The following is a 115,343-nucleotide window of genomic DNA, read 5'->3' on the forward strand; positions in this document are numbered from 1 at the left end:
GAGGGAACCGTGCAGCGCAGCGTTGTGGCGCCGTTCAACGGGTATCTTGCCGCCCAGAAAGTGCGCGCCGGCGATCTGGTGGAAGAGGAAGAGATCGTCGCGGTGCTCGACGAGAAGGACCTGTCGCTGGAACGGCTCCGTCTGGTCACCGAACGGCAGCAACGGACGAGCGAGCTTGACCGGGCGATCGCGGATCGCGATCGGGCGCAGGCGAATATCATCCGCGCGCAGCTCGACCAGAATGACGCGCAGCTATCGTTGGTGGACGAGCAGCTCGCGCGTACCCTGATCCGGGCGCCGTTTGCCGGCTATGTCGTGGAGGGCGACCTCAGCCAGCGGGTCGGGGCGTCGATCGAACGCGGCGAGACGCTGTTCATGGTTGCGCCGCTGGCGAGTTTCCGTGTCGTCCTGGAGATCGGCGAGCGCGATATCCCGGACGTGACACCGGGGCAGGAGGGGACGTTGCGCGTCTCGGCCTTCCCGGAGGCGCCGCTTGGCTATCGGGTCGTGCGGGTCACGCCGCTGGCGCAGCAGGCGGATGGGCGGAATTTCTTTCGCGTCGAGGCGGAGCTTCTGGGCGGCAGCGACAAGTTGCGGCCCGGCATGGAAGGAGTTGCGCGCACCGAGATTGGCGAACGCCTGCTGATCGCCAGCCTGACCGACGATCTGGTGGACTGGATGCGTCTCGCTCTCTGGAAATGGGCGCCGTGATGGGGAGCGCGCGCGCATGACGACCCGATCCTGGTCCAGCGGCTCATGGTATCGTGTCTCGGCCTTCCGGCCGCGGCTGCGGGGACATGCGAGCATCTATCGGCACCGCTACCGGGGCGAGATCTGGTACGTGTTGCAGGACCGTGCCTCGGGCCGGTTCCACAGGTTCACACCGGATGCGCATCGCCTGATCGCGATGATGGATGGCAAACGGACGCTGGAGGAGATCTGGGAGGATGCCTGTACGCATCTGCGGATCGATGCGGTGACACAGGAGGAGCTGGTCCGGCTCGTCGGGCAGCTCTACACCGCCGATGTGCTGCAAGGCGACGTTCCCTCCGACATTGCCGAGCTTTCCGAACGCGGCCGCCGGTTCCGGCGTCAGAAGGTCGTGCGCTCGGTCCTCAACCCGCTGGCCCTGCGGGTTCCCCTGATGGACCCGGACGATTTCCTGTCCGCGACCATGCCGTTGGTGCGTCCCCTCTTTTCCTGGTTCGGGGTGCTGCTGTTCTTCGGCGTTGTTATCTATGGCGCGGTGTTGGTGGCCCTCAACTGGGACCCGCTGACCGAGAACGTGGTGGACCGGGTGCTGGCCACCGAGAACCTGATCCTGATCCTGCTGGCCTATCCGGCGGTCAAGGCGCTGCACGAGCTTGGCCATGCCTGGACGATCAAGCGATGGGGCGGGTCCGTACACGAGATCGGGGTCATGTTCCTCGTCTTCATGCCGGTGCCCTATGTGGATGCTTCCGATTCCATCGCCTTTCGGGAGAAATGGCGCAGGGCGCTGGTCGGGGCGGCCGGCATCCTCGTGGAGATTTTCTTGGCCGCGCTGGCGATGATTGTCTGGGCCGGCGCGGAAGACGGGATCGTGCGGGCCTTTGCCTTCAATGTCATGCTGATCGGCGGTGTCTCGACATTGCTTTTCAACGGCAATCCACTGTTGCGCTTCGACGGCTATTACGTGCTCTGCGATGTCCTCGAAATCCCCAATCTCGGGCAACGGGCCAACAAGTATATCGGTTACCTGGTCCAGAGGTACGGCTTTGGCATGAAATGGGTCGAGAGCCCCGCGAACGCGCCGGGCGAACGGGGCTGGTTCGTCTTCTACGGCCTCGCCGCGTTCATCTATCGGCTGTTCATCACCTTCTCCATCGTCACGCTTGTGGCCTCTCGGTTCTTTGTCATCGGTGTGATCCTGGCGACCTGGGCTGTGTTCCTGATGCTGGTGCTGCCGGTGCTGAAGATGATCTGGTTCCTCTTCACAAGCCCGGCGCTCCGGCGCCAGCGCGGCCGCGCGCTTGCGGTGACGGGCGGGGGGCTGGCGCTGGTCCTCGGCCTGCTCATGGCGGTGCCGTTGCCGCATTCGACATTGGTCGAGGGCATCGTGCAGCCGGAAGCCGACGCGATCGTCAACGCCACCTCCGAAGGGATCGTTGCCGAGCTGATCGTGGAACCGGGTGACAGGGTCGAGGCCAACGCGCCGATTGTCCGGCTGGAGGATCCGCTGATCGAGGCGCGCCGCGCGGTGCTGGAAGCGCGGATTGTCGAGATCGAGCGGCGGCTGGCTGCGGAATCGGTCTTTGACCGGACGGCAGCGCGCATCCTCGAGGAAGAACTCGCCGCCGCGCGGGCCGACCTCGCCTTGACCGAGACCCGGATCGCCGAGCTGACGCTCACCGCGCGCAGGGACGGGATCGTGATCCTGCCGAATGCCAGCGACCTGCCGGGCAGCTTCGTCCGGCGCGGGCAGGGCATCGCCGTGGTGGCGGGGTTCACCGATCCGCTGGTCCGCGTCGTGGTGCCGGAGACGCGGGCGGATCTGGTCCGGGCGGATACCCAGGCCTTGGAACTGCGCTTTGCCAGCCGACCCGAGCGGGTCTGGACAGCGCGGATCGACCGGGTCTTTCCGACCCTCACCCGCCAGTTGCCGACCCTGGCGCTGTCGACCGAAGGCGGCGGGCGGATCGCACTTGATCCGGCAAGCCCGCAAGGGCGGCCCCAGGCCTTCGAAGGGTTCTACCAGCTCGACCTGCGACTGGAGGACCCGGTGGCTGTCGGCACCTATGGCGACCGCGTGCTGGTGCGGTTCGCGCATAGCGACAGCCCACTTGTCCTACGTCTCTACCGGGGTGCCACACAGGTATTCCTGAAATATTTCGCCAATGGCAAAGCCTGAGGCGTGACGGATCCAAACGCGCAACTCAACAGGAGGAAACGACACATGGCAACACAGCTTCTCTTTTACGAAAAGGCCGCGCCGGTCACATTCAAGGACCACGGGGATCTGTCGGTCAAGACAGGAGGCACGTATGGCTTTGCCCGCAACGTGAACTCCGTGCCGCTCACGGCGGTCGAGTTTTCGGCCGCGGCGGCGGCCTATCCAATCGTCTTTGCCGGGGAGGGGGACGCCGTGATGCCGGCGGTGATCCTGGGCGCGCGCGCCGAGGAGAACCTCTTCGTCGACGAGGATGGGCGCTGGTCCGGGAGCTACATCCCCGCCTTTGTCCGCCGCTACCCGTTCGTCTTTTCCTCGAGCGATGAGGGCAAGCAACTGATCCTGCATGTCGACGAGAGCTTCGAAGGCTGCAATCGCGCAGGCCTGGGCGAACGTCTCTTCGATTCCAGCGGTGAGCGGACGCAATATCTGCAGAATTTGCTGCGTTTCCTGCAAGAATACCAAGGGCAATTCGCGCGCACGCAGGCCTATTGCAAGCGGCTCAAGGACCTCGACCTGCTGCAACCGATGCAGGCCCAGTTCCGCATCGCTGGCGGCGAAGAACGGTCGGTTTCGGGGTTCCATGTGATCGACCGGGAAAAGCTCAAGGCCGTCGAGACCGATGTGCTGCGGCAGATGTTCGATACCGACGAGCTGGAATGCACCTATCTGCATCTGCATTCCCTGCGCCATTTCAACGATATGGTGCAGCGCCTTGCCGGGAGCTCTCCCGAGGCCGAAACCGGGACCGATGACGGGGACGCCGCCGCGACCGATGCCGCTGAACCCGCAGACGAAACGGTCTGAGGAGACACCGCGATGGAGCAGTTCGACGACGCGACCGCCCGGCCGCTCCGCCTGGAATTCTATCCGGAGCGGAGCGATCGGGAGGACGGGTGGCTGGAGAGCGTGGAAACCGCGCTGTCCGGCGCCCTTGGCGCGGCGCTGCGGCTGTTCCATCCGGTGGCGGAGCGGATCACGCTCCGGCGGATCGCGCGCGCCGGTCGAAAGATCGAGCGATTGCACGATGCCGCGCTCGAAGGCGAGATCCGGGAAACCCGTGCGGCGCTCCGGCGGCACGGGCTGACCGGGGCCAATATCCGGCGGGGATTTGCGTTGGTGCGAGAGGTCAGTCGTCGCGAGTTGGGTCTGCGGCATCACGATGTCCAGATCCGCGGCGGGCTGGCGATGATCCGCGGCGAACTGGCGGAAATGGACACCGGCGAGGGCAAGACAATCACTGCGGCGCTGGCGGCGGCGACCGCCGCGATGGCCGGGATGCCGGTGCATGTGATCACCGTGAACGGCTACCTCGCGCGGCGCGATTGCGAAACGCTCCTGCCGGTCTATCGCGCCCTTGGGCTCACATCGGCAGTCATAGAGGAGGACATGGCGCCCGAGGATCGGCGCGCGGCCTATGGCGCCGATATCTGCCATGCCTCCAACACCGAGATCGCCTTCGACTACCTGCGTGACCGGCTCGTGTTTGGCGGGCGGCAGGGGGATTTGCAGCGGCGGCTCCGGCGGTTGACGGGTGATCGGGATCTGGAAAACCGGCTGACCATGCGCGGATTGCATTTCGCCATCGTCGACGAGGCGGATTCGGTGCTCGTGGACGAGGCCCGCACGCCGCTGATCATCTCGCGGCAAAGCAATCCGGAGGACGAGGCGGCCTGGACCGGGCAGGCGCTCGCGCTGGCACGTGAGCTGCGTCAGGGCGTGGATTACAAGGTGGTCGGCGACGAGAGGCGCGTTCGGTTGACAGAGCCCGGGCGCGAGACGCTGGCCCGACGCGCGGCCCGGCTCGACGGTCTCTGGGCCAGCCCGATCCGCCGCGAGGAGGTGATGCATCAGGCGCTGTCGGCCTTACACCTGTTCAACCTTGGCGATCACTACCTGATCCATGACGGCAAGGTGCAGATCGTCGATGAATACACCGGCCGGTTGCAACCGGACCGATCCTGGTCCGACGGGCTGCACCAGCTCATCGAGGCCAAGGAAGGCGTCGAGGTGACGGGCCAGAACCTGTCGATGGCGCGGATGACCTATCAGCGGTTCTTTCGTCGCTACCGCATGCTGGCGGGCATGACCGGTACGGCGCGGGAGGTGCGCGGCGAGCTTCGGTCGGTTTACGGGCTGCAGGTGAGCCGGATCCCGCCCAACCGGCCGTCGCGGCTGCGGTTCTGGCGACCGAAAGTGCGTGCAAGGATGGCCGACAAGTGGGATCGGGTGGCGGCGAGCGCGGCGCGCGAACTGGCGCGCGGCCGGCCGGTGCTGATCGGTACGCGCTCGGTGGCCGCGTCCGTGCAGGCCAGCGCGGTGCTGACGGCCGCCGGGATCGATCATCAGGTCCTGAACGCGGAGAACGACACCGAGGAGGCCGCCGTGATCGCGGGGGCAGGGGCGCCGGGGCGGGTGACCGTGGCCACGAACATGGCCGGGCGCGGGGTCGATATCGCATTGGAGGACGGCGTGTCGGCGGTCGGTGGGCTGCATGTCATCCTGACCGAACGCCATGACGCCGGACGGATCGACCGGCAGCTTGCCGGGCGCGCCGGGCGCCGGGGCGAGCCGGGCTCGGCCGAGGAGATCCTGTCGCTGGACGATCAACTGCTCGACTTGCTGCAGATGCCGCTCCGCCGTCGGCTGGCGCGGATCGGCTGGGGGACCTACGGGCTCCGGCTGCGGCTCTTCAACCGCGCTCAAAGGCGAACCGAGCGCGCGCATGCACGGGTTCGTAAGGAACTGGTCCGGCAGGATCGCCGTCTCAACACTCTACTATCCTTCACGGGGGGGCTGGAATGATGTCGACCTTTGTCCAAAGCGGTCTGTTGGGGGCTTTGCTGCTCATGGCCTCGGCGGAAAACACGCCAGCCCAGTCCGATATCGACTGCCTGATGGATCCGTCCGAGATCGTCGAGCTGGGGTCGCCTGTCTCCGGGCTTCTGGAAACGGTCCTCGTGGCGCGGGGCGACGCGGTGGAGGCCGGGCAGATTGTTGCGCGGCTGAACTCGACGGTCGAACGCAGCACCGTGGAGCTACTGGAACTGCGGGCGAACTCGACCTCGGTGATCGAGGCGCAGCAGGAACAGGTGGCAATGATCGAACGCCGCCACAACCGGATCGGGGAGCTGCGCAAGAAAGGCGTCGCGTCGGAGGAGGCACTCGACCGGATCGAGGCCGAGCGCATCGCGGCGCAAAGCCTGTTGGTCCAGGCAGAGCTCAATCGCGACATCGCGGTCAAGGAGCTGGTGCGCGCCCGCGCGGCGCTCGGGCTGCGCGAGATCCGCTCGCCGATATCCGGGATCGTTGCCGAGCGGGTCCTGACCGGCGGGGAATTCGTCGGTCAGGACGACCATGTCCTACGGATCGTGCGGCTCGACCCGCTGAGCGTCGAGGCGTTCGTCCCGGTCGAGATGTTCGCAAAGGTGCATCCGGGGGACCGGGCGACGATCTTCCCGGCGCCCCCGCTCGACGGTGAGTTCGACGCCGAAGTGCAGGTCGTGGACCGGGTTTTTGATGCCGCCAGCGGTACATTCGTGGTGCGCCTGGAGCTGCCAAATCCCGACGGCGCGCTGCCGGCCGGCCATCGCTGCACGGCGCGATTTGCAAATGGCAGTTGATCCCGGTCCGATCTCGTTCGCTACCTCCGGTTGAGCGAAAGAGGGTCGGCACCATTAGGGGTTTTGCAAAAACTGCCGTAAGGTAAGTGAAGGACACCGGTCGGACGCCGGGACAGTATGCGCGAACGAGTATTCCAGGCATTGCCATTGCTGCCACATTTTGGCGGTCTGGGTTGTTTTATTTCAAATTATTCGCGGGGGACGAGAAATGGCTTATCCATTTGGTACGACGTCTTTTTTCAAGGGTGCTACGAAAGTTGATGCCACGCCGAAGCGAAAAAGCTGGTTCACAGGCAAGACGCGCCACAGGTTCCTCCGATCGCTTCAGGCCGCGCGCGAAGGCCGGGTGCCCGTCAAGGTTTCCGCGGTCCGAATCGAATCGCTTGAACCCCGATTCCTGCTCTCCGCAGACATCATGCCGCTCTCGGTCGAGATGGCCGGCACCGATGCGTCCTACACCCTGGAGTACGATTCCACGGCCCAGACATTCCGGATTTTTGACGACGAGACGGGCGACCTGGTCGACCAGAAAGCGCTCGCCGAGACATCGGAAATCCAGATCACCGGAACCGGCGGCGATGACCGCCTGACACTCGACGTCGATGGCGCCTTCCCCTCGGGCGTGACCATCAGCTTCTCTGGCGGTGCAGGCAGCGACACCGTGGCCGGACCCTCGGGCGATACCGAGTGGCGTATTGATGGCACAGACACCGGCACCGTGTCGGGCCTTAGGTTTGCCGAAGTCGAGAACCTTGCCGGCGCCGCGGATAACGAGGATGTCTTTGTCGTCGAAGGCGCCGGCACCATTACCGGACTGCTGGATGGCGGCGATGGCGGCTACGACACGATGTCCTTTGAGGGCGGAGATGTCGGCTCGTTCGAATACATCGCCAGCGGCCCGACTTCCGGCACGACCATACGCGATGGCGTTTCGCTGGAATTTACCGGGCTTGAGCCGGTGTGGATGGAGAGCGGCGCCGCCGATGTCGTGGTCGACCTCTCCGCGGTGTCGGACGACGCGATCATGTCCCAGACGGCCGGAATCATCACCATCGCGGCCGCTCCGCCGCTTGGGCCGACCTTCGAGTCCGTCTCTTTCGCGACCCCGACCGGCAGCCTCACCATCAACATGGGCAACGATGCCGGTCTCTTCCCCAATATCGACGACTTTGCCGCCGACCTGTCCGACAATCCGAGCGCATTGGCCGAACTGATCGCCAATGCCGCGGCCGGCGACGTGCTGGAAATCCAGACCGTCGATCTCGGCTCGGCCAGCCTCACGGTGAATGGCGAGGACGGGCTCGACCGGGTGAGCGTCGTCGGGGCGCTGACGGCGGGCGATGTCTCGATCAATGCCGAAGAGATCGACGTGGCCACGGCGGGGTCGGTGACGGGCAGTTCCGTGACCTTCACGGCCGATGCCACCGATGCCGGTCTCTTGCCGACCTTCCTGGAGGACAATGTCGACGGGTTCTACCTTGCCCTGCCAACGGCGGAGATCGACATTCTGGGCTCGGTCTCCGCGACTGCCGGCGATGTCGTTCTGTCTGCAACCGCCACCGCGGATTTCGAGGTCGATCCGATTTCCTTCAGCGCCGGCGTCGCCTTCAGCGGCGCGCTGGTCATCGCCTTGCCCACCGCAGCCGTTCATATCGGCGACGACAGCGGCGCGGTCGATGGCGGGATCGTTTCGGCCAGCGGCAATGTCGATATCGACAGCGCGGTGAACCTGACGGTGACGGCGACGGAAGATGCGGATGGCGGTGAAGCGCCCGATACCGACGCGGCGATCGCCGTTGCCATCGTGCTGACGGAATCCGTGACCGGCGTGCATGACGACAGTTCGATCGATGCGGGCGGCACGGTCACCCTCCACGCCGCGACCACGCTGGACGTGACATCGAAGGTCGATGGTTCGGGCGGCACTGCGGGTGCGACCGTGGCGGTGACGGAAGTGCAGGCCGAGACCAGCGCCTTCGTGACCGATTCCGCCTCCATCGGCGCAACCAACGCGCCGACCAGCGTCGATCTCGGCGCGACATTGACCAGCTCGATCACCACCAGCGCGACCTCCACCGCCGGCGGTTCGCAGGATTCCGCCGGCGCAAGCGAGTCCGAGCAACAGCTTGCGGCCAACGATGCCAGCACCAGCGGCGGCAGCGTGACCTTTGCCGGTGCGGTTGTCGTCTCCGATTACCGCCCCGTGACCGAGACCTATATCGACAGCTCGGGCAGTGTCTTTGCGACCGGCCCGGCCGGCGTGTCCCTCGCCGCACTGGCGACGGAATCCGTCACCGCCAATGCCAGCGGCCTCAACACGGCCGGCGAAGGCACCGGCGTGGGCATTGCCGTTGCCATCGGCGTGATCGACAGTACCGTGCTGTCCTGGTTTGGTGGCACGACCCAATACGTGACGCCGTCGCTGTCGGCCTCTGCCACGCTCGATGCCGATTCCAGCTATATCCTGACCGCAGTGTCGGGCGCCGGGGATTCCTCGGAGATGAACATTGCCGGCGGGCTGGCGATCCATGTCGTGACCACCAATGTCCAGGCCTTCGTCGCCACCGGTTCCGCGCTCGAACTGGGCGGGGCTAACCTGACGCTCACGGCCAATTCCGCCACCGCAACGACCACCTCCGCGACCCCGAACAACAGCACCGAGGGCGGCGCGGCGACGGGAATCGGCGTGTCTGTGGCGCTCTATGTGGGCAGCCACACCGCGCGTACGGCGCTGGATGGCAACGCTCTGGATGCAGCGCTTTATGGTGATCCGGCCGATCTTGCGTTGGGGGATCTCACCCTGTCGGCCACCGGCGCTCATAGCGATGAAACCACCGCCGAGGGCGGCGCGTCGGGCACCGACACCTCGGTCGGCGGCGCCATTGCCATCGCCGTGGTCGAGAACCTGACCGAAGCCGATCTCGGCGACACAGGCAGCCTCTCCGTGGGCGGATCGGTCGATGCCGATGCCGTGCATAGCGGATCGACGCTGGTGACGGCTGGCGGCGACACCAGCGGTGGCGCCACGGCAATCGGCGCGGCCATTGCGCTCGGCTTCGTCGACAATTCCGCGTTGACCCGGGTGCGCCGGGACGTGACGGCCGATGGCAGCGTCTCGATGACGGCGCGGGCGGACGGAGCCTCCGTGGTGACCGGCACGGCGTCGGCCGCCGGTGCCAAGGAAGAAGCCGATCCCTCCAGCGGCGGTGCAGACAGCCAGGCCGCCGAACAGACCAGCTATGCCAATACCCGTGGCGGCACCTCTGCCGGCACGCCCATGGAAGCTTCAGCCAATACCGACAGCGGTGGGGCAGCGTCCGGCAATGTGAGCGTCGCCGCAGCGCTCGCGCTGAATGTCTCGACGGCGACCGCCGAGGCCAGTGTCGGGGCCGTGACGGTCAATGCAACCGGTCTCGCGCTCGAGGCCGAGAACAACATGCGCGCGGAGGCCTCGGCCGACGGGTCCGCCTCTTCCGGGGCCGATGCGACCACGGTTGGCGTGGCTGTGGCGATCAACGTCGCCGACATGACAAACACCGCCTTTATCGGTGACGGCGCGGATGTGAACACCACGACCGGTGGTGTCGCCCTGTCCGTCGGGATGAAGGATGTCGACGGCGATACCGATCACGGCTTCAAGGCCGCGGCGACCTCCGGCGCGTCCGGGGGTGCCACCGGTGTCGCAGGATCCTTCGCTTTGCTGATCGTCGGTGCGCGGTCCACAGCCAGGATTGCCGGCACGGCGGATGTGGAAGCCGGGAATGATGCGGATGGGCGTGGGGCGCTGAGCCTGACGGCCAGCTCTACCACTGACAGCGATGTCGAGGCGAAATCCGAACAGGATGGCGCCGACACGACGGGCGTCGGGGTCTCGGTTGCCATCGGTGTGACGGATATGATCACAACCGCCGAAATCGAGGATGCGGCCGTTGTGAGCGGCGGCACCGACGTGGCGCTGACCGCGACCGGCGCGCATCAGGCCGATGTGACGGCCGAGGCTGGCGCGGCTGATGGAGACACCTCCATTGGCGGCGCGATTGCCATTTCGGTCGATGACCGCAGCACGCTGGCCCGGATCGGGACGGGTGGGGCGCTGGATGTCACCGGGAATATCTCCGCTGCGGCGACCCATTCAGGGGCCTCCACGACCAATGCGGATGGCACCGTCGAAGGTGCGGCCACAACCGGCGTCGGCGCGGCGCTTGCGCTCGGCTTTGTCGACGATTCCGGTGAGGGCGACCTCGACCGCGACGCAACGGCAGACGGCACGGTATCCTTGTCGGCGTTTGTCGATGGTGCCTCGACGGTAACGGCCACTGCCTCGGCTGCTGGCGCCGACGAGGGCGAAGCCGCCGATGGCGAAGCTCAGAAACAGAGCGGGATTGGACTTGCCAACCAGAAATCCGCCGATGGCGACATGACCACCTCGGATGCCACGGCCGGAACAGACAGCGGCAATACCAGCGTTGGCGCAGCGCTTGCGCTCAACGTGTCCAGCGCCTCCGCGACGGCAACGCTTGGCACCAGCGTGACGGCATCCGGACTGACCCTGTCGAGTAGCAACGACATGGGCGGGTCGGCGGATGCCGATGGCTCCGCCGCCACCGGCGGAGACGGCACGGGGACTGCCGTCGGCGTGGCCATCGCCATCAACGTGGCCGATATGGACAATACCGCCGCGCTCCTGAGCAGCGGCGACGTGACGATCACCGGTGGTGGAGATGTCGGCATTTCCGCCGTGATGACGGATACCGGCGATGGTGAGCATGGCTTCGGTGCCAGCGCGGAATCCGGGGCGTCCGAAGGCGATACCGGCGTGGCCGGCTCCTTTGCCCTCAACATCGTGTCGATGGAGACGCGCGCGGCGATGGAAGGGTCCGCGCAGCTGGATCTCGGCACCGGCGATCTCGAAATCGACGCCGCCTCGGCCAGCGCGACCGCCGTCGAAGCAATTGCAAGCCAGGACGGCGGTTCGACCGGCGTGGGTGTCTCGATTGCAATCAGCGTGACCGATGCGATGACCACGGCCGAGCTGTCCGACCTTTCTATTCTAAGCGATGGCGCGGCGGTGAGTGTCACTGCTGACGGCGCGCATTCCTCGACCACGAGCGCTGAGTCCGGCGCAGGTGCACAGGATGGCACAGGCGTCGGCGGCGCGATTTCCATCGACGTGCATGACCGCGCAACTCTGGCGCGCATCGGCACCGGTACGGCGCTTGACGTGAGCGGTGGAATTACCCTTGCCGCGACCCATTCGGGCAGCAGCGAAACCACCGCAGGCAGCGATGTGAGCGGCTCCAGCGCCGCGATCGGCGCCTCGATCGCAGTTGCCTTTGTCGATGATGCCAGCGAAGCGGACCTTGATCGAAACGTCACTGCCGGCGGCACGGTCGCTCTGACAGCGCGGGCGGACGGAGCTTCGAGTGTCGAAGCCATTGCCTCGGCGGCGGGCGCCGACGAGAGCGAAGCCACCGATGGCGAGGATCAGAAACAGGGTGCCATTGGCACCGCCAACGACAAGTCGGGTGATGGCGACAGCACCTCCGACGCGGCGAAGGCCGGAACTGAAAACGATGGTTCCAGCAACACCAGTGTTGGCGCAGCACTTGGCCTGAATGTCTCCAACCTCAGCGCCATTGCATCGATTGAAGGCATCACGATCGACGGCGACGTCTCGCTGACGACTGAAGCGGACATGGACGCCTCCGCGTCGGGCGACGGATCGGCATCGGCCGGCAGCGCCGACCCGACCACCGGCACCGCTGTTGGCGTTGGTATCGCGATCAACGTGGCCGATATGGACAATCAGGCCGAACTGATCTCGGGCAGCGTGACCGGCGGGTTCGACGCCTCTGCCACGATGAAGGACGATGGCGGGGCGGACGGAACACATGCCTTTGGCGCGACCGCGGAATCCGGCGCGTCTGACGGCGCAACCGGCGTCGCCGGCTCCTTTGCGCTGAGCATCGTCGATGCGGATACGCGCGCCGCCATCGCGCCCGCAGCGAGCGTCGTTGCCGGTGATGGGGATATCGCGCTGACCGCCGCCTCTCAGAGCACGGCGGATGTCGCGGCCACGGCCTCCGCAGAGGCCTCCAGTACGGGTGTTGGCGTCTCGATCGCCATCAACGTGGTCAACTCGCTGGTTGAGGCTGAAATCGATGCCGGCGCCAGCGTGACCGGCGGCGGCGACGTGACGATCTCGGCGACGAATTCCGGCGAGAACACGACCAGTGCCAGTGGCGGCGCCGTGTCCGGCAAAGGGACGGGCGTCGGCGGTGCCTTCGCGATCTCCGTGATCGATCAGGTTGCGCGCGCGAAGATCGGCCTGCTGAGCAGCGGCGCGCTGTCGATCGGCGGTAGCCTGAGCCTGTTGGCCGACAATCACGGCACAACAACCACCACGGCTGACGGTACGGCGACGGCCAGCACCGCGATTGGCGCGGCAATCGCGCTCGGTTTCGTCGACGACACGGCCGAAGCCCTGCTCGAGAACGATGTCGTGGCCGGCGGGTCGGTGAGCCTGACGGCGCATGGGGACGGGTCTTCGATCACCGAGGCCAAGGCCTCCTCCGAAGGCACGAGCAAGACCCAGGAATCCGCGAACGGAAACACCACGGCCGATAACCAGCAAACCAAGGCCACGACCCTCGCCAACAGCAAGTCCGGCGGCTCGAAATCCTCCGGCCAGTCGGCCAGCGGCAGTGGCGGCAGCGTGTCTGTCGCAGCGGCGCTTTCGGTCAATGTCTCGACCTCGGCCGCGCGGGCGACCATCGCCGATACGATCAACGTGACCGCAAATGGCGGCGCGCTTTCGCTTGTGACCACGAACAACATGGATGCAACGGCCAATGCGGACGGCTCCGCCGCCGCCAAGGGGTCCGGCAGCACGGCTGTCGGCGTGGGCGTTGCGATCAACGTCGCCACCATGACCAACGCGGCGACGGTCGGCACCGGCTCGACCATCGTTGCCGGCGGTCTGGTCCTCTCGGCCACGATGCGAAATGTCGACGGCAACACGAAGCACAAATACACCGCGAAAGGCGCTTCTGGCGCCTCTGGCGCCAGCAACGATATCGGAGTCTCGGGCTCCTTTGCGCTGAGCGTCGTGAACGCGACCACGGACGCGGTCTTTGGCGGCTCCAGCCTGACACTGACCGATGGTGCAGGGGCCGTTGCGATCACCGCAACCAACATCGCCGAGCATGAAGTTCTGGCCGACGCCACCGGGCAGGCCGGCAGCAAAGGCACCGGCGTGGGCGCCAGCATTGCGCTGCTGATCGCCTTTGACGACACGACAGCCAAGGTCAATGACGGCACGACGATCAACGGCACGGCGGCCTCCTTCGAGGTCGAGGCCCGATCGAGCCTTGCTCCGAGCGCAGACGACCAGCCGATGACCAAGGCCGAGGCCGGCGCGGCCGGCGGCACGGCAATCGGTGGTGCGATTGCCGTGACCTATATCGAGGCCACGACCGAAGCTCATATCGGTTCCGGCAGCGGTGCGCTTGCCCTGACCGGCGGCACGCTGAGCGCGATTGCCGATCATGACGCGACGATCCTGACGCAAGCCGATGGCGAAGCCGCCGGCGGCAATGTCGGTGTTGGGGCCTCGATTGCACTCAATATCGGCAGCAGCGATACCGACGCGAAAATCGCGCGGTCCATCACCGGGGCGGGCGACATCACCGTGACCGGCGATGCGATTCTCAGCTCGATCACGGATTCCCGCGCCAGCGCCAAGGGCGGCAAATCCGCGGGCGATGGCGGCAAGGAATCCGATGCGATGGTCGCCGACGAGACCGGCCAGGCAACAGGCAAGGGCGGCGGGTCCAACGATTCAACTGGCGGTGGGGCGACCACCGGCACCGGTCTGTTCAACACCGGCGACAGCAACGCCTCGGGCCAGTCGGGCACCGGCCTGAAGAGCAAGGGCGGCGGCAGCGGCAGCTCCAGCGGCGGCACCTCCGTCGCGGCCACGGTTTCGGTCAATTACCTCAACGCCGAGGTCAATGCGGAGATCGCCGATGGCGTGACCGTGACCGGCAGCGGTGCGGTGACAGTGGAAACCACCTCGCTCGTGACCGCCAAGGCGCTGGCCATCGCCACGGCGACCAAGCTCACCTCCAACACCGGGGTGGCGGCTGCGGTTGGTCTCAATATCACCGAGTTCGACGCCAAGGCACGGATCGGCGACACCGCCACCGTGAGCGGTTCCAGCGTGACCGTGCGTGCGGTCCAGCCGTTTGAAGCCGGCGCGTTCAAGATCAACACCTTCCAGGTGCGCGCGCTTTCGGGCGCTGTGGGCAAGAACACCGCCGTGGGTGGTTCCATCGCGATCAACTATATCGACATCGCGCATGAGGCCGAGATCGGCAATTCCGCCAGCGTGACTGCGGTAAGCGGCGACATCTCGATGGCCGCGACCAGCTACAACCAGCTCCAGAACCTTTCGGGCGGCGGAGCGCTGAGCACGTCGGGCACTGGCGTCGGCCTCGCCGTGTCGGTCAATATCGTCAACGATCTCGACACCAAGGCCAGCATTGGCACTGGCGGCACCATTTCCGCCAGCAACGGCGCGGTCTCGGTCACCGCCGACGCCTCGCTTGTGCCGTTGAAGGAGACGCTCGGTCTCAATACGGGGATCGACACGCTCGACGATTTCGAACTTGCCGCAACGAACTTCGCGGCCGGCATTGCCGGGTCTGGCGGTGGAAATGCTGCGGGCGGTTCTGCCAGTGTGAATGTCATGGACATCAATACCGAGGCCCATATCGACGATGGCACCACGGTGAATGCGGCGGGCGACATCACCGTTTCGGCCAGTGATGTGCTGACGCTCTTTACCGCAGCCGGCGGCGTCGGCGTTTCGCTTGGCGGCGTCGGGGTTGGCGTGTCTGTCGACGTCAACGTGATCGAGCGCAGCACCCTTGCCTGGGTCGGCAACCGTGCGGACCTCGTGACGACCGGTGGCGACATTGCGGTCACCGCGTCCTCGGATGACGATTTCACCTCGGTTGCGGCCACCTTCGGTCTGTCGAGCGACTCCCTTGCCTTCGCCCTGTCCGTGGGCGTTCTGGTCATCGACAGCGAGACCAAGGCCTATGTCGAATCCGGAACGGCACTCGACGCGTCCACGCTCAGCGCCGCGCAGGGCGATGTGACGGTTTCGGCCAATGGCGATTTCGACCTTCTCTTCCTTGCGGGTGGTGTGGCCGTCAGCCTCGGCAGCGCCGCGGCAGGCATTGCCTCCACCGTGCTGGTGCATGAGGATGACGTGATTGCGGAGATCGGCAACCACGCCTCCGTCACCACCGGCGGATCGACCGGTCTTTCGGTCACCGCCAGCTCTTACGAGAAGATCCTCGATATCGCCGCAGCAGGGGCCGCCTCGGCCAGTTCTGCCGGTATTGGCGGCACGGTGCTCGTCACGGTGATGACCGAGAACACCAAGGCCAGGATCGGCGACTACGTGGGCATCACGGCACAGCGGGATGGCGATGCCATCGACCCGGGCGTGTTCGTCCAGGCCAGCGCCACCACCGAGATCCTGTCGGTGGCCGGCGCGCTCGGCATCGGGTCGAGCGCCGGGATCGGCGCGGGCGTGAACGTGCATACGATCGTCAAGAACACCGATGCCTTCATCGGCAATAACGGTCTTTATGTGCATGCCAGCGATACCAACGGCTTCATCGTCGCCGATGGCAATGTCGTGGTCGCGGCGACCAGTATCGAAGACCTCAAGACCTTCTCCGTCGCCGCGGCCGGCGGCGGCACCCTGGCCGTGAGCATCGCGGCCGATGTCTATGTGCTGACCCCGACGACGCGGGCGATTGTCGGCCCCTATGCCGATATACATGCCAGCGGCAGCGTGCTGGTCCAGGCAATTGCCGAGACCGAGGCCGACCTGCTTGTAGGGGGCGCCTCGGCGGCCGGATCCGCCGGCGTCGGCGGTGGCGTCGGTGTGGCCGTGCTTACCAAGGTCACCGAAGCGAGCATCGGTGCGAATGCGCGGGTGACGGGCGAGGGCAATGACACGGTGTCCGCTCGAACGGGTCGGTTCATCGTCAACCCGATGGGCGACGCCAAGGAGGGTGTGACCGAGAGCGACCTGCAGGTGCAGGAGGGAGACCGTCCCGATGCCGATGCGCTGGAGATCGGCGTGCCGACAATCGATGCGGAGACCAATCTCTACGACACCAAGGAAGAAGAAGACGCTGCAACGACCTCGGATGACATCGACGATCCGGGCATCAGCAACCAGCGCGAAGCCAGTGCCGAGGCGCTGGACTTCCGCGGCGTGGCCGTCTCGGCCTCCGCCAAGGACGACATTGAATCGCTGGCCTTCGGCTTCTCGGCGGCCGGGTCCGTCGGTGTGTCCGTCGGCGCGGCGGTGAACATCGCCAGTTCGACTACCTCCGCGACGATCGGCAATTCTGCCCGCATCAACCAGGACGGCATGGCAGATGCCCATGCTGGTCAATCCGTGCTCGTCGCGGCTGCCGCCGATTTCAGCCATGTCGGCATCGGCGCGGGCATCGCGATCGCGGGCTCGGTCGCCGCGGCGCCGGGCGTGGACGTCTCTGTTGTCACGCTGAACACAACCGCGAGCATTGGCACCTCTGCCATTGTCGATGCGAAGAACGACGTGTCCGTCATTGCCCGGGCCGAGGAGAGCTTCCTCGTCGTGGCCGCCGGTATCGCAGGCAGCGGCGCGGTGGCCGTCGGCGGCGGCGTGGCCGTCGTCTCGGTGAACAACACGACCAGCGCGCTGATCGGTGGCTCGGCCAATGTCGAGGCTGGCGGCGACGTGCTCGTGTTTGCCGAGGATCACACCTCGGCCGATATCATCACCGGCGGGTTGGGCCTCGGCATCGGGGCCGCCGGGATCGGCGCCTCTGTCGGCGTCGTTCTGTTCGACAAGTCGACCGACGCATCGATTGGTGCCGGTGCCAGTGTCGACGCCCTTGGTGGCGACGGCGAAGCCGGGATCCTGAACGGGACGGTCCTGGCGGACGGCACTTTCGATACCGAAACAGCGCATGGCGTGATCGTGCAGGCCGAGTCGAGCGAAGACTTCCTCAACCTGGCCTTTGCCGGGGCAGGCGGGTTCTATGCCGGCGTCGCCGGTGCCGTCGCCGTGACGGTGATCGACAGCGACACCACTGCCTCCATCGGGGCGGGTGCGCAGATAAACCGCGGCAGCGCGAATTTCGCCAGCAATGATGTGCACGCCCTGCAGGGCGTCTGGGTTGGCGCGGCCAACCGCACCTCCCTGACTTCGGCGACGGTCTCGCTGGGCGGCGGGATCGTCGGGATCGCTGGCTCGGTAAGCTTCGGCTCGATCCGCAACGACACCAGCGCCTTCATCGGTTCTGGCGCGCTTGTCAGCGCCGAGGATCGCGTCGAGGTCAACGCCTTGTCCCAGAAGGAACTTGTCGGCTTCACGATGAGCGGTTCGGGGGGCGTTGTCGCCGTTGGCGGTTCGATTGCCGTCTTTACCATCGGCGAGGAGTTTGACGATTTCTACGAGGATGGCGGCGACAAGCAGTCCGGCGGAACCAAGGGCGACAGCAAGGCGCTGGAGCTGAACGGGACGGATTCCAAGGCCGAGGCCGGTGGCGTCTCCAATGATGCCGGCGGCGAGGTCGATACGGCGCTCGGCGACATGGATGCCAATGGCGATGGCGTTGCCAACAGCGCCGACAGCCGGGCGACGGCCGGGCTGAGCTCGGCCATGGCGGCGGACAAGACCGTGAGTGCGGCGGATATCAATGCGCGGCTCGCAGCACCCGATCCGTTGGAACCCGGCACGACCGCGATCGTGCAGGCCGGGGTCAATATCGATACCGGCGGCGATGTCGGGGTGGCCGCCGACGAACGCATCACCACCACCGTTTACAGTGGTACGGCGAGCGCGGGTCTCGGCGCGGTTGGCGCGGCCGTCACCCTCATCAGCCTCAACAGCAATGTCCGCTCCAAGCTGGGCGGCGACACCGATGCCGAAGGCGATATCGACGTCACGGCCAATGGCAAGCGGATCACCGACCTGACCAGCATCGGCGTGCATGCCGGTGGCATCGCGCTCGGTGCCGGCGTCGGGATCCTGAACGATTCCAGCAAGCAGGTTGCCGAGATCAGCGATACGGCCAGCGTCGACGACGCTGCCTCCATCGACGTGATCGCAACCAACACCCAGGACGCGACTGCAACGGCCTATTCGATCAAGGCCGGCGGCGTGGCCGGCGGCGTCAACGTCACCCGGCTCAACATGGATGACGGCAACAGCGCAACGGACGATACCCTTGCCCGTATCGGCACGGGCGCCCAGATCGGCCAGACCACGGACGAGACCGTCGGGGCGGTCAACGTCAAAGCCAACTCGACCATCGACGCCTCCGCGACCACCACCGCCGTGTCGGTGGGCATCGGCGCGGTCACCGTCAACACAAGCGAAGTCTATATCCAGCCGCAGGTCACCGCCTCCATCGGCGACAGCGTCGCGCTCAAGAGTTCCGGAAAGGTGACGGTCCAGGCCAAGAGCAACCACGATGCCTATTCCAAGATCATCGGCGTGAGCGCTGGCGCGCTTGGCATCGGCCTGAGCTATGCTGAAGCCGGGGTGGAGTCCGTCGTGGCGGCATCGATCGGCACCGGGTTCACCGCAACCACGCTGGGGCTCGACGTCAAGGCGATCCACAATCAGGACGATTCCAGCCGCGGGGCGCGGGTGGAGGCCATCGCTGGCGGCGGCGGCGTGATCTCGCTTCAGGGCGCGGTCGGCATTGCCAATGCGAATGTGAATGTTGCAGCAACCGTCGGGTCCGGCGGTGATATCGATGCAGGTCCCGGGGACATCAACGTCACCTCTTACCTGCGAAATTACGCCAAGGCCGACACGATTGCGGTTTCTGTCGGATTGCTTGGTGTCGGCGGCATGTATGCCACGGCCAATGCCGATGGCGGCGCGACGGCTGAAATGGCCGGCAACGTGACCGGCGGCGGCAACCTGACCGTCCGCACAACCGCCCGCAACGCGGCGGACGCCGACGCGGAAGGCGGCGGCGGCGGTCTGGCGACGGCCGTGGGGGCCGTTGTTGTGGCAAATGCCTCTCCGACGCTCGTGGCGCGGCTGACCAATGGTGCGACTGTGACCGGTGCGGTGATTGTCGACGTGGATTCCCAGGGCGAGACTGACGCCCGCACCGATACCGTGTCGGTGGGTCTTGGCAGCGTTGGCTATGGCTCGGCCACGGCCACCATGACGCCGGATATCAATGCCGAGATCCTCGGCGGCGTCATCAGCGCGGCCTCCGTGGCCGTGACCTCCTCGCATAATTTCGGCACGACCAAGCGGGCCTATGCCAAGGCCGAGGCCGCCGGGGTTTCGGGCTTCGGCGCGCAGGTCAATATATCGACCGCGACCAGCAGCGCTGATCTCGATTCCTATATCGATGGCGATGTGGACATAACCGCTCCGTCCGGCGTGACCATCACCGCCACGGGCGTCAACAAGGCCGAAGCGAGAACCGAGGGGCTGAATGTCGGCATCCTCGCCGCGGTCGGCATCACCGACAGCTTTGCCACCGCAAGCGGCAAGGCGAAGGCCCGGATCCTCGACCAGGGCACCATCGGCGCCCAGGATTACAGCATTGGCGGGCTGACAATCACCGCCACCTCGCAGGACACGGCCAATGCGCGCAGCAATGCCGCTGGTGGCGGTGTCATCGCCGTACAGGAAAACGATTCCAACGCCACGGTGAACCCGGAAGTCGAAGCCGCGATCGGCCGGAACGTCTCGATCCTTGCCTCCGGCAATATCACCGTGACGGCCTATGCCGACCCGGAGGCGGACGGCTACACCAAGGGCGTTGGCGGCGGCGGTGTGTCCGTTGCCCTGTCCAAGTCCAATGTCGATATCACCCCGAAAGCCACCGCGATTATCCGCGCCGGCACGGTGATCGATGCTGGCGGCAACGTGACCGTGGACGCGGATATCGTGCCGCAGGCGGGCACTGTCCCGACTTACGAAATCGCGGCCACCGACACCATCAATGACACGGTGACCGTGGTGACCCACGGCCTCGAGACCGGGGATGTGGTGGAATATGCCGCCAATGGCAGCCCGATCTCGGGCCTGTCCGGACAGGTCGAGGTTCCCGATCTTGGCTTCGAGGACCGCAGCTACAACACGATCCGCGTTACCGACGACATCGTGGCGTTCGGCAATGAATTCAACGGCACGACCATCGACTGGCTGCGCGACGAGATCACTTTCGATGTCGCGCATAACTTCCTCGACGGCGACAAGGTTGTCCTGCGCCAGGTGAGCGGGACCGCCACCGATATAGAGGACGCGTCCGGCAGCACGTTCTGGGTGCGGGTGATCGACGGCACGACAATCCGGCTCGTCGACAGCTTCGCCAAGACGCAAGGTGAACTCGAAGACTATGTCACTGCCAATTTCGACGGCTTCAAGCCGAGCGATGTCTCCGGCAGCTGGATCGACGTTTCGACCAGCGATTACGAACTCGACGATGTCATGACCTATTACGCGCCGGGCGGGCAGGAGTTCCGAACCTCGCAGGTGGATGTTTCTGCGGCAAATCTCGTCCTGGTTGCCGGCGGTGCCAATATCGACCTCAGCCAACAGTCGAACTCGACGGACAATGACCGGATCTATTTTGTCGATGATGACGGCAACCTGAAATCGCACGGTTTCTCGAACGGCGACCTCGTGGTCTACACGGCGGAGGAAACCACCTCCTTCGCTGTCGTCAATACGCCGCCGGCCTCGACCGTCACCGAGACGGCCGACACCACGCCCATCGGCGGGCTGGAGCACAACCGCACCTATCGCGTGTTCAACTCCGACAGCAATTCGGTGCAGCTGAAATATTCCGACACGTTTGACACCGATGTCTATTACGTCCGCACCGCGGGCGGCGAAGACCAGCTCCTGCGCGAGGATGGCGGGGACTGGGCCGATGCCGGCTTCAAGGTCGGCGACAAGATCATCGTCACCAATGCGGGCAGCAATGACAGCCCGGCGGGCGGCTACACGATCAAGTCGATTTCCGGTTCGACTCTGGCGATTTCCGATTCCCAGAATTTCAGCGCCATCACGCGGGTCGATCGCGGCATGACCATCGGGTTCGAGGATATCGACCCCGGTGCAGGCACCGACAACCGCCTGACCCTGACCCTGACATCGGGAACATGGTCGCAGGCCGGTATTACCAGCGGCACCCTGGAGCTGCTCAACCTGGGCGGCTATAGCGGCCTGACCGGCACGATTGCCTCGGTGAGCGGCGCAACCATCCGTCTGACGACCGCCTATACCGGCGACAGCGGCACGACCTATTCCGACGCGATCGCGCAGCGGACCGTTGCGGCAACGGACAGTTTCGACTCCGCAGTGATCGCCCTGTCACCGGACAAGGACACCGACGGGAACGGACCGGACGAGGCCGATGGTCGGATCCACACGCTGACCAAGGTCGAAAACGCGCCGATCGGCGGGCTGGTCGATGGTCAGACCTATTACGTGGTCGGGGAAAGCGGGACCGAGATCCAGCTCTCGACCGAAAAGAGCGGCACCGCGATCAGCTTCACCGCACCGTCCAGCGACGGCAGCAACCATCGGATCGGCATTTACGGCATCGATCTGCTGGAAGGCGCCGACGAGAACCAGGTCTACGAGCTGCGCATCGACGTGCAGGGCGGGCTGAACGGCATCGACAAACTCAACGGACCGGGCGGCATTTCGCTGGCCGTGATCGCCCCGCAGGCCGGAGACGGCACCTCCTCGGTGACGGTGAAGGGCTCCAGCGGCGGGATCATCAGCGTCGGCACCAACACCGGCACGATCACCGTTTCGCCCGATGTCGAGGCCAATATCTCGGCCGCACTGGTCATTGCCGGTGACAGCGTGACCATCGATAGCAATGCCGATATCGAGATGTCGGGATATGCGACCAATGGCAATGGCGGGCTTGTGGCCGTCGGCAAGGCAAAGATCCTCGCCGATACCGGAACCAACGGCATTCGCTCCGACGCGATTGTCGGCAATGGGACGCAGATCGTTGCATCGAACAATTTCACCCTGAAATCCAATGTCGATGGCGACATTACCGGGAGTTCCAAGACCACGACCGGCGGCTTTGTCGGCGTGGCCGATGCCGACACGCTCGTGGATGGCGATTTCAGCTCTGACGCCACCGTCAACAGCAACGCCGTGATCATCGTTGGCGGTCTGGCCAAGGTTCAGGCCATTGGCGACGTTGACGGCAAGTCGAAGTCCAAGGCCAGGGGCCTGGGCTTTGGCGGCGACGGCGAAGCACGGTCCGAATTCTATGTCGACAACACCAATGCGACGGTCACCATCGGCAGCAGCGCGCAGATCGAAGGCAATGAAGTCAGCCTCAAGGCCGATCTCAACGGCACGAGGATCCAGGCAGACAGCGATGGTCGCGGCGGCGGATTCTATTCCGAGGGCGAAGCCAGTTCACTCGCCGACCTGACAGCAGTCACCAAGGTCGATCTGCAATCCAACGCGAAGATTACCGGTTGGGAAGGCGTCGACTTCGTGTCGGTTGCCCGCAACAACAAGGTCGAGACAGACGCCTATTCGCGCTCCTCCGGTCTGTTCGGCTACGTCAATGCAGACGCCTATTCTTCCTACAATCTCGATACCAGCGTCGATGGCGCCGGTGGCGCGCTTGTTACAGCAGGCCCGCGCGACACGTCTGGCGGCAGCCTGGTCGATTTCGACTATCTCGAGGAGCCGACGGGCAGCGCCCAGCGGCTGGCCTTCTATGTCGATGCGCAAAACTACAGCAATTCGCGCCCGCAAAGCGCGACGGCCTCCAAGCGCTCGCTTGCCAGCGGCGGCTCCAGCACCCGGGATGGCAGCTACAACCAGCAGGACGAAGATATCGCCTTCTCCTCGGATGTGCTGATCCTGTCGGGTCGCTCGCCGGAACTGATCGTCAAGAAGCTGACGATCGACCCCGATGCCGGGATCGAAACGGCCGTCAACGTCACCATCGACGACAGCGCGGCGCCGGGTTATGGCGGCACCGGTGGGTCCGCGATCACCAGCGGAGACATCACCGCGTCCAAGATCTTCGTCAACGACATCGTCAATCCGGGGCCGGGCGACGTTGCCTTCATGTCCGACACCATTTCCGGTTCGGGCGGCACGTGGACCTTCCGGGAATCCCTGCAACGCATTGAAATCCTGAACAAGTCCGACAAAGACATCATCATCAACGGCATCGATGTGATGGCAGACCGCCAGCCGGTGGTCGAGCTGAACCCGTTTGGAAATCCCGCAGATGCTACCCAGCAGGCGGCCCTCACGCTCACGTTCGACATCGAGGCCGACGTGGCCGCGACCCTGATCGAGATCACCAATACCGGCGACAGCGATGTCGAGTTGAACGGTGTGATCAACAACCCGATTGGTGTGACCAGTATCATCAACAGCGGTGGATTTGCGGGCGCTGCCAATGGCGGCTCGGTGGAGAGCACCCAACCGCGCGCGACCCAGCTTGTGCGCACCCATACCCTGAATATCGACGCCAACAACAACGTCGGTGATCCCATCATCTATGGTCAGCCCGTGACCGGACGCGTGAACGTGGACATCGTGGACAGCGACGATGTGCCCGAAAGCTTCGGCTTCAAGACCTCGCAGGTCAGTGGCCTGACCGATCGCATCCTGCTTGGTCTCGGCAACAAGTTCTACACCGGCCAGATGGTCGTCTATGAAGCCAGTTCGGTCGGCCTGAGCGGGTTGAGCAATGGCGGGTATTACTTCGTCAAACTGTCGGATGACGGCCAGTCGGTCGAACTGTTCGACAATGCCGATCTTGCCGGCGATGCCATCGATATCGGTCAGGCCGGTGCGCTGGCGAATGGCCACACGCTGACCGGCGCGGAGATCTTTACCGTGGATGCCGGCAATGATGTCGGTCTGGACCTGCGCACTCTTGTGCGCCGGCCTCTGAGTGCCGACGAGATCGCCGATGGCTATGTGATCAATATCGACCGCATCGCCTCGGGCGATGATCAGGACACGCTGTTGCAAGTGACCGAACAACAGACCGATAGCGGTCAGGCTGGCGGCGTGATCGTGAAGCATGAGAACAAGATCACGCCTCCGGCCCCGGTAATTCCGCCGGATCTGCCAGTGGTGGACACGGACAATTCGGACATCGTCTATTTCAACAAGTTCCGCCCTGATACCGGAAACCTGGAGGGCGTGAGCCGCGGTGCTTACGCAGACGCATGGGTTCAGGATCTCGCCACGACCTATGACTTCCGTGGGCTCGACTCGTCGGGCGACCGCACGGTTGCCGGGTTGCAGGCCGGCGAGGTCACGGGCGATGGCAATGTCGTCGTGGCTGCGGCCGAACCGACGCCGTCCGACACCCGCATCAACGTGCTGGCGCTGATCGAGGTCGACACGACCGGCACCGCCGCACCGGCGCTTGGGCATACATCGATCAAGACCAATGGCTGGATCGCGGCGACCGAGATGACCGGCGATTTCCGCATCGGCACGATCACATCCACCGATGACGACGTGGTGCTCTACTCGCCGCAGCGGTTCATCGACGCCGAACGGGACGAGAACAACACCGCCGGTGGCGACCTGGCCGATGTTTCGGGTGTGAACCTGACATTCGTGGCCGCCGCTGGCTTCGTCAATCCGGACCCGATCGACATCGCGGACCGCGTTGTTGATCCGAACCCGGCCAACCTGTCGAGCGGCCTGACCGGCGGTATCGGCCTTGCCGACAACTTCCTCGAAGTGGATGCCGACATTGCCGGCACCAACGCAGGGTCCGGTATTGGCGTGCTGCGGGCCTTCGACATTACGGCCAGCTCGACGCTGGGCATCTTCATGGATGAAATGCTGGGCGACATGCGGATCCATTCCGTCGAAACGCTGGGCGATGTGTCCCTGCGCACGACGGGCGGTTCGATCATCGATGCCCGCGACGACGACTTTGCCAATATCATCGGCCTGATGGTCGATCTGGATGCCAATGGCGCCGGGTCCGATATCGGCGAATTTGGCGACGACCTCGAGATCAACAGCCGCAACGGACTGGTCCAGGTCGATGACCTCAATGCCAATGAAAAGGACGTGGCGCTTGAGGCGACCGACTCGATCTGGCTGACCGAGACCGAGGGTGAATTGCGCCTGGTCTTTGCCCATACCTATCAGGGCAATATCCGCCTGACCGTGCGCGAAGGCACCGACGCCACCTCGACCGGTGAGGATTTCCAGCTGGTCGACAGCGGCTCCGGCCGGTTGGCCGAAGACGATACCACGCTGCCGGGCAACAATCCGGATGCAGACCGGGCTGTGGCTCATGGCTCCGTTTATGCCGAAACCGGCTCCGTCGAGATCCGTGTTGGCGACGACATTACGCTGGACGAGAACTCCGAGATCGTCGCTGGCAAGGGCATCATCCTGCGCGGCGATCACGCCGATGCAGATGCCGATTACGGATCGACCATTGTCATCCGGGGCAAGATCATTGCCGGCGCCATCCTCGTGGCGGCCGGGACCACCGGGGCCAACCCGGTCGGCACCTCGCGTCCGCGCGGATTGGATGATGGCGGCGCCCCGGTTGCGGGCGAAGAGACGCTGGCATCGGGCGATGTCGGCTACGAAGACGGCATCACGCAGATCTTCGGCAATTCAGATGTGGATATTCTCCAGTTCGGCGATACCGACGGCGATGCCGGCGGCACGACCTGGGGCGATGCCGGCTTTGTTTTCCTCGGGTCGCGGACGCGCGCCTATGGCGGCGCGACCGATGATGTGGCCGATGATGCCAACAATGGCGAGGACCTGTTCCGCGTCTACTTCCTGCAAGACGCGGCGACACAGACCTCACCGGCCCTGTCGACGACGGCTTACAGCGTGACCAACTCGCAGACCGACGCGACGCTGGGCGATCCGGTCGACCTGTCTGTGCTGGCCGAACACACGCTGACGCTTGACGGCCAGTCGGACACTGACACCTACGAGGTGTACACGCTCGGCTCGCAGGGCGACACGCGCAACTACATCGTCAATATCCTCGACACCGGCGATTACACCGACGGCGTGGACGAAGCGACGATCTTTGGCCTCGACCAGCAGGCGCCGAACACCAATGGCGGCGAATTCACCGAGAACGGGTACGAGCGCTATGCGACGGACGACATCTTCCTGCTCCGTGCGGCCAGCTTCCTGCCCAACGAGACGGCGGATCGTCCGGGCTATGTCTCGCTGCTGCATGGCGAGGTGGAAACCTATCAGGACGTGCTGCAATACAACGAAAGCTCCTTCGAGGTGCAGCGAATAACCTATGACACCGGCCTGAACGGGCGGCTGACCATTGAAGGGCAGGGCGGCAATGATGCCTTCTTCTCCGACGATGCGACGGTCATCACTACGCTCGACGGTGGCGAGGGCGATGACAGCTTCCAGATCGGCCAGATCTTTGGCGAGAAGCGCAATATCGAGGATGGCAACCTGCTGGCGCAGGATGTCTTCCCGGATCTCGTCTCGACCACGCGCGGCTGGCTGAGCCAGGGCATCTCGGCACCGATGGTGGTGCAGGGCGGCACCGGCAATGACGAGTTCCGCGTCTATTCCAACCAGGCCGAGCTGCGGCTCGAGGGCGACGATGACAACGATCTGTTCATCGTGCGGGCCTTCGCGCTTGCCGCGACGACCGATTTCGACTGGAACGGCGACGGGGCGACCGACGCGGCAGATCTCGACGCCGGCGTGGCGATCCTCGAAAGCCTTCAGGCGCTCGTGGATGGCGGTGAAACCACCGATGACGCGATTGCGACCTATGTAGCCGCGACTGCCGGCACGGACCACCTGTTGGACCTGCTGGGCGTGTTTGCCTCCGATTTCGACACCAATGCCGACGGCAATATCAACTATCTCGACCTCTTCGTGACCCCGGACGTCATCACCGATGACGAGATCGTGCTCGACGAGGACGGCGTGGCTGTTGCCCAGATCGGCTTCGGCTTCTCGATCGCGCAGGCGCCGGATATCCGTGCCGGCGGCGGCATCGACGAGGTGCGCTACAACGTCAACGCGCCGGTCTCGGTCGAGGGCGGCACCGGCTTCGACAAGCTGGTGATCCTCGGCACCGAATTTGCCGATGACATCGCCATCACCAAGGACGCCATCTATGGGGCCGGCTTGAACGTGCGCTATTCGACCATCGAGGTCGTCGAGGTGGACGGGCTTGAGGGCGATGACGAGTTCTTCGTCCAGTCAACAGCTTATGGCGTGGCCTATCGCGTCATCGGCGGGCTTGGCTCCGATACGATCAATGTCGGCGGCGATGTCGTCGAAGATATCGTGACCCGGGAGCTGGAAGGCGTTTCCGGAGCGGTCGACCATCTCGTTGCCTCTGATGATGCGCTCTATGACGGGCTGGTCATCGACGGGCTGGACTACAATGTCGCCAAGGACGGCGAGGGCCTCGTGGTCATCGACGAAGGCGCCGACGGCTTCACCGCCGTGCGCGAAGGCGGCCAACGCCAGGTGGACAGCTACAGCGTCTCGCTGGCCCGCGAATTGCTGATGGGCGAGGTGGTCTATGTGACAGTTTCGGCCGCGCGTTCGCCCGAAGAAGAGCGCAATGACAAGCTGGTGAACCCGCCGCCGCTTCCCGATGGCGAAGGCGACACGATGTGGCTGACCAGTGATTACGGCCTCGGTGGCGGCCCGTCGCTGAGCGCGACGGATGCCAACACGGCGAACTTGCGCCGCGATTTCCAGCGCGAGGTCGAGATCAAGGGCGACACGCCTTATAGCGACAGCCTCGCGATCGAGATCGACGGGTCGACGCATTACTTTGCCAACCGCGCAGTGGTCCTGCGCTTCGATCACAGCAACTGGGACGACCTGCAGACCGTGTTCCTCTATGCGCCCGATGACACGCGCGCCGAGGGCGACCGCGTGCATGTGGTCCAGCATTCGGTGATCTCCACGACCTCCGCCGATTACGACGCCATCGACGTGCGCAATGTCGAGGTCGAGATTCGCGACAACGACACCCCGGGTGTCAATGTCGTGGAGATCGAGGCCGGCTCCTATACCGCGCCCGACACATGGATCGAAGACGGCCGGACGCTCGTGGCCGAGGGTATCCTCTATGACGATGATGGCCTGCCGGGCACAGACCCGATCGACACGAGCCTGCGGGACGAGATCCTCGTATCGCTGGCCAAGGATCCGGGGGCGCTGTCCGACGAGATCGTCGTGAACCTGAATTTCGGTGAAACCACGATCGATTTCGACTGGAACGCCGATGGCGAGCTGTCCTACGACGACGTCCGCGATGGAGAACGCATCCTGACGGCGCTTCAGGCACAGGTGGATGCCGGCGACAGCGTTGCGGTGGCCATTGCGGCGCTTGCAACCCCGGAAAACCTGAACCTGGGCGATGTTTTTGGCGTTGGACAGCCGGACTCCGCCTATATTTTCGCGCTCAACAGCCTGATCACCGATAGCCTGATCACCAATTTCGACGTGAATGGCGATGACGTGATCGACCGGTTCGACCTCGTGATCGGCACCGGAAGCGACACCGTGGTGTTCAATAATATCGCCGCGATCTCGGATGCGGCGATCACCTATGACAGCACTGATACGCGGTTCAACGCGGCGGACGGAACGATCACCTTCACCGGTGATGACTGGGATATCCCGGTCCTGCTTACCGTGATCGCCAAGGATGACGGCATGCGAGAGGATCCGCAGACCGCCGTCCTGTCCTTCTCGCGCGATCCTTCGACAGTCGGACAGCCGAACTATGTCTTCCCGAACCTGCGCTCCGGCCCGGGCTCTCTCGATATCGAGGTGATCGATGACGAGACGGCCGGCTCCATCGTGCTGGAATCGGGTGGCGATACCGTTCTGATCCCCGATGGCGTCGATACGGACGGCTATGACCTGCGCCTGACCAAGCGGCCCGACGGCACCGTCGAGGTGGCGATCCTGACCGATGGCCTGGCGGATGTCGCGTCGATTGACGGAACCGCGGTTACCGCTGGCGATTACGAGAAGATCGGCGGCCTGCGCCCGTCGCAGAAATTCTTCGGCTCGATCATCTTCGAGAATGACGGTTCCAACGCGACCCTTTCACGGGGCACCGGGGCCGAGCTCGGCAGCTTTGTCAGCGATGGCTGGGAAGCCGGCGACCTGATCCGGATCGGCAATAGCGGCTTCGATCTCGACGGTGACAGCACTGTTGCGGGCGAGGATTTCGTGATCCTCTCCGTGACCGACCAGACCATCACACTCACGGCCTCTGCCTTCTCGGACCTGACGTCCAACCCGGTCGAGGTCGAGAATGATGTCATCCTGTCGCTGGTGACCGAGGAAGATATCTGGACCGGCGACGTGGTCTATGTGAACGCGCTGGATGACCAGATGGGGGTCAATGTCGACCGTCTGATCCGGGTCGATTCCAGTGGAGATCCGATCTCCGGCGATGCCGAGGGCTGGCTCAAGCAGGGCTTCCTCGAAGGGCAGCGGGTGCGCATCACCGAAGACGGGACGAGCAACTTCGTCGATCTCAAGATCGCGCTCATCCGCGGCAGCGCCGATGGCGGCGAGAGCACCAACGAGACCAAGGACAGCGTGCTGCAATTCACGCTGGAACCGGTGGCCGGCGGATTGCCGGCCTGGCTGACCGGGGCCACCGTGACCCCGGTGACAGTTGAAGTCAGCCGCATTGCCGTTCACGCGATCTTTGATGACACCAACTGGTTCGAACAGCAGAGCATCGAGCTGGTCGCCGACACCTTCTACGAGGTTCCGCCGACCCGCGAGGGCGTCAAGATCTTCCCGGTCAAGGCTCATCGCCTGTCCGATTTGCGCGGTCCGCTCTCCGTCGAAGGCGGCACCACCGGTGCCGACCGCTCGCTCACCAATGGCCTGAAACTCCCCGGCGAGGCGGATGGTTTCCTCATCGCCATCGCGACCCAGGCGCCCGAGAGCCAGCAGATCGACGTGCTGAACATCTTCAATGACGGCTCCAAGGCCGACACCGAGGGTGTGATGACCGAAACCACGCTGCGCGGCTTCGGCATGGCCGAAGATCTCGTCTTCCCCGATGTAACCGGTCCGCTTTATGGCGAGGGCGCAGACAGCGCCACGCCGCAGGACCTCGTCTATCCGGGCGGCATCAGCTTCGGAAAGATCAATTTCGGCGCCGGCGGTGCCGCGACCGATGGCGCGACCAGCACCATCGAGGTGATCAACCTGATGCTGGGCGAAGGCAATGATTACCTGTTGATCGAAGGCACGCTGAACCCGGCCGAGTTCGTGTCGGCCGAACAGGTGTTCGACTTCCACGCCCCGGGCGAGGACCCCGATGCAAACCTGCCGCCAGCCTCGGATGCGTTCGAGCGGTTCACGGCCGCGGACGGGCAGCAGACGATCCGGCGCGACGGGTTCGACTGGAAGGCCGAGGGCTTCCTCGTCGGCCAGACGATCCTGATCGACGGGCTCGATCCGGAGACATGGAACTGGAGCATCGTCGCCATCGAGGATGCCAATGCCTATTCCGATGACGACGGCAACCCGCTGATCGACACCGATACCGGGCTGCCCTTCCGCGACCCGAACGACAACTCGATCCTGGTGCTGTCCGGTCCGGACTTCCCGCTCGGCCTCGACGAAAGCGTGGCGCAGCGGATCATCGGCCGCGATGAGCTGGTGATCGAAGAAGTGAGCGTGGATGTCGTCTCGACAGCTGGTGGCGGCACCGTGACCCGGTCCTCCGGCAACTGGTCCGAGAGCGGCTTCCTCGCAGGTCATCTGATCAATATCGGCGTCAACGGCATCATTTCCGTCGATACCGACGAGACGGCCGTGCAGTACCGCGTGGTCGAGATCTCCGATGACGGCCTGACGATGGAACTCAAGGGCGCAGCCCTCGAAGACAGCTTCGATTTGAGCAGCAGCAGCATGGTGACCGAGCTCTTCTGGGTGCAGGGACCGCATGGCGCGCTGACGGTCGTGCATGGCGGCGGAAACCTTCAGGTCTCCTCCACCGGGCTCTTCGACATCGTGTCTGGCGACGTGGACGCAAATGACGGCACCGAGACGATCCTCACCCGCCTTGATGGCCGCAGCTTCGCGCTGGACACCGGCTACAGCCTGAATGACGACCGCTTCGAGGTTGGACAGGTCGTGCAGCTTGCCGGCGAGGCGCATACGCGCGTCGTCCTGTCGATCAACGATGTCGATCCGGCAGCCTTCAACGCTGCCAACCTGCCAGCCGACGCTGACATGACGGAGTTCCTGACCGCGGGCACCAACTCGCAGATCGTGCTCTCCGCACAGCTTGCCGGTGCCGGGCTGGACTACGCCCAGACGCAAGGCGAATTCTCGCTTTACGTGGCCGAACCCGAAGTCACGACCGTCACGGTCGAAACCGTCGATATTCGTGTCGACCGGCTGATCCGCAGCGATGGTGGCGACTGGACCGGTGACGGCTTTGCCCCGGGCCAGGTCATCTTCATCGACGGCATTGCCGGTGGGTTCACCATCGCCAGCGTCACAGCGGACACCATCACCCTCGTGGATGCAGCACTCGATCCTTGCGATGAACCTGGCGTGACCGTGACGATCACCCGGACCGACATCACGACGTCGGACGGTGAACGCATTGGCGGCGATCATTTCGTGGTGACCGGCGGTGCCGGCCCGGACAGCCCGCTCGTCCTCTATGGCGACACCAGCCAGGATGGCGTGTGGTATTCCGGCCATTCCGACGATCCCTACGGGCTCGAATTCGGCGACAAGCCGTTTGATCCGTTCCCGCAACTGACCGATGAGGAAAACGAGGATGACGAGTGGATCTTCCCGCTGGCCAACCCGTTCACCTATCACGGCCATGACATCATCGACGCAAGCGCGCTCTATGCCGATGAGGCCGATGCGGGCATCTTCCGCTCGGTGGGCATCACCGCCTATGGCGGCGTGGGCGACGACCTGATCATCGGGTCGCAGACCGGCGACCACCTTGCCGGCGGGTCCGGCAATGACACGATCATTGGCCAGCGCGGTGTCGACCATATCTATGGCGACAGCGGCGTGAACGTCGATATCCTCACCCGCACGCTGTTGATCGCGACCAATGACAACAGCCCGCTGCCGACCGGCGACGATTCCCTGCCGGTTGCCGCCAACACCTTCAAGGCCGTGGCCTCGCCCGTGGCCGACCCGCTCGGCGACGAGACCGAGGCGGTGGGTGCCGGCAATGACATGATCACCGGCAATGGCAGCGGCATCGCCGATGGCCGTCCGGACATCATCTTCGGCGACCATGGTGCGGTGATCCAGAACGTGGTGAACCCGAACCTGCCCGACCCGGTCCTGCCGGTCGACGGCAGCAATGGGCTGAAGCAGAAGATCCAGACGACGTTGCTGGACTCGGTTCTTGTCATCACCTCGATCAATCCGCAGACCGGCGGCGACGATGCGCTGTTCGGGTCCGAGATCGACGATGTGCTGATCGGCGGCGCGGGCCATGACATGATCGATGGCGGCGACGGCGATGACCTGATCTTTGGCGACAATGTCGAGTTGACCCGCCGTGACGGCGCCGATGGCAACCTGCTGGACGATATCGAGAGCCTGCGTTTCCAGACGCTGATGGGCGCGTTGATGTATTCGCGCACGGACCGCGCGGCCGAAGAGGGCTACGGCGTCGAGACATCGCCGGGTGTCTGGGAGATTACCCCGGACACGAGCGGCGTGCTCATGGTGTCGCTCGACGCCGATGGCAACCCGATCGCCCGCGATTACCGCGACCCGAACGGGCCGGGCTGGTGGGCCGAATACGATATCGACTATGCCGACCTGCACACATTCGCCTATAACGCGGGCGAAGCGGGCGTCGGCTCCTTCGGCAATGACTACATCGCCGGTGGTGCGGGGCATGACCAGATCTTCGGTCAGCTCGGAAATGACGTCATCCAGGGTGACGGCACCATTCAGGGCGCCGTTGACGGTCTGCGCCATGTCGGCGCCGCCCGCGATCCGCTGGGTCCGGAAGACCCGGTCGGCGCGCTCACCGTGGTTGCGGCCAACGAGACCTCCTCGGAGGGCGACGGCAATGACTACATCGAAGGTGGCGGCGGCTGCGACGTGATCTTCGGCGGGTTGGGTCAGGACGACCTGGTTGGCGGATCGTCGGAGTTCTTCAGCCTGACCGAGGCGGAAAACCGTCCCGACAGCAAGGACACCATCTTTGGTGGCACTGGCGAGCAGATCGACCGCAACAACGGTCACGTGGTTGGCAGCTCCATCCCGGTGGATGCCAATGGAAACCTGCTGCAACAGCCCGATGAGCTGGCCGATGGCCATGCCCGCGACGCCGACACGATCGCTGGCGACAATGCGAATATCATCCGCATCGTCGGCACCAACAATGTCGACCTGATCGCCGATGACGCGATCAACCCGAGCGCGTCGGATGCTTCCGGGCTCTATGACGACGATGGCGTGCCGGTCTACCAGGCGGTTTACGAGGCGCTATACAATTCGCGCAACGGTCTCTACCAGTCCTTCGACTACGACATCTTCGAGGGGAGCGAGCGCATCGTTGTACGTGGCGTGAGCCTGCTCGACTACACGCCGGGCGGACCCGACTACCAGTCCGGCCTGTTCTCCGAAACGGCGGGTGGTGAGTTCCGCGAAATGTTCGGCTTCGGCGCCAGCGTCGATATTGGCGGACATGACGAGATCCACGGCGAGACCGATGACGACACGATCTATCTCGGCGGCGGCAATGACATCGCCTTTGGTGATGCCCAGAACGACGACATCATCGGCGGTTGGGGCAATGACTGGATCTCCGGCGGCACCGGTATCGACGGTATTCTCGGCGATGACGGCCGGATCTTTACCAGCCGCAACACCGCGCTGAGTGACGATGGCAGTGTCAGCCTGAAGGGCAACACACGCGATTGGGGCAATTACGGCACCGAATATGCCGAGTCGCTTTACGGCGTCTATTCCCTGCTCAACGACGATCCAGACACCCGCACAAGCCAGGGTATCGTGATCAACGAGGTGATCGCCACGCCGGGCAACGTGCAGCAGACCACCGCCAATATCGAAGGCGAACTGCTCAAGTCGGTCGACCTGTCGCCGTTCAACGTTGTTGAGGGGCAATCCCTGCTTCCGGGCGCCTCCGCCGATCCGACCACGCATAACCCGCTCTTTGCCGATGACGTGATCTTCGGCGGTCTCGGGGATGACTTCATCCACGGTGGCTCGGGCGACGATGCGATCGGTGGCGGCGAGGCGCTGCCCGAGAGCTATATCCAGCTCTTCGAAGGCGTCACGCCGGACGAGTCGCAAGACAGCGACGCGAACCTTGTCGCGCCGACGGGCCTCGTGCGGACGGATTACAGCCGGCCGTGGAACCCGGGCAACATCCTGCTGTTCAACACCGGCGAGCCGCATTGGAACGAGCCGACTCCGGTTCAGTCGCGCACCGGCGAGTTCTATCTCTACGACGAGTACGACCCGCGGCGCGCGCTCCTGTTCAACGATGATGGATCGGTCTGGAAAGATGACAGCGTCGATCCGACGACGCTCAAGCATTTCTTCCTCAACCAGCTCGACAATGAAGGGCCGACCGCGCTCAGCTATGTCGAATTCGCGCCCAACGGCACGCCGATCGGCGTCGAAGTGGCGCGCGAATCCGACGGCGACGATCGGATCTTCGGCGATATGGGCAATGACTGGATCGTCTCGGGGACGGGACGCGACCATGTCTATGGCGGCTTCGGCAACGACCTGATGAATGCCGATGACGTGACCGGCGGGCCGGGCAACAGCTACGACCTGACGGGCGCGCTCAACGATGCGCCGGAGACCCACCTTATCTGGGAGGACCGCGTCTTTGGCGGCGCCGGGCTCGACATCCTGATCGGCAATACCGGCGGCGACCGGCTGATCGATCACCTGGGCGAGTTCAACTCCTATATCGTGCCGTTTGCACCGTTCGGAATCTCGACGGTCAGCCGGCAGGTGCCGCCGCAGCTGTGGGACTTCCTCACCGCACAGGCAGCCAGCGATGGCGTGGACCTGACCCGCACGACCGATACCGGAAACAACAATTCCCGGTCGCGCTATTCCAACGTGCACTACCAGATGGGCGAGCCTTACGGCGAGCTGGGCCTCGTGGTTCAGGGGGATCACGGCTTCTGGCAGGACCAGAGCGGTCCGCCCACCGATCCGCAGGCCGGAAACATTCCGGGCGGACGGCGGGACATCCTGCGCACGGCGGATTTCGACAATCGTTCGCTCGATGCCTTTGCGCCGGATCGTGGCAAATTCACCGCCACGGGCGGCTCGATGGCGGTCGCCTCGGCGACGTCGGACGACACGGCCTCGGCGGTCTTCATGCTCGATGACTTCCTGCCGAGCTATTACGAGGTCCAGGCGACGTTCAACCTCGACAAGCCGACAGGCGGCTGGAAGTCCAACGGCTACGTGATCTTCGACTATTACAGCGACATCGACTTCAAGTTCGCCGGCATCAACGTGTCGACCAACAAGATCGAGATGGGCTATGTCGACGAGGCCGGCTGGCACTATGTCCAGCAGTCGAAAAAGCCGGTTCGGATCAAGCCGGGGCAGGACTACACAGTCACCGTTGCTGTGAATGGCAATAACGTGACCGTTGCCGTGGCAGGGGTGAACTGGTTCACCTATGACTACACCCCGCGCGTGGACGCCCTTGGCGATCCGATCCCGCTCAATGGCGGCCTGGTCGGCGTGGGCATGGACGGCTCCTCGGGCAAGGTGGACAACTTCCTCGTCCAGATCCTGCCGCCGGACTGGACGCTCGACGAGACCGACGATTTCGCGCCCATCGCGGAATTGCCGCGGGTGGACGAAACCGCGGGCTGGGTCGAGGCGTCTGGCACGCTCGCCGGAACCGCCGGATCTGATGGACCGGCAGTCCAATCCGTGGATCTCGGCTCACAGCTGAGCTCGAACTCGGTGCTCGAGATTGATGTGGATATCACCACCGCTGGCATGGCCGGGCTGGTCTTCGACCGCTACGATGCCGAGAACTACAAGTTCGCGGCGCTGGACGTGGCCAATGATCAGCTGGTGGTCGGGCATGCGACCGGCAAGGACGGCATCGTGATCGACGCGACCTATGCGGCGGATCTCGATCCGGCCACAGCGTATCGCCTGCAGGTAACGATGCAGGGGGCAGGGATCGGCATCAAGCTCGATGGCGTTCTGCTCTCCAGCTTCGGCTTCAACGCCGCGCTGGTGGATGGCGGGTTCGGCATTGCCGTTTTCGACGGCGCGGCCAGCTTCGACGATCTGCGCGTTGCCACCAATGACGCGGCCTTTGCCGAAGCCATGCGGCTGTCATCCGACAGCCAGGCCTATGTCACGGCCGATGCACCTGCGCTTGACGCGGATGCTGTTCAGGCCGTGTATCAGGCGGCGCTGACGGATTGGGCGGAAAGCGGCCTGGCATCCGCAGAAGAGATCGCGGCGCTTGAGGCCGTCGAGCTGGTTGTGATCGACCTTGAGGGGACGACCCTTGCGCGGACGACCGAGGAGGGGGCGATCCTTCTGGATGTCACCGCGGCGGGCATCGGCTGGTTCATCGATGACACGCTGGACACCGATGAGGATCTCGGCACCGGGATCGACCTGTTGACTGTGCTCCGGCACGAGATCGGGCACCTGCTTGGCTTCGGTCACGCGGCGGATGGCGTGATGCGTGCCGACGTGAATGCCGGCACACGGGTTGCGATCGATGGCAGCACCAGCGTGTCGCCGGATATCGACACGCTGTCGGTGATGACGCAACAGGTCGATGACTTGCTGGAGCAGGACTATGACGACCTTGTGGACATTGCCTCCGACGGCGGCGATGGCGGCGGCGACGTGGTGCTGGTCGAAGATGAGTCCCCGGTATCGGCGCCGGAAACCGACAGCAATCCGGGCAATGGCAAGGGCAAGGGACACAAGTCCGCAGCGGTTGAAGGGCTCGTCTTCGATCCGAAGACCGGCGAACTTGTCGATCCCGCCGAGGCCGAACTCCTCTTCGGATTGCGTGACCGCCAGCCAGCGGTTGCAGCGGTTGCCGTCGCATCGGTTGCCGCACTCGGTCGCGGCAGTCTGTCAGCCGGGTCCAGAGGTTCCGGCCAGGCGCCCAAGGTGCTTCGGAACGCTGCGAATGATGGCCTTGCGGCGCGTCTGTCCAGATGGGTGCGCAGGGCCTGAGAAAATGCGTGATCCCTCGGATTGAGGGGTCACGCGTTTCTTTGGCTGGAAGCAAGCCCGGTTGGACGGGTTCGCCATGATGAGGCGACGCCCCGTTGCCCTCCCGGGGATTGCACGGCGCTGCCGACAGAGGAAGGCATACGCGAAAGCCGGTGAGCGGGTTTTGCGAAGCCAATGACACGCGTCATCCAAACGCGCGAACCTGACCTCCATTCCGCCGAACGGCTTTGTTGCGATTTTTCCTTGGCGGGGAACACGCTGTAACGCCAACCAATACAGCTTGGACGCAGATTTGCGCCCGGGGTGGGAACGCAATAACTACATAGAAACAGTTTTTTAGCGGGGGAATGATGGTAGGCCCGGCAGGACTTGAACCCGCAACCAAAGCGTTATGAGCGCTCTGCTCTAACCAATTGAGCTACAGGCCCGCGCATCGGAATGGGTATGCAGTGTCGGCGGCGGGGTCAAGGGGACATAGGAGGGCGGTGGCAATGGACTCACTCAAACCTGTCTCGAGCTCGAGCAATCCGGACATGCGCTGCAACCCGAAGACGCGGGCAGGGCGAGTGCAGGGCGCCGATCCGATGAGGGCAGATTTCGGCCGTGATTCCGTTCAATGCGCTGCCATTGCTTCATTGTTTTTCAAGGGGGTGACGCGGGCCACGCCAGCTCTATTCCCGAGAGATGCCTTTCGCCACGGGAGCACATAGCTTCCCTTTCGGAGCGCCCTGAGGTAAAGCGCGAGAAATTTCTTTGCCGGGGGCGCTTGCAGATGAGCGAGAAAAGGAACGGGCTGACCTATGCCCAGGCGGGCGTGGATATCGACGCGGGCAATGCGCTGGTCGAGCGAATCAAGCCAGCGGCGAAATCCACCAATCGGGCCGGCGTCATGGCGGGTCTGGGCGGCTTCGGCGGGCTCTTCGATCTGAAGGCCGCCGGATATGACGACCCGGTGCTCGTGGCCGCGACCGACGGGGTCGGCACCAAGCTCAAGATCGCCATCGATACCGGCTTCGTCTCCGGCGTCGGCATCGACCTCGTGGCGATGTGTGTCAACGATCTGGTCTGTCAGGGCGCGGAGCCGCTCTTTTTCCTCGATTACTTCGCCTGCGGCGCGCTCGACGTGGAGCGGGCGGCACAGGTTGTCGAAGGGATCGCCGAGGGCTGCCGGCAGTCCGGCTCGGCGCTGATCGGCGGCGAGACGGCGGAGATGCCGGGCATGTATGCATCGGAGGATTTCGACCTCGCAGGATTCTCCGTCGGCGCGATGGAGCGCGGGACGGCGCTGCCCGCTGGTGTGTCCGAGGGCGATCTGCTGCTGGGGCTGGCCTCGGCGGGGGTCCATTCCAATGGTTACTCGCTGGTGCGCAAGATCGTCGAGGTTCAGGGCTTGAGCTGGGACGCACCGTCGCCCTTCTGCGACGGCCCACTGGGCGAGGCGCTGCTGGCGCCGACCCGGATCTATGTCAAACAGGCGCTGGCCGCGATCCGCGCCGGCGGCGTGCACGGGATCGCCCATATCACCGGTGGGGGGCTGACCGAGAACCTGCCGCGCGTGCTGCCCGAGGGGCTGGGCGTCGCGGTCGATCTCTCCACCTGGGAACTGCCGCCGGTCTTCAAATGGCTGGCGAAAGCGGGCGGGTTGGAGATTTCCGAGCTGCTCAAGACCTTCAATTCCGGCATCGGCATGGTGCTCGTGGTCGCGCCCGAGCGTGCCGAGGCGCTGGCGACGCTGTTGGAAGAGCAGGGGGAGCAGGTCTTCCGCATCGGCGAAGTCGTGGCGGGCGAGGGTGTTGCCTACCGCGGAGAGCTTGCGTGAAACGGGTCGCGATCCTGATCTCGGGGGGCGGGTCCAACATGGTCTCGCTGCTCGACAGCATGGAAGAGGCCGGCCACCCGGCCAGGCCGTGTCTCGTCGCCTCCAACGACCCGAACGCGGGCGGTCTGGCCAAAGCGGCTGCGCGCGGCGTGCCCACGGCGGCGCTGGATCACAAGCCTTTCGGCAAGGATCGGCCCGCCTTCGAAGCGGGACTGTCGAAGATCATCGCTGATCATGGTGCCGACATGATCTGTCTTGCCGGTTTCATGCGCGTTCTGACCGCGGGGTTTGTCACCCCATGGTCCGGGCGGATGCTCAATATCCATCCCTCCCTGCTGCCGAAATATCGCGGGCTGCACACCCATGCGCGCGCGCTGGAGGCTGGAGACGCGGAGCATGGCTGCACGGTGCATGAGGTCACGCCGGAGCTCGATGATGGCCCGATCCTTGGCCAGGCACGCGTTCCCGTCGTCTCCGGCGATACGCCCGAGAGCCTCGCGGCCCGCGTGTTGGTGATGGAACACCGGCTCTATCCGGCCGTTCTGCGGCGATATGCAGCCGGGGACCGGACCCCTGTGACACTTCCGTGACGCTTCCCAACCGCGCGCATTGAGTCTAAGACAACCGGAACGGGCAGAAAGCCGTTTTGGTATAACAAAATAGAGTTGCGGGCATGCGTACATTGAAAACCACCGAAGAGCTTGCCGCCTTTTGCGCGCAGGCAGCGGAGGGACCCTATGTCACGCTCGATACGGAGTTTCTCCGCGAGCGGACCTATTACTCCCGGCTCTGCCTCATTCAGATGGCACTGCCCGGCGACGGCGAAGCGGTTCTGATCGACCCGATCGAGGGCGGCGACGCGCTCTCTCTTGAGCCGCTCTACGAGCTTTATCGGAACACCGACGTGGTCAAGGTCTTCCATGCCGCGCGGCAGGATCTGGAGATCTTCTTCCACGAGGGGAATGTCTTCCCGGAGCCGCTCTTCGACACCCAGGTCGCTGCCATGGTCTGTGGGTTTGGCGAGCAGGTGGGCTATGAGACGCTGGTGCGCAAGATCGCGCATGGCGCGGTGGACAAGAGCTCGCGCTTTACCGACTGGTCGCGCCGTCCGCTGTCGGACGCTCAACAGACATATGCGCTGGCCGATGTGACCCATCTGCGCGTGGTCTATGAGTTCCTCGCCGCAGAACTTGAAAAAAGCGGCAGAACCCATTGGGTTACCGAGGAACTTTCGGTTCTGACCGATCCGGCGACCTATCAGGTCGACCCCGAGAATGCCTGGAGACGGGTCAAGACGCGGACCAATTCGGGCAGGTTTCTTGCTGTTGTGCGCGAGCTGGCGCGGTTCCGTGAGACCCATGCGAAGACACGCAATATCCCGCGCAACCGGGTCTACAAGGATGACGCACTGCTCGAGCTGGCCTCGACCAAGCCGACCAACCTGCAGGATCTGGGCAAGTCGCGGATGCTGCTGCGCGATGCCCGCAAGGGAGCGATTGCCGACGGAATCCTTGCCGCAGTCGAAGCCGGGCTTGCGGTTCCCTCCGAGGATTATCCGAAACCCGATACCAGCCGCGACAAGCTTCAGGTCAATCCGGCGCTGGCGGATCTTCTTCGGGTGCTGCTCAAGGCCAAGTCAGAGACCGCCTCGGTTGCGCAAAAGCTGATCGCGACCTCGGCGGAGCTGGACATGATCGCGTCCGGGCGCCGCGACGTTCCGGCGCTGAAAGGCTGGCGCGCAGAAGTGTTTGGTGACGATGCGTTGCGCCTCTGTGCCGGTGAAATCGGCCTGACAGCGCGCGGTACGAGCGTCAAAGTCATCGAACTCTAGACGCGCCTATACGATCTCCTGTCGCTCCGTGCTGTGACGGATCCGGATAATGCGTTGCTGGCGGGCTGGACCCGCTGGCGTGACAGAGTGCGCAATCCGGTGTCGCAGGATCTGCCCGCCGCTCCCGACAGGCAGATCCGGATCGATCTCTACCCGCAGCAGCCCCCGCCTGCTGCTTTCAGTGTTCCAGAGGGGGCTTCGTTGAGATTGGCGCCCCGTCCGAGCCAGGTTCGATCCGATAGATATAAATCGGCAAATCGCGCATCGAAATCCTGTGGCACCGAGCGTTCCGCCAACCCCGTGGCCATGAGAGCCGCCTGCCAGGCCTTGACGCGGGGATAGGCGGTCAACATGTCATGGCCGGAATGCTGTTCGACAAGGGCTGCGCGATGCAGGAGCGGCAACCACGCGATGTCGACATTGCCCAGCTCCGTCCCCGAGAAATACGGCCCGTCGCCCAGTCGCGCCTCGGCCCGTTCGAACGCCTTGCCCAGCTTGCTCATGCGGTCCTGAAATGCGCATTGATCGGCGCTCTGCAGTGTCGCGCATTGAACGAGGTAGTGCTTGGAGGCCTGATAGCTCCAGGCGCGCTGGATCGCACGCTGCTCTGGTGTCAGATCGTTCTGGAGCGGTGCCGTGATCTCGTCGATATACTCGACAATGGCGTCGCTCTCGAACAGCGCGACGCCCGTCTCGGTCACAAGCAATGGCACCTGCGCGGTGGGCGACAGGTCAAGAAACCAGTCCGGCTTTGCGCTGAGCTGAATGTATTCCACGTCGTAGGGAACGTTCTTTGCTTCGAGCATCGCCGTGACCCGCTGCACAAACGGGCAGATCTTGAAGCTCACTATCTTGATCATCAGTCTTTCCTTCATCGTGATCGTTTGCCCAGTAAGACGCGACAGGATCGGAAAAGACGAAGCTTTGGTCAGAATTAATCGCAACACCCTGATTTTGATGTGTAATCAGATATGTTTCCGCGCCCATCGAGGGAGAGATCGCAGCAGGCCTCGAACAGGGTGCGCAAATCCGCGCGGGCTGCCCCGACCCGCGATTTCAGTGTCGAATAGGTAAAGCCGTGCCGCTCGGCATAGTCCGTTTGAGACATCCCCTCGATGTCGATATCTCGAAGCAATTCCGCCTTTTCGGCCGGGAGCGCATTGATAAACGGTTCAACGCAACGCTCGAGTTCGTGTAGCGCCTCGGGATCGTCCTTGACGTGCCAGAGTTCCGCAGCACTGACGTCGCGCGCCGTCGCCGATCGCCGGTAGAAATCGATGATCGTCCGATGTGCGGTTTGGAACAGCCAGGGTTGGAGGGAGGCGGGATCGTCGAGCGCGGGAAGGCCCTTGAACACGTTGATCGAGATATCCTGCAGAAGCTCGTCCACATCGGCGGGATTGGCAACCTTTCTGTTGAGAAACGCCCGGATGCGCCGCTGATAGGCCTCCCAAACATCTTCGATCTTCATCCTGATGCCTCGAGGGCGGTCTGGTCAGCCCGTTACGTCACCATTTGAGACTGGTCGCTCCCTGCATCGCCCCGGAGTAGATCCACCGGCGGAAGGCCGCAGAAGCGACCGATCTCAGCGGCTGGACGTCCGCTGGTTGTTCTGCCCGATCACCCGGATCTGGCGCACCCCACGCAAAGATTGGTCGGAGATAAAGGCGCCGGCGCTCAACTCCCGCGACGCCTGGTTGACCGCATTGGTCTGCCGTTTCGGCGGAACGACCCGGAACTCGAGCTGGATCACGCCATCCTTGGGAGCGATCCTGCCGGCCTCGGATTTGTAAGTGGAGATAAGATCGGCGCCCCAATAGCCCTGTCGTGGCGGCAGGCCCACGGCGGTCACAACGGCGCCGCCCGGAACCTGGTCAACTTGCATCGACACAACCTGCGAGACCAGCGGTCGCGGATCCGCGTCGATCGGGTAGCCCTTGTTCGGAGCGAGGGAGGGTTCTCCCGTGCTGTTGGAGAACCAGCCCCAATTGCCCGGGTTGTAGCGGGATTGGCACCCAGCCAGGACAAGCACGGCCAGGAGGCCCGCAACAATCTGCACTTTCATCTCTCGCCCTCGTCGCCGTGTCGCTCGCTGTTCCGGCCTTTGGCTTAACGAAAAGCGCGGGGCTTGAAAAGCCTGTGCGGACGGGTAGATGGGATGGACGAGGCAGAGTGCGCGTCCTAGAGAGGGCGCATCAGTCAAGGAGGGCCGCATGGCGCAGGAATCTTTCGAAGATATCGTCGACACGTTCGAGTTCCTGGATGATTGGGAAGAACGCTACCGCCATGTGATCGATCTCGGCAAGGCGATGGAGCCGCTGGCCGAGAGTCTGCGGGTTCCGGCGACCAAGGTCGAGGGCTGCGCGAGCCAGGTCTGGCTGGCGCCGGAGATCGAAGGGCAGGGTGCGGAGGCCATCTTCCGCTTCCGTGGCGACAGCGATGCAATGATCGTGCGCGGGCTGATCGCCATCCTTCTGGCGTTGTATTCGGGGCTGAGCGCGCGCGCGGCCCTGGAGGTGGATGCGCCGGCGGAGCTTGCCCGGCTGGGGCTCAACGACCATCTTTCTTCCCAGAGATCCAACGGGTTGCGAGCCATGGTTGAACGAATCCGGGAGCTGTGCGACCGCAGCGTCGCGGCGTGAGAACCGGGCCCGCGCGCCTGCGGGAGGCCCGCGCGCAGGAGGCCGAGGCCGAGACGATCAGCCGCCTCATTTCTACGACGCTGTTTCGCTCCAACGCCGCGGATTACCCGATGACTGTGCTCGAACGCGTCGCCGAGGCCCATGCGCCGAGCCATGTGTTGGACTACCTGGCCCGTCGAGATGTTCTTGTTGCCGAGACCGAGGCAGGCGAGATTGTCGGCACGGTGGCCGCCGAGGCGGAGTGGCTGAAATCCTTCTTCGTCCATCCCGACTGGCAGGGGCGCGGCATCGGCCGGGCCCTTCTTGAGGCCGCGCTGGCGCGCATGACAGCGCGCGACATCGCGACCGCGTGGCTGGAAGCATCCCTCACCGGCGTGGATTTCTACCAGACCGCAGGATTCACGCCGATGCGCGAGATCATAGAACGCGCTGACCGCCGCATTGTTATGAAGAAAGACCTGTAAGGTTTTGGCAAATTTCAAGAAACTGCCTGCGCCGCGAAGCGGCGCCACCGCCGTACGGACTCTGTCCGACGGCAAGCCCCGGCCCTGAGAGGCGCGCGGTTCGCGCTATGTCCCGATTGCCTCGGACAGCGCGACCGCGAGATCGCCATAGCCGGTCTTGCGCCGCTCATAGGTCAGCCCCAACCGTTTCGCACATTCCTCCGCCTTGGCATCGAGCGCCGGATCGTCCGTCTGCGCCTGGTAGACCAGCCGGCTATAATGGGCGAAATAGCTGTGGATCAGGTCCGGATAGCGGTCCAGCCCCAGCGGCTTCCAGACAAAGGCGTCGAACTGGCGCACGAGGAAGTCGGTGAGATAAAAACTGTCGATCTCGCCCTCCGCGCGCGCGGCAAAGGCTCCATTGCCCTCGTAAAAGGAATAACAATGCGGACCGGCGATCATCTCGACCCCGTGCCGCGCACAAACCGCCTGCAGCAGACCGCCCGTGCCGCAATCGGCATAGGCGACGAAGATCGTCTCGTACTGCGTTGATTTCTCTTCGATCATCGCCTCGACAGCCGGGGCGATCCGGTCCGGATGATTGTGCAGGATCGCGGGCAGGCAAGCGAGATCCATGTGATCCCAGCCATTGGCCGCCTTCACCGCCAGGATCTCCCGCGCGATCGCGCCGCACCCGATCACCAACAGCCGCGCCGTGCCATCCCCGTCCAGCGAAAGCCCTTCATCTGTCAGGTCCTGATCGGTCAGGCTCATTGCTCTTCCTTCTCTGAGTCGATCCAGCGCCGCGCCCGGTACAGCCGCAGCGCGACCAGCACCATGAAGGCGATTCCGATCCAGGGCGCGACACTGGTCCAGGCCATGGATGCGACACCGATCGTGACACCGGCGATCAGGATCACGGCGACAAGAAGAATTAGGTAAGTTCTCGGGGGCATGGTTCTCTCCTCACCCCCGAAACATAAGTTTGCGCTACAGCAATGTCAGCCCGCGGCCATCTGATTATGTTTGCGTGCGACGAAATCTTTCGCCGTTTCGACCGCAACAGCCGCATCCCGGCAATAGGCATCCGCGCCGATGGCCTTGCCAAACTCCTCGTTCAGCGGCGCACCGCCCACCAGCACGATGTAGTCGTCCCGCATGCCCTTCTCGGAGAGCGTGTCGATGACGACCTTCATATAGGGCATGGTCGTGGTCAGCAGGGCAGACATACCGAGAATATCCGCCGACTCTGCCTCCAGGGCCTCAAGGTAGGAGTCGACCGCGTTGTTGATCCCGAGATCGACCACTTCGAAGCCCGCGCCTTCCATCATCATGGCAACGAGGTTCTTGCCGATATCGTGGATATCGCCCTTCACGGTGCCGATCACCATCTTGCCCATGCGCGGCGCGCCAGTCTCGACCAGAAGCGGCTTGAGAATAAACATCCCGCCCTTCATCGCATTGGCCGCCAACAGCACCTCGGGCACAAAGAGGATCCCGTCGCGGAAATCATTGCCGACAATGGTCATGCCGGAAACAAGCGCTTCTGTCAGCACCTCGTAAGGCTGCCAGCCGCGTTCCAGCAGGATATTGACACCTTCCTCGATCTCCTCCTTGAGACCGTCATAGAGGTCGTCATGCATCTGTTGAACGAGCTCGTCGGTTTCCAGTTCGGAAAGGATGATGTCGTCTTCTTCGTCGGACATGTCAGGACTCCTGGCAGGGCGGCGATCAGGCGCCGGATCTTGGGTTCAGGTTTTCACGCAAGGATGGGGGGCGACGCGACGGATTGCGACATTCTGGCGTCGCAACCGACCCGAAAGGCAGATTCGCCGGTGCTTCCCTTGCAGGATGTTCTCATTTTGTTCTAGTTTGGTGTCATGCGACAGCCGGACCCGACCCATCTGCCGCAAGACCGCCGCCGCGGCCGTGCTGCACTTTCCAACCGGCCGGGCCGGTTCGAGCCGCATGGGCGAGAGGCCGATTGCGATGGCTGGCCGGGAGACGAGACACCGCTGCCGCCGCTGCGCACCGAGCTGACGGAAGAAATCCCGCGCAAGATCCTGACGCGCAACAAATCTCCCGATATCGGCTTCGACCGATCGGTGAATCCCTATCGCGGCTGCGAACATGGTTGCATCTATTGCTTCGCGCGTCCGACCCACAGCTACCTCGGCCTCTCCGCCGGGCTCGATTTCGAGACCCGCCTGACGCTGAAACCCTCCGCGCCGGAGCTCCTGCGCCGCGAGATCAGTCGCAAGGGCTACACACCGGGGCCCATCGCCTTCGGCACCAATACCGATGTCTACCAGCCGATCGAGCGCGACCACCGCATCGCTCGGGGCTGTTTCGAAGTGCTGAGCGATTTCCGTCACCCGTTGATGATCACCACCAAGGGCAGCCTGATCGAGCGCGACACCGATATCCTTGGCGAGATGGGGCAGGCCGGGCTTGCCCGCGCCTCCATTTCCATCACAACGCTGGATCGCGACCTCGCGCGCTCGATGGAGCCTCGTGTGCCGTCCCCCGCGCGCCGGTTGCGCGTGATCGAAACCCTTGCCGGGGCCGGTCTCCCGACCATGGTCTTCATCGCGCCGGTCATTCCCGGCCTGACCGATCACGAGATAGAGCCGATCCTGCAGGCGGCCCGGGATGCCGGTGCCAGCTCCGCGATGATGATCCTGCTGCGCCTTCCGCTGGAGGTTGCGGATCTCTTCAAGGAATGGATCCGCGAGGCCCGGCCGCTGCGTGCCGAGCGGGTGCTGGCCCGCATCCGCGAGACCCATGGCGGATCGGACTACGACTCCGCCTGGAAAACCCGCATGACGGGGCAGGGACATTATGCTGCGCTTCTCAACCAACGGTTTCGCCTCTCCGTCAAACGGTTGCACTTGTCGACGGACCCGGCGCCGCTGCGCACGGATCTCTTCCGTAAGCCGCCTGAATCAGGCGACCAGCTCAGTCTGTTCTAGAATCCCAACCGGCGTCTTCCGCCCATCGCTTGCGCCGCCGGAACGACAATCCGAGGGGGCGTTCAGACGCGTCGCCGCCGCCGGGTTGTCCGAACCTCGGGGCCGCCGCCATCGGTGCCGTCACTGGCCGAGGAGAAGCCCCCAAGCGTCTCGGTGATCGCCTCGAGGCTCGGGCGCGGCCCTGCCGGTTCGCTTTCCAGCGCCGCGCGCATCGCCTTGAGATGTTCGGTCGTCGTGCCGCAGCAGCCCCCGATGATCTTCGCGCCCGAATCCCGCGCCATGACAGCATATTTCGCCATCAGCTCCGGCGTGCCGTCATAATGGATATGCCCGTCCTCGTATTTCGGAATGCCGGCATTGCCCTTGGCCACGACCGGGATCTCCGGGGCTTGCGCCGTGAAGCCCAGCACCGTGCGCAGCAGGTCCGAGGACCCGACGCCACAATTGGCGCCGAAGGCAAGCGGTCTGTGGGAGAGGCCTGAGACCAGCGAGACCATGTCCGCCGAGGTCAGGCCCATCATCGTCCGTCCCGCCGTGTCGAAGGACATCGTGCCGACCCAGGGCATGCCCGCAAGACCGGCGGCCTCGGCAGCGGCCTTGTATTCCTCCGGCGCCGAGATCGTCTCGACCCAGAGAACATCCGCGCCCCCTTCTTTCAGGCCCTCGGCCTGTTCGTGGAACATCTCCACCGCCAGCTCATGGGTCAGCGACCCCATTGGTGCCATGATCTCGCCTGTCGGCCCCATCGAACCGGCGACGATGACGGGTCGCCCGGCCGCATCGGCAATTTCGCGGCCAAGCGCGGCGCCGAGCCGGTTCAGCTCGCGCACGCGGTCCTGAGAGTCATGCAGCTTCAGACGCGAGGCGTTGCCGCCGAATGTGTTGGTCAGGAAGATATCCGAACCGGCATCGACCGGCCCCTGGTACAGAGCCCGGATCCGGTCTGCGTGATCGGCATTCCACAGCTCCGGCGCGTCGCCCGATTGCAGCCCCATATTGAACAGCGTCGTCCCGGTCGCGCCATCGGCCATGAGCCAGTCGCGTGTCGAAAGGAGGTGGGAAAGGGCATCTGTCATCGGAGATCTCCATCGAGGACGGGCAGGGAATGGCCGGCCACTCGGGGTCGGATGGTGGCTCATCTCACGATCCGCGGTTTTAGGCAAATCGAATGATGTCATGATCTTCATGAGGCCAAACGCAAGACGCGCCCCAAAGGGCGCGCCGCAATCGTCCAGTCCGGATGCCCGGTTCAGAGCATCGACTTGATCTCGCCTTTCGCCGCACGCTCGCGGGCATCGGCCAAAAATTCCGCCATCCGCTCGCGCACACGCTCCTCGGGGCGCGTGTCGCCAAGATCGGCCATCAGCTTGGCAACGACAGATTCCTCGCCGGCCTCCTGCAGGTCGATCCGGATGATGTCCTTGGCATAGCGCACCGCCTGTTCGGCCGTCTTGCCCATAAGCGCAGCGGCCCAGAAGGCGATATGCTTGTTGCGTGAGGCCTGGGCGAGAAACTCCATCTCGGCATCATGAACGAATTTCGCCTCATAGGCGGCTTCGCGATCGTCAAAGGTGGTCATTTGAACGGTTTCCCTCCCGCAATTCCGTTACACATATATATCTATGTCGTCGTCGCTTGATTGCCTAGTGCGCGGCGGTGCGACCCAAGGGCCTAGCCGCGCCCGAACAACTGCGCAAGCCGCGCAAGATCGGCCTTTTTTTCGGCGTCCGGTCGCTCGCCGGCAAAGATCATCGTCCGTGCTTCTTCCAGCGCGCCGTCGATATCGCCCCCAAGGAGCTGCTGGGTCAGCTGATCGAGCCAGCCTACCTGCTGATCCCCCGGCAGCGCCGTTTCCACGGCTTTGACCAGCAACCCGGTCACTTCTTCCTCCCAGCTCGTCGTTGCAGCCCCGGCCGCTTCTGCGGATTCGGCGAGGAGAGCAGGGTCTGCCAGCGCTTCCGGGACCGGCGTCGCGACCGATGCCGCGACAGGTGTTGTTGCCATGTCCGCCGGCACCGGCCCGGTGGCGTGGATGTCCGGTGAAAGCTGTGTTCGTATCGCGTTCGCGGCTTCCGACACCGGGTGCCCCGCAACGGCGGTGGAAAGTTCGAGCACGACCATCTCGGGGTCTTCGCTCTGTCCGAAAAGCAGATCCGGGTCGATCCCGAGCGCTTCGAGGATGATCGCCTGGCGCACAGGGGTCATGATCTCCGAATGCGGTGTTCCGGGGGGCGGGAGGCTGTCCGCCTCGACCGGATGCGGCATTCCGGCATCCGTGCCGCGCCAGTCGGCCTCGGCAATGTCACCCTCGGCGCTGATCGAGTCCGCGCGGCGCGTGGCGCGGCCATCCTGGTAGACATGGAAGGAGAAATGCGCCCCCGGATGACGGCTGCCGGAATAGCGGAAATAGAAGAGCTCGTCGCCGGTCAGCTCGGTGCTGAGCCGTTCGGAGAAAAGCGAGGTCTCGCCATCGCCTTCGAGGAACTCGATCAGTGTCAGCCTCGCCACGCCGATCGGACCGGAAATCCGCACCGGGCCCGGTGAGCCCCCGCTTTCGGTCAGCACGACACGGGTCAGGGGCGTCGGGCCCACGGTTCCGGCGGGTTGGATGTGTAGCGTGTTCTCCGGCATCTGCGCGTGTGCATTCTTTCGCAGCTTGCCACCGCCCAGCAGCCGTCGGATCAGGCCTGGCTTTTTCGGCGGTGTCGTCTCGGCTGCGTCGGTCGGTGCCCCTGCGCCAGAGGCGGCCCGTCCGACCGCCTCGGCGACCTCGGTCGGCGAACGGGCCGACAAGGCGAAATCGATCAGGGCGAAATCCTCGGTCATCTGGGCTGTCTCCTCTCGGCGGGCGGACCCCGCGCTTGACGCAAGGGTCTGACAGGGAGGCGGAAGTGTCAACCGAGACCACCCGCGCGCAGCCCTGTTTCGTCCGCCGCTTGCGACATTCCCGGCCATGGCTTATAGCGCAGGACAAAACAGGCCCGGGACGCTCCCGAAATCGGCCGCAGAAAGGACCTCATGGCACGTCGCAAAAAGATTTACGAAGGTAAGGCCAAGATTCTCTACGAAGGCCCGGAACCGGGCACGATCGTGCAGTATTTCAAGGACGACGCCACCGCTTTCAACGCCGAGAAGAAGGACGTGATCGAAGGCAAGGGGGTGCTCAACAATCGCCTGTCCGAGTATTTCATGAACGGGCTGAACAATATCGGCGTTCCGACGCACTTCATCAAGCGTCTCAATATGCGCGAGCAACTCGTTCGTGCCGTTGAAATAATTCCGCTCGAGGTTGTCGTGCGCAACGTTGCCGCCGGGTCCATTTCAAAGCGTCTCGGGATCGAGGAAGGCACGCCGCTGCCGCGTCCGATCGTCGAGTTCTACTACAAGGACGATGCGCTCGGCGACCCGCTGGTCACCGAGGAGCATATCATCGCCTTTGGCTGGGCGGCGCAGCAAGACATGGACGACATGGTTGCCCTTGCGCTGCGGGTGAATGATTTCATCTCCGGCATCATGATGGGTGTCGGCATCAAGCTGGTGGATTTCAAGATCGAGATCGGGCGAATCTATGATGGCGATTTCATGCGCCTCATCGTGGCCGACGAGATCTCTCCTGATTCCTGCCGGCTCTGGGACAGCAAGACCGGCGAGAAGCTGGACAAGGACGTGTTCCGCCGCGACCTGGGCAACCTGGCCGATGCTTACACGGAAGTGGCCAAGCGTCTGGGCGTTCTGCCGAGCAACAACGCGCCGTTGGGCAAGCCCACGCTGATCAATTGAAAGCCCGTGCTCCTCGAGGGAGGGGCGCGCCGATCCAAGAGACTGAAGGACGAGCAGAGATGAAGGCCAAGGTGACCGTGATGCTGAAGACCGGCGTTCTGGACCCGCAGGGCGAGGCGGTGAAATCCGCGCTCGGCTCGCTCGGGTTCGAGGGTGTCGATGCGGTTCGGCAGGGCAAGGTGATCGAGCTGGACCTGGCCGAGAGCGACCGGGCCGCAGCCGAGACGGCGGTGACGGAGATGTGCGAGAAGCTGCTCGCCAACACGGTCATCGAGAGCTACTCCTTCGAGCTGGCCTGATGCAGGCTGCCCTGCTGACAGGCTATCGCGCGCCGCTGGAGATCGGCGCGCGGCCCGATCCCACGCCGCCTCCGGGGGGCGTGGTGCTGAAGGTGCTGGCCTGTGGTATCTGTCGCTCGGACTGGCATGTCTGGACCGGGGCAGACCCGGTCGCGCTGCCGCAGATTCCGGGCCATGAGTATTGCGGCGAAGTTGTCGCCGTGGGGCAGGGCGTCACGCAATGGAATCTCGGGGATCGGGTGATCGCGCCCTTCATCCTCGCCTGTGGCCATTGCGACGCCTGTTCAAGGGGGCGCCAGACGATCTGTCCCGATCAGGCGCTGCCGGGCTTCACGCAGGACGGCGCCTATGCCGAACTGATTGCCGTGCCGCATGCGGACACCAACCTGACCGCGCTGCCGCCCTGGATGGAGCCGTCGCTCGCCGCTGCGATGGGCTGCCGGGTGACAACCGCCTGGCACGCGCTGACCGGCCGGGCGCGGCTTGCCCCGGGCGAGTGGCTGGCGATCTTCGGCACTGGCGGGATCGGGCTGTCGGCGCTGCTGTTGGGAAAGGCGCTCGGCGCGCGCGTGATCGCGGTCGACGTGGTGCCTGAGAAGCTGAACTACGCGCTGTCGCTGGGCGCCGAAGCGGTTGTGAATGCCGCGACGATGGACGCCGCCGCGGCCGTGCGGGATCTCACGGGCGGTGGCGCGGATGTCGCCATCGAAGCGCTCGGAGTTGAAGAAACCACTGTAAGTGCTCTGAAATCGCTCGGAAAGATGGGGCGAATGGTCCAGGTCGGGATGCCGGCCGGTGATCATGTGACCATGTCGCTGCCGATGGATGCCGTCTATTCCGGCCAGCTGGCCGTCTTTGGCACCCGTGGTATGCCCGCCTGGCGTTACCCGAGCCTTCTGAGCCTGCTGGAGGCGACGGAGCTCGACCTCTCGCCGCTGATTTCCCGCCGCGTCCGGCTCTCGGACGCATCCGCCGAACTGGCCGCCTATGACGGGCCGACCCCGCCGGGCGTCGCCGTCATCACCGATTTCCTGAGCTGAGGAGCCCAATGATGCGCGCAGCTGTAGTCACCTTCCCCGGATCCAATTGTGACCGTGACCTTGCCGTGGCCTTCGAGGCAGCAGGTTTCGAGGTCCACCGCGTCTGGCATCGCGACAGTGCCTTGCCCGAAGGGCTGGACGTGATTGGCCTGCCGGGCGGATTCTCCTTCGGCGATTACCTGCGCTGCGGCGCGATCGCCGCCAATGCGCCGATCTGCCGGGAGGTGAAGGCTTTCGCCGAACGGGGCGGGCACGTGCTGGGGATCTGCAACGGGTTCCAGATCCTGCTGGAGACCGGCCTGCTGCCGGGCGCCCTGATGCGCAATGCGAATTTGCATTTTGTCTGCAAACCCGTTGGTTTGCGGGTCGAAAGTGAAGCGTCCCCCTATACCGCGCGCTATGGTGAGGGGGCGGAGATCACTATTCCGGTCGCCCACCATGACGGGAATTACCAGGCCGATGCAGAGACGATTGCGCGGCTCGACGGAGAAGGGCGTGTCGCCTTCCGCTATACCGACAACCCGAACGGGTCCGCCGGGGATATTGCTGGCGTGCTGTCTGCGAACCACCGCGTTCTCGGCATGATGCCGCATCCGGAACGCGCCATTGACGAGCTGCATGGCGGCACGGACGGGGTGCCGCTGTTCGCCGGTCTGACGGAGATGCTGGTCGGGGCCTGAGGCCCGGCGGCTTCGAGCCGGTTGGCGGGGCAGGTGTTGCCCGGCCCGATCCACAAGCTCCGTGAGGTCTGTCAGACAGGCCTTTGGCGGGATCAGACCCGCCGGAGCGCCAGCACCGCGTTCAATCCACCAAAGGCAAAGGCATTGGACAGCACGACGTCAACCTCGGCGTCCCGCGCCGTGTTCGGCACGACATCCAGCGCGCATTCCGGGTCCGGCTCCTCGTAGCCAATGGTCGGCGCGATGACGCGGTCCTTCAGCGCCATGGTGCAGGCCAGCAGCTCGACCGCGCCGGTGCCGCCGATCAGATGGCCATGCATCGACTTGGTGGAGGAGATCATCAGGTCATTGGCGTGATGGCCGAGCGCGTCAGCCACGGCGGCGCATTCCGTCTTATCATTCGCCGCCGTCCCGGTCCCGTGGGCATTGATATACCCCACCTCTTCCGGGTTGACCCCGGCATCCCGCATCGCCAGTTCCATCGTCCGCGCCGCATTCTGCTTCGAGGGCATGACGATATCGGCCGCATCCGAGGTCATGGCGAAACCGATCACCTCGGCGATGATCTCGGCCCCACGGGCTTTGGCATGTTCATATTCCTCAAAGACGAAGATCGCCGCGCCCTCACCCTGCACCATGCCGTTGCGATTGGCGGAGAAGGGGCGGCAGGCATCCTTCGACATCACCCGCAGCCCTTCCCAGGCCTTCACGCCGCCGAAACACAGCATCGATTCCGAGCCGCCGGTGATCATCACCTCGGCCATGCCGGAGCGGATGAACTGGAAGGCCTGTCCCATCGCGTGGTTCGACGATGCGCAGGCGGTGGCCACCGTGAAGGTCGGCCCCTTGAGGTTGAACTCCATCGAGACATGGCTGGCCGCGGCGTTGTTCATCAGCTTCGGCACGACGAAGGGATGCACACGGTTCTTCCCGGCCTCGTAGACGGTGCGGTAATTTTCGTCGAGCGTGTTCATCCCGCCGCCGGAATTGCCCAGCACGACGCCGGACCGCGCCGCAAGATCGCCGATGAAATTCAGCCCGGATTGCGCGATGGCTTCGCGGGCGGAGAGCAGCGTGAATTGCGTGAACCGGTCATAGAGCACGATCTGTTGGCGGTTGAACTCCGCTCCCGGATCATAGCCCTTGACCTGTCCGCCGATCTGGATCGCCAGCCGGTCGACATCGCGGATCTCCAGCGGACCGATCCCGCATTGGCCTTCTCGCATTGCCTCCAGGGTGTCGGGAACGTTCATGCCGAGGGCGTTGACCGTGCCCTGGCCGGTAATCACCACGCGTTTCACGAGCCGGATTGCTCCGCGATGAGCTTTTCCACGGCGGAGACAATGGCGGAGATCGACGAGACGTCGAACTCGCTCTTCTCGGGCTCGTTGGCATTGAAGGGCACGGAGATATCGAAGGTTTCCTCGATGGCGAAGATCGCTTCCACGAGGCCGAGACTGTCGATCCCGAGATCCTCCAGGGACGCATCGTCCTTCACGTCCGACGGCTCCAGAACCGCCTGTTCCGCAATGATCGCGATCACCTTGTCCTTGACGCTCTCAGCCATCTCCCGGCTCCCCTGCTCAATCCGTGACAGCCATTTAGTCCTTGCCAGCAGGCTTGGAAAGCGTCTTTCGCAACGCCGCGACGTCGCGAACCAGTTTCGGCAGGCGCCGCAGCGCCTTGTAGCTTTCGACCTGGGTGGAGATCTTCGTCGCCGGGTAGCCCATCATAACGCGACCCGAGGGCACGTTGGACAGCACCTTGGTTCCGCCGGTGACAACCACGTCCGAACCAACGGTGATATTGTCTGCAAGACCGGACTGACCAGCCAGGACAACGCGGTCGCCGACCCTAGTCGAGCCCGCGGCCCCGGAATGGCCGCAGAAGAGGCAGTCCTCGCCGATCACGACGTTGTGGCCGACCATCACCATATTGTCGATCTTGGTGCCATTGCCGATCTGGGTCGCCCGGATCGTGCCGGCATCGACGGTGGTGTTGGCGCCGATCTCGACATCGTCGCCGATCTCCACGCCGCCCAGCGAGTGGATCTTGACCCATTCGTGCCCGGTATTCTTGACCTCGTCGCGCAGCTCGGCGCGCGCTTCCTCCATCCCGGAGGCCTGCGGCGAGACGAAGGAGAACCCGTCGCCACCGATCACCGCGCCGGACTGGCAGGTGAAACGCGCACCGATCCGGACATTGCGGCCGATCCGGGCGCCGGCATGGATCAGCGCCTCGGGTCCGATCTCGCACTCCGTGCCGATGGACACATGCGAGCCGATCCGCGCATCCCGGTCGATGCGGGTGTCCCGCCCGATGGTGACAAAGGGGCCGATCGCCGCGCCTTCGGCAATCCGGGCACTCTCGTCGACAATCGCGGTCGGGTGGATGCCCGGCGCGATCTCCGGCCCGGCATCGAGAAGCCGGGTCAGGCCGGAGAGCGCATAACGCGGCCGGTCGACCAGCACAGCTGCTTCCAGCCCGAACGCCTCCCAGTCAGCATCGGCCCAAAGGATCGCCGCCCGCGCCGCGCCCTGGCCGAGCGCCTCGGCATAGGCTGGCGCCATGGCGATGGCGAGCGTGTCGCGGTCGGCGGAGGCGGGCTCGGCGGCCTCGCTCACCGTCAGTCCGACATCTCCGACGGCCCGGGCCCCGAGCGCCTCGGCAATGGTCTGGATGGAATATGGCATGGAACTGTCCCGGCTGTTGGGTCTGGCCTGCAGATGTAGTCCATGCGTGGGCATGGCTGCAACCGGACAAAACTTGGCCCGGTCCGGTAGCGGTTGGTTGGGGGCGTTCGAAGGAGGCGCCGGGTTTGCCGGGACGCCGTTGCGAGGGCGGACATGTTGGTGTGGGCCGGCCGCGCGCGTTGCAGCGGACCTCAAGGGCAGCGCTGGCTTGGCTCGTGCTGGCGCAAGTAGCAGACACAGCGATTGGCCGCATCATCCGCAGTCCAGAACGGGCCGCGCGCCTGACGCGCAAGAAAAAACCGCGCCGAAACCCGGCGCGGTGCGTTCGCTCGACCTTTGATACAGGCGCCAACGCGCCCGTGGATCAATCCGCTCCGCGGGTCAGGGCCGCAACGCCGGTCCGGGCGATCTCCACCAGTCCCAGCGGACGCATCAGGTCGGCGAATGCGTCGATCTTCTCCGGCGCGCCGGCGATGGAGAACACGAAGCTCTCCAGCGTGGAATCCACCGCATTGGCACGGAAGATATCGGCGAGGCGCAGCGCTTCGACCCGCTTGTCGCCAGTTCCGGCAACCTTGAGCAAAGCCAGTTCGCGCTCGACTGAGGGCCCTTCGATGGTCAGGTCATGGACCTCGTGCACCGGGACCATCCGACCAAGCTGTGCCTTGATCTGTTCGATCACCTGCGGGGTGCCGGTGGTGACCACGGTGATGCGCGAGCGATGTCCGGTATGGTCAACCTCGGCAACGGTGAGGCTCTCGATATTGTAGCCGCGGCCGGAAAACAGTCCGATCACGCGAGCAAGGACGCCAGCCTCGTTGTCCACCACCACGGCCAGCGTGTGGGTCTCGATGACCTCGGCATTGGGGTTACGCAGATCATAGGCCGAATGCTTCGACGAACCTTTCTTGATCTTCAATGCGGACATGGTCTTTCCCTCGGTTCTTGCGCGTGATTTCACGAATGCGTCGCCTTGCATACAACGCGGTCGTGGACTGGGAAAGGACAATTCCGCCGCAGTTTGTCTATTCCTGTCGCCGGTTCTGGGAGGGCGACAGGCGGCCCGCGCTCCGACACGCCCGAAGGGCGCCCGGCCCAACCGTTTCCCGAATATCTTCGATATGAGGGAAACCGGCGGGAGCGCCCTCGGTCATCGGCAAAGCCATTTGTTATTCGAGCAATTGAATGTAAGAATGCGTTTCAGGGAAATCGAGGGAGGACGGGCGATGGATCTGACACGGCGCAGGATGATGCAAACCGCGCTGGCGGGGGCAGGGGGGCTGGCCATGGGCGTCGCACCGCGATGGGCCCACGCCGCACTGGACCTGGGAGCCATGCGGATCGACACGCTGAGCGACGGCCATCTCGTCTTGCCGCCCGAATTCATCTTCGGACCGATGCCGCAGGCGGAACTCGGCCCGGTGCTGGAGGCACGCGGAATCGTGCCCGGCGCGCCGCTGACCCCGGAATGCAATGTCACGCTCCTGCGCAGCGGCGAGAACACCATTCTCTTCGACACCGGCGCCGGCCCGGCCTTTCAGGAGAGCGCGGGCAAGATCGGCGCGGCGCTGGACGCGCTGGACGTCGCGCCGGAAGACGTGACCCATGTCATCTTCACCCATGCCCATCCGGATCATTTGTGGGGCGTTCTCGACGATTTCGACGAGCCCTTCTTCTACGAAGCCGAGCACATGATCGGCAAAACGGAGTGGGAGTACTGGACCGACCCGAAGACCGTCGACACCATCCAACCCGAGCGCACGACCATGGCGGTGGGGGCGCAGCGGCGGCTCATGGCGATGGAGGATGCGATGCGCTTCTTCGAGGACGGAGAGGAAATTCTGCCTGGCGTGGCCGCCGTGTCGACGCCGGGACACACGCCCGGCCACATGTCCTTCGAAATCCGCGATGGCAGCGAGAGCGTGATGGTCATCGGCGATGCAATCGGCAATCACCATGTCGCCTTCGCCCGGCCGGACTGGCATTCCGGCTCGGATCAGGACCGCGACCTGGGCGCCGCGACGCGCGTCGCACTGATGGACCGGATGGCCACCGAACAGATGCGGCTGATCGGGTTCCACCTGCCCGGCGGCGGGATGGGACGTGCGGAAAAGGGCGGAGACGGGTATAGATTCGTTCAGGAGAGCTGAACGAGGAGGCCCGCAATGGCTGCCACACCCCCTGTCTGCGATTTCGGCTGGAAAGCCGTGGACTTCACCTTGCCGGCCACCGAAGGCAAGACTTACGCATTGACCGACATCGCCGGCCCGAACGGGCTGTTGCTGATGTTCATCTGCAATCATTGCCCGTACGTGCTGCGCGCGATTGACCGGATCGTGCGCGACGGGCGCGAGCTTCAGGCGCTCGGGATCGGCGTGGCGGCGATCTGCTCCAATGATGCTGTCGCCTATCCGGCCGATTCCTTTGAGAATATGGCGGTGAAAGCTGAGGAATGGGCGTTGCCATTCCCTTATCTGCATGATGCCGATCAATCGGTCGCGCGCGCCTATGACGCCGCCTGCACGCCGGATTTCTACGGCTTCAACGCGGCCGGAGAGCTGCAATATCGCGGGCGTCTTGACGCAGCGCGCGCAGGTGCCGCGGCGCCGGACTTGCGGCGCGATCTCTTCGAGGCCATGAAACGCGTGTCCGAAACGGGCCGCGGCCCTGAAGAGCAGGTCCCGTCCATGGGCTGCTCCATCAAGTGGAAATAACGCATGAATATCGTCTTCGACCTCGACGGCACGCTGATCGACAGCGCGCCGGATATCCAGGCTGTTGCCGAGGTGATCCTGGCGCAGCTCGGAAAGCCGCCACTGACGCTGGAGGAGACGCGGAGTTTCGTCGGAGAGGGTGCGAAGGTCCTGGTCAGCCGGATCATGGCGTCGCGCGGGATCGAGGAGACGGTCGAAAGCCACGCGAAGATCTATGCGGATTTCGTCGCCGAGTATGAATTCGCCGTGGATCGGGCCGTGTTCTATCCTGGCGTGATCGATGCGCTGGCGGTGCTCAAGGGCGCTGGCCATCGGATTGGCCTGTGTACCAACAAGCCGATCGTGCCGACACGGGCGGTGTTGAGACATATGAAACTGGAGCCTGTCTTCGATGCGGTCGTTTCCGCCGGCACTGTGGCGAGCCGCAAGCCGGACCCGGAAATGGCGTTCCGCTGTATCGCGGATCTCGGTGGCGGGCCGTCGCTCTTCGTTGGCGATAGCGGCACGGATTCCGAGACAGCCGCGAATGCAAAGCTGCCCTTCGCGCTCTATACCGAGGGCTATCGCAAATCCCCGGTCTCCGAGATACCGCATCGCTGGGCCTTCGACCATTTCGACCAGTTGGCGGGCATTGTCGCCGAGGCGCAGGCCGAGCAGACGGCGGCGCAATGAGCCTCCGGGCATTGATCTTTGATGTCGACGGGACGCTGGCGGAGACGGAAGATCTCCACCGCCGTTCCTTCAACGCCGCCTTCGCCGAGTTGGACCTGCCCTGGCAGTGGGACAGGGAGGTAAATCGCGGGCTGCTCGCGGTGTCGGGCGGGCTGGAGCGTATGCGCTTTTTCCAGGAGCGGTTGCCGGAGACGGAGCGGGTGTCCGAGGCGCGACTGCGCGCGGTGCAGCCGGTCAAGCGCCGGATCTATGGCGAGATGCTGGCCGGTGGCGCGCTGGAGCTGCGGCCTGGCGTGCGCGCGCTGCTGGAGGCGGCACCCATTGCAGGGCTGCGCTGTGCGGTGGTGACCGCCGCAAGCTCGGCCAGTTTCGAGGCACTGGCCCAAGGGTGCCTCTGGGCGCCGGCGGAAGAGATTTTCGAGGTCGTGATCACCGGCGATGACGTGACGTGCAAGAAGCCGGACCCCCAGGGCTACCTCCTGGCGCTGGAGCGGCTGGGGCTCACCACCGAAGAGGTGTTGGTTTTCGAAGACAGCCCGGTGGGCCATGCGGCAGCGTGTGCGGCGGAGATGCGTGTGGTCGTGACCCCGTCGGAAGAAGGGCCGGGCGACGCGGATTTCGGAGACTCGCTGGTGCTTCCCTCGCTTGAACGGGCCCATTGGCCGGCCTTCGGGTTCACGCCCTAGAGACCCGTTTGCGGTGTCCGAAACGAATAGGCGCCCCTGACCACGCTTCCGAAAGCGTATCCTTTGCTCCGCAGCGACGAGAGGGACCTCGCGCCACTCAACCGATCGGCTGTGCGGCGCGTGTGCCCGTCACTCGCCCGGGCGCGGCATGGTGAAGACATCCGAGATCCGCGCGAAGTCGCGATAGCCCATGCGGGCCAGCGGCTGGAACTGGGTCGTGTCGAAGATTCCGTCGCGGATGCAGTCATCCCGCATGTGGATCCCGACCACTTCTCCGAAGGCCACCAGATTCGCCCGTCCGGCCAGTTCGACAATCTGCGTCAGTCGGCATTCGAGCGTTGCCGGCGCGTTGGCAATACGGGCGCAATCGATGATCTGGCAATCGGCGCGCTCGATCCCGGCCAGTTCGGCCTCATCGACATCCTTGTCCCAGGGGCCGGAGGTCAGGTTCATCGCCTCGCGCATGGCATATTCGACCACATTCACCGCGAACACGCCGGTGTCACGGATATTGGCCAGCGTGTCCTTGGTGCCGTCCCGGTCGTGCTTCTTGCCGGTGGTGGCGAACATCACCTGTGGCGGCGTGTAGGCAACGGCGTTGAAGAAGGAATAGGGCGCGAGATTCTCCGATCCGTCCGTGCCGCGTGTCGAGATCCAGCCGATCGGGCGGGGGGTGACAATCGCGTTGAACGGGTTCTGGGGCAGTCCGTGGTCGTCCTCGGGGCGATAGAACATGTCGGGCGTCTCCTTTCGCACCGATTTAGAGGCTTTCATGTCCGGTTTGAAGCGGGAAGACGGATAAAATCCGGGTGAGCCGCAATTTGCGTTTATTTGGCAGATCGGAGGCGGCCGAAGCCAGCACAATGTGTTTGACCCAGTTGGAGGGGGCCGGAGACGCAGGGAGCCGGAAGCGGCTCGTGGGATAAGGCGCTGGAAGGCACGGAATCAAGGCGAAGCCGCCCTGCCAACGCCATCCCACGGGGAGGCGCTTGAGCGGCTGCCGTTGCACATGAAGCGAACGGTCGCACAGTCCGAAAACCGTTCGATATTAACCCTTCTTCTTCACCCGTGCCTGTTCGGCAAGGTCGCGCGCAATGGAAAAGGCGCCCTTGATCTTGTCGGCATTGTTCTTCCAGTCCCGCCGCACGACGATCTTGTTGTCGCGCACCTTTGCCAGCCCGTTCTGAGCCTGCACGAAGCTAACCAGCCCCGCCGGATTGGGGAATTTGTCATTGTGGAACTGAATCGTGGCGCCTTTTGGTCCGCCATCGAGCTTGGCGATAAAGGCGCGTTTGCACATCGCCTTGATCCGCACGATCAGCAGCAGCGTGTTGACCTCCTTGGGCAGCTTGCCGAAGCGGTCGATCAACTCGGCCGCGAAGCCTTCCAGCTCGACCTTGGTGGTCAGGCCGGACAGGCGCCGGTAGAGACCGAGCCGCACGTCGAGATCGGGCACATAGGCCTCCGGGATCAGCACCGGCACGCCGAGATTGATCTGCGGCGCCCATTGGCCGTCATCATCCGTCAGCCCTTCGAACTCGCCCGCCTTGATCTTGCCGATCGCCTCTTCGAGCATGGTCTGGTACAGCTCGTAGCCCACCTCGCGCATCTGCCCGGACTGCTCCTCGCCGACGAGATTGCCCGCGCCGCGAATGTCGAGATCCTGGCTCGCGAGCGTGAACCCGGCGCCGAGGCTGTCCAGCGAGCCAAGAACGCGCAGCCGCTTTTCGGCGGTATCCGTCAGGCGCGCGCGGGGCTTCGTCGTCAGATAGGCATAGGCGCGCGTCTTGGCGCGGCCGACCCGACCCCGGATCTGGTAGAGCTGGGCCAGACCGAACATGTCCGCGCGATGGACGACCATCGTGTTGGCCGTCGGAATATCGAGACCGCTTTCGACGATGGTCGTGGCCAGCAAAACGTCGAACTTGCCGTCATAGAAAGCGTTCATCCGGTCATCGAGTTCACCCGCCGCCATCTGGCCATGGGCGACGACATAGGAGATCTCAGGGACCTGGTCGCGCAGGAAGGTCTCGATCTCCGGCAGGTCGGAAATGCGCGGGACGACATAGAAGCTTTGCCCGCCGCGGTAATGTTCGCGCAGCAGCGCCTCGCGGATGGTGACCGCGTCGAACTCGCTGACATAGGTGCGGATGGCGAGCCGATCGACCGGAGGGGTTCCGATGATCGACAGATCCCGCACGCCGGAGAGCGACATCTGCAAGGTGCGCGGAATCGGTGTCGCGGTGAGTGTGAGTACATGGATATCGGAACGCATATCCTTCAGCCGTTCCTTGTGCTGGACGCCGAAATGCTGCTCCTCGTCGATGATCAACAGCCCGAGATTGTTGAATTTTACCGTCTTGGCCAGAAGCGCGTGGGTGCCGATTGCGATATCGATCGAGCCGTCGGAGATGCCCTTGCGGGTCTCGTTCGCCTCTTTCGTGCCGACGAAGCGCGAGAGCTGCCGGACCTTGAGCGGAAAGCCCCGGAAGCGCTCCTTGAAGCTCTTGGCATGTTGGCGGGCAAGCAGCGTGGTCGGCGCGATCACCGCGACCTGCCGGCCCGACATGGCAGCGATAAAGGCCGCCCGCATTGCCACTTCCGTCTTGCCGAAGCCGACATCACCGCAGACCAGCCGATCCATCGGAAGTCCGCGTTCCAGGTCTTCCAGCACATCCTCGATGGCCTTCAGCTGGTCATCCGTCTCCTGATAGGGGAATCGGGCCGAGAACTCCTCCCAGATATGATGCTCGGCCTGCAGAACCGGCGCCTTGCGCAGCGCCCGTTCCGCCGCGATCCGCATCAGCTTGTCGGCGATCTGGCGGATGCGCTCCTTGAGCTTGGCCTTCTTGGCCTGCCAGGCGCCGCCGCCGAGCCGGTCGAGCAGGCCTTCATCATGACCGAAGCGGCTCAGTAGCTCGATGTTTTCGACTGGCAGGTACAGCCGTGCGGCTTCGGCATATTCGAGATGGATCATCTCGTGATCGGCACCGAGCGCGTTGACGATCTCCAATCCCATGTAGCGTCCGACGCCGTGATCGACATGCACCACGAGATCGCCCGGGCTGAGCGACTGCGCCTCGGTGAGGAAATTCTCCGCCCGCCGTTTGCGGCGTGGCCTGCGGATGAGCCGGTCGCCAAGCACGTCCTGCTCGGAAATGACCGTGAGGCCTTTCCCCTCGAAGCCATGCTCCAGTGCCCAGACCACCAGGTAGAGCCCGCCGACGCCCTCCGGAATGTCCCGGAAATCGCCGATCTCGGTCGCGCCCTGCACGCCTTCGTCGGCCATCAACCCGGCAAGCCGCTCCCGCGCGCCCTCGGAATAGGAGGCAATGACGACCTGCCCGTCCTGGCGTTTTGCTTTAACATGGTCCGCCAAGGCACCGAAAAGGCTTATGCTTTCTTGCTGTTGTTCAGGAGAGAAATTGCGTCCGATCCGGCCGCCCGCATCGATCACCCCCGGGCCGGTGCCTTGCGGCAAGGCGTTGAAACCAACGCTGCGATGGCCGGCAATCGCCACGTCAAAGGCGTCCTCATCGAGATAGAGCGTCGACGGCGCGGCAGGCTTGTAGACCGAATCCAGCCGCGCCTTGGACTTCATCGCTTCGACACGATTGTCATAACTGTCGGCGATCCCCTCCCAGCGGGCGATGCGCGCCGGCGTCGTCTGGTCGTCCAGCATTACGGTTGCGTCGGGGAGATAGTCGAAAAGCGTCTCGAGCCTTTCGTGGAAGAAGGGCAGCCAATGCTCCATGCCGGCATGTTTGCGCCCCGCCGAAACAGCCTCGTAGAGCGGATCATCGGTGCCGGTGGCGCCGAACTCGATGCGGTAATTCTGCCGGAAGCGGGTGATTGCGGCTTCGTCGAGGATGACCTCCGAGACGGGCGCCAGTTCGACCGCCTGCAGCTTCTCCACGGTGCGCTGGTTGGCCGGATCGAAGCGGCGCGCGCCGTCGAGCACATCGCCGAAGAGATCGAGCCGCACCGGGCCGCTCTGGCCGGGCGGGAAGATGTCGATAATACCGCCGCGAATGGCGTAATCCCCCGGCTCCAGCACCGTTGGGGCCTGGCTGAACCCCATGCGGACGAGGAAGTTTTTCAGCGCCGTCTCGTTGATCCGCTCGCCCACGCGGGCGGCGAAGGCGGCCTCGCGCAGGATTTCGCGCGCGGGCACCTTTTGCGTGGCCGCATTCAGCGTGGTCAGCAGGATAAAGGGGCCGGGCATGCCCGCCGTAAGCGCGGCCAGCGTGGCCATGCGGGCGGCCGAGATGTCCGGATTGGGCGAAACGCGGTCATAGGGCAGGCAATCCCAGCCGGGAAAATCCAGCACTACCGCGCCCGGCGCGAAGAAAGCCAGCGCGGCGCGCATCGCCGCCAGCCGCTTGTCGTCGCGCGCGACATGGACGACCGGCGCCCCCTTGTCCAACTCGCGCGCAAGTAGCAACGCGTCGAACCCCTCCGGCGCGCCGCCGGCCGTGATATGTGCGGATTTGCTCATGGTCCTTCCCCTATGCCAGTTGCGCGCGGTGTCAACCGTCAGGCGGGGCGGTGATAAAACTGATTTTTTTAATCAGGTAATTCTTGACCGCCTTCGAATTTCCGATCAGAACACTCGGAAACAGGACAAATGGAGACATGCATGACCTTTCCGACCCCGGCCCGCGCCGCCCTTATCCTGGCCGGCCTGCTTGGCGCGACCGCGTTGCCGGCGCTAGCCGATGGCGAGTTGAACCTCTATTCCTCGCGCCATTATGACACCGATGACCGGCTCTATTCCGATTTTGAAGACGCCACGGGCGTCCGCATCAACCGCATTGAAGGCAATGCCGATGAGCTGATCGCGCGAATGAAGGCCGAAGGGCGGAATTCGCCAGCCGATGTGCTGCTGACTGTGGACACGTCACGGCTGACCCGCGCCAAGGACGCCGGTGTGCTGCAACCGGTCGAGAGTGCGCTGCTGGAAGAACGCATCCCGGGCAACCTGCAGGATGACGAGAACCAGTGGTTCGGTTTCTCGCAGCGCGGGCGGATCATCTTTTACGACAAGGCCGACGTGGCCGAGCCGCCGATGACCTATGCCGATCTGGCGGACCCGAAATACAAGGGTCAGATCTGCATCCGCTCCTCCTCCAACGATTACAACCAGACGCTTCTGGCCGCGATCGTGACCCATGCGGGCGAGGACGCCGCGCGGGACTGGGCGCAGGGCGTGGTCGACAATATGGCGCGGCCGCCGCAAGGCGGCGATACCGACCAGATCCGCGCGCTGGTGTCCGGCGAATGCGAGATCTCGGTGTCGAACACCTATTATTTTGCCCGCGCGCTGCGCAAGCCGGTGAAGGGCGTTTCCGACCATGTCGACCAGATTGGCTGGGTTTTCCCGGACCAGGAGGGCAATGGCGCGCATATGAACCTCTCGGGGGCCGGGGTCGCGGCCCATGCGCCGAACCGGGACACGGCGGTCCAGTTCCTGGAATATCTCGCCAGCGACGCCGCACAGGTCTACTTCTCTGGCGGCAATGACGAGTTCCCGGCTGTTGAAGGCGTAGAGCTGGCGGAGTCTGTTGCCAGGCTCGGTGCGTTCAAGGCGGATGATGTCGATCTCTCGGCGGTGGCCGAAAACATCGGTGCGGCGCAGAAGATCTTCAACGAGGTTGGTTGGAAGTAAGTGCACGCGGCGGTGTTGGACCGTGTTTGACACGTGTTTTCGCGGTCCCCATGGGGGCCGCGATTGCTGTTTTGCGGACAGAGCGGACGTTCGCTTCGCTCGCAAGTGGCGCCAACGCAATCCGTGCCAGCGCCCATCAGCGCTCAATCCCGAAATCCTCTATCGGCGCTTCGCGTCGCTTTCGCAGATCCGTGCTTATCGCCGATCCGTCGCCCGCAGCACGAGCATCGCGGCAAAGCCCAACACGATAAGGACCCAGCTGCCCACCATCAGCGGCAGGGGTGTCCCGTCGAAGGCGAGGCCCAGCGGGATGGCCAGCGCCACCGCGCCGATGGTTCCGACGGCCCCCGTGACCGAGGCTGTCAGCCCCGCGAGATGTCCCATCGGCTCCATCGCCAGCGCGTTGAGATTGCCGCCGGTGAGGCCGGTCTGCATGAACATGCCGATATTCCAGGCAAGATAGACCCAGAACATCACGGCCTGCGGCAGCACGGCGCTCCAGAAGAGCAGGGCGGCGATCCCGGTCAGGCCGATCTGGATCAGCAGCACAACCGTGATCATGTTCCGCATCCCGACCCTCTCGACGAGTTTCGCATTGATCAGGCTCGCCGGCGAGGCAGCCACCGCCACCAGGCCGAACCAGAGATGGAAATTGGCGCCCTGGCCAAATGTCTGGTCGAAGATCTGCTGGGTCGAGGAGAGCGTGGCAAAGAAGGCGCCGAAGACCAGCGCCTGCGTCAGCAGCGTGAGCAGGACGACCCGGTGGGTCAGGATCTCGCGCAAGCCCTGCCGGAGTGGTTCCCACCGCAGTGGTCGGCGATTCTCGGGCGGCAGGGTTTCGGGCTGGCGCAGCTTGAACCAGAGCGCGGAGATCACCGAAAACAGGATGAAGGAGAAAAAGACCGCGTGCCAGCCGGCAAGCCAGATGATGCCTGCGCCCATCGTCGGGGCAATGGCCGGGACGATTGTAAAGACCAGCATGATGAAGGACATCAGCCGCGCCATCTGCCGTCCTGAATACTGGTCCCGGATGATCGCCACGGCGACGACCCGTGGCCCGGCGGCGCCGAGTCCCTGAAGCATACGCGCCGCGAACATCGTCTCGACCGTGTTGGCCATCAGCGCCAGCGCTGCACCGATGCAATAGAGGACTGCCCCCCAGAGCACGATCGGCTTGCGTCCGAACGCGTCGGAGAGCGGGCCGGTGAGCAGGGTCCCGAGCCCCATTCCAAGCACGAAGCTGGTGATGATGAGTTGCGCGCGGTTCGGCGCATCGGGCGAGATGTCGGCGGCGATCCGGGGCAGCGCCGGCAGCATGGCGTCGATGGAAAAGGCCACGCTGGCGAAAAGCATCGCCGTCAGGGCGATAAACTCGACCTGCCGCATCGGGGTCGTCGGTTCGGGAAGCAGGGGACGCCGTTTCATGTGGCTGTCATGTCCTTCCGGAGGATCAGGCCGGCGTGGCGGGGGTCACTGCGCTGTCCCGATCTGTCCGTTGATCTCGTCGACCAGTTTCAGCCAGAGATCCGGCTGTTGGGCGCCGGGGACGACATGCTGGTTGGCGATGACAAAGGTTGGCACACCGGTCACGCCGCGTTCCCGCGCATTGGCGTCGCGGCTGCGGATATCCTCGGCATCGGCCTCGCCGGCAAGCAGACGGCGGATCGCGGCGGCGTCGAGCCCGGCACTGTCGGCGATATCGGCCAGAACGTCATGAGAGCCGATATCGCGGCCGTCGCTGAAATAGGCCTCGAACAGCGCATGCACGATTTCGGTTTGCCGTTCCTCGAGCCCGGCCCAGTGGATCAGGCGGTGGGCGTCGAGCGTGTTGGGCGTGCGTTGGATCGCGGCGAAGTCGATCTGCAATCCAGCGGCCTCGGCGGCCTCGGCGATCTGGGAATAGACCGCGATGGCCTTTTCCTTGCCGCCGAACTTGGTTTCCAGGTAGGTGCGCCGATCCATGCCACCCTGCGGCATGTCAGGGTTGAGCTGGAACGGGTGCCATTCGATCTTGAACGGGTGGTCTGGCCGCTCGCCGAGAGCGGTGAACAGCAGTGTCTTGCCGATATAGCACCAGGGGCAGATGGGATCGGAGATAATGTCGAGCTTGATCATGGTTTCCCTCTATCAGGCTGGCCGGCCACGCCAAGGGGAAATGCAGGGGGCGGTATGCGAGACGGAGCGTTTGATCGGCGTAGGGCGTCCGCAGAGCCACTCTCTCGGACATTGCCAACGAAAAAAGCGCCGCGATGAAAGCGCGGCGCCGTTTCTTCAGCTCTGTCAGGTGCGCCTCAGCGGCCAGTCGGCGGGCTTTCGCGAAGGAGGCGGAGAAGCGTTTCCTTCATGTGGCCGTGATCGCCGACGCCCCATTCGTCGCGGCAGACCCGCTCGCCAATAATATGCGCTTCCTTGAAGCCGTATCCGTACTTGATCAGGTCTTCCACGAAGACGGCGTTGGGTCGATCCCAGGCAACTGTCCGCGCAATGCCGCGATAGCAAGAGATGTTGATCGTGCCCTTGGGCGAGGAATCGGGCTTCGACGGGGTGTCGCCCCGTGCGAAAGCTGCCGTTCCGGCAGGGATGGCGAGGCCCGCTAGAAGCGCAACCATTAAGGTCGTTTTCATCTTCGTGTCCTTCCAGTTCACGTGAGGCCGGGGGCCGCTGCTGCGAATGCGGTCACACGTCCGGCGCTACCAGTCATATTCATCCATTTCCGACCATACCCCTCTGACAGGATAAGAAAAATCGTGCTTATGGAAACGAACTATTTCATGTTCCTTTTCAAGACCTTTTCGAGACAATTGGTTAAAATTCGCCGGAACCGGCCGGGTATTCGTCGCGCCGGACAGTTGGTCATTCATGGTCGTCCGGCACCATATATCCGCGACATTTCGCCGGGATAGGGCGCATTTTGTGTCATTGTCGTGAATTCTTTGAAGTCCTGCTTGCCAGAATCCGCGCGCCCGGCCAGCATAGGGGCAACGAAAACACGAGCAGCGGAGCCGCATTTTTGGGAATCAGTGCCCTGACAGACCCGACCGGAGCGGAAGACATAGCCGAAACCCCCGTGGAATTCGCCGACAACCGGCTCCTTGTGGAGCTGTGCGGCGAGTTTGACCGCAACCTCTCCCAGATCGAGCACCAGCTCGGGCTGCAGATCATCCGGCGGGGCAACCAGCTGGCGCTGATTGGGGATGGGGATGCGCGCGGCCGCGGGGCGGTGATCCTCCAGGAGCTGTATCAAAGGCTGGAAGCGGGGCGCGCGCTGGAACCGGGCGACATTGACGGCGCGATCCGGCTCGGCACGCTGGAAGACGAGGCCGCGCCGCGGGCGGGCGACCAGATGGAAATGTTCCAGTCCGGGCATGTCGAGATCAAGACCCGCAAGAAGATCGTCGAGCCGCGCACGGCCGCGCAGAAAGCCTATGTGCGCAGCCTGATGAGCAACGAGCTCTGCTTCGGCATCGGTCCGGCCGGCACCGGCAAGACCTATCTCGCTGTCGCGGTGGCGGTGAACCTCTTCATCGGCGGCCATGTCGACCGGATCATCCTGTGCCGTCCGGCGGTGGAGGCGGGCGAGCGGCTCGGCTTCCTGCCCGGCACGCAGGAGGAGAAGGTCGATCCCTATATGCAGCCGCTCTATGACGCGCTGAACGATTTCCTGCCCGGCAAGCAGGTGAACAAGCTCAAGGAAGAGAAGAAGATCGAGATCGCGCCGCTGGCCTTTATGCGCGGCCGCACGCTGGCCAATGCGGCTGTGGTGTTGGACGAAGCGCAGAACGCCACGACCATGCAGATGAAGATGTTCCTGACGCGGCTTGGCGAGGGCTCGCGGATGGTTGTCACCGGCGACCGAACGCAGGTCGACCTGCCGCGCGGGGTTACCTCGGGGCTGACCGAGGCGGAGAAACTGCTCAAGGGCGTGAACGGGATCGGCTTCAATTACTTCACCTCCAAGGATGTCGTCCGGCACCCGCTGGTGGCCAGAATCATTGAGGCCTATGACACGGAATACGCGCAGGGCTGAAGGATGGGCGGACCATGACCTCCTCTGTGCCGGACATCCGTCGCTACCGGGCGGAGGACAATGCGGCACTGACGGAGATCTGGCACCGGGCCTCTGCCATATCGCATGGGTTCCTTGGCGCGCAGACACTTCTGGCACACCGACAACTCGTTTCCGAGATTTATCTGCCAAGGGCTGAGACTTGGGTTGCCTGGCTCGACGGAGACCCTGTGGGCTTTCTGGGCCTGCTGGACGATTTCATCGGCGGGCTTTTCATCGCGCCCGAGCGACAGGGGCAGGGCATCGGGCAGGCGCTTCTGTGCCATGGGCTCACGCTGAAAGGGCGGCTTTGTCTCGATGTCTATGCGGCGAATGAGGGCGCTGTCCGATTCTACCTGCGGATGGGCTTCGTCGAGACGGCACGGCGCAAGCAGGACAAGGAAGGTCTGCCTTTCGAGGAAATCTCGATGTGTCTCGCGCGTTGAGCCCGCAACCCGCGCATACAGCCGATTGAAACGCCTATCGCACAGGCAGATAGCGGATATGCGCTGAATGCAGATGATAATCGTTCTCAAGAACGTTGCTTTTTGAGAATGAGTTGCATATACCATGTCACAACAGGCTGGATGAAATCCGTCCGATGGATGGAATGCCGGCGTGGCTTGGAGTGATGCGAATGCGGATGAAGCGACGGGAGATACTTGTGCTTGGGGCGGGCGCGGCGGCAGCCATGGCGCTGCCCGGCACGGCCCACGCAGCTGCCGGGCTGAAGATCGTCGCGACGACGGGGATGATCGCGGATGCCGCGGCGCGGATTGGCGGCCCGGCCGTCGAGGTGCGCGGGCTGATGGGGCCGGGGGTCGATCCGCATTCCTATCGCCAGACCCGGACCGATATCGTTGCCATGACCAAGGCGGATCTCGTGCTGTTTCACGGGCTTTACCTTGAGGCGCAGATGGAAGCGTTCTTCCAGAAACTGGCGCGCAAGGGGACTGTCGTTGCTGTCGGCGAGGCGCTGCCGCGTGATCTGCTTCTGGGCCATGCCGATTACGACGACAAGTTTGACCCGCATGTCTGGATGGTGCCCGAGATCTGGGTGCAGGTGATCCCGGTGATCCGGGACGCGCTGAGCGACGCGATGCCCGAGGCGGTAGACGAGTTTGCCGCCAATGCGGACGCCTTCGTGCAAGAAGTGACCGGGCTCGGCGGCTATGCGCGCAAGGTGCTGGCCACGGTGCCCGAGCAGAGCCGGGTTCTGGTCACGGCGCATGACGCTTTCAACTATTTCGGCCGAGATTACGGGTTCGAGGTGCTTGGCATCCAGGGGATCTCGACCGAATCCGAAGCCGGGTTGAACCGGATCGGCGAGCTGGTCGAGCTTCTGGTGACGCGCGATATCGGCGCGGTCTTTGTCGAAAGCTCGGTCTCGGATCGCAATATCCGGGCGCTGATCGAGGGGGCTGCGGCGCGCGGCCACGAGGTCAGCATCGGCGGCGAGCTGTTTTCCGACGCCATGGGCGAGACCGGAACCTATGAAGGCACCTATCTCGGCATGATCGATCATAACATGACCACCATCACCCGCGCGCTTGGTGGCGAGGCCCCGGAACGGGGCATGGTGGGCCGGCTTGCGGCCGGCGCCTGAGGAGAAACACGGGATGACACATCTGGAACTGGCAGCGGATCACGGGCATCGCGTCGCGCAGGAGCGGCTTGAGGCGAGCCCGCTGGCCATTCGCGGCCTGACTGTCTCCTATGGAGAGAAACCGGCCGTCTTCTCGGTCGATGCGACCATCGAGGACGGCTCGATGACCGCGATCATCGGCCCGAACGGCGCTGGCAAATCGACCCTGCTCAAGGCCGCGCTCGGCGTGATCAAGCCGCTCTCGGGAACGGTCACGGTCCATGGCAAGCCGTTGGAAAGCGCGCGCGGGCGCATCGCCTATGTGCCGCAGCGCGCCTCCATCGACTGGGATTTCCCGGCCCGCGTGATCGATGTCGTGCTGATGGGGCTCTATCGCGAGCTGGGCATGATCGCCCGCGTGACCGGTGCGCATCGGCGCAAGGCGCTGGACTGCCTGGAGCGGGTCGGCATGGGCGATTTCGCCCATCGCCAGATCGGTCAGCTGTCGGGCGGCCAGCAGCAGCGTGTCTTCCTCGCCCGCGCGCTGGCGCAGGATGCGGATCTCTACTTGCTCGACGAGCCCTTCGCGGGCGTCGATGCGGCGACCGAGAAGGCGATCATCGACGTGCTCAAGGCGCTCAAGGCGCAGGGGCGGACGGTTGTCGCGGTGCATCACGACCTCGCCACCATTACCGACTATTTCGACCATGTCTTCCTGATCAATGTGCGCAAGGTGGCCGAGGGCCCCGTGGCCACGACCTTCACCGCCGAGACGCTGCAAAAGGCCTATGGCGGACGGCTGGCCACGACGCAGATCGACGATCTGGAGCTGGGCGCGGGCTGACCCATGTTGTTTGACGCGCTCACGCTCCAGCTTGGCTATAACGCCACGCTGGTGGCTCTCGGCTCGGCCCTGCTGGGGATTTCGGCCGGGGTCACCGGCACATTCCTGTTCCTGCGCAAGCGGGCGCTGGTCGCGGATGCCATCAGCCACGCCACGCTGCCCGGAGTCGGGCTGGCCTTCATCGTCATGGTCTCGCTGGGCGGGGACGGGCGCAATCTCGCCGGGTTGATGCTCGGCTCCGCTGTCTCGGCATGGGCGGGGTTGCTCGCCGTGCAGGCGATCACGCGGCGCACCCGGCTGGCAGAAGATGCTGCGATCGGCGCCGTGCTCTCGGTCTTCTTCGGTGCTGGCGTGGTGCTGCTGACGGTGATCCAGAACATGTCCTCCGGCCGGCAGGCGGGGCTGGACGGGCTGCTGCTTGGCTCGACCGCCGGCATGCTTTTCCAGGACGCGATGATCATCGCTGGCGGCGGCGCTATAACGCTCGCTCTGGTGTTGCTGCTGCGCCGGGCGATGACACTGGTGGCGTTCGACGCGGAATATGCCCGCTCCATCGGCATCAACACCGACCGGATCGACATGCTGACCATGCTGCTGGTGATGGCGGTGACGGTGGTCGGGTTGAAGATCGTCGGGCTGATCCTGATCGTCGCGCTGCTGATAATCCCGCCGGTGACAGCGCGGTTCTGGACCGAGCGCAGCGAGCTGGTCGCCGCTTATGCCGGCGCGATTGGCGGCGTCTCGGGCTATATCGGCGCCGCGATCTCGGCCTCGGCGCCGTCGCTGCCCACCGGCCCGATCATCGTGCTGACCTGTTTCGCGCTCTTCATTGTCTCGCTCTTCTTCGCGCCCGAACGGGGCGTGCTCGCCGCCTATCTGCGGCATCGGCGCTTCCAGCGGCGGGTGCATATCCGGCAAGGCCTGCTGGCGCTGGCACAGGAACAGCCGGTCTATGAGCCGCTGACGATCCGGCTGCTGGCCAGCGAAGGTCTCGCGCGTCGCGACGGCGTGCCGACGGAGGCGGGCAGGGCGCGCGCAGCCAAGGCCCTGCGCGACGAGCATCGCTGGCATGTTGTCCATTCCCTGCCGGATTACGAAGCGGTTTCAAGCCTCTATGATGGGTTGCGTGATATCGAGACGGTGCTGACCGCAGACCAGATCGCCGAGATCGACACCCATATTGGCGGGCCGAAAGGGGTGCCGGCATGAGCGGAGAAGAGTTCGTCCCGCTGAGCCTCGTGCCGATCCTGATCGGCACTTTCACGGCAATTGCCTGCGCGCTGCCCGGCAATTTCCTCGTGCTGCGAAAACAGGCGCTGATCGGCGACGCGATCAGCCATGTCGTGCTGCCGGGCATCGTCGTCGCTTTCCTCGTGACCGGCACGCTGGGGACCTGGCCGATGATGATCGGTGCCGGGCTGGCGGCGATTGTCGCGGTGATCCTGATCGAGGCGATCCGCCGGCTCGGCCGGATCGAGACCGGTGCCGCGATGGGCGTGGTCTTCACCTCGATGTTCGCCGGTGGCGTGCTGTTGCTGGAACGCTCCGACACCTCGACCGTCCATCTCGATGTCGAACATGCGCTGATGGGGAACCTGGAATCGCTGATCTGGCTCGATGCCGATGGCTGGGCCTCGCTGCTCGACCCGGTGGCGCTGGCCGAGCTGCCGCCGGAGCTGATGCGGATCTTCCTGACCCTGCTGGGCGTTTCCGCCTTCCTCTGGCTCTTCTGGCGTCCGCTCAAGATATCGACCTTCGACGAGAGCTTTGCCGAGGGGCTGGGCATCCGCACTGGCGCGCTCGGCATGGCGCTGGTCATCGTCTCGGCCATCGCGGCGGTGGCGGCTTTCGACGCGGTCGGCTCGATCATCGTCATCGCCATGTTCATCTGTCCGCCGGCCGCAGCCCGGCTGATGACCGACCGGTTGGAGACGCAGATCGCCTGGTCGGTCGGCTTTGCGACAGTGTCGGCGGTTCTGGGCTATGTGTTCGCAGGCTATGGCCCGCTCTGGTTTGGCGGCGACAACGCGGTCTCTGCCGCCGGCATGATCGCAACGCTCTCCGGTGTGATCCTGGCGCTGGCCGCGCTCTTCGGGCCAAAACGGTCGCGGATCGGCGCGCCGACCGAAGCCTAGACGCTTTCCGAGACAGGGTTTTGGGGCTGGTTGCGCGGTTGCCACCAACGCCTCGACGCTTGCCATTCGGGCCGCATCCGGGCAGGGAGAAGAAAAGGACAAGCGACATGAAGAAACCGACCTGGGTCATCGACAAGGAGCGCGCCAAACGCGCCGCCGCCGCGCAGACTGTCTGGCTCTTCGGCCTGCATGCCGTGCGCGATGCGCTGGAAAACCCGGCCCGGCAGCGGCTCCGTCTCGTGGTGACACGCAACGCCGCTGACAAGCTCGCCGATGCCATCGCCGCCAGTGGCATGGAGCCCGAGGTCACTGATCCGCGCAGGTTCGACGTTCCGCTGGATCCGAACTCCGTCCACCAGGGGGCGGCGCTGGAAGTGCGTCCGCTCAACTGGGGCAGCCTCGCCGAGATCTGCGAACCGGGTCAGGCGTCGCCCCGTGTCGTGCTGCTCGACCGGGTCAGCGATCCGCATAATGTCGGCGCCATCCTGCGGTCGGCGGAGGTGTTCGGCGCCCGCGCGGTGATCGGCACGCTGCGCCACTCCGCGCCCGAAACCGGTGCGCTGGCCAAGACCGCTTCCGGCGCGCTGGAGCGCCAGCCCTATCTGCGCGTGCGCAACCTCGCGGACAGCATGGAGGAGCTGCGCAAGATGGGATATGTGCTGCTCGGGCTCGACGGCGAGGCGGAGACGGATCTTGCCGAGGCCGCGCGGGACGCGGCCGATCTGCCGCTGGGGCTTGTTCTCGGCGCGGAAGGGCCCGGTCTGCGCGAACGCAGTCGCACGACCTGCGACCGCCTCGTGAAAATCGACGCGGCGGGAGAGTTTGGCTCGCTCAACGTCTCCAATGCGGCGGCCGTCGCCCTATATGCTTCGCGTGGGAGCAGGAGCGGAGCATAACATGCACAAGAACATGAAGGTGGCCACCTGCAGCTATTGCGGGACCCGGGCAGCCCTGGTGTTGGGGCGGGAACGGCATGAGCTTGTCTGTTCGAGTTGCGGGGCGGCGCTCGGGGCGCTGAAAAGCCTCAAGGACGAGAGATCCGCTCGCAAGCCGGGGCAGGGCGATGTCTACATGTCCCCGGCGTCGCAGAAGCCGAAAAAGGGCAAGCCGTCAAAGAAAAAGAAGTCGAAGAAGCGCGGGGTGAAGCACCTCTTTGGCAAGATCGTCGATGAGATCGAGGATCTGTTTGACTAGCCACGCAATGCGGATTTTTTGATGTCAAGTGATTTCGAAAAAAGAACGCGCCGTGTTCACATTTTTATTACACACCCTTGGAAGTGCAGCTGTCATACCTACATTTCTATCATGAGTTGCAGTTTTGGAACAACGCAACTCGCTGCACTGTCCCTCGTTCCGTACCTGGCGCCCGGCTCATACCGGGCGCCTTTTTCTTTGGGGGTGTCCGCAAACCGTGCTGGTCAGCTATGCGGAGAGAGCTGACGTTGGATGTTGCCGAAGCGACGACCGGTTCCTGCGCATTGCCGTATTTGGAAGGATCTTGGTCTAGGTCCGCTTAGCAGAACCTGTCGCCGCTCACCAAGTCATTCGTATTGAGTTTGGAGAAAGGAGGAGAATTACACTATCCTTTGTACCTAGGCATGGGGTGACCAATGGGCAAACGAATCTATCTCCGGTTCAAAAGGTTCGGGTTGTTATGCGAGTTCATTAAGAACGGTTATGTCTGCGGATCATTTGACGGACGGAACTACTACTTCGAGTCCACCGATATTGGCCTCTGTCAACTTGAAGAGTACCCCGGCATGATGGCCCTTAATCCACGTGGCGCATATTCCAAAAAGTTCTCAAGATTTCAAAAAGAAACAGGCATTCTAACGATAAATCTTGGGGCAAGGAAATTCCATCTTTTCTTGCGGGACAGAAAGAGCCTGCTGTGGTTTGGATCGAGTATTTCGCTTAGTGGAAATCGAGTTGGATGTTTCTGGATGCCGAAGGGGCTTTTTCCGATGCGACGATACCTAGAAATCGATAAGAACTCGGATATCGCAGACTGGGAGGCGGTGCTACTTGCCTTTTTCGCGAGTTACCTTCCTGACGCTGCCACGGACGCCGCTTCAGCTTCGTAATCCGGTCCGTCGCCGCAGCAGTCACTAGCGGTCGGCTGCGGCTTAATTTCAGACATCCGATGGAAACGCTCAAATGGCCGCTCGGTCGGCAATACTGCAAGTTCGTGCAGGCCGCAGTATCTGTGACTATGGGTTCGACGCCGACAACTGACCGCCACACCATGTCTACGATGCGCAGACAGTTTCTGCCGGTGGTCCCCCTGCCAGCCGGAAATCCGGCCATCGGATGTAACCATTCAGGTTCTTGGTGGCGGGGCAACAGAACGACTTGATGGATAGGTCATAGCGGGCGTGATGCGAATTGACATTCTGGATGTGATAGCAGCCAAGGGCGACCCGTGTTCCGGGCTTGTTGCCAACCACGAAGTGCTAGATGTCGTCTTTCGCTGCGAGCTTCCATTGGCCGTCGGCGCCGTCAGAGGATAGAATGGCATCGCTGGGCACCAAGGGCCTCATTGCGCACTCCAACGTGGGGCTCTTCCGGTTCACCATGCGCCGAAGGAGGTTCGTGCCGCTGCGGTCAGCGACAGTGAGAATGGGAGCTGCCACTTCGAGAGGCCTTTCATCATCTTCAGCCCCTTCGTCGTGAGGTCCTCCCAACGTGCGCGTAGGGGGACGGAAACCTCTTCGAGTTCGCGAAATGCGGAACCAATTCGCGGGACTCCCGCTGGCAAGTTTCGTCTGCCTCCACGATGCCCGTGATCGCCTCCGACCTTCGCCGAGGATCCTGAACTTTCGTCTGGGCGTCCTCAATCTGGGCCGGGTTCAGGTCGTCGAGAGCATCGAGGAGTCGACGAAAGCCGTGATAAAGCAACGCCATCCTCCGCTGGAAAAGCTCAGTCAGATCGGCCCTTTCGAGTTAAGACGAAGCATACCAGCGCGATGTGCGGACACCCCCCGTTTCTATTTCGTTTGGGGGGAACGCGGCTCGGGAGGGGGCGGATGGATCACAGAGGTCTCTTCCAACTCGAACGAAAGAGCCGAACCCATCCCTGGGCCCGGCTTCGGTTGTGTCGTCGACTGGTCGTGAAAATCAGCTTCCGGCTGCCCGAACACGCACCCCGGCCGCCTGCATGGCGGCCCAGATCTTTGCATCGCGCCCGTAGATATCGTCACGATAGTTCATCTGTCCTTTCGCCTTGGCGAAGGCGGTGCGGTACTGGATATGGACCGGGATCGGTTTCTCGAGGTTCACCCGCGACTCCACGCCGGTGTTCAGCTTCGACTGGAAAAAACCCTCCGGATCCTTTGTCTGCCGCGCCAGGATCGCATAAGCGAGATCCTTCGGGTCCCCCACGCGCACGCAGCCATGCGAGAAGGCCCGTCGGTCGCGTTGGAACAGGCTCTTGGACGGCGTGTCATGCAGGTAAATATTGTACTTGTTGGGGAACATGAATTTCACGATCCCGAGTGCGTTGCGCTGCGAGGGCGGCTGCTTGAGGGCGAAGGGGAAAGTCGCCGCGGTGTATTTGGAGAAGTTCACTGCGGAGCGGCTGATCGTCCGACCGCGGGAGTCCACCAGCTTGAGATGGCTGACCGCGTTCGGGTTGCGCTTGAGCTGCGGCAGGTATTCCTTCGTCGCGATGGAGCGCGGCACGTTCCAGGTCGGGTTGATGACGATGAATTCCATCACGTCGGAGAATTCCGGCGTCTGCTGGTTGGACACGTTCTTGCCGACGACGACGCGGGTGGAGAAGCTTTCCTTGCCACTATCGATGATGCGGGCTGTGAATTCCGGGATATTGACCAGGATATGCCGCTTGCCCTTTGGGATATTGGTCCAGCGCTCGCGTTCCATCGCAACGAGCACGGAGGTCAGCCGGGTCTTCGCAGGCACGTTGATTGCCTGGATCGTCGCTTCGCCGGCCACGCCGTCCGGGTTGAGCCCATGGGCAAGCTGGAACTGCTGGACGGCCTTCTGCATCTTGCTGTCATAGCTCTGCGACGCACTGCGCTTCATGTAGCCCATGGCGATGAGCCGGTTGCGAAGCGCCACGATCGACTGGCCGGACTGGCCCGGCTTGAGCGACGCGCCGGGCAGCTTGGCGCCCCAGCCGCCTTGCGCCAGCACCTGTTCGAGCTTCATCTTCTCGGCCAGCAGCGCGGTATATTGCGCTGTCTTCGGCGCCAGCGATTTCATGTAGCCATTCGGCGAGGATTTCGAGAAAGCCTCGAGCTGCTTGACCTGGTCGCGGCGGGGCAGGTCGCGGACAATGTTGCTGTCGATCTTGCGCGGTACCATCGCGCCCGATTGCAGGTCCTGCGAGAATTGCACGAACATTTTCGCAGCCAACACCTCGGCCCGTCCCAGATCGCGCGCCGATTTCGCACCCTTGAGCGCGGCTTTGAGTTCGGCGGGATCATAGCGATCTGCCGGCAGCCCGTGGATCTCGGCCGTCTCCAGCGCTCTGAGCAAAGCAGCCCGGTGGCGCATATCCTTCTTGCCGGTAAAAACGGGTTTGTAGCCGCGCGTCCGGTAGAAGGTGCCCACGGCCTCATTGCCATAGGCGGCTTCCGCGACCGCTTGTTTGAACGCAGTGACCTGCGCCTGCAACGGAGTCAGCGCCCCGGTCAGGGCCGTCGCTGCGAGAGCAAGCGCGAGGGCCGGAAGAAACCGTCGGGTCACCGAAATGCTCATATGCCAATCCTTTGAACAAACATGGTTCGTGCGGTCCGCACAGGATTCCATGGAGCCGTCTCGACTGTCCATCGACATCAAAGATGGCCCGATCATCGGCGCAACTCTGTGACATCGAGTCACCGTCAATACGTAATTTTACCTGTGGCGACTCAGGCGCGGTCACAAAAGAAGGCAAAAGCCCGCCTTCATTAAGCAATTTTCAGCGAATTTCTGCTCATTTTTACCTGCAGGGCCGTCTCGCGCAAAATGCGCACTTGGATGGAGAATCACTTTGTGGCATCACAATCTCACACCTGGGGATGAGGTGAACACAAATCCGCGAAACAGCGGAGCGAGAAGACAAACGGGACAGGCAAGGACCGATGACAGAACAGTCGGCCCCTCGGGGCATTACGCGGCGCGGCGTCCTTTCGGCGTTCGCAGCCACTGCGGTTATGGCAGCACCAACCTTCTCCAATGCGGCAGGTTTTCTTCGCGGCGCCGGAGATATCCGGCGGCTGAAGATGTATAATGGCCGCACCGGCGAGACCATGGACACGATCTACTGGATCGAAGGTGAATACATCAAGGACGCGATGAGCGAGGTCCATGCATTCATGCGGGACTGGCGTCGCAACGAGGTCAAGACGATTGACTTCCGGACCATCGACATCATGGCAGCTTCGCACAACCTGATGGGGACGACAGAGCCCTATACGTTGTTGTCGGGCTATCGGTCGCCCGCGACCAACGCGATGCTTCGCTCGCGCTCGCGCGGCGTTGCCAAGAACTCTCTGCATATGCAGGGCCAGGCAGCGGACCTGCAATTGCGGTCGCGTTCCATCTACCAGATGGCCAAGGCAGCAAAATCCTGCTCGGGCGGCGGGGTCGGCACCTATCGCGGCTCCAATTTCGTCCACATGGATTGCGGCGCTGTCCGGAGCTGGAACAGCTGAGGCTCCCGCCTACGTATTCGAACCACTCACGACCAGAAGACCACGACCGCGTTTTTGTTGCGGCGTGGTTTTTTGCTTTTTTGAAGCGCGTTTGGTGGCTGGACGGAAAATGGCGTGCCGGTTCCCGGATCGAGAGCACTTCAAACGTGGAATGAGCAGTTTCCCGACAATTGAGGTGCGCGCTGACTGGCACAGGGCAGGGGGCCGGTGCCTCTCCATTCGGGCGCGCGGCGCGGTGATTGTTTCCGGACCTCGTTGGGGCACGTTGCAGAAAAGCGCATAGGTCGGGCAGCCACTGGCACGGCGCCCGTTGCGGTCGCGGCAAATGTCTTCCCCATCCGCATGGCAAACACAGAGGACCGAAGCCCGGTCCGATACGGATGGCGGGTCTAGCCTTGCAGCCTCGTTCAAGCTGGATTGCACTGACATCTTGACGGTTGTCGCCCAAAGATTGGGCGCGTAGACCCGAGGTATCGCGGGCTCCCGACCTGTCTGCCGGGCCCGCCTGAGCGAGACCTGCCATGCCCGGACCCTGTCAAAAACTGCCTGCCTCCCGCGCGTCGCGTCGGCAGGCACCGCGCTCGACAGACCGGCCCCAAAACGAACGGTAGCCGCCCATGTTGAACATCCTGCCCGGACCTCTCGCGCGCCGCTTGCCGCCTCCCTCAGAGCTGCCTGTGCCGCTGCTGCCGCTGCAACCGGTTTTCTACCGCATCGTCCGCCGCGTCGCCGCCAAGCATCCCGAGCTTTTCGAGCGCCTCGGCAAGCACCAGCGCACCGATTTCATTATTGATGTCAAGGACTTCCCCTTCGCGCTGCATCTGCGCCCCTTCCCGCCGGCGCTGATCCTGCGCGCGGTGCGCCGCGAGCGCCTGCCGAAACACCAGGCTGCGATTGCCGGCGATTTCCGCACGCTGCTGCGCATGCTCGGGGCCGAGGAAGATGGCGACGCGATCTTCTTTTCCCGAGAGCTCGTGATCTCCGGCGACACGGAGGCCATCGTCACGCTTCGCAACGCGATGGACGATGTCGAAGGCTCCATTGCCGAGGACGTGGCCGAGATGTTTGGCCCGCCGGGCAAGGCGGCACTCGCGCGGCTCAACGCCATGGCCGAAGGGCCCAATTCGGAAGGAGATTCCCATGATAACGGGTGATGTCGTTGGCGAACTCGTCTGTCCCGCCGGTACGCCGGCGTCGCTGCGCACGGCTGTCGATGCCGGCGCCGATTCCATTTATTGCGGCTTTCAGAACGCCACCAATGCACGCAACTTCCCGGGGCTGAACTTCACGCCCAGAGAGCTGGCCGGGGCCGTGGACTACGCCCATCAACGCGGCTCGAACGTGTTGCTGGCGCTGAACTCCTACCCGCCTGCCGGCAAGTTCGACCTCTGGCGCGAGGCCGCCGATCTCGGCGCCGAGCTTGATGTCGATGCCTATATCGTCGCCGATATGGGCGTTGCCCGCTACATCTCCGAGAAACACCCCGACCGGCGGCTGCATCTCTCGGTTCAGGCCGCCGCCGCCAGTCCGGACGCAATCAATTACTATGTGCGCGAATTCGGTGTGAAGCGGATCGTGCTGCCGCGCATCCTGACCATCCCGGAGATCCATGAGATCAAGGCCGAGATCGATTGCGAGATCGAGACCTTCATCTTCGGCAACCACGGCCTGATGGTCGAGGGACGCTGCTCTTTGACCAATTACGCCACCGGGCTGTCGACCAATATGGACGGCGTCTGCTCGCCAGCCCACCTCGTCGAATATGTCAAAGACAGCGAGGGCAACATGTCCACCCAGCTCGGCGGCTACACGATCGACCGGTTCGGGCCGCAGGAAAGTGCGGGCTACCCGACGATCTGCAAGGGGCGCTATTGCAACGAGGTTCAGCCGGACGGCTACTACGCCTTCGAAGAGCCGATCTCGCTCAACCTTTCCAAGCTGCTGCCGGACCTTATGGAGGCCGGCGTGACCGCCTTCAAGATCGAGGGCCGCCAGCGCAGCCGCGCCTATGTCCGCAAGGTTGTCTCTGCTTTCCGCGCGGCGGTGGACGATGTCCGTGCCGGGCGCGATCCAAAACTGGCCGATCTGGTCGCCCTCACCGAGGGGCAGAAACAGACCGAAGGCGCCTTCAAGACCAAGAAATGGCGGTGATAGCGATGAAACCACGTCTGACACTCGGCCCCGTTCAGTATTTCTGGGATGCCGATACCAAGCGCGACTTCTATGCCCGCATCGCTGATGAGGCGCCGGTGGACACGGTCTATCTTGGCGAGAATGTCTGCTCCAAGCGCCAGCCCTTCTTCGACCAGCATATCGAGGAGGTCGCCGAGCGGCTGACCCGCGGCGGCAAACGCGTCGTGCATTCCGGGCTCGCCGAGGTGATGCTCAAGCGCGAACGCAAGTCCTGCGCGGACATGGCCGAGCAGGATATGCTCGAAATCGAGGTCAACAACGCCGCTGGCCTCTTCCACCTGCCCGAAGGCAAGCCGCATCGCGTCGGCCCCTACATGAACGCCTATGGCGAGGAGACCATTGCCTGGATGGTGTCGAAAGGTGCCACCCATGTGACCGTACCGACCGAATTGCCGGGCAGCTCCGTCGAGGTGCTGGCGAAATCGGCCGCGGAGTTGGGGATCGGGCTGGAGGTGCAGGTCTTTGGCCGCGCCTGCCTCGCGACCTCGGCGCGGTGCTACCATGCCCGCGCCTATGGGCGGACCAAGGACAATTGCCAGTTTGTCTGCGAAGAACATGCAGACGGCATGGAGCTGAACACTCGCGACGGGCAGAGCTTCCTGCGGGTGAACGGTATCCAGACCTTGTCGCATTCTTACGTGAACCTCTTCGCGGAAGTGCCTGCGATGGCGGCGATGGGGGTCACGGATCTCCGGTTGATGCCGCAAGAGACAGATATGGTCGAGGTGGCGCGGATCTTCGACGATATCCGCGACGGGCGAATCGAGATGGCCGCCGCCGAGGCACGTTTCGAAACGCTGAACTTCGCCGCCCCGCTCTCCAACGGCTTCTGGCATGGCGAGGCCGGGCATCGCCGGATCACCGCCAAGGCGGCCGCACTGGCCTGATCTGCCGCCCAAGGCGATGTTTTTCATGGACAGTCCCTGTCTGTCCGGCTCTTGTCGGAGTCGCGACAACAAAGGGGGCGTTCATGGCGCGCAAGGAACTATCGGCCGAGGATTGCAACGCATTGACCGAGAAGGCCATCGCGGCCTTTGACGCGGCTGACTATGCACTGGCCGCCAAACTGGCACGCCGGGCTGCAAAGGGCGCGCCGGGTCTCGAGGACGCGGCGCGGCTGGTGATCCTGCTGAACGAGTTGGGCGAGGACAATCCGGCCGGGCGACTCCGCGCTCAGATCATGGAGCGGATCGAGTCCGACGCGTTAGGGGCCGAGGTCGATGCGGCGACACTGGCGACACTCGGGGATTTCGCCCTGTCCCTCGGCGACGAGGACAAGGCCGAGGCGCTCCTGACGCGTGCTCATGAGATGGCGGATACGCATGGGAAGGCAGAGGGACTTCTCTTGATCATGCTGCTGCCGCGCGGCGAAATTCGGCGCCTGCTGGAGATCTGGACCCTCTATGTCGACCGCTGCGAGCCGGACCAGAAGGGCAAGGCGGTGCTCACTCTCGTTCTGGCGCTTGCGCATTTCGAGCAGCGCGACCAGGCGCGCGCGGTGCTGGACATGGCCCGCCCCATTTTGGACGATGGCACCTATGAGAAAGCGATCGAGGAGATCTTTGGTGACGGGCCGCAGCAGAACCAGCGCGAGATGGCCGCAGAACTCTTCGACAGTTTTGCCAGCACCTATGACCGGAACCTGAAATCGATCGGCAATAACGGCCCGCAGATGATCTGCCGGATGTTCGACATGATCGGGATCGGCCCTGGGGCCGAGCTATCGGTGCTCGATGCGGGTTGCGGCACCGGTCTTTGCGCGCCGCTGTTGCGCCCCTATGCGCGCCACATCCATGGCTGCGATGTCTCGGTCCAGATGCTTGAACTGTGCAAGCACAAGGGTGCCTATGACCTTCTGACGCGGACGGATCTCAACACCGCGCCGACCTATCCCGAAGGGCCGTTCGACCTCGTCGTCTCCGGCGATGTGCTGGTCTATTTCCAGGATGTCATGGACGTTTTCAGGAACATAGCCGACGTTCTTCGTCCGGGTGGCTGGTTCGTCTTCACCATAGAAGACGCGATGGATCTGGCGCCGGACACGGGTGTTCTGCGGCGCAGCTCCGGCCGCTACGCGCACACGCTCGACCATATTTCCGAGAAGCTGGCAGAGGCCGGGCTGTCGCGTCCGAAGGCAGAATTCGCCGCTAATTTGCGCCATGAATATCGCCAGCCGATCCAGGGCCGCGCCATCGCCGCACAGAAACTTGCGATTCTCGGCGCGTCGGGCTGATACCGTCTGGCTGCTATGAAAAAGGCCGTCCCTTGCGGAGCGGCCCGATCCGTTTCGACATGTGGCGTCGATCAGCCGACCAGTTCGAGGCCGGAGAAGAAATAGGCGATCTCGACAGCGGCGGTTTCCGGCGCGTCGGAGCCATGCACCGAGTTCTCACCCAGCGACAGGGCGAATTCCTTGCGGATGGTGCCGTCGGCGGCCTCGGCGGGGTTGGTCGCGCCCATCACTTCGCGGTTCTTCGCGATGGCATCCTCGCCCTCGAGAACCTGTACGACGACCGGCTCGGAGATCATGAACGTGGTCAGTTCGTCAAAGAAGGGACGCTCTTTGTGTACGGCATAGAAGACGCCGGCTTGGGCCTTGGTCATCTGGATGCGCTTCTGGGCGACGATGCGCAGGCCGGCGGCCTCGAACTTGGAGTTGATGATGCCGGTCAGGTTCCGCTTGGTGGCGTCGGGCTTGATGATGGAAAGCGTACGTTCGGTGGCCATTGGAGGTCTCCCTGGGCGATGTTGGAATTCGATTGCGCCCTAGCATGGGGGGGGCGGGTTGAAAAGCCCCGCAGGTCCGTGCGAGGCCGTTGACCGAGCGGCGGTTTGCGGTAGGCGCAGAGGAGGCGCAAGCGACGCCGGTGCCTCGCGTCGAATTTCGTGTTCAACCCCGCCGTGGCACAACCTCGTATCCCGGCTCTTCAGGCTCGTCATCGACCATCTCGGCGGGAAAGCCCGGCGCCCGGATGTCGAGACCGGTTACCTCTTCCAGCCGCTTGATGATATTGGGGGACAGCTCGCGTCCGCCAAACCGCGCCTGTCCATCCTGGAAAATCTGGTTGAGCAGGGGCGAGACCTCCAGCGGAACATCATTGGCCTCCGCGATGGACTGAAACAGCCCGATATCCTTGTTCACGAGATCCATGGTGAAGGAGATGTCCCGCGACCCGTTCAGGATGACCTGGCTCTCGGTCTCGTGGACAAAGGAATTGCCGGACGAGATCCGGATCGCCTCGTAGGTGGTCGCAAGATCCATCCCCGCCGCCTTCGAGACCACCAGCGCCTCGCAGAGGGTCACAAGGTTGGCTGTCGCGAGGTAGTTGGTCATCACCTTGAGCACAGAGGCCGTGCCGATCTCGCCGGTGTGCAACACCCGCCGGCCAAGCGTCGTCAGCACCGGCAGGATGCGGTCGAAGGTTTCCCGGTCGCAGCCTGCGAAAATCGCGATATTGCCGGTATCCGCCCGGTGACAGCCCCCCGAGACCGGGCATTCCACCGCCGCGGCGCCCGTCGCGCGGACCTTTTCTGCGATCCGGGCGACCTCGGAAGCATCCGTGGTCGACATCTCCGCCCAGATCTTGCCGGGCCCAAGCGCCTCCAACAGCCCCTCCGGCCCTTCGATCACCGCCGAACAGGCCGCAGGAGACGGCAGGCAGGTGATCAACAGCTCGCAGTCCTGCGCCATCCGGGCGGGGCTGTCGCCGGGTTTCGCACCAAGCTCGACGAAAGGCGCCATCGCCTCCGGGTCAAGGTCGCGTACGGTCAGGTCATGTCCGTTTCGAAGAAGGCTGCCCGCCAATTTGCCGCCGACATTGCCCAGCCCGATGAATCCGATCTTCATGACGTTTCCCTTTCCGTCGCCTCACCGCGCCAGATTGCGCAGGGGGAAACCGAGCGCAACCGCCAATCCGCGACACGCCTTTGTCGGCTTCGGTATGCCGCCGAATACAGAGAAATCCTTTTACAGCTTCGATTTCAGCCGCTTATCTGGCGTCATGACAGGTTCTTCGATCTCCACGCTTGCCGACCATCCGAGCCGCTATGACCTTGCGGGCGAGATGCATGCGCGACCCTTTCCGGCCTGCGCCGCGCCCGGACATGTCTTCTTCCTGGCGCTGAAGCCGCCGAAAAACGCCGCCGCCCGCGACCGAACCGCTGATCGTGCCCATCTGATTGCATTGCTGGACCGTTTCGGCGCGCCGCATCCGAAGCCGGGGGCGACGCATTGGTTCGGCGATCTGGGCCGGCACAAGCTGAAATGGGAATGCCATACGGAGTTCGTGACCTATACGCTCTTCATCGACGGCCTGGAGCAGCGTGCCTTCGACCCGGCGGAGTACGAGCTGCTGCCGACGGATTGGCTGGCCGAGGCGCCCGGCGCGCGAATAAGCTCGGCGCTGATCCGGATCGAGACACATGAGGGCGAGGCCACGCCGATCTCGGAGCGGCTCTCGGCCTGGTTCGTGCCGGAAAGTGTCGCGTCGGCGCGGGTGCTTGACGATGCCGCGATTCTTGCGGGCGATTTCCGCATCGATACGGCCGGGCATATGCGCTTTACCATGTTCGTCCGGCCCGGCCATGGAATGCGGCGCATCGGGCGGATCGTTCAGCGGCTGACCGAGATCGAGATCTACAAGACCATGGCGCTCCTGGGTATGCAGCGCGCCCGCGCTCTGGACCGGCAGATGGGCGAGATCGATGCCCGGCTCTCCGGCCTCATGGACGACCTGGCGGGCGAAAGCGCGCCAGCGGAGGAAACGCTCGACCGGCTGCTCGGGATTTCGGCCGAGTTGGAAGGGCTGCTGGCCGGTGCCGAGTTCCGTTTCGGCGCGACGGGCGCCTATGAGGCGATCGTGCATGACCGGATCGCGGTGCTGCGCGAGGCCCGCCTCGACGGCCGTCAGACATTCAGCGAATTCATGATGCGCCGCTTCGACCCGGCCATGCGAACTGTCCGCGCGACCGAGGCGCGGCTGCGCGCGATGGCAGAACGCGCGGCCCGCGCCGGGGATCTGCTGCGAACGCGGGTCGATGTGGCCCGACAGGCGCAGAACCAGCGACTGCTGGAAAGCATGGACCGTCGCGCGGACCTCGCGCTGCGCTTGCAGGAGACCGTCGAAGGGCTTTCCGTGGTTGCTATCAGCTATTATGCGCTGAACCTGGCAAGCTACGCAGTCTATCCGTTCCTGGCGCCGCTCGGGCTGTCGAAGGGCATTGCAACGGCCCTCTTGCTGCCGGTGGTTGTGCTGGGGGTGTTTTTCATGGTCCGAAGGATTCGCAAGGGCGTGCATTGAGCAGATACCGCAGGGTCGCCCGGATTCTTGACGTCCAAGAGATTGTAACTGTTTCGGAATGGTCCTACGAAACGGGTCATGGTGGTTGATATCTCAGAGCGTCCGAAGATGACGAAAAACGGTCCGGCGGAATTGTCGGGGCTGTATTTGCAGGTCGCCGCGCGTGTCGCGCAACGATTGAACGCTGCGGGCCTGGGCGACACTGCGGTCCAGCCGCCCTATCTCTGCGTCCTGATCCTTCTCCAGCGGTATCCGGGCATCCGTCAAGGGAGTTGCGCGGAACTGCTGGGCCATGATCCCACGACCTTCGGGCGGTATGTGGACCGGCTCGTGCGCGATGGGTACGTGCATCGCGAGGTTCCGGCCACGGACAGGCGCGCGATCAGCCTTGAGCTGACGCCCGCAGGGGCAGCGGTGATGACCGGCTGCAACCCGGCGCTGGCTGCGCTGGATGCGGATGCGCGGCGGCGGATGGGAGATGCGGATTGGGAGAAGCTGTCAGAGCTTCTCGAACGCTTCCTTGACGTCTATGATCACCCCTTGCCGCCGCTTCGCAGAGACGGGCTGGCGTCGCTCTGAACCGCGCAGGAAAGGCCAGATAATGCCCGTCAAGAACCGTTTCGCCGAGTTGCAGGCCGAGATAACCGCCTGGCGACGTGACTTCCACGCCCATCCGGAACTGCTGTACGAGACCCACCGCACGGCCGCGCGGGTCGCAGAGCTGCTTGAGGCGTTTGGCTGTGACGAAGTTGTGACCGGGCTCGGCCGAACCGGCGTTGTCGGCGTGATCCGCGGGCGCAGCGACAGCGCGGGTCGGGTGATCGGGCTGCGGGCCGATATGGATGCGCTGCCCATCGAGGAGGCGACGGGGCTGGACTACGCGTCGAAGACCCCGGGCGTGATGCATGCTTGCGGCCATGACGGGCATACCGCGATGTTGCTGGGGGCGGCGAAATACCTCTGCGAGACCCGCAATTTCGACGGCACCACGGTGGTTGTCTTCCAGCCGGCTGAAGAGGGTGGCGGCGGCGCGAAGGCGATGTGCGAGGACGGGCTGATGGACCGCTTCGGCATCCAGGAAGTCTATGGCATGCATAACTGGCCGGGCATGGAAGTGGGCTCTTTCCACATCCGCCCGGGGCCGTTCTTCGCCTCGGCCGACCATTTCCGCATCGAGCTGGAAGGCAAGGGCGGACATGCCGCCAAGCCGCATGAGACCATCGACACGACGCTGATGGCCTCCCATCTCGTGGTCGCGCTGCAGTCGATTGCTGCCCGCAATGCCAACCCGGTCGAACAGGTCGTGGTCTCGGTGACCAGCTTCGAGACCTCCTCCAATGCCTATAACGTCATCCCGCAGACGGTCGTGCTGAAAGGCACTGCGCGGACGCTGAAGCCGGAGCTGCGAGACATGGTGGAAGCACGGATTATCGAGATTTCCAACGGTGTTGCGGCCACGTTCGGAGGGGTCTCCCGACCGAAATACCATCGCAATTACCCGGTCATGGTCAATGCCGAGACCGAAACGAACTACGCGGCCGAGTTCGCCCGCGCTGTGTCGGGTGATTGCGGGGAGGCGCCGCTGATCATGGGCGGCGAGGATTTCGCCTTCATGCTGGAGGAGCGCCCGGGCGCCTATATCCTCGTCGGCAATGGTGACACGGCCGCCGTGCACCACCCGGAATACAATTTCGACGACGCGGTGATCCCGGCCGGCTGTTCCTGGTTCGCTGAAATCGCCGAGAAACGGATGCCGGTGGCGTAACCCGCGCCGTGGCTCAGGCGTCCAGCTTGTCGCGCTGGCGTTCGGCCTCGACCTCGTAGGGAATTCCGTCCGGGGTCTTGGGCAATTCCGCGCCCATGTCGGGCGGGTAGACCAGGCCGGCGGAGATCACGAGCTTGGCCGCATCCTCCACCGACATGTCCAGATAGATAATATCCGCCTCCGGAACGAAGAGCAGAAAGCCGGATGTCGGGTTCGGCGTTGTCGGCAGGAAGACCGAGATTACCCGGTTGTCCCGTGGCACCCGGCGCGCAACCTCGCCCTTGGCGTGGGTCGAGACGAAGGCAATCGCCCAAAGCCCCTCGCGCGGATACTGGATCAGGCAGGCCTTGTCGAAATTCGTCTCGGTCTGGGCGAAGACGGTCTCGGCGATCTGCTTGAGCGCGTTGTAGATGGTCCGCACGATCGGCATACGGTCGATCAGCCCCTCGGCCCAGTCAATCAGCGAGCGCCCGATCAGCCCTTTGGCGATCCAGCCGATCAACACGGTAAAGACAAGGAAGAAGACGACCCCGACGCCGCGGATATTGACCCGGGTATCCTCGCCGAGGAGTTCCTTGAAGATTGTCTCCGGCTTGTAGGGCTCGGGCACGAACGGCAGGACGAAGGAATCGACCCAGCCGACAACGGTCCAGATCAGCCAGACGGTCAGGCCGACCGGCGCGATCACGACGAGACCGGTCAGGAAGGAATTGCGCAGCGTCGACAGGATCCGCCGACGACGTGGAGGGTGCGTCGGCTGCTGCGTCTGGTGGCGGTCGCGATGTGGCATGATCTGACGTGGTTTCCTTCCCGCGAAAAGTTATGAAGCGGGGTGTTGCGGCGCAAGGGTGGGCTCTGTGTTCACACGGTCATTTCCGGCGTGCGGCCACAATTTCGCGTGAGATTTCAGCGGCCAGACGTGCATTGTTCAGAACGAGCGCGATATTTGCTTCCAGTGAGCGCCCCTCGGTCAGTTCGAAAATGCGCTGGAGCAGGAAGGGCGTGACCGCCTTGGCCGAAATGCCGGCCGCATCCGCGTCCGCCTGGGCCTGAGCGATGACCGGCGCGAGGATCTCCGCGGTGATCTCGGCCTCGGCGGGGATCGGGTTGGCGACGAGCTGTCCGCCGGGCAGGCCGAGTGCGCTGCGCATTTCCTGCGCGGCCGCGATCTCGGCTGCACTGTCCATGCGCAGGGGGGCCGGGATGGCGGAGACACGCGACCAGAAAGCCGGGAGTTCGTCCTGCCCATAGGCAATCACGGGAACGCCAAGAGTTTCAAGAACTTCGAAGGTCTTGTTCAGGTCGAGTATCGCCTTTGCGCCGGCGCAGATGACGGTGACAGCGGTCTGGGCGAGTTCCTGAAGGTCGGCCGAGATATCGAAGCTGGTCTCCGCGCCCGTGTGAACGCCGCCAATGCCGCCCGTGGCGAAGACGTCGATACCGGCGATCTGGGCGGCGATCATGGTCGCGGCGACGGTCGTTGCGCCATTGCCACCACGCGCCATGGTGACTGCAAGATCGGCGCGGCTGACCTTGGCGACATCCTTCGCCCGGGCCAGCGCTTCCAATTCAGCCGGCTCCAACCCGATATGGAGCGTGCCGTTCAGAACGGCGATGGTTGCAGGCGTTGCCCCGGATTCGCGCACCGTCGCCTCGACCCGCCGCGCGGTTTCAAGGTTTTGCGGGTAGGGCATGCCATGCGTGATGATGGTGCTCTCAAGCGCGACGATGGCTCCGTCAGATGCACGGGATTCGGCGATTTCTGATGAAAAAACAATGGGAAGCGTCAAGAACCTGTCTCCGAGATATAGGCGGCTGTGATGCCGAGCGCGGCCTCCAGCGCAAAGTTTCCGGCCTGACCTCGGGCCTCGGCGGCGATATGAGCGGCCATGAACGTGTCACCAGCGCCGGTCACGCGATTGACCGTGACTTGCGGAGGGGTGGCGGTTCGGACCCCGTCCGGCCCGGCCTCGGCCATTGGCGCGCCGCCATCCGTGACAAGCACGCGCCGCGCGCCCATCTCGCGCAGGCCTTCGGCGCCGGCCTGGGCGGTGGGGAATTTCTTGTCGCAGATCAGCCCGGCCTCGATCCGGTTGACATAGATCGTGGCATTCGGGTGCGTGAGCAGCGGCACCAACCGGTTCGCCTTGCCGGGTGAGGCGGGGGCAATGCGGAGATCTGCACGGGAAAAGAGCGGGTTATCGGCAATTCTTGAGAGCAGGCTTTCGGTCAGGTTGCCATCCAGCGCGATCACCCCCGCACAAGGCCGATCGATGGAGCCGAGCCGGCCATCGGCCAGCGGTTCGAGAATGCTGTCGCCGGCGCGTTCCAGCGAATGGGCGTCGGCAATCGCGGCGACAAGCCCGTTCTCCGCCTCGATGGCCATGTATTGATCGGTGGGCAGGCTCTCTGACCAGGTGACGAACTCCGTCGCCATCCCCATTTTTTCCGCCGCCCGCGCGAGTTCACGTCCCTCGCCATCCTCGCCCAGCACCGTCAGGAGCGCCGGCCGCAGCCCTTCGCGCACCAGCGCCATGGCAATGTTCATCGCGACGCCACCCGGCAGGCGGGATATCCGTCCCGGCACGTCATGGCCAACCGCCATGGAGCGCGGGGTACGTCCGATAACGTCCCAGAGAACCGATCCGATGCAAAGGATGTCCGCTGTCTTGTCCATGAAGGCACATGACCCGGCGGCCCCGGCGAGTGCAAGTGCAACTGGCGCATTTCTTCCGCCCGAGAGCATTTCCGGCTCTGTCTCTGACCGTGCGACCGGAGATGAGGCTCGAATCCTGCCGCTCAGACGATTGGATGGAGCGACCTGGAGAGGCTCCGAAATGCCTGGTTCGGTGAAATCCCGAAAATTCGAGGGTTTACCCTCTTTCGGGCTCTGGCGTGCTGTCCGTCTTTGCCCCGGAGGGAGAGATCGATTCGCCGTCCGGGTTGTTTCGCACCTTTTCAGCATAGACCGCGGCCCAGGGATCATAGCCGCCCATGATCGACTGCTGGTCCCGGATCATCTGGACAAATTCCGCCCGCTGCTCCCTGTTCTTGAGGCCGGCAAAGAGGCGTTTCTGTGCTTGCGTCATTGAGCAGCCGCTGCAATGCCCGCGCCGGCTATAATGACAGATGTCAATGCAGGGGGAGACGGGCAGAGCAGGCGGGCGGGACATGGCAACCTCGTGAAACGACAGGATCGCGCGACCCGATCCGTGTTTCATCGAGCGGCCTGCCCGTGATGCCATTATTTGGTGAGGATCAGCTTACCGGCCCTGGTAATCCGCAGCGTGTAAACCTTTTCGTCCAGCACAATATGGGCCAGGCCATCGGTTCCGGTCATGATCCGCGCATCGTAAGCGGGGCGGGGTTCGGTGGCGGTGTCGGGCAGTCCGATCTCACGCATCAGGCTCATCTGTTTTCCTCTGTCCAGTCAAGAAGCGGCTCTGTTTGGAGAAACCGGATCGGCTTGAATAGCGCAAAGGCATGCAGGCAGATGCCGAGACGGCGCATCGGTCCTGTGCTGGCAGTACATTCGCGACAAGGCATGATCGGGGTCTCCAGGGTGACTGGAGATAACCTAGCAAAAGAGTCGGAAACGTCAATCCTGAATTTTTTAGTCGGGTATCAGCTCTGTTGCTGCTGTTGGCTCTGCGCGACCCGGCTGACCTTGATATCCACGCCAAGTTTCTCGCCCTGGGCGCCAAAATTCAGACCCGAGATTGGCGCGGCTTCGGAATAGTCGAGCCCGGTGGCGACCCGCACATAGCGTTCGTCGGGGCAGACCTCGTTGGGCACGTCGAACCCGACCCAGCCGAGCCCCGCGATATGGACTTCTGCCCAGGCATGGCTGGCGTCCTGCTGCTCGGTTTCTTCCATGAAAAGATAGCCGGAGACATAGCGCGCAGGGAAACCGAGCTGCCGGGCGGCGGCGATGAAGACATGGGCGTGATCCTGACAGACGCCCGTGCCGGCTGTCAGCGCGGCCTCGGCGCTGGTTTCGGTCCCGGTCTGGCCCTTCTCGTATTTCACCGCTTCCAGGACCCGTTCGGACAATGCGTGGCAACGCGCGATGGGGTCTTCAATATCGGCGTTCAAACCTTTGACAAGGCTCCGAATTCCATTTCCTTGTCGGGTCAGGTCTGTGGGTCGCTGGAAGAGCCAGAGCGGCGCGAATCCACCGTGCTGGCCAGACACGCCGGATGTGTCCCGGGTCTCGACCTCGCCCGTGGCCTCGACGACGATCTCATGCCCGTCGCCATGATAGGAAATCAGAACGACCTGGTTGGCATTCTGATCCTCAAAGCTCAACTCCTTGCGCCCGCCGGTCACCTCGATCTTCCAGTCGAAAACCTTTTGGCAGGGGCGGTCCTTGGCTGTCAGGCGGAGCTGCTGCAGCGCGTAGGGCACGGGGTCCGAATAGCTATATGTGGTCCGGTGAAGGATCTTCAGGCGCATGGGTTACCCGTAAAAACGATAATCGGTTTCGATATTGGCGGTCAGTTCCGCCACATCAGCGAGCAAGTCGAGGATGAACTCGTGCAGGCCCTCTTCGAAGATCTTCTCGATCTCGGCCTCTTCAAGTTTCACCAGCATCTCCTCGACCTTAACCTGACTGTTCTTGCGCTCGCCATATTCAAGCGCGAGGTATCGCAGGTTCGACGCCACTTTTTCGATGCAGAAGGTAAGGCTGCGCGGCATTCGGTGGTCGAGTATGAGGAAGTCCGCGATTCCTTGCGCCGAGATGTCCGGCCCGTTCAGCCAGCGATAGGAAGACCGGGCGCCGACGGCGCGCAGGATGTTCTCCCATTGGACATTGTCCAGCGCCGAGCCGATATGGCTGATCGACGGCAGCAGGACGTAGTATTTCACGTCAAGGATCCGCGCGGTCGCATCGGCGCGTTCGAGGAAGGTCCCGATACGGCAGAAATTGAAGACATCGTTGCGCAGCATCGTCCCGTGCGTGGCGCCGCGCACCAGCGCGTTCTGTTGCCGGATCAGCGCCAACACCTCGGGCAGGTCCCGGTCGTTGACCTTGTGGACGAGCGCCCCTTTGAGCACCATCCAGCATTCGTTGACCGCTTCCCAGACCTCGCGCGAGAGCGCGGTGCGGACGAGCCGCGCATTCATCCGGGCGTTTTCGACACAGGAGAGCACGGAGGAGGGGTTCGACTTGTCCCGCAACAGGAAGTCGACCACGGCAGATTGTTCAAAGGCGGCGTGGCGCTCCAGATAGGCCTTGCGCGCGCCCGAGGCGTCCAGCACGGCGGCCCACTCATCGGCGGCGGTGGCGGGGCGGGTCAGCGCATTGCGAAATCCGGTTTCGATCAGGCGGGAACTGGTTTCACAGCGTTCCAGGTAGCGGAACATCCAGGTGAGGCCGCCGGCGGTCTTTCCGAGCATGTTATTCCTCCAGAACCCAGGTGTCCTTGGTGCCGCCGCCTTGCGACGAGTTCACCACCAGCGATCCGGCCTTGAGCGCCACCCGCGTCAGCCCGCCCGGCGTCAGGTCGATGCCCTTGGGCGAAACCAGCACGAAGGGGCGCAGGTCGACATGGCGCGGCGCGAGCCCGGACTTGGCCAGGATCGGCACGGTCGACAGCGCCAGCGTCGGCTGGGCGATGTAGTTGCTCGGCCGCGCGATCAGCTTCTCGCGGAAGGCGGCGATCTCCTTTTTTGACGCCGCCGGACCGACCAGCATGCCGTAGCCGCCCGAGCCATGCACTTCCTTGACCACCAGCTCGGCGAGATTGTCGAGTACGTAAGCCAGGCTGTCGGCTTCCGAGCAACGATGGGTCGGCACGTTCTGCAGGATCGCTTTCTCGCCGGTATAGAACTCGACGATATCGGGCATGTAGGAATAGATCGCCTTGTCATCGGCGATGCCGGTGCCCGGCGCGTTGGCGATGGTGATGCCGCCGGAGCGGTAGACATCCATGATGCCGGGAATGCCGAGTACAGAGTCAGGACGGAAATTCAGCGGGTCGAGGAAATCGTCATCGACGCGGCGATAGAGTACGTCGATCGCCTTGTAGCCGCGCGTCGTGCGCATGGCGATGCGCCCGTCCACGACACGCAGATCATGCCCCTCGACCAGCTCCGCGCCCATATTGTCGGCGAGAAAGGAGTGTTCGAAATAGGCGGAGTTGTGGATGCCCGGCGTCAGCACCGCCACGACCGGTTTACCTTCGCATTTCGGCGGCGCGCAGGCGGAGAGCGAGCGGGAGAGCCGGGTGGGGTAGTCCTGCACCGGGCGAACACGGATCTTGCTGAAGAGCTCGGGGAACATCTGCAGCATCGTCTCGCGGTTCTCAAGCATGTAGGAGACGCCGGAGGGCGTGCGGGCATTGTCCTCGAGCACGTAGAACTCATCCTCGCCGGTGCGCACCAGATCGGTGCCGACGATATGGGTATAGACCCCGCCCGGCGGTTGCACGCCGATCATCTGCGGCAGGAAGGCGTCGTTCTGCGCGATCAGCTCGACCGGCACCCGGCCGGCGCGGATGATCTCCTGCCGGTGATAGATATCGTGCAGGAAGGCGTTGATCGCGCGGACGCGTTGGTCGATGCCGCGTTCGAGCCGGGACCATTCGCGCGCCGAGAGGACGCGCGGGACAATGTCAAAAGGGATCAGGCGCTCGTCGGCATCCGCTTCCCCGTAGACATTGAAGGTGATGCCGGTGCGGCGGAAAAAGGTCTCGGCATCCGAGGATTTCTTGCGCAGCCGCGCCAGATCCTCGCCCTGAAACCAAGTGTGATAGTCGCCATAGGGCGGGCGGGGACTGTCCCCGTGCCCGTGCAACTCATCGAAGAAACTGGTCTTTTCGCTCATGCCTTCACCTTTGCAAGCACATCTGGCTGGCACAACAGGTTGCGAGCGGCTGAGGGACAAAAACGCACGGAAAATGCCTCTTGAGCGGGCATCGGGCGGAATCGACTGCGGGTTTCGCAGGCTCGCTGCCCAAGGATCAGGCAGTTTGAGGAGAAATCTCCAGCCAGATCGTCACCGGACCGTCATTGAGCAGCGCGACTTTCATGTCGGCGCCGAAGCGTCCGGTCTCGACCTTTGGCCCGAGGCTCGCCAGGTGGGCGGCGAAATGCTCGTAGAGGCGGTTGCCGTCCTCGGGCGCGGCGGCCTCGGAGAAACCGGGGCGATTGCCGCGCGAGGTGTCGGCGGCCAGCGTGAACTGGCTGACCACCAGCGCTTCGCCGCCAGTGTCGAGCAGCGAGCGGTTCATCTTGCCCGCTTCATCCTCGAAAATGCGCAGCTTGGAGAGCTTGGCGGCCAGCTTCTCAGCCTCCGCGTCGCTGTCTCCGCGCATCGCGCAGACCAGCGCCAGCACACCCGCGCCGATCTCGCCGATCACCGCGCCATCGACCGTGACCGACGCTTGGGTGACCCGCTGGATCAGTGCTCTCACAGGCCGAGTTCCGCCGCGGTCGGCGGGTTGGCACCCGCGCGGGAAACGGTGACCGAGGCGGCGCGGTTGCCCAGTGTCAGGGCGTCGGTGATCTCGGCGTCGCTCAGCGTGGCCACGGCGGCTTTGGACAGCTTGCCCGCCCGGTCCAGCCCGGCGAGGAAGCCCGCGTTGAACGTGTCGCCCGCGCCGACCGTGTCCACCACCTCGACCATCTCGGTCCCGACGGAAATCTCGCGGCCGTCCATGTAGGCGGTCACGCCGTCCTTGCCCTTGGTCACGCAGACGATCTTCAGCCCACGGGCGAGCAGTTGCCGGGCCAGATCTCCGATCTCGCCCGTGCCCGCGATCCATTCCAGGTCCTCGTCCGAAACTTTTACGATATCGGCCACGCCAAGCATCTTGTCGAGCCGGGCGCGATAGGTCGGCTCGTCCTTGATAAACCCGGGGCGGATATTGGGATCCATCATCACCAGCTTGCCCGCGGCCTCGCGCAGGGCCAACGCTTCATAGGTGGCGCCGCAGGGCTCGACGGGCAGGGAGATGCCGCCGAAGAAGAGCGCGTCAATGCCGTCAAGCGCGGCCGGCGCGGGCAGGTCTTCCTCCGCGAGCAGCCGTCCGGCGGTGTTCTCGTCATAGAAGGCATATTTGGCATGGCCGTCCGTCAGCTCTACAAAGGCCAGCGTGGTCGGCCGGTCGGACCGGTTGCACAGGCTCGCATCGACATTGGAGGCGGTCAGCGACTCCTCGAGCTTGGTACCGAAAAGATCGGTGGAGAGGCCGGTGAAGAACTTGACCGGCCGGTCGAGACGCCCAAGCGCGATGGCGGTGTTGAAAACCGAACCGCCTGCGACCGGGGCGAAGGAGGGTTCGTTTGCCGTGGACAGGCGCGGCAGCATGTCGATCAGGGCTTCGCCGGCACAGAGGATCATTCTGGGTCTCTCCTTCGAATAGAGGGCTTTTCGCTAACTAGGCCGGGATTGACCGAAGGTCCACCGCTCCTCGTGTCGCGGGACCAGATCAAGGCGGTCTAGCGGGGGAGATGATAAAATCGCCCCGTTGCAGATATCAGTCAGAGGAGGCGCAAATGGTCGAAAAATCCCATACCAGCGGTTTCTGGCCAAACCTGTATGAGCCCTTCCGGGGATTGGGAGAGCGGCTCTCCGAATGGGTTGCTCCGGCCGCGGAGGCTTCGGGCGACAGGGCGGCCTATCGGATCAGCGTGGAACTTCCGGGCGTCGCAGAGGAGGATGTCCACCTGTCCGTCGACGAGGGCGTCGTCACGCTGACCGGCGAGAAGAAGACCGAGCGCGAAGAGAAGGGCGAGACCTGGTTCTTCAGCGAGCGGCAATACGGGGCGTTCAGCCGGTCCTTCCGCCTGCCGCCCGACGCGGATGGCGAGAAGGTGGATGCCGTGCTTCACGATGGCGTGCTGACGATCCAGATTGCCCGGCGGTCGCCGGAGGATGAGCCCTCGCGGCGGGTCAGCATCCGGCGCGGCTGACCGCCCGTCGCCATATGGAGCGGGGTAGAAGCTCGGGGCCGGGCGGCTATTGCGCTTGGTTGAGATAGAGCAGGCCGCCCGCAACCACGATCCCCAGCAAGACGGCCAGCGCGATCTTCCAGGCCGACCAGGGCCGCTCGCCCTTCACCTCGCCGGTGCGTGCATTGACCACGAAGCGGTAGGACGTGCCGCGGAACTTGTAAGCAGCCATCCAGATCGGCAGCAGGATATGCTTGAAGGTGATGCCGGAGACGTCAGTATCCACAGAGGAAATCCGTTGATGGTCGCCGCCGATATCGCGGCGGATATCGGTGGCGATCACCGCATCCATCTTCTGCCGCGCGATCGAGAAGCCGGGTTTCAGCTCGACGGAGTAGCCCTCTGCGGCATAGCCCGCGAGATAGCTCGGATCATAGGGCACCAGCTCGCCCAGATCCCACGGCTCCAGCGCATCGGTATAGTCGCGCGGCAAGCTGTCGGAGGCGAGCACCAGCACATCGTCGAAGTCCCGCGCCACGCGGCCCGTCACCCGCCGCCAGCGCGTCTTGCGGACCCGTTCCGTCCGGGTCTTGCCGTCCACCACCCGCGTCCGCGTGGTGTAATAATCGTCGCCGCGCTGGCCCGAATAGCGGCTGCGCGTATCGGCATCATAGGTCCAGTAGGGGACGTAGATCCCGGTCATCCTGCGCCCCTTGCGGGCATATTCCTTCAGCCCGTTTGGTGCGAACCAGAGCCGGCCAAGCCAGTCCGACATCTTCTGATGCGCGCTCTTCTCGTCGAGCCTGAAGGGCAGAAGGGCTTGCGGCTTGAGTTGTCGATGCGCGCCGGTATCGGTGACGATGGGCGAGGCGCAGAAAGGGCATTCCTTGGCCTGCTCGAGCTGGGACATCTCGATATCGGCGCCGCAACTGTCGCAATGCGCCGCCTTGAACTCGACGACTTCCTCCACGGGGAACTGTTGACGCAGCGCGGCCTCGTAATCCAGTTCGCGCAGCGCGCCGTCCCACTGTTCGCGCCCAACCGCCGAGACATGTTCGACATGCCCGCAATGGTCGCACACCAGATCGCCCTTGTCGGCTGAGAACCGCAGATCCGAGCCGCAGGCCGGGCAGGGGAAACGGTGTTTCTCGGCCACGCGGGCCTCTTCTTCTTCGGAAAATCCAGTGTCGGACAATGCGTGTCCTCCTCGACCTGCGTGCCACGGCAAATTGCGCCCTGAGCTATGCCCGAGACTCCGGCATGGTCAAGCCTTTGCGTGCGCGAAACCCGACGCGGCTGTGGATGGCGGGACGAATCCGTGCGCGGACATGACGTGGATCATGGCGGGTGACCTTGCGTCAATGTACTGTCAATTCGCGCCCGTTCGGCGGCGCTGGTTGCGGGCGCGAACCAGAAAGGAAGGAGACCATGTCACATAAAAAGCTGACATATCTTGTGGCGGCGCTGGCTCTTGCGCTGACGCTCACCGTGCCGAACGCCTGCGCGGCAGACAGCACGGACACCTTCGTCGTCGAGGCGGCCTATGAGGCAGTTTCGGCAGGGGATATCGAGGCCGCCGTCGCGTTTCTGACCGAAGACGCGATGTTCACGGTCGTGCCTGCGTCCAGTCGAATGCCGGCGCCGGCGCTTGTCGGCAAGGAGCAGATCGGCGCCTGGTGGAGCGGCACCTACAAGGACAATGGCCGGGTCGAGTTCGCAAATCTCACGCTGGACGGTGACAGGGCCAGTTTCACCTGCCTCTACCACGGCAGCAAACTTGAGAAGTTGGGCGTCTCGCCGGCGGAATTCGACGGGGTCGCGATCCTGCGCGACGGCAAGATCCGGGCGCTGGTCTGGAGCTACACCGCTGAGTATGAGCCGAAACTGCACGCGGCGCTGGCAAAGCTGAAGAAGTGACTCCATCGGACGATCGAAGCCGCATGACGGGGCGGGTGCTCGGTGGTTGTTGCCGGGGTCGCGCATAGCGTGACGAGCGGTCGTCGCACTTTCACCCGTCCGCTGTGCAGACCGTGCTCAACGCGCGCTGAGCTCAGCCGTACTGCCAACGCTCACGCGTTTCAGCCCGGCATTTCATCATATTCAATGATGAAGCCCATGTTGTAGCCCGAGGGCATCCTGCGCTCGCCATAGTGCGAAACGGTGTCCCAGTAATCGCCCCAGGTTGGAACCGGCTCGTTCAACTCGCCGAACCCCATCACGTTCTGGCGGCCCTTGCCATTCGGCTGGGTGTTGTTGCGCGGGTCGCGATCCGTGATGCCATCATCAAGGTTCTGCACCCAGTTCGTGTACTCCCAGGGCTCGCCGGAGAGCCATTGCCAGCCGTCAAGGGAATCCTCGGTTTCGGAGACGCGGACGCCGCCAAGGAACGGGCCGATCTTGATGCGGTAATGGCTGTCCGGCGTGTAATCGTCCGGGAACTCCCAGAAATACGCGTCGTCATCGACGAGCCCGAACACAAAGGCGGTCTCTTCCGGTGAGGTCAGGGAGGCGAGATAGCCGCCTTCGCCCTCGGCCAGGATCGCAGCCTGCACCCAGCTGACATTCATGCTCTCGACAAGAACCACCTCATAGAAGTTTTCGTCGCCATCCGGGCGGTCAAAGCCCTGGACCGGTTCTCGCCTGTAGACGACGTCACCAGGCAGAGCAGTGAAATCCTCGAAGATCGGATAATCGACCGTGAACCGCGCAGGCCCCACCACGACCTCTGTCAGCGTCTCGTCCGTCTGGGTTGGCGGCGGGCCGGAGGGTTTGCCTTCACCGGGTTTCGGGCCACCTTGCGGGAACATACCGGTCTCGGGCGTGTCGCTGAGATCGAAAAAGGTTTCGGCGGGTGTGTAGTCCTGAGCATCGGCTTTCAGGGCGACGGCGGCGGTTACGGAGGCTGCGGTGACGGCGAGGGCAACGAGGATCTCTTGACGGGGCACGATGTGGTCCTTGGGTGGGCTTGCTTGATGCTCTTGATACGGAAGCCCGCCTGCGTTCCGTCGAACATGTGCTCATCCTTTGAAAAATACTTCGGGCACTGTCGATGGTGGCGGAGCCCCCGTGCGCAATGGCAAGACGCCCCGCCAGTTTCCTGACAGGGCGTGGATGTGTCCTTGACGATCAAGCGCGCTTGTCAAAGGCGGCGCGTCACCTGTTTTCTCAGATGCCGGGCGGCGGCGGGGGCGGCAGGATGGTGAAAAGTTGCGCCAGTTCCTGCACATCTTCGGCCTTCTTCCAGCCATCCTGACCCGGGGTCCAGACATGGGTCTCGCGGGTCAGTTCGCCGCTGGACGCCTTGCGCCCCATATCCGCCTTGGAGAAGGGGCCGGAAGTCTGGCCGGCCTTGGCGACATGCCAGACATGCTCCACCGGCGGCGGCGGAGGGGGAGCGGCCGAAGCGGGGGCCGGCTGATAGGGCTGCTGCGCGGGGTGCTGTTGCGGGGCTGCGCCCCACGGGCCAGCCTGGGACATCTGGTTGGCCATGGCCATGCCCATCCCCATGCCAAGCCCGGCGCCCATGCCGCCACCTCCGCCCGGGTTCTGGGCCGCGGCCGTCATCGCCTCGGCGGCGGAATATTGTGTGAACTTGTTCAGGTCTCCCGCCAGCCCCATCGAGGTCCTCTTATCGAGCGCAGCTTCAACAGCGGGCGGCAAGGATATGTTTTCAATGTAAAATTCTGGCATCGTGAGGCCGTATTCCGCGAGCGTCTCCGAGACGGCCTTGGCAATCAGCTTGCCCATCTCGCCGGTATTCGCTGCCATGTCGAGCACTGGTATGCCGGAGGCCGCCATCACGCGGGAGCTTTCCTGCACGATGATATTGCGGATCTGGAAGGTGATCTCGTCGGTGGTGAACTCGCCATCGGTGCCGACGATCTCGATCATGAACCGTGCCGGGTCCGTCACCTTGATCGAATAGGTCCCGAAGGCGCGGATGCGGGTCGGGCCAAACTCGGGGTCGCGCAGCATGACCGGGTTCTTGGTGCCCCATTTGAGGTCCGTGAACCGGTTGGTGTTGACGAAGTAGATCTCGCTCTTGAAGGGCGACTGGAAGCCGTGATCCCAATGCTGCAAGCTCGTCATGATCGGCATGTTGTTGGTCTCGAGCATGTAGAGACCGGGGGTGAAGACATCCGCCATTTGGCCTTCATGGATGAAGACAGCCGATTGACCTTCGCGGACCGTCAGCTTGGCGCCGTATTTGATCTCATGCCCCTCGCGCTCGAAACGAAACACGATCGTGTCGCGGGTATCGTCTGTCCAGTGGATGACGTCGATAAATTGGCCGGAGAGAAAATCCAGAATGCCCATCAGCAGGTCCTCGCAAGAAAACAGGTGCGACGACTATAGGCACAGCGCCGCCGCCGATCCAACAGCCGAGGGCCGATAATACTGTGCGCCACGATCAATTCGTGGCGGCAAGGGCTGCCAGCACCGCGGAGCTGTCGCGCGTCAGCGTTTCTCGCAATTCCAGCCATTCATGCGATTGGCCTTGGATTCGCATTGTCCGAGGGTGGTGAAACACTTGACCGGATCGCTGTTGCTGCGTTTCACAAGGCAGTATTCGGCCGACGAGGCGCCGGTCGCCGTCAGGATCAGCGCGATTGTGAGAAGAGTTTTCATGATGTCCTCCGTTGCTTTCACCGTGTACGCGGCGGGCAAGCATTCGGATCACATTGACCGGAAACCAACGGGACGCGCGGGCAGGGGAAGACCCCGGTCCCAGGCTGTCCGTCAGGTTCCTCCCATCAGTTCATTCGCAATCAGGGTCACGGTGGGCCGGGCCTCGGTTGCGTCCATGCCGGTGCGCAGGCGGCGGTCGTAGAGGATACGCAGCAGCAACTCGTCATGCGTCGTCAGCAGCGCGAATTCCTCGTCGTCGTTGAAGATTGACGGGCGGGCCTTGGGACTGTCATTGGCCAGCCCCATCCCCTGCGCCACTTCCTCATGGATACAGGAAAGCCTCAGCAGGTCCGGGTGCTCGCCCCGGATCACGGCCACGGCGCGGGTATAGGCGGGGTTTTCTCCGCGTGAGAAGGCGAAGACGAGACAGAAGGTTTCGCGCGGCATGTTCTCGACCGTGCGCACGGCCGTTTCATCGATGCCGGGCACGAGCTGGCGCAGCAGCGGGCCGGACTTGCGGCGATCATCCTCGTGCATGACGAGCACATGGAAATTGCCATTGGACTGCGCCATCGCGATCGAATGGCCCGTGGCCTGCCGGAGCCGGCGGGAATAAGACGCGAGCGCGTTGCTGTCGCGGGTTCGCTGCGCGGGGTCGATGGTCTGGCCGAAATGCATCTGCAGCCGGACAGGCATCTCCCAGCGGCGCAGGCGGGAGGCGGTCTGTTGCGCAACCAGCCTACCGCCACGGGAGACATATTCGTCATAGAGCGCGATGCGGACGAAATTATTGGCGAGGTTATGGGCCGCGAACGGCGTGTCGGGCCCGCCGCCATCGGTGCGCAGCAATCCTTGCGTCAGAAGGTCTGCCTGCACGCGCTTGTAGTAACGCGCCAGCTCGTAGGAGGTCTGGGACCGTGTCGTCGGCGATTGGCTTTCCGGCTCGGGCGCGGCCCGTTCGGGGCGCGCGGCCGGCGTGGGGGAGGTGATGGGGGCGGTCGGCTCGCACGCCGCCAATGCCGCCAGCGACATCGCCAGCAGCCCGGCTCGAAGCCTGGTACGACCGCCCATCATCGATCAGTTCGACGGCACGGCAGTGGCGGTGGTGTCGCCCAGCCCGGTTTCGCGCGCCTTGGCCGAGGCCAGCGTGTCGCGCAGCTCGTGTTCCATGGTGATTAGATCCTCTTCGGCCGCCGCGCGCCGCTTCTTGCCTTCATCCGCGATCTGAAGACTTTCGTTGATCGTCGCGATCAGGTCCGCATTGGCCTGTTTGACCGCCTCAATATCGAAGACGCCGCGCTCCATCTCCTCGCGCACCGTCTTGTTGGTCGATCGAAGGTTCTTGGCATTGGCCGTGAGCAACTCGTTGGTCAGGTCATTGGCGCCCCGAACGGCATCCGCGGCCTCGGCCGAGCGCTGAATGGTGATGGCCTGCGCCAGTTGCGTCTCCCAGAGCGGAACGGTGTTGACGAGGGTCGAGTTGATCTTGGTGACGAGGCTCTTGTCATTCTCCTGCACGAGGCGGATCGAGGGCAGGGACTGCATCGTGACCTGACGGGTCAGCTTGAGATCGTGCACCCGGCGTTCGAGGTCGTCGCGGGCGGCGCGCAGGTCGCGCAGCTCCTGCGCCTCCATCACCTGTTCTCCCTCAGGCGCAGCCTGAACCGCCGCTTCCTTGGCCGGGATGGCAGTGGTGTCCAGCTCCGAGATCTTGGCCTCACCGGCGGAAATATAGAGCGCCAGCTCGTCATAGAAGGCCAGCGTCTTGTCATAGAGCAGGTCGAGCGACTTGATGTCCTTCAGCAGCGTGTGCTCATGGCCGAGCAGGTCGTCGGTGACCTTGTCGATCTGGCCCTGCACATCCTCATATTTCGCCATGAAATTGGCGATCGGCTCCGCTTTTCCGAGCAGCCTCTCCCACCAGGAGCGCTTGCGGTTCGGGTCCAGCTCGTCGACCGAGAAACCACGGATGGTGCCGACAATGTCGCGCAGGGAGTTGCCCGCGGGGCCCACATCCTTGTTCTTCACATCGGCCAGCATCGCCTGCGAGATCTGTTGCAGTTCGGCCTGCGCGGCAGAGCCGAAGGAGACGATAGAATTCGTGTCCCCCATGTCAATCTCGTCCATCCGCTTGCGAATGGCGGTGCCAAGCTCCGCATCGGCCTTTTCAAGCGGCACGATATCCGCGGCCGGGGCGGGTTCGGGCAGCAGCACTTCCGTGACTTCCTTGACTTGCGTTTCGACCTCGGTGGCCTTGGCCTGGATTTCCTGCGACATGTCCTGTTCCTTCCTGAAATTCGATGGTCAATTCATTCTGACGCCTTCGCGCTGCAGCCGATCGCGCAGCACCTCGATCTCGACATCCAGATCAGTGCGATCCGAGACCATCAGCGTTTCCGTCTTTGCGGAGAAATTGCGCTCCAGATCGTCGAGCAGCGCAACATAGTTTTCGCGCGCCGCCGGGTCACGGTTGCGGGCGTAGAGATCGGCGAATTTGACGGTCGCCGCGGCGGCGCCCTGCAGGTAGACGACGAGGAACTTGCGCGCCGCGGTCAGGTCGCGCGGGTCCTCCTCGACGGTGCGGCACATCTGTCGGGCCGTCGCCTGGAAGCCCTCGACACGGCGCTCGAGCTTGCGATCCCCGGCGCGCTGAATAGCGCTCCCCATCTTCTCGAGCTGGTCCTCGGCCTCGTCGATGACGCGGGCGACGCGGTCCTGCTGGAACTGGTCCACGCCCTCGACATTCTTGTCCGACAGCGGATCGAGGCCGAAGGCAGCAATGTGGAGGATCGTAGCGATAACGCCATAAATCAGCGGTTGGGCGATGCCGCCCGTCTCGGGCGAGAAAGCGGCGAGGGTAACGCCGAGGCCGGCCAGGGTCGCGGCGATGATCTTGCGCGGAATGGCCGGGCGTCGGGCGACCTTGCGTTCCTCGAAAGCCGCCTCTGCCTTCAGCCCCTCGAACAGGGTGAAAGCACCGAAAAAAAGCGTGCCGGCAGCGGCAAAATCCAGCGCCATTCCGACGGCGTCCTGTCCGAAGGCGGTGAAGAGCAGGGGGACCGGCGCGATATAGAGCAAGTTGCCGCGCGCCTTGCCACGGATGGGCAGACTGGCCGACGCTGGCGGGGGAAGGTTGCCGCTGCGCGTGCCGGGGCGATCATCCGTTCCGTCAGGCGAGTATTTCCCGCCGAATTTTTGTGCCATCAGGCGCCTCCGATGAAACCGCTGGCGGTGCCGAAGATCAGGAACCAGAGCAGGATATAGGCGACGCGCGGCAGGAAACCGCTGCGCATGGGCCCTTCCCGAACCGCTTGTCCCGCCGAGCGGGACACTGCGCGTCCCGCGAGCGTTATACCAATTACCAATGCTGCCATGATCGCCACGGCCAGCGCGACAGAAACAAGGATTCGCATGGGGTTGCCCCTTTCGCCACACCTGACACCGCTTATACGACATGGATCGCAGACCGGCCAGCTTCAAGACAGATAACTCGTCGAGAGCCATCACGGGCCGATGAGACGGGGCGAGGGCGCTCCCGACATGCGCTTCGATCGATCTTCTCTTTCCCGATCCGCCGCACCGAAAAAGGCCCCGCCATACGGCGAGGCCTTTCCTGTCCGGCCCGGTCTGGCCCTGTCCGCGAGCGTGGTCCGGATCAGAAATCGTAACCGATCCGCAGCCCCAGCGAGAGCGCGTTGTTGTCGGCGAAATCGGCGCGCTGTACGTCCGGCGTCCCCGTTTCCGGGTGGGCATCGCCCAGCCAGGTGTAGCGGGCGCCGCCAGAGATCTTGACGTCGCCCATGTCATAGGACGCCCCGACTGCCAGCGCCCACAAGCCGTTGGACGGCGCCAGCGGCGAGACCAGCTTGTCGGTTTCGGCCTCGTAGGAGACGGCCAGCGAGCCGGCCCATTGCTCGGTCAACTGGCGTCCGACACCGAGCTGGTAGGTCGTCGTATCTTCCAGCTCAACCAGGCCAACTCCGGTGACGTCGGTGAAATATTTGGGATCGATGCGGAACACGCTCCAGTCCACCCAGCGGACCGAGCCAAAGAGCAACGTGTCCTCGGCCACGCCGGTCTGGAATTCCACGTTGACCGATTGCGGCGTCTTCACTTCGGTGGTCGAGGTCAGACCGTCCGGCAGGCCGTAGGCGGCGAGGCCGTTTTCGGTCGTCTGCATGTTATGGGTGATCTCGGAGGAATAGGTCAGCGCGACGCGGAGCGCGATCTCCGGAATCTCGTAGGCCGCACCGGCCACCCAGCCCAGGGCTTCGTCCCTGTCAAGCTTGACGTCATAGCCATTGACCGAAGGCACCGTCACGCTCGCGGCCGCAGCCGCCGCGATGGCCTCGGGAATGCCGCTCGCCACAAGGCCTGCCGCCGCGCCAGCCCGTACCTGTCCGATCTGTTCGCTGGTCAGGCCATACGACAGGCCGCTCAGGCCAATCTCGCCCTCGACTGTCTGGTAGCGCAGGCCGCCATGGGCGCTCCAGCGTTCGTTGAACTTGTAGCGCAGCAAGGCCGTCAGGGCGTTGGTGTCGGCCCGGGCGAAGGTGCCGCCAAGCTCCGTCGTTCCCGGATCGCCATTATACTCGATATCGGCGCCGTAAGGTTGGTCGAAGATCAGCGCGCCCGAGACACGGTCGCTGAACTGGTACTTGATCGCCGCGCCGACATTCCAGAAGGAATTGCCGACATCGTTATACTTGGTGCCGCCGCTGATGTTGAACACATCCAGCGGTGCGTCGAATTCTCGACCGACACCTTCGCCCGAGAGATCCGGAGTGGTATGGGCAAAGGACAGTTCGAGATAGTGGCCATTCTCGCCGCCCGCTTCGAACAGGGCGTTGATTGTCTGGCCGGTCCGATCAAGTCCACCGGCAAAGGCCCCCCCGGCCGTTGCCGCGATAACAGATATACTCGTCGCAAGCTTTCTCATGCGATTCTCTTCCCTCGTGAGTGTACAGGTGGCAGCGCGCCCGTAACACGCCGCTTCGTTTATCGTTTTATATTGTTGCCACAATATTAAGGGGGGTCGGCGGGGGTCAAACCTTCCAATTTATTACGTGACGTCGCGAGGATCTTTGCGACTCTGCGGTCACATCTTTCCCTGCGTAAGTCACTGTTAGCGCTTGAACCTTCGCGACGGGCTGAGGTTCAGCCAGTTCGCTGCGAAGATCAGCGCGGCACCGAGAATCACCAAGGCGTCGACCGGCTCGCCGTATAGTAGAAGACCGATCAGGGTGAGTACCGGTAGACGGAGGAAATCCATTGGCATGACCGTGGTGGCGGGGGCCAGCGAGAGCGCGGATGAGAGGCAGAAATGCGCGGAGAGGCCAGAGAGCCCGATCAGTGCCAGCCAGGGCATTGCCGGCGCGGTCGGCAGGGCGATCTGGCCGTCGAGCCCGGCGCAGATCAGGCCCATGATCGCCTGCATCAAGGTCAGCCAGAACATGATGCACGTGATGGAGGCGGTGCGGGTCAGTTTGCGGGTGAAGAGCGCCGAGAAGGCGAAGCCGACGGCAGAGCCGAGCGCGGCGAACATCGGCGGCGAAAGCCCACCGATTTCCGGCCGGACGACGATGACCACGCCGATGAACCCGACCAGCGCGGCAAGGCCGGAGCGCCGAGTCAACGCCTCGCCGACAACGAGCGGCGCCAGCAGCGCCACCCAGATCGGCGAGGTGAATTCCAGCGAGATGACCTGCGCCAGCGGCAGCAGGGCGAGGGCGTAGAACCACAGGTTCTGGCCGATGAAATGGGAGGTGTTGCGCAGCAGGTGCAGGCGCATGTTCTGCGTGTTGACCTGCCGCAGCGCGCCCGTCGCACCGCCGATGACCAGCACGATGCAGAAGCTGACGATGGAGCGATAGAGCAGGATCTCGAACGTGTCATGGGCAAAGGAGACCTCGCGCCCGGCGACGGCCATGGTCGAAAAGGAGCCGATGGCGGCGAGCATCCAGAGGCCAGCGCGAAGCGGGTGGCCTTCCGTCATGACCAGAGCGGCCGCCCAAGCACGGCTTCGGTCGCCGTTTTCTCGGCCTGGAACTCGGCCCAGTAGCGCGCGCGCAACCGGCGTTCCCCGGGCTTGGTCAGAAGGTGCAGCTTGAAGGGCGGGCGCGCGGCCTGCCACGGTTTTTCGAAGCCGGTATAATGCATTACGGCCGGATCTTCACGGCTCAATCGGAAATACGCACGCAGTTCTGGCGAGACATAGCCCTTGTCCGTGCGCGGGTTTCCCCAGCCGGAATTCCAGATCGGATCGAGGATCTCGGTCTCGTCGCGAAAGACCATGTTGAGCCAGTCCTGATCGCGCGAGGTGTATTTCGCCGTGGCCTCTATATCCATCATACGCGGGGCCAACCCCTTGGTCGTAATCGCGTCCAGATCGAGCACCATCACGCCGGAATTCCAGTAACGGCGCATGTCGATCCCGTCGAGCCTCTCGCCACGGGCGAGCGTCTTTTCCCCAGCCTTTCGAGCGGCTTGCGAGCTGCTTTTCTCATGGCGTTCAAGGGCGGCCTGCACACCGGGCGCCAGCGCCGCACCGATGCATCTGCCCTTGAGATCGACATTCCAGAGCGGCGTCAGATCGCGCCGGGCGAGCGCGTCACCATCGAGGTAGAGCACGCGGCCGGAATGGATCGAGGGCAGAAGCAGCCGGGAGCGCGCCGCCAGCGGCAGGCGGCCGCGCGGGAGGGCACGCCAGGGCGTGAGATCGACCTCGCGGACGGTGATCTCCGCCGCCGGAAAGCGCTCCGAGAGCGCTGCGACATCACGGGCGAGCCATTTGCTCTCGAAGGTCGGGTGCAGCGTCAGCCGGGCACGGCCGGGCAGGCGTGCCAGCACCGAATGGATCGAGACCAGCGAACAGGGCAGGAAGCCCTCGTCGAAGAAATAGACGATATGGGGCGTGCCGAGGCCGGCCCGATGCGAAAGCCCGCGATCAGTGGACAAGGGTCAGCCTTCCCGAACGTCGATATTGCGCGTCAGGCCGGCGCTGACGCGCGCCCAGTCGGAGCTGGCCATGCGGTCCTTGTGGGCCTCGAGGGCGTCGGCGTCGGTATAGCGCTCGTTGATGTGGAAACGGCCAACAATGGCGCTGTCCTGATTCACCTCGAACAGCTCGCAACCCGGTTCCTGCCGGCTCAGCCGCGCATGGTCTTCGAAGGCTGTGGCGATCTCATCGGCGCGCTCTTCTGGCGCGTCGAGATAGCCCGTCACGATCATTCCCATTCGATGGTCCCCGGAGGCTTGGAGGTGATGTCATAGGTGACGCGGTTGATCCCCGGCACCTCGTTGATGATCCGCGTTGCCGTCTCGCCGAGGAACTCGTGGGAGAACGGGTAGTAGTCGGCGGTCATGCCGTCGACGCTCGTCACGGCGCGCAGCGCGCAGGCGAAATCATAGGTCCGCCCGTCGCCCATCACGCCGACGGTGCGGACGGGAAGGATCGCCACGAAAGCCTGCCAGATCTCGTCATAGAGCCCGTGTTTGCGGATCTGGTCGATATAGACCGCGTCGGCTTCGCGCAGGATATCGAGTTTCTCACGGGTGATCTCGCCGGGGCAGCGGATGGCCAGACCCGGGCCGGGGAAAGGGTGGCGGCCAATGAAGCTCTGCGGCAGGCCCAGCTCGCGCCCCAGGGCGCGGACCTCGTCCTTGAACAGCTCGCGCAGCGGCTCGACCAGTTTCAGCCCCATCTTCTCGGGCAGCCCGCCGACATTGTGGTGCGACTTGATCGTGACCGAGGGGCCGCCGGAGAAGCTCACCGACTCGATCACGTCCGGGTAAAGCGTTCCCTGCGCGAGGAATTCCGCGTCCTCAATCGTGTCGGCATGTTTCTGGAACACGTCGATGAAGAGCTTGCCGATGATCTTGCGCTTGGTCTCGGGATCGGATTGACCGTCCAATTCGCCGAGGAACAGTTCCTTCTCATCCGCGTGGATGAGCTGGATATTGTAATTGTCGCGGAACATCGCGACGACCTCTTCGGACTCGTTCTTGCGCAGCAACCCGTGATCGACAAAGACGCAGGTGAGCTGGTCGCCGATAGCCTCGTGCAGCAGGATCGCGGTGACCGAGCTGTCCACACCGCCGGAGAGGCCACAGATGACCTTCTTGTCGCCGACCTCTTCGCGAATGCGCGCGATGGCTTCCTCGCGATAGGCGCCCATGGTCCAGTCGCCCTCGAACCCGGCCATGCGGACGAAGTTTTCATAGAGCTTTGCGCCGTTCGGCGTGTGGTGCACTTCCGGGTGGAACTGCACGGCATAGAAGTGGCGCGAGGCGTCGGCGGTAATGGCAAAGGGCGCGTTGGGCGAGGAGCCGTAGACCTCGAAGCCCGGCGCGATTTCGCTGACATGGTCGCCATGCGACATCCAGACCTGCTCGCGACCGTCGCTGAACCAGCCGTCGAGAATGTCGAGCTTGGCTGCGGGCGGCGTGACATAGGCGCGTCCGAACTCGGCGGTGCCGTGGCCGCTTTCGACCTTGCCGCCAAGCTGGTGCATCATCACCTGCTGGCCGTAGCAGATCCCGAGGATCGGCAGGCCCATCTCGAAGAGCGATTGCGGTGCGCGGGGGCTGCCCTCGCGGGTGACGCTGTCGGGGCCGCCCGAGAGGATCACCGCTTTCGGGGACATCTCGCGCAGGAAGGCGTCATCCACCTTCTGATAGGGGTGGATTTCGCAATAGACATTCAACTCGCGCAGGCGACGGGCGATGAGCTGGGTCACCTGGCTGCCGAAGTCGATAATCAGGAGGCGGTCATGGGTCTGGCTGGTCATGAGGACTGAGTAGATTTCTCAGCGGGCAGACGCAAGGGGCAGGGGGCGGGGCTGGCGTTTCAACCGTGCGACAGGGCGTCGACGAGAATGTCGAACACCGCCCGAATGCGGCGCGCGGTGGCCAGGTCGCGATGTGCGACCAGCCAGATCGGGAAGGTGATCGGTGCAAGCTCCGGCAGCACACGCCGCACCACCGGGTCCGTATCGCCAAGGCTGGTCGGCACGACGCCAATGGCCAGCCCCTGTTTGACCAATTGCCACTGCACGACGTGATCGGCGGTGATCAGCGGAAAATTCTCCGCCTCCAGTGCGATTCCGAACGCGCGAAGCTGGTCGCGATAGGTCGGCCCGTGATCGAAGCCGACGAATTGCGCCACGCGCAGGCTCTCCTGCGTGATCGGTTGAGGCAGGGTGGCGATGTAATCCGACGTGGCGTAGAGCCGCGCGGTGTCATCGCGGATCTTGCGGGCGATCAGCGCCGGATCCTCGGGGCGTGTGTTTCGGATGGCGATATCGGCCTCACGGCGGCGCAGATCGGCGATGTCATTGCTGGCGCGGATCTCGATCCGGATGCCGGGATGTTCGCGCCGGACGCGGGCGATGATCGGCGGCAGCAGGTAGGCGGCATAAATGTCCGAGGCGGTGATGCAGATATCGCCCTCGATCCGCTGCGACTGCCCGGTCGCGGCGATGGAGACCCGGCTGGCCGCCTCACCCATGGCGCGGACATGGGCCAGCAGCTCCAACCCCGCCGGGGTCAGCGCCAGCCCGCGCCCGCTGCGTTCGAACAGCGCCAGCCCCAGCTCCTCCTCCAACGCTGTGACCTGTCGGCCAAGTGTTGGCTGGGACATCTCCAACGCCCGGGCCGCTGCCGAAAGCGAGCCTTCCTCGGCGGTCACAAGGAAGGCCCGGGCGCGGTTCCAGTCGAATTTCACTGATCGCCAATCCATGCGTTTCTGCATAGCAGTTCGCAGGAATTGGTCAATTCACTCGCGAGATCCGCATGGGTAGCGTTGCGTCAACAGGATCGCAGGACGAAGGAACACGTGATGAAAGCGGCACTCTACAGAGAATATGGCGGACCGGAGGTGGTTACCGTGCAGGAGATTGCGCGACCGGAGCCGCAACCGGGCGAGGTGCGGGTTCGGGTCGAGGCGGCGGCGGTGACAAGCGCCGACTGGCGGCTGCGGGAGGCGGCGTTCCCGTCCTTCACCGTGCTGCCGGGGCGGTTGATGTTCGGCCTCTTCCGACCACGCAAGCCGGTGCTTGGCGGGGCTTTTGCGGGCCGGATCGACGCCCTTGGCGAGGGTGTTTCGAGCTTTCAACAGGGACAGCCGGTCTTCGGCTTTGCCGAGGGTGGGGCCGGGGCACATGCGGAGTACCTGATCGTGAAGGCGGCGGGCGCTATCGCGGCCCGACCGGAGCGGCTCTCGGCGCAGGAGGCCGCGAGCCTGCCTTTTGGCGGCCTGGCCGCGTTGGTCTTCCTGCGGGACTTCGCGAAGCTGAAGCCCGGTGAGCGGGTGCTGGTGCTCGGTGCCTCCGGCGGGGTCGGCGTTCACGCGGTGCAGATCGCCCGAGCGCTCGGGGCCGATGTGGACGCGGTTTGCGGTGCGCGCAATGCCGAATTGGTGCGGGAGTTGGGGGCTGAGCGGGTCTTCGATCACCGGCAGGAGGATTTCGCGGCATCGGGCACGACATGGGACGTGATCTTCGATTGCGTCGGCGCGTCGAGCTTCGGCGCGGCGCGCGGAGCATTGCGGGAGACGGGGCGCTATGTGCCGCTGGATCTCGATTGCGCCACCCTCTTCGCAGCGCTCACCAACCGGTTCCGGAAGGGCCCGAAGGTTGTGATCGGCGTCAGCCCCGACCGTCGGGAGGATCTCGAAACGCTCAGTGCCATGGTGACGGCTGGCACGCTGCGCCCCGTGCTCGATCGGATCTACCCGCTCGACGAGGCCCGCGCCGCCCATGAGGATGTGAGCGCGCGTCGGCGCTCTGGCGTCGTGGTGCTGGCCATGCCCTAGGGTGCCCGGGCGGCAGGATGTCGCTTTCTCCCCGCAGGTGCCGCAAATCGCGTCCGGCCGGGGGGCTGCTCCGCGCTACACCTTTTGCAAGGACGAACTGGCGAGGAATGCGACATGGCTGAAGTGAAGACACGGCGGCGCGGCGGTGGCGGGGCTGCACGGCGGGCTGAACGCACGGCGGTGAAGATCGAATGCGCCAAGTATATCGAACGCAACATTCCGAATCTCGATATTCTCGACGAGGCGGCCTTGCAGATCATCGAGGCCAATGCCGAGACGGTTCTGGAAGAGATCGGCGTGGCTTTCGTAGAGAACCCGGCGGCGCTCGAGCGCTGGAAGGCCGCAGGCGCGGATGTGAGCGGCGAGCGGGTGCGGATTCCGCGCGGGCTGGCGCGCAAGCTCTGCGCCACGGCGCCGGGCAGCTTCGTGCAACACGCGCGCAACCCAGATCGCTCTGTGGAGATCGGCGGACGCAATCTCGTGCTGGCGCCGGTCTATGGCCCGCCCTTCGTGCGCGACATTGCAGGAGGGCGGCGCTACGCGACGATCGAGGATTTCCGCAATTTCGTGAAGCTGGGCTACATGTCCAAATGGCTGCATCATTCCGGCGGAACGGTCTGCGAGCCGACGGATATCGCCGTGAACAAGCGGCACCTGGACATGCTGCACGCCCATATGACGCTGTCGGACAAGCCCTTCATGGGCTCGGTTACGGAGCCGAGCCGGGCGCGGGATTCGGTCGATATGTGCGAGATCCTCTTCGGCGGGCTCGACGGGCGCACGGTCATGACCTCGCTGATCAACATCAATTCGCCGCTGACCTTCGACGCAACGATGATGGGGGCGCTGGAAGTCTATGCCGCGGCCAACCAGGCCTGCATCATCTCGCCCTTCATCGTCGGCGGTGCGATGGCGCCGGTCTCGGTGGCCGGGACGCTGACCCAGGTGCTGGCCGAGGTGCTGGCCGGCGTCGCCTATTCGCAGCTCGTCAAGCCGGGGGCGCCGGTGATCATGGGCGCTTTCGTTACCTCGATCGACATGAATTCCGGCGCGCCGACCTTCGGAACCCCCGAGGCCGCACAGATCACCTATGGCGCGGGGCAACTCGCGCGGCGGCTCGGGCTGCCCTATCGCTCGGCCGGCTCCTTCAACGGCTCCAAGCTGCCAGACGCGCAGGCGGCCTACGAGACCTCGAACTCGCTCAATACGGGCCTGCTGTCGGGGGTGAATTTCATGCTCCATGCCTGCGGCTGGCTGGAAGGCGGGTTGGTGGCGTCCTTCGAGAAATTTGTCCTCGATGCGGACCAACTCGGGGTGCTGCACCGGATGGCCGAAGGGGTGAAGGTGGATGAGGAGGCGCAGGCGATGGATGCGCTGCGCGAGGTCGGGCCCGGCGGGCATTATCTCGGCTGCGAGCACACGCAGCGCCATTTCAAGGACGCGTTCTGGCGCTCGGATGTCCTGGACTACAAGCCTTACGAGACTTGGGAAGAGGAGGGCGCGCGCGACAGCGCGACCCTGGCGCAGGCACGGGTGGAGAAACTGCTGGCCGAGTATCGCGCGCCGGAGATGGATCCGGCTGTGCGCGAGGCGCTGGATGCATTCGTGGCCGAGCGCAAGGCGGCGGAGGCGGATTCCTTCATGTAGAGGACCGGGGCGAT

87 protein-coding genes and 1 tRNA gene (1 of these 88 only partly in view) are annotated in these 115,343 nt (G+C 63.9%); 42 read left to right on the top strand and 46 right to left on the bottom strand.

What is annotated here, in order from left to right; genetic code table 11:
- From R3X27_RS02685 to R3X27_RS02710, 6 genes are all read left to right on the top strand, one after another.
- Positions 1-711 carry the 3' portion of an HlyD family efflux transporter periplasmic adaptor subunit gene (locus R3X27_RS02685; protein WP_317707281.1) on the top strand. The gene continues 1,161 nt to the left of window position 1, outside the view, so the window shows 711 of its 1,872 coding nt (coding positions 1,162-1,872); its start codon lies off the left edge, out of view; its stop codon occupies positions 709-711.
- A gap of 16 nt (positions 712-727) precedes the next feature.
- Complete coding sequence (locus R3X27_RS02690) at positions 728-2,890, top strand: efflux RND transporter periplasmic adaptor subunit (RefSeq protein WP_317707282.1); 2,163 nt, start codon at positions 728-730, stop codon at positions 2,888-2,890.
- A 45-nt stretch (positions 2,891-2,935) separates the two neighbouring features.
- Complete coding sequence (locus tag R3X27_RS02695) at positions 2,936-3,736, top strand: SapC family protein (protein ID WP_317707283.1); 801 nt, start codon at positions 2,936-2,938, stop codon at positions 3,734-3,736.
- 12 nt (positions 3,737-3,748) lie between these two features.
- A complete protein-coding gene (locus tag R3X27_RS02700) occupies positions 3,749-5,734 on the top strand; it encodes a hypothetical protein (RefSeq protein ID WP_317707284.1) in 1,986 nt (661 codons plus the stop codon).
- Positions 5,731-6,552, top strand: a complete 822-nt coding sequence (locus R3X27_RS02705) for an efflux RND transporter periplasmic adaptor subunit (RefSeq protein WP_317707285.1) — start codon at positions 5,731-5,733, stop codon at positions 6,550-6,552. Before R3X27_RS02700 ends, R3X27_RS02705 begins: the two co-directional genes overlap by 4 nt.
- Before the next feature lie 208 nt (positions 6,553-6,760).
- Positions 6,761-37,876: an LEPR-XLL domain-containing protein gene (locus tag R3X27_RS02710; RefSeq protein ID WP_317707286.1), complete on the top strand. Its 31,116-nt coding sequence runs from the start codon at positions 6,761-6,763 to the stop codon at positions 37,874-37,876.
- Between the two features lie 351 nt (positions 37,877-38,227).
- Here R3X27_RS02710 and R3X27_RS02715 read toward each other — a convergent pair.
- Positions 38,228-38,304: transfer RNA gene (locus R3X27_RS02715), tRNA-Ile, on the bottom strand.
- Positions 38,305-38,648: 344 nt separating this feature from the next.
- Between R3X27_RS02715 and purM the strand changes: the two genes are divergently transcribed.
- The 3 genes from purM (at position 38,649) to rnd (ending at position 41,526) form a co-directional block, all read left to right on the top strand.
- Positions 38,649-39,695 carry a phosphoribosylformylglycinamidine cyclo-ligase gene (gene purM / locus R3X27_RS02720; RefSeq protein WP_317707287.1) on the top strand — a complete coding sequence of 349 codons (1,047 nt, stop codon included), beginning with the start codon at positions 38,649-38,651 and terminating at the stop codon, positions 39,693-39,695.
- Positions 39,692-40,285, top strand: coding sequence for a phosphoribosylglycinamide formyltransferase (gene purN, locus R3X27_RS02725; RefSeq protein ID WP_317707288.1), 594 nt, complete (start codon positions 39,692-39,694; stop codon positions 40,283-40,285). Before purM ends, purN begins: the two co-directional genes overlap by 4 nt.
- A gap of 83 nt (positions 40,286-40,368) precedes the next feature.
- Positions 40,369-41,526 (top strand): ribonuclease D, encoded by a 1,158-nt coding sequence (gene rnd / locus R3X27_RS02730; protein WP_317707289.1) that lies wholly within the window; start codon positions 40,369-40,371, stop codon positions 41,524-41,526.
- Positions 41,527-41,675: 149 nt separating this feature from the next.
- Here rnd and R3X27_RS02735 read toward each other — a convergent pair whose 3' ends face one another.
- The 3 genes from R3X27_RS02735 to R3X27_RS02745 all read right to left on the bottom strand — a co-directional run bounded on the left by R3X27_RS02735 (position 41,676) and on the right by R3X27_RS02745 (position 43,591).
- A complete protein-coding gene (locus R3X27_RS02735; protein WP_317707290.1) occupies positions 41,676-42,386 on the bottom strand; it encodes a glutathione S-transferase family protein in 711 nt (236 codons plus the stop codon).
- Positions 42,387-42,460: 74 nt separating this feature from the next.
- Entirely contained in the window at positions 42,461-42,997 is a 537-nt protein-coding gene (locus tag R3X27_RS02740; RefSeq protein ID WP_317707291.1) for a sigma-70 family RNA polymerase sigma factor, read from the bottom strand.
- Between the two features lie 114 nt (positions 42,998-43,111).
- Positions 43,112-43,591: a hypothetical protein gene (locus R3X27_RS02745; RefSeq protein ID WP_317707292.1), complete on the bottom strand. Its 480-nt coding sequence runs from the start codon at positions 43,589-43,591 to the stop codon at positions 43,112-43,114.
- A 148-nt stretch (positions 43,592-43,739) separates the two neighbouring features.
- Here R3X27_RS02745 and R3X27_RS02750 point away from each other — a divergent pair, with 148 nt between their 5' ends.
- Positions 43,740-44,168: a SufE family protein gene (locus R3X27_RS02750; protein WP_317707293.1), complete on the top strand. Its 429-nt coding sequence runs from the start codon at positions 43,740-43,742 to the stop codon at positions 44,166-44,168.
- On the top strand, positions 44,165-44,632 hold the full coding sequence (locus R3X27_RS02755) for a GNAT family N-acetyltransferase (RefSeq protein WP_317707294.1): 468 nt from the start codon (positions 44,165-44,167) through the stop codon (positions 44,630-44,632). Before R3X27_RS02750 ends, R3X27_RS02755 begins: the two co-directional genes overlap by 4 nt.
- 105 nt (positions 44,633-44,737) lie before the next feature.
- On the opposite strand, the gene R3X27_RS02760 is transcribed toward R3X27_RS02755, so the two are convergent.
- From R3X27_RS02760 to R3X27_RS02770, 3 genes are read right to left on the bottom strand one after another with little or no spacing between them, the layout of a single operon-like run.
- Positions 44,738-45,385 (bottom strand): DUF1638 domain-containing protein, encoded by a 648-nt coding sequence (locus tag R3X27_RS02760; protein WP_317707295.1) that lies wholly within the window; start codon positions 45,383-45,385, stop codon positions 44,738-44,740.
- Positions 45,382-45,567: a hypothetical protein gene (locus R3X27_RS02765; RefSeq protein WP_317707296.1), complete on the bottom strand. Its 186-nt coding sequence runs from the start codon at positions 45,565-45,567 to the stop codon at positions 45,382-45,384. Before R3X27_RS02765 ends, R3X27_RS02760 begins: the two co-directional genes overlap by 4 nt.
- 45 nt (positions 45,568-45,612) lie before the next feature.
- Positions 45,613-46,317 (bottom strand): B12-binding domain-containing protein, encoded by a 705-nt coding sequence (locus R3X27_RS02770; RefSeq protein WP_317707297.1) that lies wholly within the window; start codon positions 46,315-46,317, stop codon positions 45,613-45,615.
- A gap of 174 nt (positions 46,318-46,491) precedes the next feature.
- Here R3X27_RS02770 and R3X27_RS02775 point away from each other — a divergent pair, with 174 nt between their 5' ends.
- Positions 46,492-47,583: a PA0069 family radical SAM protein gene (locus R3X27_RS02775; protein ID WP_317707298.1), complete on the top strand. Its 1,092-nt coding sequence runs from the start codon at positions 46,492-46,494 to the stop codon at positions 47,581-47,583.
- A 62-nt stretch (positions 47,584-47,645) separates the two neighbouring features.
- Here the strand turns inward: R3X27_RS02775 and bmt are convergent, their stop codons facing one another.
- From bmt to R3X27_RS02790, 3 genes are all read right to left on the bottom strand, one after another.
- Entirely contained in the window at positions 47,646-48,659 is a 1,014-nt protein-coding gene (gene bmt / locus R3X27_RS02780; protein WP_317707299.1) for a betaine--homocysteine S-methyltransferase, read from the bottom strand.
- 173 nt (positions 48,660-48,832) lie between these two features.
- Positions 48,833-49,162: a DUF1476 domain-containing protein gene (locus R3X27_RS02785; RefSeq protein WP_317707300.1), complete on the bottom strand. Its 330-nt coding sequence runs from the start codon at positions 49,160-49,162 to the stop codon at positions 48,833-48,835.
- Positions 49,163-49,254: 92 nt separating this feature from the next.
- Positions 49,255-50,409: a hypothetical protein gene (locus tag R3X27_RS02790; protein WP_317707301.1), complete on the bottom strand. Its 1,155-nt coding sequence runs from the start codon at positions 50,407-50,409 to the stop codon at positions 49,255-49,257.
- A 192-nt stretch (positions 50,410-50,601) separates the two neighbouring features.
- Here R3X27_RS02790 and purC point away from each other — a divergent pair, with 192 nt between their 5' ends.
- Genes purC through purQ form a run of 4 tightly spaced genes read left to right on the top strand, consistent with a single transcriptional unit; the run spans position 50,602 to position 53,382 of the window.
- Complete coding sequence (purC, locus tag R3X27_RS02795; protein ID WP_317707302.1) at positions 50,602-51,363, top strand: phosphoribosylaminoimidazolesuccinocarboxamide synthase; 762 nt, start codon at positions 50,602-50,604, stop codon at positions 51,361-51,363.
- A gap of 59 nt (positions 51,364-51,422) precedes the next feature.
- Positions 51,423-51,662 carry a phosphoribosylformylglycinamidine synthase subunit PurS gene (gene purS / locus R3X27_RS02800; protein ID WP_317707303.1) on the top strand — a complete coding sequence of 80 codons (240 nt, stop codon included), beginning with the start codon at positions 51,423-51,425 and terminating at the stop codon, positions 51,660-51,662.
- On the top strand, positions 51,662-52,702 hold the full coding sequence (locus R3X27_RS02805; RefSeq protein ID WP_317707304.1) for a zinc-dependent alcohol dehydrogenase family protein: 1,041 nt from the start codon (positions 51,662-51,664) through the stop codon (positions 52,700-52,702). The genes purS and R3X27_RS02805 overlap by 1 nt, the downstream gene beginning before the upstream one ends.
- A gap of 11 nt (positions 52,703-52,713) precedes the next feature.
- Positions 52,714-53,382 carry a phosphoribosylformylglycinamidine synthase subunit PurQ gene (gene purQ / locus R3X27_RS02810; protein ID WP_317707305.1) on the top strand — a complete coding sequence of 223 codons (669 nt, stop codon included), beginning with the start codon at positions 52,714-52,716 and terminating at the stop codon, positions 53,380-53,382.
- Positions 53,383-53,474: 92 nt separating this feature from the next.
- On the opposite strand, the gene R3X27_RS02815 is transcribed toward purQ, so the two are convergent.
- The 4 genes from R3X27_RS02815 to ilvN all read right to left on the bottom strand — a co-directional run bounded on the left by R3X27_RS02815 (position 53,475) and on the right by ilvN (position 57,003).
- The gene (locus R3X27_RS02815) at positions 53,475-54,683 is read right to left on the bottom strand and encodes a beta-ketoacyl-[acyl-carrier-protein] synthase family protein (RefSeq protein ID WP_317707306.1); all 1,209 of its coding nucleotides are present in this window, start codon (positions 54,681-54,683) and stop codon (positions 53,475-53,477) included.
- The gene (locus R3X27_RS02820) at positions 54,680-54,949 is read right to left on the bottom strand and encodes an acyl carrier protein (protein ID WP_317707307.1); all 270 of its coding nucleotides are present in this window, start codon (positions 54,947-54,949) and stop codon (positions 54,680-54,682) included. The genes R3X27_RS02815 and R3X27_RS02820 overlap by 4 nt, the downstream gene beginning before the upstream one ends.
- Before the next feature lie 34 nt (positions 54,950-54,983).
- Positions 54,984-56,075: a UDP-3-O-(3-hydroxymyristoyl)glucosamine N-acyltransferase gene (locus tag R3X27_RS02825; RefSeq protein WP_317707308.1), complete on the bottom strand. Its 1,092-nt coding sequence runs from the start codon at positions 56,073-56,075 to the stop codon at positions 54,984-54,986.
- Between the two features lie 364 nt (positions 56,076-56,439).
- Positions 56,440-57,003, bottom strand: a complete 564-nt coding sequence (gene ilvN / locus R3X27_RS02830; RefSeq protein WP_317707309.1) for an acetolactate synthase small subunit — start codon at positions 57,001-57,003, stop codon at positions 56,440-56,442.
- A 265-nt stretch (positions 57,004-57,268) separates the two neighbouring features.
- On the opposite strand from ilvN, the gene R3X27_RS02835 reads away from it, so the two are divergent.
- Genes R3X27_RS02835 through R3X27_RS02850 form a run of 4 tightly spaced genes read left to right on the top strand, consistent with a single transcriptional unit; the run spans position 57,269 to position 60,147 of the window.
- Positions 57,269-58,225: an MBL fold metallo-hydrolase gene (locus R3X27_RS02835; protein ID WP_317707310.1), complete on the top strand. Its 957-nt coding sequence runs from the start codon at positions 57,269-57,271 to the stop codon at positions 58,223-58,225.
- Positions 58,226-58,240: 15 nt separating this feature from the next.
- Entirely contained in the window at positions 58,241-58,789 is a 549-nt protein-coding gene (locus R3X27_RS02840) for a thioredoxin family protein (protein WP_317707311.1), read from the top strand.
- 3 nt (positions 58,790-58,792) lie between these two features.
- A complete protein-coding gene (locus tag R3X27_RS02845) occupies positions 58,793-59,461 on the top strand; it encodes an HAD-IA family hydrolase (protein WP_317707312.1) in 669 nt (222 codons plus the stop codon).
- A complete protein-coding gene (locus R3X27_RS02850) occupies positions 59,458-60,147 on the top strand; it encodes an HAD-IA family hydrolase (protein WP_317707313.1) in 690 nt (229 codons plus the stop codon). Before R3X27_RS02845 ends, R3X27_RS02850 begins: the two co-directional genes overlap by 4 nt.
- 129 nt (positions 60,148-60,276) lie before the next feature.
- Here the strand turns inward: R3X27_RS02850 and R3X27_RS02855 are convergent, their stop codons facing one another.
- On the bottom strand, positions 60,277-60,882 hold the full coding sequence (locus tag R3X27_RS02855; RefSeq protein WP_317707314.1) for a flavin reductase family protein: 606 nt from the start codon (positions 60,880-60,882) through the stop codon (positions 60,277-60,279).
- A gap of 313 nt (positions 60,883-61,195) precedes the next feature.
- Positions 61,196-64,645, bottom strand: coding sequence for a transcription-repair coupling factor (gene mfd, locus R3X27_RS02860; RefSeq protein ID WP_317707315.1), 3,450 nt, complete (start codon positions 64,643-64,645; stop codon positions 61,196-61,198).
- A 141-nt stretch (positions 64,646-64,786) separates the two neighbouring features.
- Between mfd and R3X27_RS02865 the strand changes: the two genes are divergently transcribed.
- On the top strand, positions 64,787-65,815 hold the full coding sequence (locus tag R3X27_RS02865) for an extracellular solute-binding protein (RefSeq protein WP_317707316.1): 1,029 nt from the start codon (positions 64,787-64,789) through the stop codon (positions 65,813-65,815).
- A 195-nt stretch (positions 65,816-66,010) separates the two neighbouring features.
- On the opposite strand, the gene R3X27_RS02870 is transcribed toward R3X27_RS02865, so the two are convergent.
- From R3X27_RS02870 to R3X27_RS02880, 3 genes are all read right to left on the bottom strand, one after another.
- On the bottom strand, positions 66,011-67,240 hold the full coding sequence (locus R3X27_RS02870) for a multidrug effflux MFS transporter (RefSeq protein ID WP_317707317.1): 1,230 nt from the start codon (positions 67,238-67,240) through the stop codon (positions 66,011-66,013).
- A 45-nt stretch (positions 67,241-67,285) separates the two neighbouring features.
- Complete coding sequence (locus R3X27_RS02875) at positions 67,286-67,930, bottom strand: DsbA family oxidoreductase (RefSeq protein WP_317707318.1); 645 nt, start codon at positions 67,928-67,930, stop codon at positions 67,286-67,288.
- 176 nt (positions 67,931-68,106) lie between these two features.
- On the bottom strand, positions 68,107-68,439 hold the full coding sequence (locus tag R3X27_RS02880; RefSeq protein WP_317707319.1) for a hypothetical protein: 333 nt from the start codon (positions 68,437-68,439) through the stop codon (positions 68,107-68,109).
- A 386-nt stretch (positions 68,440-68,825) separates the two neighbouring features.
- Here R3X27_RS02880 and R3X27_RS02885 point away from each other — a divergent pair, with 386 nt between their 5' ends.
- The 9 genes from R3X27_RS02885 to R3X27_RS02925 all read left to right on the top strand — a co-directional run bounded on the left by R3X27_RS02885 (position 68,826) and on the right by R3X27_RS02925 (position 76,508).
- Positions 68,826-69,842, top strand: a complete 1,017-nt coding sequence (locus tag R3X27_RS02885) for a PhoH family protein (protein WP_317707320.1) — start codon at positions 68,826-68,828, stop codon at positions 69,840-69,842.
- A gap of 14 nt (positions 69,843-69,856) precedes the next feature.
- Entirely contained in the window at positions 69,857-70,306 is a 450-nt protein-coding gene (locus tag R3X27_RS02890; protein WP_317707321.1) for a GNAT family N-acetyltransferase, read from the top strand.
- Between the two features lie 185 nt (positions 70,307-70,491).
- The gene (locus R3X27_RS02895; protein ID WP_411572454.1) at positions 70,492-71,466 is read left to right on the top strand and encodes a metal ABC transporter solute-binding protein, Zn/Mn family; all 975 of its coding nucleotides are present in this window, start codon (positions 70,492-70,494) and stop codon (positions 71,464-71,466) included.
- A gap of 13 nt (positions 71,467-71,479) precedes the next feature.
- Positions 71,480-72,289, top strand: coding sequence for a metal ABC transporter ATP-binding protein (locus R3X27_RS02900; protein WP_317707322.1), 810 nt, complete (start codon positions 71,480-71,482; stop codon positions 72,287-72,289).
- Positions 72,290-72,292: 3 nt separating this feature from the next.
- A complete protein-coding gene (locus tag R3X27_RS02905; RefSeq protein ID WP_317707323.1) occupies positions 72,293-73,498 on the top strand; it encodes a metal ABC transporter permease in 1,206 nt (401 codons plus the stop codon).
- On the top strand, positions 73,495-74,424 hold the full coding sequence (locus tag R3X27_RS02910) for a metal ABC transporter permease (protein ID WP_317707324.1): 930 nt from the start codon (positions 73,495-73,497) through the stop codon (positions 74,422-74,424). Before R3X27_RS02905 ends, R3X27_RS02910 begins: the two co-directional genes overlap by 4 nt.
- Positions 74,425-74,531: 107 nt before the next feature.
- On the top strand, positions 74,532-75,320 hold the full coding sequence (rlmB, locus tag R3X27_RS02915) for a 23S rRNA (guanosine(2251)-2'-O)-methyltransferase RlmB (RefSeq protein ID WP_317707325.1): 789 nt from the start codon (positions 74,532-74,534) through the stop codon (positions 75,318-75,320).
- A gap of 1 nt (position 75,321) precedes the next feature.
- Positions 75,322-75,618, top strand: a complete 297-nt coding sequence (locus R3X27_RS02920; RefSeq protein WP_317707326.1) for a hypothetical protein — start codon at positions 75,322-75,324, stop codon at positions 75,616-75,618.
- 416 nt (positions 75,619-76,034) lie between these two features.
- Complete coding sequence (locus tag R3X27_RS02925) at positions 76,035-76,508, top strand: hypothetical protein (RefSeq protein WP_317707327.1); 474 nt, start codon at positions 76,035-76,037, stop codon at positions 76,506-76,508.
- Between the two features lie 1,033 nt (positions 76,509-77,541).
- On the opposite strand, the gene R3X27_RS02930 is transcribed toward R3X27_RS02925, so the two are convergent.
- Positions 77,542-79,146, bottom strand: a complete 1,605-nt coding sequence (locus tag R3X27_RS02930) for a murein L,D-transpeptidase (protein ID WP_317707328.1) — start codon at positions 79,144-79,146, stop codon at positions 77,542-77,544.
- Positions 79,147-79,511: 365 nt separating this feature from the next.
- Between R3X27_RS02930 and R3X27_RS02935 the strand changes: the two genes are divergently transcribed.
- The 5 genes from R3X27_RS02935 to R3X27_RS02955 all read left to right on the top strand — a co-directional run bounded on the left by R3X27_RS02935 (position 79,512) and on the right by R3X27_RS02955 (position 84,510).
- Positions 79,512-80,084 (top strand): YcbK family protein, encoded by a 573-nt coding sequence (locus R3X27_RS02935; RefSeq protein ID WP_317707329.1) that lies wholly within the window; start codon positions 79,512-79,514, stop codon positions 80,082-80,084.
- A 617-nt stretch (positions 80,085-80,701) separates the two neighbouring features.
- Entirely contained in the window at positions 80,702-81,238 is a 537-nt protein-coding gene (locus R3X27_RS02940; RefSeq protein ID WP_317707330.1) for an SCP2 domain-containing protein, read from the top strand.
- On the top strand, positions 81,225-82,235 hold the full coding sequence (locus R3X27_RS02945; protein WP_317707331.1) for a peptidase U32 family protein: 1,011 nt from the start codon (positions 81,225-81,227) through the stop codon (positions 82,233-82,235). Before R3X27_RS02940 ends, R3X27_RS02945 begins: the two co-directional genes overlap by 14 nt.
- Before the next feature lie 5 nt (positions 82,236-82,240).
- Positions 82,241-83,164: a U32 family peptidase gene (locus R3X27_RS02950; protein WP_317707332.1), complete on the top strand. Its 924-nt coding sequence runs from the start codon at positions 82,241-82,243 to the stop codon at positions 83,162-83,164.
- An 83-nt stretch (positions 83,165-83,247) separates the two neighbouring features.
- Positions 83,248-84,510 carry a class I SAM-dependent DNA methyltransferase gene (locus tag R3X27_RS02955; RefSeq protein ID WP_317707333.1) on the top strand — a complete coding sequence of 421 codons (1,263 nt, stop codon included), beginning with the start codon at positions 83,248-83,250 and terminating at the stop codon, positions 84,508-84,510.
- A gap of 71 nt (positions 84,511-84,581) precedes the next feature.
- Here R3X27_RS02955 and ndk read toward each other — a convergent pair whose 3' ends face one another.
- Together ndk and R3X27_RS02965 are read right to left on the bottom strand one after the other, a co-directional pair.
- Positions 84,582-85,004 (bottom strand): nucleoside-diphosphate kinase, encoded by a 423-nt coding sequence (ndk, locus tag R3X27_RS02960; RefSeq protein ID WP_317707334.1) that lies wholly within the window; start codon positions 85,002-85,004, stop codon positions 84,582-84,584.
- 163 nt (positions 85,005-85,167) lie between these two features.
- Positions 85,168-86,124, bottom strand: coding sequence for an NAD(P)-dependent oxidoreductase (locus R3X27_RS02965; RefSeq protein WP_317707335.1), 957 nt, complete (start codon positions 86,122-86,124; stop codon positions 85,168-85,170).
- Positions 86,125-86,293: 169 nt separating this feature from the next.
- On the opposite strand from R3X27_RS02965, the gene R3X27_RS02970 reads away from it, so the two are divergent.
- The 3 genes from R3X27_RS02970 (at position 86,294) to R3X27_RS02980 (ending at position 89,342) form a co-directional block, all read left to right on the top strand.
- Positions 86,294-87,577 (top strand): DUF3422 domain-containing protein, encoded by a 1,284-nt coding sequence (locus R3X27_RS02970; protein ID WP_317707542.1) that lies wholly within the window; start codon positions 86,294-86,296, stop codon positions 87,575-87,577.
- Positions 87,578-87,655: 78 nt separating this feature from the next.
- A complete protein-coding gene (locus tag R3X27_RS02975; protein WP_317707336.1) occupies positions 87,656-88,156 on the top strand; it encodes a MarR family winged helix-turn-helix transcriptional regulator in 501 nt (166 codons plus the stop codon).
- A gap of 22 nt (positions 88,157-88,178) precedes the next feature.
- A complete protein-coding gene (locus R3X27_RS02980; RefSeq protein WP_317707337.1) occupies positions 88,179-89,342 on the top strand; it encodes a M20 aminoacylase family protein in 1,164 nt (387 codons plus the stop codon).
- Positions 89,343-89,355: 13 nt separating this feature from the next.
- On the opposite strand, the gene R3X27_RS02985 is transcribed toward R3X27_RS02980, so the two are convergent.
- From R3X27_RS02985 to R3X27_RS03030, 10 genes are all read right to left on the bottom strand, one after another.
- On the bottom strand, positions 89,356-90,132 hold the full coding sequence (locus tag R3X27_RS02985; RefSeq protein WP_317707338.1) for a DUF502 domain-containing protein: 777 nt from the start codon (positions 90,130-90,132) through the stop codon (positions 89,356-89,358).
- Between the two features lie 79 nt (positions 90,133-90,211).
- Positions 90,212-91,132, bottom strand: coding sequence for a pseudouridine-5'-phosphate glycosidase (locus tag R3X27_RS02990; protein ID WP_317707339.1), 921 nt, complete (start codon positions 91,130-91,132; stop codon positions 90,212-90,214).
- Positions 91,129-92,019: a PfkB family carbohydrate kinase gene (locus R3X27_RS02995; RefSeq protein ID WP_317707340.1), complete on the bottom strand. Its 891-nt coding sequence runs from the start codon at positions 92,017-92,019 to the stop codon at positions 91,129-91,131. The genes R3X27_RS02990 and R3X27_RS02995 overlap by 4 nt, the downstream gene beginning before the upstream one ends.
- A 196-nt stretch (positions 92,020-92,215) precedes the next feature.
- Positions 92,216-92,587, bottom strand: a complete 372-nt coding sequence (locus R3X27_RS03000; RefSeq protein WP_317707341.1) for a DUF1289 domain-containing protein — start codon at positions 92,585-92,587, stop codon at positions 92,216-92,218.
- The gene (gene hemP, locus R3X27_RS03005; RefSeq protein WP_317707543.1) at positions 92,587-92,745 is read right to left on the bottom strand and encodes a hemin uptake protein HemP; all 159 of its coding nucleotides are present in this window, start codon (positions 92,743-92,745) and stop codon (positions 92,587-92,589) included. Before hemP ends, R3X27_RS03000 begins: the two co-directional genes overlap by 1 nt.
- Positions 92,746-92,966: 221 nt before the next feature.
- Positions 92,967-93,797: a transglutaminase family protein gene (locus tag R3X27_RS03010; RefSeq protein WP_317707342.1), complete on the bottom strand. Its 831-nt coding sequence runs from the start codon at positions 93,795-93,797 to the stop codon at positions 92,967-92,969.
- Positions 93,798-93,800: 3 nt separating this feature from the next.
- Positions 93,801-94,742 (bottom strand): alpha-E domain-containing protein, encoded by a 942-nt coding sequence (locus R3X27_RS03015; protein WP_317707343.1) that lies wholly within the window; start codon positions 94,740-94,742, stop codon positions 93,801-93,803.
- Between the two features lies 1 nt (position 94,743).
- Entirely contained in the window at positions 94,744-96,171 is a 1,428-nt protein-coding gene (locus tag R3X27_RS03020) for a circularly permuted type 2 ATP-grasp protein (RefSeq protein WP_317707344.1), read from the bottom strand.
- A 136-nt stretch (positions 96,172-96,307) separates the two neighbouring features.
- Positions 96,308-96,760, bottom strand: coding sequence for a D-aminoacyl-tRNA deacylase (dtd, locus tag R3X27_RS03025; RefSeq protein ID WP_317707345.1), 453 nt, complete (start codon positions 96,758-96,760; stop codon positions 96,308-96,310).
- Positions 96,757-97,689 (bottom strand): carbohydrate kinase, encoded by a 933-nt coding sequence (locus R3X27_RS03030; protein ID WP_317707346.1) that lies wholly within the window; start codon positions 97,687-97,689, stop codon positions 96,757-96,759. Before R3X27_RS03030 ends, dtd begins: the two co-directional genes overlap by 4 nt.
- Positions 97,690-97,844: 155 nt before the next feature.
- Between R3X27_RS03030 and R3X27_RS03035 the strand changes: the two genes are divergently transcribed.
- Positions 97,845-98,261: an Hsp20/alpha crystallin family protein gene (locus R3X27_RS03035; protein WP_317707347.1), complete on the top strand. Its 417-nt coding sequence runs from the start codon at positions 97,845-97,847 to the stop codon at positions 98,259-98,261.
- A 46-nt stretch (positions 98,262-98,307) separates the two neighbouring features.
- Here the strand turns inward: R3X27_RS03035 and R3X27_RS03040 are convergent, their stop codons facing one another.
- Positions 98,308-99,435 (bottom strand): TFIIB-type zinc finger domain-containing protein, encoded by a 1,128-nt coding sequence (locus R3X27_RS03040; protein WP_317707348.1) that lies wholly within the window; start codon positions 99,433-99,435, stop codon positions 98,308-98,310.
- A 233-nt stretch (positions 99,436-99,668) separates the two neighbouring features.
- Here R3X27_RS03040 and R3X27_RS03045 point away from each other — a divergent pair, with 233 nt between their 5' ends.
- Complete coding sequence (locus R3X27_RS03045; RefSeq protein WP_317707349.1) at positions 99,669-100,157, top strand: nuclear transport factor 2 family protein; 489 nt, start codon at positions 99,669-99,671, stop codon at positions 100,155-100,157.
- Positions 100,158-100,318: 161 nt separating this feature from the next.
- Here R3X27_RS03045 and R3X27_RS03050 read toward each other — a convergent pair whose 3' ends face one another.
- The 13 genes from R3X27_RS03050 to R3X27_RS03110 all read right to left on the bottom strand — a co-directional run bounded on the left by R3X27_RS03050 (position 100,319) and on the right by R3X27_RS03110 (position 112,608).
- A complete protein-coding gene (locus R3X27_RS03050; protein WP_317707350.1) occupies positions 100,319-101,185 on the bottom strand; it encodes a hypothetical protein in 867 nt (288 codons plus the stop codon).
- Between the two features lie 220 nt (positions 101,186-101,405).
- Positions 101,406-102,557, bottom strand: a complete 1,152-nt coding sequence (locus R3X27_RS03055; protein WP_317707351.1) for an SPFH domain-containing protein — start codon at positions 102,555-102,557, stop codon at positions 101,406-101,408.
- A gap of 141 nt (positions 102,558-102,698) precedes the next feature.
- Positions 102,699-102,869: a hypothetical protein gene (locus R3X27_RS03060; RefSeq protein WP_317707352.1), complete on the bottom strand. Its 171-nt coding sequence runs from the start codon at positions 102,867-102,869 to the stop codon at positions 102,699-102,701.
- A gap of 111 nt (positions 102,870-102,980) precedes the next feature.
- On the bottom strand, positions 102,981-103,943 hold the full coding sequence (locus R3X27_RS03065; protein WP_317707353.1) for a DUF2927 domain-containing protein: 963 nt from the start codon (positions 103,941-103,943) through the stop codon (positions 102,981-102,983).
- Between the two features lie 3 nt (positions 103,944-103,946).
- Positions 103,947-105,146, bottom strand: coding sequence for a toxic anion resistance protein (locus R3X27_RS03070; protein ID WP_317707354.1), 1,200 nt, complete (start codon positions 105,144-105,146; stop codon positions 103,947-103,949).
- A gap of 27 nt (positions 105,147-105,173) precedes the next feature.
- Complete coding sequence (locus tag R3X27_RS03075) at positions 105,174-106,073, bottom strand: 5-bromo-4-chloroindolyl phosphate hydrolysis family protein (RefSeq protein ID WP_317707355.1); 900 nt, start codon at positions 106,071-106,073, stop codon at positions 105,174-105,176.
- Positions 106,073-106,282, bottom strand: coding sequence for a hypothetical protein (locus tag R3X27_RS03080; RefSeq protein ID WP_317707356.1), 210 nt, complete (start codon positions 106,280-106,282; stop codon positions 106,073-106,075). Before R3X27_RS03080 ends, R3X27_RS03075 begins: the two co-directional genes overlap by 1 nt.
- Positions 106,283-106,524: 242 nt before the next feature.
- A complete protein-coding gene (locus R3X27_RS03085; protein WP_317707357.1) occupies positions 106,525-107,808 on the bottom strand; it encodes an OmpP1/FadL family transporter in 1,284 nt (427 codons plus the stop codon).
- Positions 107,809-107,994: 186 nt separating this feature from the next.
- Positions 107,995-108,864, bottom strand: a complete 870-nt coding sequence (locus tag R3X27_RS03090) for a DMT family transporter (RefSeq protein ID WP_317707358.1) — start codon at positions 108,862-108,864, stop codon at positions 107,995-107,997.
- Positions 108,861-109,826, bottom strand: coding sequence for a glycosyltransferase family 8 protein (locus R3X27_RS03095; protein ID WP_317707359.1), 966 nt, complete (start codon positions 109,824-109,826; stop codon positions 108,861-108,863). Before R3X27_RS03095 ends, R3X27_RS03090 begins: the two co-directional genes overlap by 4 nt.
- 3 nt (positions 109,827-109,829) lie before the next feature.
- On the bottom strand, positions 109,830-110,105 hold the full coding sequence (locus R3X27_RS03100) for a putative quinol monooxygenase (protein WP_317707360.1): 276 nt from the start codon (positions 110,103-110,105) through the stop codon (positions 109,830-109,832).
- Positions 110,096-111,658, bottom strand: coding sequence for a glutamine-hydrolyzing GMP synthase (gene guaA / locus R3X27_RS03105; RefSeq protein WP_317707361.1), 1,563 nt, complete (start codon positions 111,656-111,658; stop codon positions 110,096-110,098). Before guaA ends, R3X27_RS03100 begins: the two co-directional genes overlap by 10 nt.
- 59 nt (positions 111,659-111,717) lie before the next feature.
- Complete coding sequence (locus R3X27_RS03110) at positions 111,718-112,608, bottom strand: LysR family transcriptional regulator (protein ID WP_317707362.1); 891 nt, start codon at positions 112,606-112,608, stop codon at positions 111,718-111,720.
- Between the two features lie 99 nt (positions 112,609-112,707).
- On the opposite strand from R3X27_RS03110, the gene R3X27_RS03115 reads away from it, so the two are divergent.
- Positions 112,708-113,682 carry an NAD(P)-dependent alcohol dehydrogenase gene (locus tag R3X27_RS03115; RefSeq protein ID WP_317707363.1) on the top strand — a complete coding sequence of 325 codons (975 nt, stop codon included), beginning with the start codon at positions 112,708-112,710 and terminating at the stop codon, positions 113,680-113,682.
- 114 nt (positions 113,683-113,796) lie between these two features.
- The gene (locus R3X27_RS03120) at positions 113,797-115,329 is read left to right on the top strand and encodes a trimethylamine methyltransferase family protein (protein WP_317707364.1); all 1,533 of its coding nucleotides are present in this window, start codon (positions 113,797-113,799) and stop codon (positions 115,327-115,329) included.
- The last annotated feature ends 14 nt before the right edge of the window (positions 115,330-115,343 follow it).

The organism is Tropicimonas sp. TH_r6, from assembly GCF_033101155.1.
Taxonomy (GTDB): domain Bacteria; phylum Pseudomonadota; class Alphaproteobacteria; order Rhodobacterales; family Rhodobacteraceae; genus Tropicimonas.

What these genes read in the sequence shown, in the direction of transcription:
- R3X27_RS03060 (WP_317707352.1), bottom strand. Translation starts at nt 102,869, where the DNA reads ATGAAAACTCTTCTCACAATCGCGCTGATCCTGACGGCGACCGGCGCC.
- R3X27_RS02850 (WP_317707313.1), top strand. Translation starts at nt 59,458, where the DNA reads ATGAGCCTCCGGGCATTGATCTTTGATGTCGACGGGACGCTGGCGGAG.
- R3X27_RS02950 (WP_317707332.1), top strand. Translation starts at nt 82,241, where the DNA reads ATGAAACCACGTCTGACACTCGGCCCCGTTCAGTATTTCTGGGATGCC.
- purS (WP_317707303.1), top strand. Translation starts at nt 51,423, where the DNA reads ATGAAGGCCAAGGTGACCGTGATGCTGAAGACCGGCGTTCTGGACCCG.
- R3X27_RS02935 (WP_317707329.1), top strand. Translation starts at nt 79,512, where the DNA reads ATGACAGAACAGTCGGCCCCTCGGGGCATTACGCGGCGCGGCGTCCTT.
- R3X27_RS02955 (WP_317707333.1), top strand. Translation starts at nt 83,248, where the DNA reads ATGGCGCGCAAGGAACTATCGGCCGAGGATTGCAACGCATTGACCGAG.
- R3X27_RS02790 (WP_317707301.1), bottom strand. Translation starts at nt 50,409, where the DNA reads ATGACCGAGGATTTCGCCCTGATCGATTTCGCCTTGTCGGCCCGTTCG.
- R3X27_RS02865 (WP_317707316.1), top strand. Translation starts at nt 64,787, where the DNA reads ATGACCTTTCCGACCCCGGCCCGCGCCGCCCTTATCCTGGCCGGCCTG.
- R3X27_RS02835 (WP_317707310.1), top strand. Translation starts at nt 57,269, where the DNA reads ATGCGTTTCAGGGAAATCGAGGGAGGACGGGCGATGGATCTGACACGG.
- R3X27_RS02735 (WP_317707290.1), bottom strand. Translation starts at nt 42,386, where the DNA reads ATGATCAAGATAGTGAGCTTCAAGATCTGCCCGTTTGTGCAGCGGGTC.
- R3X27_RS02945 (WP_317707331.1), top strand. Translation starts at nt 81,225, where the DNA reads ATGATAACGGGTGATGTCGTTGGCGAACTCGTCTGTCCCGCCGGTACG.
- R3X27_RS03100 (WP_317707360.1), bottom strand. Translation starts at nt 110,105, where the DNA reads ATGGGAATGATCGTGACGGGCTATCTCGACGCGCCAGAAGAGCGCGCC.
- bmt (WP_317707299.1), bottom strand. Translation starts at nt 48,659, where the DNA reads ATGACAGATGCCCTTTCCCACCTCCTTTCGACACGCGACTGGCTCATG.
- R3X27_RS02895 (WP_411572454.1), top strand. Translation starts at nt 70,492, where the DNA reads ATGCGAATGCGGATGAAGCGACGGGAGATACTTGTGCTTGGGGCGGGC.
- R3X27_RS02845 (WP_317707312.1), top strand. Translation starts at nt 58,793, where the DNA reads ATGAATATCGTCTTCGACCTCGACGGCACGCTGATCGACAGCGCGCCG.
- R3X27_RS02855 (WP_317707314.1), bottom strand. Translation starts at nt 60,882, where the DNA reads ATGTTCTATCGCCCCGAGGACGACCACGGACTGCCCCAGAACCCGTTC.
- R3X27_RS02770 (WP_317707297.1), bottom strand. Translation starts at nt 46,317, where the DNA reads ATGTCCGACGAAGAAGACGACATCATCCTTTCCGAACTGGAAACCGAC.
- R3X27_RS03020 (WP_317707344.1), bottom strand. Translation starts at nt 96,171, where the DNA reads ATGAGCGAAAAGACCAGTTTCTTCGATGAGTTGCACGGGCACGGGGAC.
- R3X27_RS02930 (WP_317707328.1), bottom strand. Translation starts at nt 79,146, where the DNA reads ATGAGCATTTCGGTGACCCGACGGTTTCTTCCGGCCCTCGCGCTTGCT.
- purM (WP_317707287.1), top strand. Translation starts at nt 38,649, where the DNA reads ATGAGCGAGAAAAGGAACGGGCTGACCTATGCCCAGGCGGGCGTGGAT.
- R3X27_RS02765 (WP_317707296.1), bottom strand. Translation starts at nt 45,567, where the DNA reads ATGCCCCCGAGAACTTACCTAATTCTTCTTGTCGCCGTGATCCTGATC.
- R3X27_RS02875 (WP_317707318.1), bottom strand. Translation starts at nt 67,930, where the DNA reads ATGATCAAGCTCGACATTATCTCCGATCCCATCTGCCCCTGGTGCTAT.
- R3X27_RS02925 (WP_317707327.1), top strand. Translation starts at nt 76,035, where the DNA reads ATGGGCAAACGAATCTATCTCCGGTTCAAAAGGTTCGGGTTGTTATGC.
- R3X27_RS03070 (WP_317707354.1), bottom strand. Translation starts at nt 105,146, where the DNA reads ATGTCGCAGGAAATCCAGGCCAAGGCCACCGAGGTCGAAACGCAAGTC.
- R3X27_RS03085 (WP_317707357.1), bottom strand. Translation starts at nt 107,808, where the DNA reads ATGAGAAAGCTTGCGACGAGTATATCTGTTATCGCGGCAACGGCCGGG.
- R3X27_RS02740 (WP_317707291.1), bottom strand. Translation starts at nt 42,997, where the DNA reads ATGAAGATCGAAGATGTTTGGGAGGCCTATCAGCGGCGCATCCGGGCG.
- R3X27_RS02700 (WP_317707284.1), top strand. Translation starts at nt 3,749, where the DNA reads ATGGAGCAGTTCGACGACGCGACCGCCCGGCCGCTCCGCCTGGAATTC.
- R3X27_RS02940 (WP_317707330.1), top strand. Translation starts at nt 80,702, where the DNA reads ATGTTGAACATCCTGCCCGGACCTCTCGCGCGCCGCTTGCCGCCTCCC.
- R3X27_RS02890 (WP_317707321.1), top strand. Translation starts at nt 69,857, where the DNA reads ATGACCTCCTCTGTGCCGGACATCCGTCGCTACCGGGCGGAGGACAAT.
- R3X27_RS02825 (WP_317707308.1), bottom strand. Translation starts at nt 56,075, where the DNA reads ATGCCATATTCCATCCAGACCATTGCCGAGGCGCTCGGGGCCCGGGCC.
- R3X27_RS02975 (WP_317707336.1), top strand. Translation starts at nt 87,656, where the DNA reads ATGGTGGTTGATATCTCAGAGCGTCCGAAGATGACGAAAAACGGTCCG.
- R3X27_RS03010 (WP_317707342.1), bottom strand. Translation starts at nt 93,797, where the DNA reads ATGCGCCTGAAGATCCTTCACCGGACCACATATAGCTATTCGGACCCC.
- R3X27_RS03110 (WP_317707362.1), bottom strand. Translation starts at nt 112,608, where the DNA reads ATGGATTGGCGATCAGTGAAATTCGACTGGAACCGCGCCCGGGCCTTC.
- R3X27_RS02840 (WP_317707311.1), top strand. Translation starts at nt 58,241, where the DNA reads ATGGCTGCCACACCCCCTGTCTGCGATTTCGGCTGGAAAGCCGTGGAC.
- R3X27_RS03035 (WP_317707347.1), top strand. Translation starts at nt 97,845, where the DNA reads ATGGTCGAAAAATCCCATACCAGCGGTTTCTGGCCAAACCTGTATGAG.
- R3X27_RS03115 (WP_317707363.1), top strand. Translation starts at nt 112,708, where the DNA reads ATGAAAGCGGCACTCTACAGAGAATATGGCGGACCGGAGGTGGTTACC.
- R3X27_RS03075 (WP_317707355.1), bottom strand. Translation starts at nt 106,073, where the DNA reads ATGGCACAAAAATTCGGCGGGAAATACTCGCCTGACGGAACGGATGAT.
- rnd (WP_317707289.1), top strand. Translation starts at nt 40,369, where the DNA reads ATGCGTACATTGAAAACCACCGAAGAGCTTGCCGCCTTTTGCGCGCAG.
- R3X27_RS02985 (WP_317707338.1), bottom strand. Translation starts at nt 90,132, where the DNA reads ATGCCACATCGCGACCGCCACCAGACGCAGCAGCCGACGCACCCTCCA.
- R3X27_RS03000 (WP_317707341.1), bottom strand. Translation starts at nt 92,587, where the DNA reads ATGGCATCACGGGCAGGCCGCTCGATGAAACACGGATCGGGTCGCGCG.
- R3X27_RS02695 (WP_317707283.1), top strand. Translation starts at nt 2,936, where the DNA reads ATGGCAACACAGCTTCTCTTTTACGAAAAGGCCGCGCCGGTCACATTC.
- R3X27_RS02820 (WP_317707307.1), bottom strand. Translation starts at nt 54,949, where the DNA reads ATGGCTGAGAGCGTCAAGGACAAGGTGATCGCGATCATTGCGGAACAG.
- R3X27_RS03015 (WP_317707343.1), bottom strand. Translation starts at nt 94,742, where the DNA reads ATGCTCGGAAAGACCGCCGGCGGCCTCACCTGGATGTTCCGCTACCTG.
- guaA (WP_317707361.1), bottom strand. Translation starts at nt 111,658, where the DNA reads ATGACCAGCCAGACCCATGACCGCCTCCTGATTATCGACTTCGGCAGC.
- mfd (WP_317707315.1), bottom strand. Translation starts at nt 64,645, where the DNA reads ATGAGCAAATCCGCACATATCACGGCCGGCGGCGCGCCGGAGGGGTTC.
- R3X27_RS02785 (WP_317707300.1), bottom strand. Translation starts at nt 49,162, where the DNA reads ATGACCACCTTTGACGATCGCGAAGCCGCCTATGAGGCGAAATTCGTT.
- purQ (WP_317707305.1), top strand. Translation starts at nt 52,714, where the DNA reads ATGCGCGCAGCTGTAGTCACCTTCCCCGGATCCAATTGTGACCGTGAC.
- R3X27_RS02705 (WP_317707285.1), top strand. Translation starts at nt 5,731, where the DNA reads ATGATGTCGACCTTTGTCCAAAGCGGTCTGTTGGGGGCTTTGCTGCTC.
- hemP (WP_317707543.1), bottom strand. Translation starts at nt 92,745, where the DNA reads ATGCGTGAGATCGGACTGCCCGACACCGCCACCGAACCCCGCCCCGCT.
- R3X27_RS03090 (WP_317707358.1), bottom strand. Translation starts at nt 108,864, where the DNA reads ATGACGGAAGGCCACCCGCTTCGCGCTGGCCTCTGGATGCTCGCCGCC.
- R3X27_RS02900 (WP_317707322.1), top strand. Translation starts at nt 71,480, where the DNA reads ATGACACATCTGGAACTGGCAGCGGATCACGGGCATCGCGTCGCGCAG.
- purC (WP_317707302.1), top strand. Translation starts at nt 50,602, where the DNA reads ATGGCACGTCGCAAAAAGATTTACGAAGGTAAGGCCAAGATTCTCTAC.
- R3X27_RS03045 (WP_317707349.1), top strand. Translation starts at nt 99,669, where the DNA reads ATGTCACATAAAAAGCTGACATATCTTGTGGCGGCGCTGGCTCTTGCG.
- R3X27_RS03055 (WP_317707351.1), bottom strand. Translation starts at nt 102,557, where the DNA reads ATGGGCATTCTGGATTTTCTCTCCGGCCAATTTATCGACGTCATCCAC.
- R3X27_RS02710 (WP_317707286.1), top strand. Translation starts at nt 6,761, where the DNA reads ATGGCTTATCCATTTGGTACGACGTCTTTTTTCAAGGGTGCTACGAAA.
- R3X27_RS02910 (WP_317707324.1), top strand. Translation starts at nt 73,495, where the DNA reads ATGAGCGGAGAAGAGTTCGTCCCGCTGAGCCTCGTGCCGATCCTGATC.
- R3X27_RS02995 (WP_317707340.1), bottom strand. Translation starts at nt 92,019, where the DNA reads ATGGACAAGACAGCGGACATCCTTTGCATCGGATCGGTTCTCTGGGAC.
- R3X27_RS02745 (WP_317707292.1), bottom strand. Translation starts at nt 43,591, where the DNA reads ATGAAAGTGCAGATTGTTGCGGGCCTCCTGGCCGTGCTTGTCCTGGCT.
- R3X27_RS03065 (WP_317707353.1), bottom strand. Translation starts at nt 103,943, where the DNA reads ATGATGGGCGGTCGTACCAGGCTTCGAGCCGGGCTGCTGGCGATGTCG.
- ilvN (WP_317707309.1), bottom strand. Translation starts at nt 57,003, where the DNA reads ATGTCCGCATTGAAGATCAAGAAAGGTTCGTCGAAGCATTCGGCCTAT.
- rlmB (WP_317707325.1), top strand. Translation starts at nt 74,532, where the DNA reads ATGAAGAAACCGACCTGGGTCATCGACAAGGAGCGCGCCAAACGCGCC.
- R3X27_RS02805 (WP_317707304.1), top strand. Translation starts at nt 51,662, where the DNA reads ATGCAGGCTGCCCTGCTGACAGGCTATCGCGCGCCGCTGGAGATCGGC.
- R3X27_RS02775 (WP_317707298.1), top strand. Translation starts at nt 46,492, where the DNA reads ATGCGACAGCCGGACCCGACCCATCTGCCGCAAGACCGCCGCCGCGGC.
- R3X27_RS03120 (WP_317707364.1), top strand. Translation starts at nt 113,797, where the DNA reads ATGGCTGAAGTGAAGACACGGCGGCGCGGCGGTGGCGGGGCTGCACGG.
- ndk (WP_317707334.1), bottom strand. Translation starts at nt 85,004, where the DNA reads ATGGCCACCGAACGTACGCTTTCCATCATCAAGCCCGACGCCACCAAG.
- R3X27_RS02870 (WP_317707317.1), bottom strand. Translation starts at nt 67,240, where the DNA reads ATGAAACGGCGTCCCCTGCTTCCCGAACCGACGACCCCGATGCGGCAG.
- R3X27_RS02760 (WP_317707295.1), bottom strand. Translation starts at nt 45,385, where the DNA reads ATGAGCCTGACCGATCAGGACCTGACAGATGAAGGGCTTTCGCTGGAC.
- R3X27_RS02750 (WP_317707293.1), top strand. Translation starts at nt 43,740, where the DNA reads ATGGCGCAGGAATCTTTCGAAGATATCGTCGACACGTTCGAGTTCCTG.
- R3X27_RS03080 (WP_317707356.1), bottom strand. Translation starts at nt 106,282, where the DNA reads ATGCGAATCCTTGTTTCTGTCGCGCTGGCCGTGGCGATCATGGCAGCA.
- R3X27_RS02920 (WP_317707326.1), top strand. Translation starts at nt 75,322, where the DNA reads ATGCACAAGAACATGAAGGTGGCCACCTGCAGCTATTGCGGGACCCGG.
- R3X27_RS02980 (WP_317707337.1), top strand. Translation starts at nt 88,179, where the DNA reads ATGCCCGTCAAGAACCGTTTCGCCGAGTTGCAGGCCGAGATAACCGCC.
- R3X27_RS02965 (WP_317707335.1), bottom strand. Translation starts at nt 86,124, where the DNA reads ATGAAGATCGGATTCATCGGGCTGGGCAATGTCGGCGGCAAATTGGCG.
- R3X27_RS02690 (WP_317707282.1), top strand. Translation starts at nt 728, where the DNA reads ATGACGACCCGATCCTGGTCCAGCGGCTCATGGTATCGTGTCTCGGCC.
- R3X27_RS02905 (WP_317707323.1), top strand. Translation starts at nt 72,293, where the DNA reads ATGTTGTTTGACGCGCTCACGCTCCAGCTTGGCTATAACGCCACGCTG.
- R3X27_RS02880 (WP_317707319.1), bottom strand. Translation starts at nt 68,439, where the DNA reads ATGAAAACGACCTTAATGGTTGCGCTTCTAGCGGGCCTCGCCATCCCT.
- R3X27_RS03030 (WP_317707346.1), bottom strand. Translation starts at nt 97,689, where the DNA reads ATGATCCTCTGTGCCGGCGAAGCCCTGATCGACATGCTGCCGCGCCTG.